Origin of the sequence: Pseudoalteromonas sp. NSLLW24, assembly GCF_015864725.1 — a bacterium.
Classification (GTDB): domain Bacteria; phylum Pseudomonadota; class Gammaproteobacteria; order Enterobacterales; family Alteromonadaceae; genus Pseudoalteromonas; species Pseudoalteromonas arctica.
This window is the reverse complement of the sequence record NZ_JADYWQ010000002.1, coordinates 173,015-288,357: the sequence shown is the minus strand read 5'-3', so window position 1 is coordinate 288,357 and position 115,343 is coordinate 173,015. Positions and strand designations below refer to the sequence as shown.

General features: G+C 39.0%; 113 protein-coding genes and 1 tRNA gene (2 of these 114 running past the window's edge). 26 read left to right on the top strand and 88 right to left on the bottom strand.

What is annotated here, in order from left to right:
* The 4 genes from I6E72_RS02875 to I6E72_RS02860 all read right to left on the bottom strand — a co-directional run.
* Positions 1-2,214, bottom strand: the 5' portion of a protein-coding gene (locus I6E72_RS02875; protein WP_197111003.1) for a FimV/HubP family polar landmark protein. Its footprint begins 2,052 nt before the window's first position; 2,214 of the gene's 4,266 nt are visible here — the first part of the coding sequence; it begins with the start codon at positions 2,212-2,214; its stop codon lies off the left edge, out of view.
* A 354-nt stretch (positions 2,215-2,568) separates the two neighbouring features.
* Positions 2,569-3,585 (bottom strand): aspartate-semialdehyde dehydrogenase, encoded by a 1,017-nt coding sequence (locus tag I6E72_RS02870; protein WP_007586655.1) that lies wholly within the window; start codon positions 3,583-3,585, stop codon positions 2,569-2,571.
* A 48-nt stretch (positions 3,586-3,633) separates the two neighbouring features.
* On the bottom strand, positions 3,634-4,755 hold the full coding sequence (locus I6E72_RS02865) for a 4-phosphoerythronate dehydrogenase (protein ID WP_197111001.1): 1,122 nt from the start codon (positions 4,753-4,755) through the stop codon (positions 3,634-3,636).
* A 265-nt stretch (positions 4,756-5,020) separates the two neighbouring features.
* A complete protein-coding gene (locus I6E72_RS02860; protein WP_197110999.1) occupies positions 5,021-7,243 on the bottom strand; it encodes a TonB-dependent receptor in 2,223 nt (740 codons plus the stop codon).
* A 408-nt stretch (positions 7,244-7,651) separates the two neighbouring features.
* Here I6E72_RS02860 and I6E72_RS02855 point away from each other — a divergent pair, with 408 nt between their 5' ends.
* The 3 genes from I6E72_RS02855 to I6E72_RS02845 all read left to right on the top strand — a co-directional run bounded on the left by I6E72_RS02855 (position 7,652) and on the right by I6E72_RS02845 (position 10,812).
* On the top strand, positions 7,652-8,242 hold the full coding sequence (locus I6E72_RS02855) for a LuxR C-terminal-related transcriptional regulator (protein ID WP_165721603.1): 591 nt from the start codon (positions 7,652-7,654) through the stop codon (positions 8,240-8,242).
* A 1,019-nt stretch (positions 8,243-9,261) separates the two neighbouring features.
* Positions 9,262-10,392 carry a porin gene (locus I6E72_RS02850; RefSeq protein WP_197110997.1) on the top strand — a complete coding sequence of 377 codons (1,131 nt, stop codon included), beginning with the start codon at positions 9,262-9,264 and terminating at the stop codon, positions 10,390-10,392.
* Positions 10,393-10,404: 12 nt separating this feature from the next.
* Positions 10,405-10,812 carry a phosphate ABC transporter substrate-binding protein gene (locus I6E72_RS02845; protein WP_024590963.1) on the top strand — a complete coding sequence of 136 codons (408 nt, stop codon included), beginning with the start codon at positions 10,405-10,407 and terminating at the stop codon, positions 10,810-10,812.
* Between the two features lie 443 nt (positions 10,813-11,255).
* On the opposite strand, the gene I6E72_RS02840 is transcribed toward I6E72_RS02845, so the two are convergent.
* The 8 genes from I6E72_RS02840 to rlmE all read right to left on the bottom strand — a co-directional run bounded on the left by I6E72_RS02840 (position 11,256) and on the right by rlmE (position 19,334).
* Positions 11,256-12,881 carry a methyl-accepting chemotaxis protein gene (locus I6E72_RS02840; RefSeq protein WP_024590962.1) on the bottom strand — a complete coding sequence of 542 codons (1,626 nt, stop codon included), beginning with the start codon at positions 12,879-12,881 and terminating at the stop codon, positions 11,256-11,258.
* A gap of 198 nt (positions 12,882-13,079) precedes the next feature.
* Positions 13,080-13,164: transfer RNA gene (locus tag I6E72_RS02835), tRNA-Leu, on the bottom strand.
* A gap of 81 nt (positions 13,165-13,245) precedes the next feature.
* The gene (gene secG, locus I6E72_RS02830) at positions 13,246-13,599 is read right to left on the bottom strand and encodes a preprotein translocase subunit SecG (RefSeq protein WP_024597872.1); all 354 of its coding nucleotides are present in this window, start codon (positions 13,597-13,599) and stop codon (positions 13,246-13,248) included.
* 1 nt (position 13,600) lies between these two features.
* Entirely contained in the window at positions 13,601-14,350 is a 750-nt protein-coding gene (tpiA, locus tag I6E72_RS02825; RefSeq protein ID WP_007586641.1) for a triose-phosphate isomerase, read from the bottom strand.
* 71 nt (positions 14,351-14,421) lie between these two features.
* The gene (gene glmM / locus I6E72_RS02820) at positions 14,422-15,771 is read right to left on the bottom strand and encodes a phosphoglucosamine mutase (protein ID WP_007586638.1); all 1,350 of its coding nucleotides are present in this window, start codon (positions 15,769-15,771) and stop codon (positions 14,422-14,424) included.
* A complete protein-coding gene (gene folP / locus I6E72_RS02815) occupies positions 15,768-16,616 on the bottom strand; it encodes a dihydropteroate synthase (RefSeq protein ID WP_010553862.1) in 849 nt (282 codons plus the stop codon). Before folP ends, glmM begins: the two co-directional genes overlap by 4 nt.
* A 78-nt stretch (positions 16,617-16,694) precedes the next feature.
* The gene (gene ftsH, locus I6E72_RS02810; protein WP_032827068.1) at positions 16,695-18,638 is read right to left on the bottom strand and encodes an ATP-dependent zinc metalloprotease FtsH; all 1,944 of its coding nucleotides are present in this window, start codon (positions 18,636-18,638) and stop codon (positions 16,695-16,697) included.
* Between the two features lie 66 nt (positions 18,639-18,704).
* Positions 18,705-19,334, bottom strand: a complete 630-nt coding sequence (gene rlmE, locus I6E72_RS02805; RefSeq protein ID WP_007586629.1) for a 23S rRNA (uridine(2552)-2'-O)-methyltransferase RlmE — start codon at positions 19,332-19,334, stop codon at positions 18,705-18,707.
* Between the two features lie 88 nt (positions 19,335-19,422).
* Here rlmE and yhbY point away from each other — a divergent pair, with 88 nt between their 5' ends.
* The gene (gene yhbY, locus I6E72_RS02800) at positions 19,423-19,719 is read left to right on the top strand and encodes a ribosome assembly RNA-binding protein YhbY (RefSeq protein WP_002963153.1); all 297 of its coding nucleotides are present in this window, start codon (positions 19,423-19,425) and stop codon (positions 19,717-19,719) included.
* A gap of 80 nt (positions 19,720-19,799) precedes the next feature.
* Here the strand turns inward: yhbY and I6E72_RS02795 are convergent, their stop codons facing one another.
* Positions 19,800-20,303 (bottom strand): SixA phosphatase family protein, encoded by a 504-nt coding sequence (locus I6E72_RS02795; RefSeq protein WP_024606925.1) that lies wholly within the window; start codon positions 20,301-20,303, stop codon positions 19,800-19,802.
* Positions 20,300-21,454 carry a serine hydrolase domain-containing protein gene (locus I6E72_RS02790; RefSeq protein WP_197110995.1) on the bottom strand — a complete coding sequence of 385 codons (1,155 nt, stop codon included), beginning with the start codon at positions 21,452-21,454 and terminating at the stop codon, positions 20,300-20,302. Before I6E72_RS02790 ends, I6E72_RS02795 begins: the two co-directional genes overlap by 4 nt.
* A gap of 113 nt (positions 21,455-21,567) precedes the next feature.
* On the opposite strand from I6E72_RS02790, the gene I6E72_RS02785 reads away from it, so the two are divergent.
* From I6E72_RS02785 to I6E72_RS02760, 6 genes are all read left to right on the top strand, one after another.
* Positions 21,568-22,371, top strand: coding sequence for a hypothetical protein (locus I6E72_RS02785; RefSeq protein ID WP_024606927.1), 804 nt, complete (start codon positions 21,568-21,570; stop codon positions 22,369-22,371).
* 429 nt (positions 22,372-22,800) lie between these two features.
* The gene (locus I6E72_RS02780) at positions 22,801-23,583 is read left to right on the top strand and encodes a MipA/OmpV family protein (protein ID WP_007586620.1); all 783 of its coding nucleotides are present in this window, start codon (positions 22,801-22,803) and stop codon (positions 23,581-23,583) included.
* Positions 23,573-23,956 carry a DUF3019 domain-containing protein gene (locus I6E72_RS02775; protein ID WP_007586617.1) on the top strand — a complete coding sequence of 128 codons (384 nt, stop codon included), beginning with the start codon at positions 23,573-23,575 and terminating at the stop codon, positions 23,954-23,956. The genes I6E72_RS02780 and I6E72_RS02775 overlap by 11 nt, the downstream gene beginning before the upstream one ends.
* 25 nt (positions 23,957-23,981) lie before the next feature.
* A complete protein-coding gene (locus tag I6E72_RS02770; RefSeq protein WP_101216200.1) occupies positions 23,982-24,686 on the top strand; it encodes a response regulator transcription factor in 705 nt (234 codons plus the stop codon).
* Between the two features lie 19 nt (positions 24,687-24,705).
* Positions 24,706-25,998, top strand: a complete 1,293-nt coding sequence (locus I6E72_RS02765; RefSeq protein ID WP_197110993.1) for an ATP-binding protein — start codon at positions 24,706-24,708, stop codon at positions 25,996-25,998.
* Between the two features lie 204 nt (positions 25,999-26,202).
* Positions 26,203-27,558 (top strand): sodium-dependent transporter, encoded by a 1,356-nt coding sequence (locus I6E72_RS02760; RefSeq protein WP_197110991.1) that lies wholly within the window; start codon positions 26,203-26,205, stop codon positions 27,556-27,558.
* Between the two features lie 79 nt (positions 27,559-27,637).
* On the opposite strand, the gene I6E72_RS02755 is transcribed toward I6E72_RS02760, so the two are convergent.
* Both I6E72_RS02755 and I6E72_RS02750 read right to left on the bottom strand, forming a co-directional pair.
* Positions 27,638-28,087: a GNAT family N-acetyltransferase gene (locus I6E72_RS02755; RefSeq protein WP_197110989.1), complete on the bottom strand. Its 450-nt coding sequence runs from the start codon at positions 28,085-28,087 to the stop codon at positions 27,638-27,640.
* Positions 28,088-28,161: 74 nt separating this feature from the next.
* On the bottom strand, positions 28,162-28,905 hold the full coding sequence (locus I6E72_RS02750; RefSeq protein WP_197110987.1) for a sporulation protein: 744 nt from the start codon (positions 28,903-28,905) through the stop codon (positions 28,162-28,164).
* Positions 28,906-29,170: 265 nt separating this feature from the next.
* Between I6E72_RS02750 and I6E72_RS02745 the strand changes: the two genes are divergently transcribed.
* Positions 29,171-30,745: a cation:proton antiporter family protein gene (locus tag I6E72_RS02745; protein ID WP_007586608.1), complete on the top strand. Its 1,575-nt coding sequence runs from the start codon at positions 29,171-29,173 to the stop codon at positions 30,743-30,745.
* 350 nt (positions 30,746-31,095) lie between these two features.
* Positions 31,096-31,320, top strand: a complete 225-nt coding sequence (locus tag I6E72_RS02740) for a DUF3820 family protein (protein WP_007586607.1) — start codon at positions 31,096-31,098, stop codon at positions 31,318-31,320.
* Between the two features lie 88 nt (positions 31,321-31,408).
* On the opposite strand, the gene I6E72_RS02735 is transcribed toward I6E72_RS02740, so the two are convergent.
* From I6E72_RS02735 to ilvY, 6 genes are all read right to left on the bottom strand, one after another.
* Positions 31,409-32,656: an ATP-binding protein gene (locus tag I6E72_RS02735; RefSeq protein WP_024608150.1), complete on the bottom strand. Its 1,248-nt coding sequence runs from the start codon at positions 32,654-32,656 to the stop codon at positions 31,409-31,411.
* 25 nt (positions 32,657-32,681) lie between these two features.
* Positions 32,682-33,374 carry a response regulator gene (locus tag I6E72_RS02730; protein ID WP_007584133.1) on the bottom strand — a complete coding sequence of 231 codons (693 nt, stop codon included), beginning with the start codon at positions 33,372-33,374 and terminating at the stop codon, positions 32,682-32,684.
* A gap of 14 nt (positions 33,375-33,388) precedes the next feature.
* Positions 33,389-33,769 (bottom strand): DUF3019 domain-containing protein, encoded by a 381-nt coding sequence (locus I6E72_RS02725; RefSeq protein WP_007584132.1) that lies wholly within the window; start codon positions 33,767-33,769, stop codon positions 33,389-33,391.
* A 1-nt stretch (position 33,770) separates the two neighbouring features.
* A complete protein-coding gene (locus I6E72_RS02720) occupies positions 33,771-34,583 on the bottom strand; it encodes a MipA/OmpV family protein (RefSeq protein WP_197110985.1) in 813 nt (270 codons plus the stop codon).
* A gap of 447 nt (positions 34,584-35,030) precedes the next feature.
* Complete coding sequence (locus tag I6E72_RS02715) at positions 35,031-36,077, bottom strand: GGDEF domain-containing protein (RefSeq protein WP_193371818.1); 1,047 nt, start codon at positions 36,075-36,077, stop codon at positions 35,031-35,033.
* Positions 36,078-36,193: 116 nt separating this feature from the next.
* Entirely contained in the window at positions 36,194-37,099 is a 906-nt protein-coding gene (gene ilvY / locus I6E72_RS02710) for an HTH-type transcriptional activator IlvY (RefSeq protein ID WP_165725390.1), read from the bottom strand.
* Between the two features lie 138 nt (positions 37,100-37,237).
* Here ilvY and ilvC point away from each other — a divergent pair, with 138 nt between their 5' ends.
* Complete coding sequence (gene ilvC, locus I6E72_RS02705) at positions 37,238-38,710, top strand: ketol-acid reductoisomerase (RefSeq protein ID WP_121955330.1); 1,473 nt, start codon at positions 37,238-37,240, stop codon at positions 38,708-38,710.
* A gap of 192 nt (positions 38,711-38,902) precedes the next feature.
* Positions 38,903-40,822: a methyl-accepting chemotaxis protein gene (locus I6E72_RS02700; RefSeq protein ID WP_033026896.1), complete on the top strand. Its 1,920-nt coding sequence runs from the start codon at positions 38,903-38,905 to the stop codon at positions 40,820-40,822.
* An 88-nt stretch (positions 40,823-40,910) separates the two neighbouring features.
* On the opposite strand, the gene I6E72_RS02695 is transcribed toward I6E72_RS02700, so the two are convergent.
* Positions 40,911-41,240, bottom strand: coding sequence for a GIY-YIG nuclease family protein (locus tag I6E72_RS02695; protein WP_007584123.1), 330 nt, complete (start codon positions 41,238-41,240; stop codon positions 40,911-40,913).
* Positions 41,241-41,347: 107 nt separating this feature from the next.
* On the opposite strand from I6E72_RS02695, the gene I6E72_RS02690 reads away from it, so the two are divergent.
* Positions 41,348-41,707 (top strand): outer membrane protein assembly factor BamE, encoded by a 360-nt coding sequence (locus I6E72_RS02690; protein ID WP_004335706.1) that lies wholly within the window; start codon positions 41,348-41,350, stop codon positions 41,705-41,707.
* A 133-nt stretch (positions 41,708-41,840) separates the two neighbouring features.
* Here the strand turns inward: I6E72_RS02690 and I6E72_RS02685 are convergent, their stop codons facing one another.
* On the bottom strand, positions 41,841-42,164 hold the full coding sequence (locus tag I6E72_RS02685; RefSeq protein WP_007584122.1) for an RnfH family protein: 324 nt from the start codon (positions 42,162-42,164) through the stop codon (positions 41,841-41,843).
* Entirely contained in the window at positions 42,161-42,601 is a 441-nt protein-coding gene (locus I6E72_RS02680) for a type II toxin-antitoxin system RatA family toxin (RefSeq protein WP_007584120.1), read from the bottom strand. The genes I6E72_RS02685 and I6E72_RS02680 overlap by 4 nt, the downstream gene beginning before the upstream one ends.
* Positions 42,602-42,748: 147 nt before the next feature.
* Between I6E72_RS02680 and smpB the strand changes: the two genes are divergently transcribed.
* Both smpB and I6E72_RS02670 read left to right on the top strand, forming a co-directional pair.
* Complete coding sequence (smpB, locus tag I6E72_RS02675) at positions 42,749-43,228, top strand: SsrA-binding protein SmpB (RefSeq protein ID WP_007584119.1); 480 nt, start codon at positions 42,749-42,751, stop codon at positions 43,226-43,228.
* 746 nt (positions 43,229-43,974) lie between these two features.
* Positions 43,975-46,566 (top strand): TonB-dependent receptor, encoded by a 2,592-nt coding sequence (locus I6E72_RS02670; RefSeq protein WP_197110983.1) that lies wholly within the window; start codon positions 43,975-43,977, stop codon positions 46,564-46,566.
* 58 nt (positions 46,567-46,624) lie between these two features.
* On the opposite strand, the gene I6E72_RS02665 is transcribed toward I6E72_RS02670, so the two are convergent.
* Together I6E72_RS02665 and fadR are read right to left on the bottom strand one after the other, a co-directional pair.
* The gene (locus I6E72_RS02665) at positions 46,625-47,230 is read right to left on the bottom strand and encodes a peroxiredoxin (protein ID WP_007378637.1); all 606 of its coding nucleotides are present in this window, start codon (positions 47,228-47,230) and stop codon (positions 46,625-46,627) included.
* Between the two features lie 362 nt (positions 47,231-47,592).
* The gene (gene fadR, locus I6E72_RS02660) at positions 47,593-48,306 is read right to left on the bottom strand and encodes a fatty acid metabolism transcriptional regulator FadR (RefSeq protein WP_004335692.1); all 714 of its coding nucleotides are present in this window, start codon (positions 48,304-48,306) and stop codon (positions 47,593-47,595) included.
* Between the two features lie 544 nt (positions 48,307-48,850).
* On the opposite strand from fadR, the gene dsbB reads away from it, so the two are divergent.
* Both dsbB and I6E72_RS02650 read left to right on the top strand, forming a co-directional pair.
* The gene (gene dsbB / locus I6E72_RS02655; protein ID WP_007584117.1) at positions 48,851-49,369 is read left to right on the top strand and encodes a disulfide bond formation protein DsbB; all 519 of its coding nucleotides are present in this window, start codon (positions 48,851-48,853) and stop codon (positions 49,367-49,369) included.
* 1 nt (position 49,370) lies between these two features.
* The gene (locus tag I6E72_RS02650; RefSeq protein WP_010553884.1) at positions 49,371-49,673 is read left to right on the top strand and encodes a DUF6170 family protein; all 303 of its coding nucleotides are present in this window, start codon (positions 49,371-49,373) and stop codon (positions 49,671-49,673) included.
* Between the two features lie 24 nt (positions 49,674-49,697).
* Here I6E72_RS02650 and I6E72_RS02645 read toward each other — a convergent pair whose 3' ends face one another.
* Positions 49,698-49,994 (bottom strand): ComEA family DNA-binding protein, encoded by a 297-nt coding sequence (locus I6E72_RS02645; RefSeq protein WP_197110981.1) that lies wholly within the window; start codon positions 49,992-49,994, stop codon positions 49,698-49,700.
* A 313-nt stretch (positions 49,995-50,307) separates the two neighbouring features.
* Here I6E72_RS02645 and I6E72_RS02640 point away from each other — a divergent pair, with 313 nt between their 5' ends.
* Positions 50,308-50,625, top strand: a complete 318-nt coding sequence (locus tag I6E72_RS02640) for a YebG family protein (RefSeq protein ID WP_197110979.1) — start codon at positions 50,308-50,310, stop codon at positions 50,623-50,625.
* A 275-nt stretch (positions 50,626-50,900) separates the two neighbouring features.
* Here I6E72_RS02640 and putP read toward each other — a convergent pair whose 3' ends face one another.
* Positions 50,901-52,379, bottom strand: a complete 1,479-nt coding sequence (gene putP, locus I6E72_RS02635; RefSeq protein WP_101217622.1) for a sodium/proline symporter PutP — start codon at positions 52,377-52,379, stop codon at positions 50,901-50,903.
* A gap of 332 nt (positions 52,380-52,711) precedes the next feature.
* Here putP and I6E72_RS02630 point away from each other — a divergent pair, with 332 nt between their 5' ends.
* Positions 52,712-53,935 (top strand): EAL and HDOD domain-containing protein, encoded by a 1,224-nt coding sequence (locus tag I6E72_RS02630; protein ID WP_197110977.1) that lies wholly within the window; start codon positions 52,712-52,714, stop codon positions 53,933-53,935.
* 70 nt (positions 53,936-54,005) lie between these two features.
* Here I6E72_RS02630 and I6E72_RS02625 read toward each other — a convergent pair whose 3' ends face one another.
* From I6E72_RS02625 to ccmA, 10 genes are read right to left on the bottom strand one after another with little or no spacing between them, the layout of a single operon-like run.
* Positions 54,006-54,737 carry an MlaA family lipoprotein gene (locus I6E72_RS02625; RefSeq protein ID WP_007585858.1) on the bottom strand — a complete coding sequence of 244 codons (732 nt, stop codon included), beginning with the start codon at positions 54,735-54,737 and terminating at the stop codon, positions 54,006-54,008.
* A gap of 9 nt (positions 54,738-54,746) precedes the next feature.
* Positions 54,747-56,000: a c-type cytochrome biogenesis protein CcmI gene (gene ccmI, locus I6E72_RS02620; protein WP_197110975.1), complete on the bottom strand. Its 1,254-nt coding sequence runs from the start codon at positions 55,998-56,000 to the stop codon at positions 54,747-54,749.
* Positions 56,001-56,462, bottom strand: coding sequence for a cytochrome c-type biogenesis protein (locus I6E72_RS02615; RefSeq protein ID WP_007585854.1), 462 nt, complete (start codon positions 56,460-56,462; stop codon positions 56,001-56,003). It lies immediately after the preceding gene.
* On the bottom strand, positions 56,462-57,031 hold the full coding sequence (locus I6E72_RS02610) for a redoxin family protein (protein WP_007585852.1): 570 nt from the start codon (positions 57,029-57,031) through the stop codon (positions 56,462-56,464). Before I6E72_RS02610 ends, I6E72_RS02615 begins: the two co-directional genes overlap by 1 nt.
* Entirely contained in the window at positions 57,028-58,998 is a 1,971-nt protein-coding gene (locus I6E72_RS02605; RefSeq protein ID WP_024589932.1) for a heme lyase CcmF/NrfE family subunit, read from the bottom strand. Before I6E72_RS02605 ends, I6E72_RS02610 begins: the two co-directional genes overlap by 4 nt.
* A gap of 2 nt (positions 58,999-59,000) precedes the next feature.
* Positions 59,001-59,480, bottom strand: a complete 480-nt coding sequence (gene ccmE / locus I6E72_RS02600; RefSeq protein ID WP_007585848.1) for a cytochrome c maturation protein CcmE — start codon at positions 59,478-59,480, stop codon at positions 59,001-59,003.
* Positions 59,477-59,680, bottom strand: a complete 204-nt coding sequence (gene ccmD / locus I6E72_RS02595; RefSeq protein ID WP_007585846.1) for a heme exporter protein CcmD — start codon at positions 59,678-59,680, stop codon at positions 59,477-59,479. The genes ccmE and ccmD overlap by 4 nt, the downstream gene beginning before the upstream one ends.
* A gap of 2 nt (positions 59,681-59,682) precedes the next feature.
* Positions 59,683-60,420 carry a heme ABC transporter permease gene (locus I6E72_RS02590; protein ID WP_007585844.1) on the bottom strand — a complete coding sequence of 246 codons (738 nt, stop codon included), beginning with the start codon at positions 60,418-60,420 and terminating at the stop codon, positions 59,683-59,685.
* Entirely contained in the window at positions 60,420-61,106 is a 687-nt protein-coding gene (gene ccmB, locus I6E72_RS02585; RefSeq protein WP_002959286.1) for a heme exporter protein CcmB, read from the bottom strand. The genes I6E72_RS02590 and ccmB overlap by 1 nt, the downstream gene beginning before the upstream one ends.
* Positions 61,106-61,726, bottom strand: a complete 621-nt coding sequence (gene ccmA, locus I6E72_RS02580) for a cytochrome c biogenesis heme-transporting ATPase CcmA (RefSeq protein WP_076915509.1) — start codon at positions 61,724-61,726, stop codon at positions 61,106-61,108. Before ccmA ends, ccmB begins: the two co-directional genes overlap by 1 nt.
* Positions 61,727-61,839: 113 nt before the next feature.
* Between ccmA and fliK the strand changes: the two genes are divergently transcribed.
* Positions 61,840-64,293, top strand: a complete 2,454-nt coding sequence (gene fliK / locus I6E72_RS02575; RefSeq protein ID WP_197110965.1) for a flagellar hook-length control protein FliK — start codon at positions 61,840-61,842, stop codon at positions 64,291-64,293.
* 2 nt (positions 64,294-64,295) lie between these two features.
* Positions 64,296-64,604, top strand: a complete 309-nt coding sequence (locus I6E72_RS02570; protein WP_024589934.1) for an EscU/YscU/HrcU family type III secretion system export apparatus switch protein — start codon at positions 64,296-64,298, stop codon at positions 64,602-64,604.
* Between the two features lie 31 nt (positions 64,605-64,635).
* Here the strand turns inward: I6E72_RS02570 and I6E72_RS02565 are convergent, their stop codons facing one another.
* From I6E72_RS02565 to I6E72_RS02415, 31 genes are all read right to left on the bottom strand, one after another.
* Entirely contained in the window at positions 64,636-65,037 is a 402-nt protein-coding gene (locus I6E72_RS02565; protein WP_197110963.1) for a DUF2802 domain-containing protein, read from the bottom strand.
* A 17-nt stretch (positions 65,038-65,054) separates the two neighbouring features.
* Positions 65,055-65,552, bottom strand: a complete 498-nt coding sequence (locus I6E72_RS02560) for a chemotaxis protein CheW (RefSeq protein ID WP_002959294.1) — start codon at positions 65,550-65,552, stop codon at positions 65,055-65,057.
* Between the two features lie 24 nt (positions 65,553-65,576).
* Positions 65,577-66,371: a chemotaxis protein CheW gene (locus tag I6E72_RS02555; RefSeq protein ID WP_007585828.1), complete on the bottom strand. Its 795-nt coding sequence runs from the start codon at positions 66,369-66,371 to the stop codon at positions 65,577-65,579.
* Positions 66,372-66,374: 3 nt separating this feature from the next.
* Entirely contained in the window at positions 66,375-67,145 is a 771-nt protein-coding gene (locus tag I6E72_RS02550; RefSeq protein ID WP_007585827.1) for a ParA family protein, read from the bottom strand.
* Positions 67,146-67,157: 12 nt separating this feature from the next.
* A complete protein-coding gene (locus I6E72_RS02545) occupies positions 67,158-68,117 on the bottom strand; it encodes a flagellar motor protein MotB (RefSeq protein WP_197110961.1) in 960 nt (319 codons plus the stop codon).
* A gap of 1 nt (position 68,118) precedes the next feature.
* Entirely contained in the window at positions 68,119-68,883 is a 765-nt protein-coding gene (locus I6E72_RS02540; RefSeq protein ID WP_007585825.1) for a flagellar motor protein, read from the bottom strand.
* The gene (locus I6E72_RS02535; protein WP_024608162.1) at positions 68,876-70,042 is read right to left on the bottom strand and encodes a protein-glutamate methylesterase/protein-glutamine glutaminase; all 1,167 of its coding nucleotides are present in this window, start codon (positions 70,040-70,042) and stop codon (positions 68,876-68,878) included. Before I6E72_RS02535 ends, I6E72_RS02540 begins: the two co-directional genes overlap by 8 nt.
* Positions 70,043-70,100: 58 nt before the next feature.
* Complete coding sequence (locus tag I6E72_RS02530) at positions 70,101-72,308, bottom strand: chemotaxis protein CheA (RefSeq protein ID WP_101163316.1); 2,208 nt, start codon at positions 72,306-72,308, stop codon at positions 70,101-70,103.
* Between the two features lie 15 nt (positions 72,309-72,323).
* Positions 72,324-73,097: a protein phosphatase CheZ gene (locus I6E72_RS02525; RefSeq protein ID WP_007585814.1), complete on the bottom strand. Its 774-nt coding sequence runs from the start codon at positions 73,095-73,097 to the stop codon at positions 72,324-72,326.
* Positions 73,098-73,114: 17 nt separating this feature from the next.
* A complete protein-coding gene (gene cheY, locus I6E72_RS02520) occupies positions 73,115-73,498 on the bottom strand; it encodes a chemotaxis response regulator CheY (RefSeq protein WP_008132609.1) in 384 nt (127 codons plus the stop codon).
* A gap of 40 nt (positions 73,499-73,538) precedes the next feature.
* Positions 73,539-74,249, bottom strand: a complete 711-nt coding sequence (locus tag I6E72_RS02515) for an RNA polymerase sigma factor FliA (RefSeq protein ID WP_007585810.1) — start codon at positions 74,247-74,249, stop codon at positions 73,539-73,541.
* A 26-nt stretch (positions 74,250-74,275) separates the two neighbouring features.
* Positions 74,276-75,136 carry a MinD/ParA family ATP-binding protein gene (locus tag I6E72_RS02510; protein WP_197110959.1) on the bottom strand — a complete coding sequence of 287 codons (861 nt, stop codon included), beginning with the start codon at positions 75,134-75,136 and terminating at the stop codon, positions 74,276-74,278.
* The gene (flhF, locus tag I6E72_RS02505) at positions 75,129-76,610 is read right to left on the bottom strand and encodes a flagellar biosynthesis protein FlhF (protein ID WP_197110957.1); all 1,482 of its coding nucleotides are present in this window, start codon (positions 76,608-76,610) and stop codon (positions 75,129-75,131) included. Before flhF ends, I6E72_RS02510 begins: the two co-directional genes overlap by 8 nt.
* A 21-nt stretch (positions 76,611-76,631) precedes the next feature.
* The gene (gene flhA / locus I6E72_RS02500) at positions 76,632-78,743 is read right to left on the bottom strand and encodes a flagellar biosynthesis protein FlhA (protein ID WP_007585807.1); all 2,112 of its coding nucleotides are present in this window, start codon (positions 78,741-78,743) and stop codon (positions 76,632-76,634) included.
* Positions 78,744-78,815: 72 nt separating this feature from the next.
* Positions 78,816-79,946: a flagellar biosynthesis protein FlhB gene (flhB, locus tag I6E72_RS02495; protein WP_007585806.1), complete on the bottom strand. Its 1,131-nt coding sequence runs from the start codon at positions 79,944-79,946 to the stop codon at positions 78,816-78,818.
* A 9-nt stretch (positions 79,947-79,955) separates the two neighbouring features.
* Positions 79,956-80,735, bottom strand: coding sequence for a flagellar biosynthetic protein FliR (gene fliR, locus I6E72_RS02490; protein WP_024589943.1), 780 nt, complete (start codon positions 80,733-80,735; stop codon positions 79,956-79,958).
* Between the two features lie 2 nt (positions 80,736-80,737).
* Entirely contained in the window at positions 80,738-81,007 is a 270-nt protein-coding gene (fliQ, locus tag I6E72_RS02485; protein WP_002959325.1) for a flagellar biosynthesis protein FliQ, read from the bottom strand.
* A gap of 40 nt (positions 81,008-81,047) precedes the next feature.
* Positions 81,048-81,788: a flagellar type III secretion system pore protein FliP gene (fliP, locus tag I6E72_RS02480; RefSeq protein ID WP_007585804.1), complete on the bottom strand. Its 741-nt coding sequence runs from the start codon at positions 81,786-81,788 to the stop codon at positions 81,048-81,050.
* Positions 81,789-81,792: 4 nt separating this feature from the next.
* Positions 81,793-82,176: a flagellar biosynthetic protein FliO gene (fliO, locus tag I6E72_RS02475; protein WP_024589944.1), complete on the bottom strand. Its 384-nt coding sequence runs from the start codon at positions 82,174-82,176 to the stop codon at positions 81,793-81,795.
* Positions 82,173-82,571 carry a flagellar motor switch protein FliN gene (gene fliN / locus I6E72_RS02470; protein WP_007585803.1) on the bottom strand — a complete coding sequence of 133 codons (399 nt, stop codon included), beginning with the start codon at positions 82,569-82,571 and terminating at the stop codon, positions 82,173-82,175. Before fliN ends, fliO begins: the two co-directional genes overlap by 4 nt.
* Before the next feature lie 20 nt (positions 82,572-82,591).
* Positions 82,592-83,683: a flagellar motor switch protein FliM gene (gene fliM / locus I6E72_RS02465; protein ID WP_024589945.1), complete on the bottom strand. Its 1,092-nt coding sequence runs from the start codon at positions 83,681-83,683 to the stop codon at positions 82,592-82,594.
* Between the two features lie 9 nt (positions 83,684-83,692).
* Positions 83,693-84,223, bottom strand: coding sequence for a flagellar basal body-associated protein FliL (fliL, locus tag I6E72_RS02460; protein ID WP_024589946.1), 531 nt, complete (start codon positions 84,221-84,223; stop codon positions 83,693-83,695).
* A gap of 57 nt (positions 84,224-84,280) precedes the next feature.
* The gene (locus tag I6E72_RS02455; RefSeq protein WP_197110955.1) at positions 84,281-86,335 is read right to left on the bottom strand and encodes a flagellar hook-length control protein FliK; all 2,055 of its coding nucleotides are present in this window, start codon (positions 86,333-86,335) and stop codon (positions 84,281-84,283) included.
* An 89-nt stretch (positions 86,336-86,424) separates the two neighbouring features.
* A complete protein-coding gene (gene fliJ / locus I6E72_RS02450; RefSeq protein WP_024589948.1) occupies positions 86,425-86,871 on the bottom strand; it encodes a flagellar export protein FliJ in 447 nt (148 codons plus the stop codon).
* The gene (gene fliI / locus I6E72_RS02445) at positions 86,871-88,205 is read right to left on the bottom strand and encodes a flagellar protein export ATPase FliI (RefSeq protein WP_169059709.1); all 1,335 of its coding nucleotides are present in this window, start codon (positions 88,203-88,205) and stop codon (positions 86,871-86,873) included. Before fliI ends, fliJ begins: the two co-directional genes overlap by 1 nt.
* Before the next feature lie 18 nt (positions 88,206-88,223).
* A complete protein-coding gene (fliH, locus tag I6E72_RS02440; protein WP_024592741.1) occupies positions 88,224-89,030 on the bottom strand; it encodes a flagellar assembly protein FliH in 807 nt (268 codons plus the stop codon).
* Between the two features lie 3 nt (positions 89,031-89,033).
* Positions 89,034-90,074 (bottom strand): flagellar motor switch protein FliG, encoded by a 1,041-nt coding sequence (fliG, locus tag I6E72_RS02435; RefSeq protein ID WP_007581881.1) that lies wholly within the window; start codon positions 90,072-90,074, stop codon positions 89,034-89,036.
* On the bottom strand, positions 90,067-91,782 hold the full coding sequence (gene fliF / locus I6E72_RS02430) for a flagellar basal-body MS-ring/collar protein FliF (protein ID WP_007581880.1): 1,716 nt from the start codon (positions 91,780-91,782) through the stop codon (positions 90,067-90,069). The genes fliG and fliF overlap by 8 nt, the downstream gene beginning before the upstream one ends.
* A gap of 20 nt (positions 91,783-91,802) precedes the next feature.
* Positions 91,803-92,135 (bottom strand): flagellar hook-basal body complex protein FliE, encoded by a 333-nt coding sequence (gene fliE, locus I6E72_RS02425; protein ID WP_008168784.1) that lies wholly within the window; start codon positions 92,133-92,135, stop codon positions 91,803-91,805.
* A gap of 156 nt (positions 92,136-92,291) precedes the next feature.
* Positions 92,292-93,758, bottom strand: coding sequence for a sigma-54-dependent transcriptional regulator (locus I6E72_RS02420; protein WP_101216690.1), 1,467 nt, complete (start codon positions 93,756-93,758; stop codon positions 92,292-92,294).
* Positions 93,755-94,867: a sensor histidine kinase gene (locus tag I6E72_RS02415; RefSeq protein ID WP_007581877.1), complete on the bottom strand. Its 1,113-nt coding sequence runs from the start codon at positions 94,865-94,867 to the stop codon at positions 93,755-93,757. The genes I6E72_RS02420 and I6E72_RS02415 overlap by 4 nt, the downstream gene beginning before the upstream one ends.
* A 132-nt stretch (positions 94,868-94,999) precedes the next feature.
* Between I6E72_RS02415 and I6E72_RS02410 the strand changes: the two genes are divergently transcribed.
* Complete coding sequence (locus I6E72_RS02410; protein WP_197110953.1) at positions 95,000-95,593, top strand: DNA-3-methyladenine glycosylase I; 594 nt, start codon at positions 95,000-95,002, stop codon at positions 95,591-95,593.
* Between the two features lie 335 nt (positions 95,594-95,928).
* Here the strand turns inward: I6E72_RS02410 and I6E72_RS02405 are convergent, their stop codons facing one another.
* The gene (locus I6E72_RS02405) at positions 95,929-97,365 is read right to left on the bottom strand and encodes a sigma-54 dependent transcriptional regulator (protein ID WP_197110951.1); all 1,437 of its coding nucleotides are present in this window, start codon (positions 97,363-97,365) and stop codon (positions 95,929-95,931) included.
* Between the two features lie 421 nt (positions 97,366-97,786).
* Here I6E72_RS02405 and fliS point away from each other — a divergent pair, with 421 nt between their 5' ends.
* Together fliS and I6E72_RS02395 are read left to right on the top strand one after the other, a co-directional pair.
* Positions 97,787-98,188 carry a flagellar export chaperone FliS gene (gene fliS, locus I6E72_RS02400; RefSeq protein WP_101162758.1) on the top strand — a complete coding sequence of 134 codons (402 nt, stop codon included), beginning with the start codon at positions 97,787-97,789 and terminating at the stop codon, positions 98,186-98,188.
* Between the two features lie 8 nt (positions 98,189-98,196).
* Positions 98,197-98,496 (top strand): hypothetical protein, encoded by a 300-nt coding sequence (locus tag I6E72_RS02395; protein WP_197110949.1) that lies wholly within the window; start codon positions 98,197-98,199, stop codon positions 98,494-98,496.
* 145 nt (positions 98,497-98,641) lie between these two features.
* Here I6E72_RS02395 and fliD read toward each other — a convergent pair whose 3' ends face one another.
* The 17 genes from fliD to I6E72_RS02315 form a co-directional block, all read right to left on the bottom strand.
* Entirely contained in the window at positions 98,642-100,072 is a 1,431-nt protein-coding gene (gene fliD, locus I6E72_RS02390; protein WP_197110947.1) for a flagellar filament capping protein FliD, read from the bottom strand.
* Positions 100,073-100,132: 60 nt separating this feature from the next.
* Entirely contained in the window at positions 100,133-100,552 is a 420-nt protein-coding gene (locus I6E72_RS02385) for a flagellar protein FlaG (protein WP_197110945.1), read from the bottom strand.
* A 150-nt stretch (positions 100,553-100,702) separates the two neighbouring features.
* A complete protein-coding gene (locus I6E72_RS19840) occupies positions 100,703-101,809 on the bottom strand; it encodes a flagellin (RefSeq protein ID WP_331459200.1) in 1,107 nt (368 codons plus the stop codon).
* Positions 101,810-101,891: 82 nt separating this feature from the next.
* Positions 101,892-102,218: a flagellin N-terminal helical domain-containing protein gene (locus I6E72_RS19885; protein WP_331459199.1), complete on the bottom strand. Its 327-nt coding sequence runs from the start codon at positions 102,216-102,218 to the stop codon at positions 101,892-101,894.
* 260 nt (positions 102,219-102,478) lie between these two features.
* Positions 102,479-103,966, bottom strand: a complete 1,488-nt coding sequence (locus I6E72_RS02375; protein ID WP_101162834.1) for a flagellin — start codon at positions 103,964-103,966, stop codon at positions 102,479-102,481.
* 262 nt (positions 103,967-104,228) lie between these two features.
* The gene (gene flgL / locus I6E72_RS02370) at positions 104,229-105,482 is read right to left on the bottom strand and encodes a flagellar hook-associated protein FlgL (protein WP_197110943.1); all 1,254 of its coding nucleotides are present in this window, start codon (positions 105,480-105,482) and stop codon (positions 104,229-104,231) included.
* Between the two features lie 2 nt (positions 105,483-105,484).
* Entirely contained in the window at positions 105,485-107,488 is a 2,004-nt protein-coding gene (gene flgK / locus I6E72_RS02365) for a flagellar hook-associated protein FlgK (RefSeq protein WP_024589961.1), read from the bottom strand.
* A gap of 1 nt (position 107,489) precedes the next feature.
* Positions 107,490-108,506 carry a flagellar assembly peptidoglycan hydrolase FlgJ gene (gene flgJ, locus I6E72_RS02360; RefSeq protein ID WP_024589962.1) on the bottom strand — a complete coding sequence of 339 codons (1,017 nt, stop codon included), beginning with the start codon at positions 108,504-108,506 and terminating at the stop codon, positions 107,490-107,492.
* Positions 108,507-108,676: 170 nt separating this feature from the next.
* The gene (locus I6E72_RS02355) at positions 108,677-109,771 is read right to left on the bottom strand and encodes a flagellar basal body P-ring protein FlgI (RefSeq protein ID WP_024589963.1); all 1,095 of its coding nucleotides are present in this window, start codon (positions 109,769-109,771) and stop codon (positions 108,677-108,679) included.
* A gap of 11 nt (positions 109,772-109,782) precedes the next feature.
* Entirely contained in the window at positions 109,783-110,466 is a 684-nt protein-coding gene (gene flgH, locus I6E72_RS02350; protein WP_002959418.1) for a flagellar basal body L-ring protein FlgH, read from the bottom strand.
* 16 nt (positions 110,467-110,482) lie between these two features.
* Positions 110,483-111,271, bottom strand: a complete 789-nt coding sequence (gene flgG, locus I6E72_RS02345) for a flagellar basal-body rod protein FlgG (RefSeq protein WP_002959420.1) — start codon at positions 111,269-111,271, stop codon at positions 110,483-110,485.
* Between the two features lie 21 nt (positions 111,272-111,292).
* The gene (locus I6E72_RS02340; RefSeq protein WP_024589964.1) at positions 111,293-112,036 is read right to left on the bottom strand and encodes a flagellar basal body rod protein FlgF; all 744 of its coding nucleotides are present in this window, start codon (positions 112,034-112,036) and stop codon (positions 111,293-111,295) included.
* A 157-nt stretch (positions 112,037-112,193) separates the two neighbouring features.
* A complete protein-coding gene (flgE, locus tag I6E72_RS02335) occupies positions 112,194-113,564 on the bottom strand; it encodes a flagellar hook protein FlgE (RefSeq protein ID WP_197101054.1) in 1,371 nt (456 codons plus the stop codon).
* 59 nt (positions 113,565-113,623) lie between these two features.
* Positions 113,624-114,304 carry a flagellar hook assembly protein FlgD gene (locus I6E72_RS02330; RefSeq protein ID WP_007581861.1) on the bottom strand — a complete coding sequence of 227 codons (681 nt, stop codon included), beginning with the start codon at positions 114,302-114,304 and terminating at the stop codon, positions 113,624-113,626.
* Positions 114,305-114,317: 13 nt separating this feature from the next.
* Complete coding sequence (gene flgC, locus I6E72_RS02325; RefSeq protein WP_007581860.1) at positions 114,318-114,749, bottom strand: flagellar basal body rod protein FlgC; 432 nt, start codon at positions 114,747-114,749, stop codon at positions 114,318-114,320.
* A gap of 5 nt (positions 114,750-114,754) precedes the next feature.
* Positions 114,755-115,162, bottom strand: coding sequence for a flagellar basal body rod protein FlgB (flgB, locus tag I6E72_RS02320; RefSeq protein WP_149591732.1), 408 nt, complete (start codon positions 115,160-115,162; stop codon positions 114,755-114,757).
* A gap of 145 nt (positions 115,163-115,307) precedes the next feature.
* Positions 115,308-115,343: the 3' portion of a CheR family methyltransferase gene (locus I6E72_RS02315; protein WP_007581859.1), read on the bottom strand. It continues 795 nt past the right edge of the window; the window shows 36 of its 831 coding nt (coding positions 796-831); its start codon lies beyond the right edge, outside the window; the stop codon is at positions 115,308-115,310.

Genomic DNA, 115,343 nt, shown 5'->3' with positions numbered 1-115,343 from the left:
AACTGAGTCTGCTAATGCATTATCAATTTCTGAATCTCTTACATCTGAATTTTTTAGTTCATCATCAATTAGGTTATCTATGTCGTCTAAATCAAAGTCGTCACTTTCCTCAACTAATGATTTATCTGCAGTATCAACCGCTGCCTCATCAATTAAGCTATCTATGTCGTCTAAATCAAAGTCGTCACTTTCCTCAACTAATGAATCATTTGCAGTATCAACTGCTGCCTCATCAATTAGGTTATCTATGTCGTCTAAATCAAAGTCATCACTTTCCTCAACTAATGAATCATTTGCAGTATCAACCGCTGCCTCATCAATTAAGCTATCTATGTCGTCTAAATCAAAGTCGTCACTTTCCTCAACTAATGAATCATTTGCAGTATCAACTGCTGCCTCATCAATTAGGTTATCTATGTCGTCTAAATCAAAGTCATCACTTTCCTCAACTAATGAATCATCTGCAGTGTCAACCGCTGCTTCATCAATTAAGCTATCTATGTCATCTAAATCAAAATCGTCGCTTTCCTCAACTAATGAATCATCTGCAGTGTCAACCGCTGCTTCATCAATTAAGCTATCTATGTCATCTAAATCAAAATCGTCGCTTTCTTCTAAAAGTTCATCTTCGTCGAGTAACTCTGCATCAATTGAGTCATCTGCCACATCACTTTTTGGGTCATTCGCTTCATCAATTAAGCTATCTATATCGTCTAAATCAAAGTCGTCGCTTGTATCAAGTTCAGCTGAAGTGTTATTTGAGGTATCTAATTCTGTTGATGTTTGATCTAATAATTCATCTATATCAAAATTATCATCATCTGCAAGCTCCTCACTTAAAGCCGCCATTTCATCATGAGACTCTAAGCTATCATCCTCTAAAGCTTCGCTTGTTTGCGGTGCATCAAACTCAGGTAGACTATCGTCTTCATCAAACAAGCTATCTAAATCGTCATTAGTTAGAATTTCATCATTGTTTATTGAGTCATCAGATAAGCCTAAATCAATATCTTCAGCGTTTTCATCTGAAGGTTGATCAAACCCTTGCTGCATAAAAATATCGAGTTCATCATCGTCATCGGTATTTTCATCATCAAAAACAATGTCATCACTTAGTAGACTTTCAAGCTCATCCTGATCGAGTAAATTTTCACCACCTGAAAAATCATCTAGGCCGTCATCTAAATCATCATCAGGCAACATATCATTTTCGAGATTATCATCAAGTTGAACACTCAAGTCATCTAAAGGGTCGGGTACAATTGGATCGTCATTTAAACTTGGGCCTAAATCATCATCGCCAGTGTAAATTGGAGTTTGTGGTAAAAAGTCATCATCGTTTTGTGGCTCTTCTTGATTACTTGCTCGTTTGCGTAAAAACATAACAATTGCAAAAATAATCAGTAGCCCAGGAATAAACATTAATAAACCTAGCACTATCGGATTTGAAAATAATGAGCTTAAATCAAACGATTCTTTTGGTACTATCTCTTGTTTTTTTTGTTGTGCAATAATCTCATTTTGCTTAACAATTAGTTCTTTTAATTGATTTTGAATTTCACTGTCTTGTCCTAACTGTAAGCGTAAGTTTTCGAGTTCGTTTGAAATACCTGATAATTGTTTTTTAAGATTATTATTCTCAACTAAAATTTCTTCTACATTGCTTACAGAATTTTTAAATTGTTGTTGTAACTCAACCAGCTTAGTACTTTGCTCTGTTTTTATTTCATTTAATTCTTTCTGTATCTCTTTTTTGGCATCGTCTACGTCGACTTTACGAGCTTGGGTTACTTTTGTTTGTGCTGAGATAATTTCGCTTTGCGTAAGTGTGCCATTTTTTTTCTTTTCCCATAATGCATCATCTTGCTCTGAGCGTTGTTTTGCAAGCTGTGTATTTACACCTTTTATTTCGGCTAAAGTAGGGATTTTTAAATAGGCACCATTTTGAATATGATTAAGATTTTGTTCTAAAAATGAGTTGGGGTTTTTGTTATACAAGGCCTGCATAACTTGATAAATGCTGACGGAGTTATCTGGGCGCACTTTAGCCGCTATACGCCAAAGTGTGTCTGTTGGTTTAATTGGCCCAATAGATCGCCCTTGCGCACCATAGTCAACGCCTTTAGGCCCCTTTAATTGGGTACTGTCTTGAGAGTAAACTGGCGTTACTATCAATGCAGACGCTAATATAATAAGTGTAACTAAACCGCGCATGCTGATCCTTTAATATTTAAATATTAACAAAACACTTAAAGCTTAAGTGCATAAATATTGTTGATTATTGCTGTTATCAGCCAAATGACTGACTCGCATTTATTATTACAATCTATTTTTATTGCAAGCTCTATTCCAATTACAAACTATAAACCAGTTAAGGCTTAATATCCATCGCAACACCTTGAAAATAAATGCCTTAAAACATCTTTATAAATATTAATTTATTGAGTGTTATCAATCAGTTTTTATACTTTTAAAAATAAACGGCAAAAAATTGACAAGCTCTATAAACAAAAAGCGGCAAACAAATAATGTTTACCGCTTCGAAAGTGTGTTCAGCGCTATTAACTATTACATGTAATTAGCAATAAGCTCTTCTGCAATTTGAATACTGTTAGTTGCAGCACCTTTGCGAGTGTTATCACTTACAACCCACATGTTTAATCCATGAGGATGAGAAATATCAGCACGTAATCGGCCTATATAAACAGTATCGTTACCACTAGCGTCAGACACTGCTGTAGGGTAATCACCTTCATCATCAATTAGCTCGACACCAGGCGCGTCTTTTAAAAGTTGCTTAACGTGTTCAAAGTCATAAGGCATGCGCGTTTCAATATTAATTGATTCTGAGTGACCAAAAAACACGGGAACACGTACACATGTAGGATTTACTGCAATAGTGGTATCACCCAAAATTTTATGAGTTTCATTTACCATTTTCATTTCTTCGCGTGTATAGCCATTATCCTCAAAGCTATCAATTTGAGGAATAACGTTAAATGCAATTTGCTTTGGAAATACTTTATTATCCATAGGGCGTGCATTCATCAAGTTAGCTGTTTGCTTTGCAAGTTCATCAACCGCTTCTTTACCTGCGCCCGATACAGCTTGGTAAGTAGATACGTTAATACGGTCTATTCCGTAAGCATCATAAATTGGTTTAAGTGCTAACATCATCTGAATAGTTGAACAGTTAGGGTTAGCAATAATATTACGATTCCTAAAATCAGCTAGGCTTGAAGCATTAACTTCTGGCACCACTAGTGGGATTTCAAAATCATTTCTAAAGTGCGATGTATTATCGATTACAATACAGCCGGCATCAGCAGCAATAGGAGCATATTTTTCAGATACACTACCACCAGCAGAAAACAAACCTATATGCGCTTGGCTAAAATCAAAGCCTTCAACGTCAAGTACTTCAATGGTCTCACCACGAAACTTTATGTCTTCACCTGCGCTGCGGCTGCTCGCAAGTAAAAAAAGCTGATCTACAGGAAACTTACGATCTGCTAGCGTTTCAATGATTTGACGGCCTACTAAACCAGTAGCGCCAAGTACGGCAACGTTATATTTTTGCGACATATTTCTTCCTCTATAAACGACATTAAAACAACATCGTTAGTTAAATAATTATTTAGCTATGCTAAAGCCAAGTTGACTAAGTGCTGCTAGTTGTGGGCTATCACCTTGTAGGAATAAGGTGCTAAATTCTCGCCTTACCGGATAGTTTTTACGTAAACTATCAAAGCCCTCACCTTCTAAATGACGAAGTAAAATTCCGTCATCGCGGCGTACGTCATAAATTAAATGCACCAAACGGGCAATATCTTGCTCGCTTAGGCTTTGCGTAACAGTTGCATTTGTAATAGCAGGTATTGGTAAAAAATCATCCAACGATTTACTCACCTCTACACCTTTTAGGTCACACAATTTTTGATACAACATTTGTGTACCTCGTGCTTTCCCCTCAAGTGTATGCCCTGCGATATGCACACTGGCATAACGCACATGCTCTAGTAATTCAGTTAGAATATTGGGCTCTTTTTCCCATACATCAAGTACTATATCTAAATCAGCCCCAGCTTCCATTACCTCAAGCAATGCTTGATTATCAATTACGTCGCCTCGGCTTGCATTAATTAGCGTGGTTCCTGGTTTAAGTGCTTGTAATCGCTCTTTATTCATCATGTGCAGCGTTTTGTGCTCGCCACTTTTAATAAGTGGAACATGAAAAGTAACAACATCTGATTGCGCTAATAACTCATCAAGCGCTACATGCTCTTGTAGTAAGCCCTGTTCGTGCTTAATTGGATCGCATAACAGTACGTCGACATTTAATGCTTTTAATTTTTGCGACAAACACGTGCCAATGTTACCCATTCCTACAATACCAATTGTTTGACCACACAATGGGCGCGCATTTTCTTGGCTTAATGCAAATAAACTACTAATTACATATTCAGCTACAGCAACTGCATTACAACCAGGAGCACTGGTAAAAGCAATATTTCTATCATGTAGTAATTGCGTATCAATATGGTCAATGCCAATTGTGGCAGTGCCCACAAAGCTCAGCTTGTTAGCTTGTGCCAATAGTTCATGATTAACATTAGTCACTGAACGAGTAAGGAGTACATCTACATTTATTAATTGTTCAGGCATTAATTTACGACCATCAAAACGCTCAACCTCACCAAAGTCTGCAAAGTACTGCTCAACTAAAGGCATATTTTGATCGGCAAGAATTTTCATCACTGAGTCCGTTTGGCAATTAAGTGGCGCCATTGTAACGAACAACCAAGCCTTTACACAAACTAAAAAGGCGCATTTTAGCTGATACAAATACTTAAAAGTGGTTATGTTGATTGTTTTAAATCAGCAATTTAAATTAGGGATTTAAATTATGTGGATAATAATTTTACTATTGAATATATAAAGGCCGAATCACAGCATGATTCGGCCTTTATTATGAAAAATAAACGTCAATTACATTGAATTTTATTTACTTGATTTTAGTTTATAGCTCAAAATCTTTTTTGAATTTCAAACCAAATTCACTGCGGTCATTACTGCGCATTACCCCAACAAAACCTGATTGTTGTAGGCGACCAACATCGTAAACTTCGTTTAGAACGTTTTCACCATACAGTGTAACTTCCATATCGCCATATGGATTAGTGTACGAAATATTAAAACCAACTAGTTCACGAGAATCAATGGTCTCACTTTGGTTGTAAACTGATTGACCTTGCATTTCACTGCGATACGAATAATTAGCATTAAACGCAAGTGTTGCGCCACTCTCTAAATCCATAAAGTAAGAAGGTGCAACCATGACAGTCCAGCGTGGCGTCAGTGCTGGTGAATCGCCTTTACCTATGCCTTGTACGCCCTCAGCCACTTCTGTTATTTCAGAATCTAAATAACCAACTGCACTACGAATAGTAAAGTCATCGGTAATAGCAACAGTTGTTTCAAGCTCAATACCTTGCGCTTTAGATTGACCCGCATTTTCTACAATTGTTACAAAGCCACCACCCGCTGTTGGATCTGAAAACGGTAATGCTAAATCGGTGTAATCAGTCACAAATACCGCAAGCATCATAGATACATTTTCGTGTACTTGGCCTTTTAAGCCCATTTCGTAGTTAATCGCTTTTGTTTCGTCAAACGATACAAATTGATCTGGTCCACCAAATGGACGCGGTGGAAAACCACCTGTTTGATAGCCTTTTTGAATCTGGCCATAAACATTCATATTATTGCTAAGCTGATAAGATGCATTTACATCCCACGTAACCGCATCAAAATCTGCACTTACATATTTACGAGTTGGAAATGATGGGAATATAGCATTTGCATCTTTCTTATCTTTTGAATAACGAAGACCACCACCAACCGTTAAATCGTCAGTTAAATCGTAGCTGGCATTTATATATGCTGCATACGAATTAGTTTCTTGGTTAATTTCAAATTCGCCGTAACCGCCAAATGATTCTGTTACACCATCATTCAACAAGCCATTAGGTGTATTAAATGGGCTGAATACAAATGGGCCTGAACGTGTAAAGCCATCTTCATTAAAAAAGTAAAGACCAGATACAAAGTCCATATTATCGAATGTTGCATTTAGCTGAACTTCAAAAGAGTATTGATCAGCACCGCCCTCCTCTGGAAACTCAGACAAGTTTAAAGGTGATGCATCATCATCTAGGCCACCTTCATACTCAGATGTACGGTAACTTGAGATAAACTTAGTAGTAAAAGTATCGTTAATTGCCCAATCGGCTGAAAACGATGTGCCCCAACCTGAGTAAGAGGTAGATTCAATACCCGCAACAGTTGTGCCTAAATCATCAGGGTCTGATGGAATTAAATCTTGAGTCAATAATGGGAAGTCGCCATTAAAAACATCATTTGAGTCTAGTGGGTCTGTCAATTCAATTGTATAAGGCGATTGGCCAGATTCGTTATCAACACCATCTAAAGAAAAAGTGAATGCTAAGTCGGTATTTGCTTGCCATTTAAGTGCAACACGACCACTAAATTCTTCTTCTTCACCAATTTCTTTTTCTGGGTTTGCTAAATTAACAGCTTCGCCCACACCATCACGTGTTTTGTACGATGCACTTGCAGACATACTTACATCATCTGTTAGTGAGTTATTAAAATAAACATCACCGGCAATACGCCCACGACTTCCCAGCTTAGCTGTAGTAGTAACAATACCTTCATCACCAGGTTGCTTTGTAATTACATTTACAGCGCCACCTAATGTATTACGACCATATAAAGTACCTTGCGGGCCACGAAGCACTTCAACACGCTCAACATTAGGTAATGATAAGTTAGAACCCATTTGGCGACCTAAGTACACACCATCAAGATACACACCCACACCCGGATCGGTAGTTATTATGTGATCTTGCAAACCTATACCGCGGATAAATACAGACGCATGCGCAGAATTGCCCACGCCATAGCGGGTAATATTTAAATTTGGAACATATTTACCAATATCTTCTAGGTTACTCATATTGGCTTTATCAATTAGGTTAGCGCCAATTGAAGTGATAGCGGTTGGAGATTCAAACAGGCTCTCTGTACGTTTACGAGCTGTGACTTCTATCTTTTCAAATGCGTCTTGTTTAGCTGTTTTTTTAGTTTCTTCGGCGTTTACAGAGGTAGTGAGTGCAACAAAAATTGCTAGACTTAACTGTGAGAGGTTACGTAATTTCAAAATATTCTCCAAAGGATACCGTGTGATTTAGTTATACATTTATACTTAAGAGTATAAATTTCAGGCATAAAAAAAGATGCGTAATGCATCTTTCCTCTGGATGGGTATTATATGACAGAATTGTGAAGAAATGTATAAAATATTTAAATAAGTGTATAAAGAATAAAAGTGATTCAGGCATTGTTAGCTTTAGGTGGATTATCATAAATAAAGAACATTAATATCAACCTAACTAAAAAGCTGTTTTAAAACAAAAAACCGCATAAATACAATTTTAAAAAGCACATAAAACGTACTTTACACATGTACTTTAGTGTATAAAAAAAGAGCTACAACACATTCTCCTACCATTGAAATTAACTAAAAATAAGAATATAGTACTAAAATGTAGTCTATGGATAGAATATTATGAATATCGAAAACACAGCTGATAAAAGCCTCAAATGCTTCACAAATCCAAATTACACTTCACTTTTTTGTGTTGCAGCTGACTTCAACGTTTTACTTGTTAATTATCAAGCTTTAAACGTCATTACCAATTATGAACTTATTAATCAATTCATGCTAAAAAATGGTCACCAAGGACTGGTAATTTTTGATGTCCCAAAAGACTGCGATGTACTAGCATTAAAAGAGTGGCCAAATTTAAAAGGATTGTTTTACGAAGGTACTGACGAAGTACTACTTCAACAAGGATTAGAAGCCATTGAACAAGGAAAGTTATGGTTCCCTCGTGCAGTAACCGATGATTGGATGAGGCAAATGCTAGCGAGTGAACAACAAACTACGCTGCAATCAAACAACTTAACCTGCAAGGAAATGAAAGTATTAAACTTATTATTTTCTGGCTTACATTCAAGTGCAATTGCCGACACTTTATTTATAAGTGAAGCTACTGTTCGCGTCCACCTACACAAGGTTTACCAAAAAATTGCTGTAAAAAATAAGCAACAAGCATTACTTTGGTGTCAAAAAAACTTAAATAAGATCAATAGTTAAGCGAGCTTATTTGAAACCTTATTGTGTCTACTCGACTTTGACTCTGAATTATTATTTCAACTGAAAGCATAAAGTAAAAGTTGGCCCCACTTAAATACCCTATACAACCAGCAACTTTCTTTTCTTAAACAGCACTCTGGAAGTGCCTTTCATGTCGAGTCAATATCAAAAACCCACTTTTTCGAACTTAATACTGCAAATAAAAATTATACTTTTCTCCTTACTACTTATTAATACCTGAATAATTACAAGGTATTGATATTACTTATTGTACAAAGCAGTGGCCCGGCCCACAAACTTTCAGATCTCCAGCAAATACTGGGCCAGGCCCTAGAGTAGTAATTACTGATAACGAAGGCCACCACTTTCAGAATGCATTGACTCTCCATAGGTGAATTTCAATTAATCACTAGTTTTATACTCACGAGGTCATCTGATAGAACTGCAAAGTATTATTTTGTGTAATGGAGACACTAAATAGCGAGATATAACCTATCAAAAGACTTACTTCATCGTAACTGTATGCATTCATTGCAAAGCAACATAATAAAAACCAAGTTAGCTTCTTCATCCGCGCCATTTCCTTTGAACAACCTCGCTAAGACAAATTTAATCCTATACTAAAACTTCCGTTTAGAAAGTTGCCATTTGCTTATAGCTAACTTTACTTATTAATAATTTCGACTATATATTTACATAAAATATAAACATTTAAACCAAGTAACTTGTGTGAAATACATAGAGTTAAGTAATAGCAACTTTATGTAGCAGTAAATACAGCTCTGATGGCTTACAGATAAAATTATAAAAATAAGTTACAGGTGGCATATTTTTATACCCGAAGACAGGGCTAAACATTTTTAAACACAAACATTCTCACCTGATTAATTTAAAAAACAAAATAATATTGACTAAAAATTAAATAAAAACCTTAAACCATTCTGTTTATTAGATAAATACTCGTTATGCACTTATACTAATAAAGAAATCAACATTTAAATAACAAATAGGAACAACATATGAAAAAGCTATCTGTAGCAGTGGCTGTATGTGCAGTTTTAGCATCTAGCTATGCTAGTGCTGAGGTAAGAATTAATGGTTTTGCATCAATTGTCGGTGGTAAAAGTCTGGATAGTGACAGTACTTTGTACGGCTATGATGACGATATCTCTTTTAAAAATGAGAGTAAATTCGCTTTACAATTATCTGCAGACCTACATGAAAAGCTAACAGCTACGGCTCAAATTATTGCGCGTGGAGAGGATGACTTTGACGCTACATTCGAATGGGCATACGTTACTTATGAATACAGCGATGAACTGCAATTTAGCGCTGGTAAAATGCGTGTTCCTTTTTACAAGTATTCTGATTTCTTGGATGTAGGTTATGCTTATCGCTGGGTACGTCCGCCAAAATCAGTATACGGTATCCCATTTTCAACTTATGAAGGAGTTAGTGTAGTTTACAGCTCTCAATTGGGTGATTGGGATTCTACGCTTCAAGGCTTTTATGGTGCATTCGATGGTGATATTGACGTATTTGGAACAGAATTACCTGCTGAATTAAATAATTTAGGCGGTATAAACTGGAGTCTATCATACGACTGGTTCAGTGCGCGAGCTGCATACATTGTAGCCGACACTAGCATTTCATCAGAGGATAGCGGCCTAATTGGTCTCGTAAGTGTATTGTCTGATAGTGGCTTAACTAATACTGCGAATGACCTAATCACTGAAGAAGATAAAACGAGCTTCGTTGGCGTTGGTTTTTCTGTTGATTATGAAAACTTTTTGTTTGATGCCGAATATACGCAATTTGAGGTTGAAGACAGTATACTACCAGAACAGTCACAGTATTACGCATCAGTTGGTTACCGTATTGACAGTGTAATTGTTCATTTTACTTATGAAGATAATGATGACAAACATGACTCATCACGTTTTAATACCATTGAGTCAATACCAACCTTAAATTCAGCTGTAAATGGTGCTCTTGAAGGTCTTCGTGCACAAAGTAACGTATACACAATTGGTGCACGTTATGATTTTCATCCTTCCGCTGCTTTCAAGATCGACTTTAGTCGTTTTGAAGATGACATAACTGATACAGAGACGGATGTTGTAGCTGTTGGTGTAGATCTTGTCTTTTAATTGGAGCTTATGATGAAAAAATTAATTTTAGTAAGTGCACTTTCATTGTGCTCAATTAATGTATTTGCAGAAGTTGCTGTGATTATTAATCCAAGCAATGCTAGCTCTGTAGATGCTGACACAATAAAAAAGATTTATCTGGGAAAAAGTAAGTCATTTAGTAATGGCGATAAAGTTAATCCTATAAATCAAGACGGTACATCTGTAGCTGATGAATTTAACGACAAAGTAGTGGGTAAGTCTAGCAGTCAGTTAAATGCATATTGGTCAAAGCTTGTATTTACAGGTAAAGGTACCCCGCCTGAAAAACTAACATCTGACCAAGCTGTTATTGATTTTGTTGCAGCTAATGGAAATGCAATTGGCTATGTTGATAGCGCTAAAGTGACCGATAAAGTAAAAGTTATTGCGACCTTTTAGCAGTGAAATTGATATAAAAAACCACCCAGAGGTTAATACAGATAGGTTGAGAAATATTTAACTAATCGATAAACCGGCCTTCGGGTTCCTTTATGAAGGCTTCTGAATTTATTCAGAGGCCTTTTTTTTGCAACCCACTACAACACTTTCTCTAGCCAATAGCTACGCACCCAATTCAGAAGACTTCTGTCAACTGAGTGTTACGACGTGTGCAATTAATATTATTAACTTAATTCAGACTATGTTTATTGAGAACTCAGGGAGCATCCCTAAATAAATAGAGCAATAGTAAGCTAAAGTAGAGCATCACATATTACTAATAAAGCGAGAGTGGACATATACTAGGTATGTCAAACCAGATATCCAAACAAAAAAGCCAGTCAGCGGTTAACTAACTGGCATCAACCCTAGGGTAGATTTTTATACTGGCTCAGTACTAAGCTTTACTCGATTCTAAACTTAGCGGTTGCATCTAATAGGTTATCAGATAGGTAATGTAGGTTTTTGGCTACGTCGCGTACAGCAAGTAGTGAGTCCATAGTATCTTCGAACGATACATGCATATTTGACACATTATCTACTACCATAGCTGCAACGGATGTTTGTTCTTCAGTTGCTGCTGCTATTTGCGAATTCATACCATTAATTTCTAACATTTGCTCTGCGATTTTCTCTATTGAAATACCTGTTTTTTCTGCGGCTGTAGCATTATCTGTTGCCATATCACGTGCTGAAGTCATAGCAGCAACAGATTCATTTGCGGCAGTCGTTAATGATCCCAATAGTTCACGTATTTCATTAGTAGAATGTGCAGTGCGAGAAGCCAGTTCACGAACCTCATCTGCCACTACAGCAAAGCCTCTTCCATGTTCACCTGCTCGTGCAGCTTCAATAGCAGCATTAAGAGCAAGTAAGTTTGTCTGATCTGCAATAGACGTAATTACATTCAAAATCTGCGATACATTTTTTGTATCGTCCGCAAGCTTATTAATAGTCCCTGCAGCTCGATTAATTTCATCACTGAGCGTACGAGAAGCGGTAACTGACATCTGTACTTGTGTACGACTTTGTTCAACTTCTTTCTCGGCCGTTTCAGCTGCGTGAGAAGCGTTAGCTGCAGATTCTGATATATCACCAACACTCTGCTTCATTTCTTCCATAGATTGCTTAACAATTTCAGCATCTGTGGTTTGCTTTGTTGTAGCACGCTCAGCTTGTTCCATACCTTGAACTAGTCGTGTTGAGTTTTCCATTAAAGGCTCACATACAGCAATAACTTCAAGAACTGTTTCTCTTAGTAAAGAAATAAATGCGTTAAAATTAATAGAGACTTGGCCAATTTCGTCTTCTGAGTTAACAGATAGCTGTGTGCTTAAAGAACCATTGCCGCTTGCTAATAAACTAAGGTTGTTAGCTGCATCACTCGCAGATGAACCTATATTCTTAGCAATCCAAATAGCCATAAACAATAATAAAATTAATGAAATAATGGATACAGCTAACATTAGAGTTAATGCTTCATCAGAGCGCGCTTTAGTGTTGGCAACCAGTTCAAAAAAACGATTATCCGCTTTTTGTTGAGCGCCTTTAAAACTTTCTAAGACAGATCCATATAAACTTGTTTTAAGCTGCGCTTGTTGCTGAATCTTACTAAAATCAGCAGTACCGTTAACCATACCTGTAGCAATACTTGAGGATATTTTTTCATAATCTGACAACTCATTAATAATATCGTTATTAATGTAGGAGTTATTAAGTTGCGTTATTAAGGTAATATTAGACTCTAAAGTTTGATATACCTCGTCTGCTTTAACTATAAGATCTTGCTCACCAAACGTAACCGCTTGGGTATAAAGTTCATCAAGTTTTTCTAAAAGCCCTACGTTTTGCGACGTTATTTTTACAACCTTATACGATGAGTTACTCATTTCATCGAGAGAAACCTTATTATCATTCATAGCTAAATAGTTTATCAATACGATCACTATGAAAGCCACTACCGCAATGCATGTTATTGCATGTATTTTTTTTGTTATGCTTAGGTTTTGAAAAGAGAAGCCTGAAGCCATACTGTGCTACCTTATTTTATTGTCTATATCTATTATCGGCTTGATATCTATAAGTGTGAGCTAAATTTGTAATATTTCTAGTTTTTTCTAACAAATAGAAGAATTATTTAACAATAAACACACATCGCTCATAAAACGATCACAATAAATTACAGATACAAAAAAACCAGTAACATCACTGCTACTGGTTTCTAAATTTGGTGCGGATGGGGGGACTTGAACCCCCATGCCCTAAAGCACCACCCCCTCAAGGTGGCGTGTCTACCAATTCCACCACATCCGCATTTTTTAAGCTTTCGCTTAATTGTTAAACATGTGATTTATTTGAGGACTATAAATCGTTTAACGATAGCTTTACGCTAAATTAGTTTGGTACTTCAGAGCTTTGCTCTTTAGTAGATGTTACTGGAACATCTTCTTCAACAGGAACTACTGTTTCTACTGCTGGAGCTGCTTCTAGGTTTTCCCATTCGTCAGTCTTTTTAATTTGACCAGCAGTTAGGTTTCCTAACACAATGCTTAATACAAAAAATACCGTTGCTAAGCTTGTGGTTGTTTTTGTCATAAAGTTACCTGCACCTGACGAACCAAAAACTGTGCCTGATGCACCAGCGCCAAATGAAGAACCCATATCTGCGCCTTTACCTTGTTGAATTAAAACCATTCCAACTAGAGCCAAAGCCACAACTAAATAAACTACTAATAAAATTTCGTACATCTTATACAGTCCCTTTTGCACTGTTACAGATTGCAGTAAAAGATTCTGCTTTTAGACTTGCGCCGCCAATTAAGCCGCCATCTATATCTGTTTGTGCAAATAATAATTCGCTATTTTTTTCATTAACGCTACCACCATATAAGATGGTAAGCCCTTGTGCTAAATTGCTATCAAGTGATGCAATTTTGTCACGGATAAATTTATGAACAGTTTGTGCCTGCTCTGGCGATGCAGTCTTACCTGTGCCTATGGCCCAAACGGGCTCGTATGCTATCACAGAATCTTTCAGTGCTGCTACACCTAATTTCTCTATTACTGCATCAATTTGTGCAGCAACTACTTGTTCGGTTTGGCCGTTTTCTTGCTCACTTTCGCTCTCGCCTACACATAATATTGGTGTTAACCCAACTTGCTGTGCTCTAGCAAACTTTTCAGCGACTGTTGCATTACTTTCGTTATAAATACTGCGGCGTTCAGAATGACCAACGAGTACGTAAGTTGCACCTAAATCTTTTATAAGCTGCGCATCAACTTCACCAGTAAATGCGCCAGGTGTATTTTCAGAAACAGTTTGAGCTCCTGTAGAAACACCGCTAGCTACCATTGCTGGTACAAGTGGGAATGGAGGAAATAAAACAATGTCCATCTCTTGTGATTTTACATCGTTAATAGCGTCAGACATTTGTTTAACTAACTCTAAAGAGCCATTCATTTTCCAGTTGCCTGCGACCATCGCCTTGCGTATTGCCATTATCCACTCCACATTAGAAAGCGGGCGAGATATTAACTTTTCTCGCCCAAAGTTACAAGAGATTATTGTTATTAATCAGTTTGTTTGCTCATAGATTCTACAACAGCTGCAATTTTTTGAGCGCTGTCTATTACAATCTTTTCTTGCTCGGCTTCAACCATAACACGAACCACAGGTTCAGTGCCTGACTTACGCAGTAAAACACGGCCTTTATCGCCTAAAGCAAGCTCTACTTCTGCTACAGCTGAAAGCACTTCTGGTGCTTTTGTCGGGTCAGTTCCAGCTGTATAACGCACGTTAATCATCTTCATTGGATACTTGGTAAAACCAGCGCCTAAGTCTTGCAATGTACGATTTTGTGCAACCATAGCAGCAAGTACTTGTAAGCTTGAAATAATACCATCACCCGTGCTAATTAAGTCTAGATTCAGTACATGACCTGAGCTTTCACCGCCAATTTTCCAGCCTTTTTGCTGTAGTAATTCCATAACATAGCGATCACCCACTTTACTGCGAGCAAACTCGATACCTTTTGCTTTTAAAGCGTTTTCAAGGCCCATGTTAGACATAACAGTACCAACTACACCACCACCCAAATTATCATCTTGGGCTGCTTGGCAAGCAATAATATAAACCAGATCATCACCATCAAAAACACGGCCATTATGATCAACCATCATCACGCGGTCACCATCACCATCGTATGCAATACCTACGTCGGCTTTAAGTTCAAGCACTTTACGTTTAAGGGTATCTACGTGAGTAGCGCCACATTCATGGTTGATATTAACGCCGTTAGGCTCACACGCATGTGTTATTACTTCTGCGCCAAGTTCACGCATAACAGAAGGTGCAATATGATAAGTTGCGCCATTTGCGCAATCGACAACAATTTTAAGACCTTCTAAAGACAGGCCTTGCGGGAACTGGCTCTTACAAAACTCTATATAGCGGCCATCCGCACTGACTAAACGCGATGCTTTGCCTAATTTATCTGAAGCAACGCATGTCATTTGCTCATCAAGCATCGCCTCAATTTCAAGCTCTACTGCATCATCAAGCTTTAAGCCTTGACCATTGAAAAACTTAATACCGTTATCGTAATACGGATTATGTGAGGCACTAATTACAATACCTGCCTCAGCACGAAATGTTTGCGCTAAATAAGCAACGGCCGGTGTCGGCATAGGACCCAATAATACAACATCAATACCAGCAGCAATTAAACCAGCCTCAAGTGCGGTTTCAAGCATATAGCCCGAAATACGCGTATCTTTACCAATAATTACTTTTTTAGTACCACTTTGCGATAATACACGCCCAGCAGCCCAGCCTAGCTTCATTGCAAATTCAGGGTTTATTGGAGCAGCGCCTACAAGTCCACGCACGCCATCGGTGCCAAAATATTTTCTTTCTTTCATTGTGAAATTCCTTGTTCGCAGGCTTGATATACACCAAGTACATCTGCGGTTTCTTTTACGTCATGTACACGAATAATTTTTGCGCCATTTTGCGCTGCGATTAACGCACCCGCTAAGCTGCCCGCTAACCGTTCATTTGTATTTCTGTTTAATAAATTACCTATCATCGATTTACGAGATAATCCGGCCAATAATGGCAAACCTAATTTATTAAAATCGTCAAACTTAGCCAATATTTGATAGTTATGACTAAGCGTTTTTCCAAATCCAAAACCTGGGTCTAGAATAAGTCGTTCAAACTTAATCCCAGCTGTTTCACATGCTTTAATACGTTCACTAAAAAACATACTTATATCTGCAAACAAATTATCGTAATGAGGTGACGATTGCATGCTCCGGGGCTGCCCTTGCATATGCATTAAACAAATTGCTACATCTTCATACTGCGCAACCGTTTCTAAGGCGTCTATTTCTTGTAAAGCTCTAACATCATTGACTATATCTGCACCTGCAAGTATTGCTTGTTCCATTACCTGTGCTTTACTGGTATCAATTGAAATAACGCAATCACTGTGCTGACGTATCGCTTTAATAGCGGGGATTACTCGAGCAAGTTCATCTTCTAAGCTAACATCTGGCGCGCCTGGGCGAGTAGATTCTCCCCCTATATCTAAAATTGTCGCACCGTCATCTAATAATTGCATTGCGCGTTTTAGCGCTATTTTGGGATCTAAAAACTGCCCACCATCAGAAAATGAATCCGGCGTTACATTTAGTATTCCCATAATAACGGGCTTTTCAAGATTAAGCGTACGCCCTCTCGGAAGCTTTAATATGTTAGTCATTGCCAACCTTTATTCTTTTTCTAAATAGCTGATACAAAAAAGCCCCGAAGTTCGGGGCTTTCATTACTATTTTAACGATTATTCAGCTTTGTCATCAAGGTTTGTTTCATCTTTTTTTGATGAATCATCAGTCTTTTGACTTTCATCAGCAACTGGTTCTTGAGGTTCTTCCGCTTTTACCGGTTTAGCTTCATGACGGTCATGTGCATCACGCGGTTCACGTACTGGTTGGCGTGCCATTAAATCATCAATTTGCTTAGCATCAATAGTTTCGTATTTCATTAACGCATCTTTCATTGAGTGAAGAATATCAATATTTTCTTTTAATATTTCTTCTGCTCTTTGATAGTTACGATCTGAAAGTAATCGAACCTCTGCATCAATTACTTTTGCCGTGTCATCCGACATGCTAGATGAGCGACTACCGCCACCACCCATATACATTTCGTTCTGATCTTCAGCGTAAAGTAACGGACCTAGTTTTTCACTTAAACCCCAATGTGTAACCATTTTACGCGCTATATCTGTAGCTCGTTCAATGTCATTACTTGCACCCGTTGTTACTTTATCTGCGCCGTAAATAAGCGCTTCAGCAATACGGCCACCATAAAGGCTAGAAATCATTGATTCTAAAAGCTCTTTTGAATGGCTAACACGATCTTGTTCAGGCAAGTACATTGTTACACCCAGCGCACGCCCACGTGGAATAATAGATACTTTATAAACTGGATCATGTTCTGGCACCATACGACCAACAATTGCATGGCCAGCTTCATGGTACGCTGTCATTGCTTTTTCTTGCTCGCTCATCACCATGGTCTTGCGCTCTGCGCCCATCATGATTTTATCTTTAGCAGCGTCAAATTCAGCCATACTTACAACACGTTTATTACCACGCGCTGCATAAAGTGCAGCTTCGTTTACTAAGTTTGCTAAATCCGCGCCAGAGAAACCTGGAGTACCACGTGCTATAAGAGCTGCTTCTACGTTATCGCCTAATGGCACTTTACGCATGTGTACTTTAAGTATTTGCTCACGACCACGAATATCAGGTAAACCTACTTCAACTTGACGGTCAAAACGACCTGGACGAAGTAATGCAGGGTCTAATACATCTGGTCGGTTAGTTGCTGCGATAACGATAATACCTTCGTTACCACCAAAACCATCCATTTCTACTAGCATTTGGTTAAGTGTTTGCTCACGTTCATCGTTACCGCCGCCCATACCAGCACCACGTTTACGACCAACAGCGTCAATCTCATCTATAAAGATAATACAAGGCGCCGCTTTTTTAGCTTGCTCAAACATGTCACGTACACGTGACGCACCAACACCCACAAACATTTCAACAAAATCTGAACCAGAAATTGTAAAAAATGGCACTTTAGCTTCACCAGCAACAGCCTTCGCAAGTAACGTTTTACCGGTACCTGGAGGACCAACCATTAGTACACCTTTAGGAATACTACCGCCAAGTTTTTGAAACTTAGAAGGATCTCGTAAAAAGTCTACCAGCTCAGTAACATCTTCTTTCGCTTCATCACAACCTGCAACGTCAGCAAACGTTGTTTTAATTTGATCTTCACTCATTAAGCGAGCTTTACTCTTACCAAATGACATAGCGCCTTTACCGCCGCCGCCTTGCATTTGACGCATGAAGAATATCCATACACCTATAAGCAGTATCATCGGGAACCAAGAAATAAATATACTTGCTAAGAATGATTGTTCTTCAGGTTGTACACCCTTCACATTTACATCATTTTTAAGTAAATCATTTATTAAGTCTTCATCGTACATTGGCATCGTTGTTTGAAAACGCTCACCACTGCTCTTAGTACCAGTAATATTTCCTGTACCGCGGTCGATAATAACTTCTTGTAAAGAGCCACTGCGGACATCTTTTACAAATTGAGTGTAACTTGTTTGACGATCAACTTGCTCGCCGCCATTAAAGCTCTGAAAGACTGACATCAGCACAACTGCAATCACCAGCCATAGTATTAAATTTTTCGCCATATCGCTCAAGGGGTTAACCTCTTGTATCCAATTAATTTAAATTCAACTAAACGCCAAGCAACTGTACTACAGTTTGTATCCAGTCGCTACTATATATACTTCCCGAGAACGGGCACGTGAGGCATCAGGTTTGCGTATTTTCACTGCTTTAAAACTATTACGTACATCTTGCAAGTATTGATCAAAGCCTTCTCCTTGGAAAACTTTAACAATAAATGCGCCATTTTTCTTTAGTACTTGACTACACATATCCAGCGCAAGTTCTACCAAATACATACTACCCGCTTGATCTACTGAGTTATTACCACTCATATTTGGTGCCATGTCAGAGAGTACCACATCAACATTTTTACCATCAATACGTTTTAACAACGCATTTAATACAGCCTCCTCACGAAAGTCACCTTGTAAGAAGTCAACACCCGCAAGTGAATCCATCGGTAATATATCACACGCGATCACTTGGCCTTTGTCACCTACTTTTTCAGCCAAATATTGAGACCAACTTCCTGGAGCCGCCCCTAAATCAACAACTGTCATACCTGGACGAAGTATTTTATCTCTATTTTGTACTTCATCTAATTTAAAAACCGCTCGGGAACGCCAGCCTTTTTTTTGCGCTTCTTGAACATATTTATCATCAAAATGTTCTTTCAGCCATCGCTGTGAACTGGCTGACTGTTTTTTATTTGTCATAAATTAACACGCAACTAATTAGTAATATTCTCTAGATGGCGTTAGAATACCCTTAATTCAAGCCATATTCAGCAAAATTTGTATAAACATGACATTATCAAACAAACAAAAGCAGTTTTTAAAAGGTCAGGCACATAGCCTTAAGCCTGTAGTTTTACTAGGTTCTAACGGTTTAACCGAAGGCGTAGTAGTAGAAATTCAAAGTGCATTAGAAATTCACGAATTAATCAAAGTTAAAGTTCCAACTGACGATCGTGAAACAAAAGCACTAATTTTTGAAGCAATCGTACGTGAAACTGGTGCGACTAAGCTACAAACGATAGGTCACACTATTGTGCTTTATCGTCAAAGCGTTGAGAAAAAAATACATTTACCGCGTAACTAATTATTCCTGTTAAAGGATTTAGTGCGTTTAAATTGAAAAAACCAGCTTAATGCTGGTTTTTTATTATTTAACGTTTTAAATCAAAAACTCATTTTATGATGGGTTACATCATATTCACTACCATTACTACTGGGCTTCTTATTCAATATAAAGTACTGAGTAAATTGTGTTTCACTCATTGCTGGCACTTTTTCATTCGAAAGTAGCTCGGCTAGTTGCGGTGTTGTATTACTGTGCCCAATAACAACAACTACACCTTTTAGTTTTAGTAACTCATTTTTTAAATCACTTAGCTCATCTGCGTTATACACATTTACGTCGGTATTAAAATATGCCTGCAAAGGGGCCGCTGTTTGTAACGTGCGTTTATAGTTGCTGCTGAAAATATGTATATTTTGATACTCTTTGAAAAAAGTAACTAAATTATTTGCACGTGCCTTTCCCACCTCTGAGAGCGCTGGATTTTTACCCGTTAGCTTTTCGCTATGACGAAACAAATATATCTCATCAGGTGCTGCAAACACTAAACTACAATTAAATAACATGACTAAAAAAGTGATTGCTAATATTATTTTATTATTCATATTTTTTTACCTCGTTTGTATTCTAGTAGCCTGTCGATAAATTCAGTCGTTAGCTCATTGATTACGCCGGTTTCAGCATTAACTATTAAGCTAAAACCAATATTTAAGTGAGGAAATACAACCACATCACTTCTATAACCTTGCACCCAGCCACTATGATAGTAAAGTGTTTCATCAGCATAGTTATAAACGCGCCAACCTAACCCATAATAAGCTTCATTAAGGTGTTTTTTCCACACCCTGCGATGCATTTCTTTTTTTGTATGTGTATAAGGGCGTGTTTGTTTTGCTAGAGTATCCAATGACAAAATATCAGGGTAATGCCCTAGCTGGGCTTTTAACCAAATGGCCATGTCACTTGCACTCGCGTTTACACCCGCTGCAGGTCCCACTTTATAATAATTTTTTTTAAGCTTAGCGCTATACCAACGTTTTTTACCGCGCACGTGTGGTAATGCGTAATTTTCATCCTGAACCATAGATTCAAAACCTAAGCTCGCATCACTCATTTTTAATGGCTCAAAAATAGCTTCTCGTAACCACTGTCCGTAACTTTTTTCGGTGCTTTGTAATATCACATCGCCTATAAGACTAAACATAACGTTTTGATAGCCATAACATTCGCCGGGTTTGCAAATTGGTTTGACGCTAAGCAGCTTTTCAACAATACCTGGGTAATCCATACGAGATTCAATTAAATTGTCGTATGCATTAGGAACTAATCCACTTGAATGGCTTAAAAGATGAAACACCTTTAAATCATCTTGATAAACAGTCCCTTTAAAATCAGTTATGTATTCGCTAACAGGCTTATCTAATTCCAGTAGGCCGTTAGCAGCCAATTTAGCTGATAACGAGCCTGCAAATGTCTTCGAAACAGACGCGAGTCTAAACCGAGTATGCTTATTAACTTTTTGTCCATTTCGTGATTTAGTTACGCCCATGGTGTGGATGTAATCTGAATTGTTTATATTTACAATCGAAAGCGCTGCACCGGGTATACCTTTACTTTTTAATTTTTTTTGTGCGTAACGGCCGTACTTTTTTACAAATGCATCCCAATCAGGATCCACTTTTGCTGCAAAACCCACAGAACTAAACAGCAAACACAAAGCAGATAGGCAATACAATAAAGAGTTGAGATACTTCATTTTTTATAAATTTTATCTTTTTAACTACATCTGCGCAGATAATATCATGAAGTTTTGTTTGGACTAACGTACAATACGACGATTATTTGGTTTTAAGCGAGTGTTTAGTACTTATGCGTTTTTTAGTTGTGTCACTTTTTATTTTATTAACAACTGGTTGTGCTATTACAAAGCAACCGGCCGAACCACTGGCTATGCCATTAAAGCCAACATTAAAAAGTCAGACCTATCAACTTGAGTACACTACAGAGCACTCATCTCCAAAAGTTAAATCGGTTCAACTTCCTGCACATAAAGTAGTTAGAAACCAAACAGTAAAAATCATTACCGATAAGGCAAGCGTAACCGATAAACTTCTATCGCAAATTAGCCAAGCACTGAACGATAAACAACTAAAAGTAACAACTAAAAATAACAGTGACTACACACTGACTATTCAGCAACTCGATTTAACTTTCACAGACGATACTAAGTACGCAATAAAGCAACCAGAGAAGCCATTTACTTTATATTCAAATGTTGCCCAGCAATACCCAACACAGCAGTGCGCTGCAATATTTGCACAAGTTAGTATGCGTCTCACGCACAAGTCATCGGGTGATGTTGTTTGGTTTGCTAAATCTTCAATCGACAGCGCAAGTTTTCATCGTGAACCACTAATTTACAATTTCACCGAAGAGCAAAAAATCACAAATGAGCTTGAGGTTGTCGCTTTTATTCATCAGCAAAACACTGACGAGGCCCGTATTGAAAGACTTGGCAAAGATATTCAAATCCCTCAGTACAAAACGTTGTCAAAACTATCTAGCCTTACTAAACTTAGCGGTCCATGTAATAGAACAGAAGTAAGTGCATTAACACCTATGATGCAGTTTTACTTGAGTAGTATATTAATCGATAAAATTAAAGTTCAGTAAATTAGGGTCTGTTGATCTTTACGGATTAAAATTTGTTCAAACTAGGGGCTATTTAATCGCGGCGCGAGATTTGTAACCTAGTGGGCTAAGTCAAAACCGAGCAACAAAGAGTAAATAGCCCCTAGGAAGACCCCTTTGGGCAGCGCCTGTTTGGCATTAATGCTACGTTATCGCCCATTTATGGGGAATAGCCACACTGCATAGGCTCTGCCTTACCTAAATACCAAACAGACTGCTGCAAATTTAACCTTGAAAGATCAACAGACCTAACACTTACTACATTTTTTTACAGATTAAAGGAACGAATTAACAATATACTACGCTTAATAACAAATAATAATTAGGCCCTAAGGGATGAGAAACGCTTTGCTTAACCATACTTTACTGAGCATAACACTGCTTTTTTGCTGCATTTTTAGCACGTCGAGTATGGCAAGTAACCGCTATTATGCAGATAATACGTTAGAGCCAACCCAAGGCTTTGCGTGGGATTGGAGTGCTGGTGCGGGCTTTTATATTGAAGATTCTTACCTTGTCGGCATTGAGTCTTACGATAAAGGCGTTGAGCTCGACTTAAGTCTTGCTGTTTCCTACGATAAATTTTACCTTGATTTCGATCACAATCAACTCAGTGGCGGCCTTGTAATAGGCTACAGTCTTATAGATAAATTTGATTGGGGACTAGATATATTAGGCACAAATACTCAAGCTGGATTTGACGAAAAAGGCCTCGGATTCTATAACCATGGTGTTATAAAAGAACTCCAAGGTATAAAAAAACGTAATTACGACTTTGACGTCGGCCTTCGACTTTCTCGTCGATTTGAAAATTCTCAATTCTCTTTTGAATACCTTCATGATGTATCTGGCGCGCACAATGGCTGGGTTATAAACAGCTTTTTTAGTCACATTTTACCATGGCGAAACTGGGAGTTTAGATCTGGTGTTGGTTTAAGCGCCTACTCTGCTGACTTTACCAATTATTACTTTGGTATTGATAGCGATGAAGCCACCAGCCTTCGCCCGGTTTATAGCAGCAATGCCAGTACTAGTATTATTTTTGAGTTCCATGCTGAGTACCCAATAAGCCAAGATTGGGTGTTTTTATCCGGCTGGCTTACCACATGGTTTTCAAAAGAGATTGACGACAGTCCAATTATTTCCCAAGGATATCAACACAAAGCCAAGGTAGGCCTACGTTATGTATTTTAGATGGATCTGTGTATTACTGATCTTCCCCAGTACTTTTACTGTTAAAGCTCAGGAACCTCCTGAAGCACTCATAGCAGTTCCCGATACCTGCGTTGCATTGCGCGAAGGGCGAAATTGCTATGCTGACGTAACGCTAACGTGGGAGCAACCTATCATTGGTAATTACTGCCTACGTGACGCCACCTCAAAGTACATAATGCAATGTTGGCTCAAGCAACAGAGCGGTACCTTTAATTATGCATTTGATTCACAGCAAAGTATTTCATTTGAACTATTTGACAGCAATACCTCTAAAATAATTAGTATTGCCGAAGTAAAGCTTCAATGGGTATATCAAAACAGGCAAAAAAAGCGCCGCTGGCGACTATTTTAATACCAATCGCATTAAGGATATTTTCATGGATAACTATGGCACTATTTTACTCGTTGAAGACGATGTATCACTTGCTCAATGGGTTGCTGAATACTTAACAGAGCAAGGCTACACAACGCATGTTTGTCACAGAGGTGACGAAGTAATTAGCCAAGTCAAAACGTTAAATCCAAATATCGTGCTCCTTGATATTATGCTTCCAGGGCAAGATGGTATAAGCGTGTGTAGAGAACTTCGTAGTTTTTATAATTCGCCCATCATAATGCTCACCGCACGCGATGAAGAAATGGATGAGGTCATTGGTCTAGAAGTAGGTGCAAGCGACTACATAATGAAACCTGTACGCCCTCGTGCATTGCTAGCGCGTATAAAAGCAGCCCTTCGCCAAAATAATGAGCCAAATACCCCACACGTTAACGAGAGTGTTATTAATGTTGGTGCGCTTAGTATTGATACCGAATCTAGAAATGTAAAACTCAACAAGCAAGACGTAAACATATCAAGTGCTGAGTATTTACTGCTTCATTACCTTGCGAGCAATGCAGGCCAAGTGGTCTCGCGTGACGCTGTATTTAAAGCAACCAAAGGCAGAGAATACGATGGGCTTGATAGAAGTGTTGATGTACTTATTTCTGCACTTCGTAAAAAGTTTAATGATGATCCACAAAACCCTGAAAAAATTAAAACTATTTGGGGCCGTGGATATTTACTTGTTTCTACTGCGTGGTAATAAAGTGATGAATAAATAAATGAAAAAGTTTTATATATCGCTTTTAGGCAGTGCACTTTTATCTATTGTGGTATTGGGCTGGCTTATTGATGCTTTTAGTCAACAAGCGCATACCCCACAGGATGAATTTAGTCAGCAAAGTAAAATGATCATGGGTTTTAGCAAGCAGTTAGCTAACATACCCACATCTGAGCGCAGCGATTATGTAAAACAACTGGCGCTAGAGTTTGATGTTTTAATTGATTACAAACCTAATGAATCACTTGCTTTACCGCCTTCTTTATTATTACAAATGCACACGCCGGGTGGGCTGATTTTAGAAGATCAGCAAGGCTTTTATATGCTTTATAGCAGCGCTGTTTTAAATCCTTTTCACTTATCAATGCGTTTAGATAAAATTTTTGATAGCGAGCAACATAACGACATTATATTAACCTTACTCTTTTACGCAGGCTTATGTGTATTTATGGGGTTTATTATTGCGCCCTTAGCTAAACGATTAACCGTGTTAAATGAAGCCGCTAAAAAGTTTGCCTCTGGTAATGTTCAAGCCCGAATAAAAGTATCGCATTTTACTTACATAAAAGACGTAGAGCTTACCTTTAACCGCATGGCCAGCCAAATAGAGAAACTTGTCGCCGAAAACAAGCTAATGGCTTCAAGTTTATCTCATGATATACGCACCCCTATCGCGTGCCTGCGATTTGGTTTAGATGCGGCATTAGATAGCCATGATGAGCAAAAAGTAAAACAGTATTTAACCCGTATGGAAAATGATTTAGACCATATGGAATCGATGCTTAGTAGCTATTTAGCTTTTGCTACTTTAGAGCAAAATGCTAATAAGCTGACCTATTCGTCAACAAATATTAAGTCCTACCTTGAAGATATTTTAGTGCAGCTTGCACCAAAACTTGAAATGCAAATGCTCAACGTACAACTCAATAGTACAGATAAAATAATAAATGCAGATCTTCACTGGCTGGCTCGTGCAATTACTAACTTATTAACTAACGCATGTGATTTTGCAAACCAACATATTTACCTCAGTGCAAAGTTACAAGAGCAACAGCTTATAATAACGGTAGAAGATGACGGTCCGGGTATCGCTCGAGAAAATTTTAGTAATGTATTTAGCCCATTTTTTAGGGAAGAAGATCACCGTAACAGAGCTGATAAAAGTTACGGCCTTGGTCTAGCTATTGTTGAAAAAGTAGCCGACTGGCATCATGGCAGTGTTAAAGTAAGTAAAAGTACCCAGCTAGGTGGTGCGTGTTTTACTTTCACTATTGCACAGCATCATAATTCGTAAAGCAATAGTTACAGACTGTAATTAGCAATTATTAAACAAAATCAACTCGTTATTTTAAACGACTCGATAACAACAATTAAAATCGATGGTTATAACACACACTTTACTTATTAAATTGTGCTAGATCAGCAAATAAGCACTTTTTATTTTTTAACATTTCCAGTAGATTGTCACCGCCGTCACACAATAGAGAAGTACAATAATATGAGCGCAGTTAGAGGCGAGTTCAGCTCTCGCTTTGGTTTTATTATGGCCGCCGCGGGTTCTGCCGTTGGTTTGGGCAATATTTGGGGATTCCCTACACAAACAGCAAGTAATGGCGGTGCTGCATTTTTAGTCGCATATTTAGTGCTTGCGTTCTTTTTAGCCTACCCCGCTTTAATGGCTGAACTTATGATTGGTCGTCATGGCCAAGCAAATGCGGTTTCATCACTTCAAAAAATATCTAATAAGCCATGGCAAAAACACTTTGCCTTTATTGTTGGTTTTGGCGGTATTTTATGTGCTGGCTTTATATTAAGTTTTTACGCGATTGTTGCCGGTTGGATGCTCAGCGCTACAGCTGAACCCATAGCTACTCTTGTCGGTACCGACACAGCATCGACATGGTTAAGTGAGCAATCACTTACCCGAAACATTATATTCACTCTCGTCTTTATCGTACTAACTGTCGCTATTATCAGTAGAGGCGTTGAGAACGGTATTGAAAAATGGTCAAAACGTTTAATGCCCGCTCTTTTGGGGATTTTATTTGCACTTATTGCTTATGTAATGACCCAAGATGGCGCAATGGAAGGTTTAAAGGCTTACTTAGTTCCTGATTTTTCGTCTATTTTTGACGCAAAACTATTAGTTAGCGCACTAGGACAAGCTTTTTTCTCTTTATCGCTAGGTACTAGCGTAATGATTATTTACGGCTCGTACATTAGCAAAAAAGAAAATCTTGTTTCTTTAGGTGCCTATGTAACCCTTATTGATGTATTTATAGCCTTTGTAGCGGGTTTACTGATTATTCCGGCTATGTATGTAGCGCAAGCTCAAGGCGTTGAAATATTCTCGGCCTCAACAGGTAAATTACTCTCTGAAGATACGTTAGTATTTCAGGTACTCCCTGCTTTATTTGATGGAATGGGCGAAGTTGGCTTATTTGTGGGCTTTTCATTTTTTGCGTTAATGAGTATTGCCGCTTTAACGTCATCTATTTCAATGTTAGAGGCGCCAGTATCATACACTGTAGAACGCTTTGGGATGAAACGCGTTCAGGCAACCTGGTTGATTGGAGCTTTAATTGCTATCGTTAGCATTATAATTGTGTGTAACCTTAGCAGCTTATTTGGCTTAGTGATTACTTTAACTACAAAAGTAGCTCAACCTTTGCTTGGCCTGATGTGTTGTATATTTGTAGGCTGGATTTGGTACAGAGGCTCATTACTTAAAGCAATTAAAGAAGGTAATCCTGAGGTCCATAACACATTGTTTTGGAAAATATGGCCTTGGTATACCAAGTTTGTGTGTCCACTTGCTATTGGTATGGTGTTTTTACACTCACTCTTGAGCTAAATAATACCTTAACCTTAAAATAGTCTTAAATTAAAATAGCCCACATTAGTGGGCTTTTTTATAGCTGCTTAAATTGGATTTATTTAGCGAGTTTTAAAATCATATCTTGATGAGGTATACCGTCTTCTAAATATTCACTTTTATAATCCTCAAAGCCAAAAGAGCGGTAAAAATCAAGCAAGTAAGTTTGTGCACCTATATAAATATCTCGCTCAGGCCACCGCTCTTTACAGCAGTCTATAGCTTTACTTACAAGTAAAGTGGCGTCGCCTTTGCCACGCGCGCTTTTACTTACCAGCACGCGTCCTATTGCGCTGTATTGCTCATTTTTTTCATAGCATCGCGCATAAGTGTGTAGCCGCCCATTGTCTAATGTATATAAATGCTGTGTATTTAAATCAATATCTACATCATCAAGTTCAGGGTAAGGACATTTTTGCTCTACAACAAACACATCAACCCGCCCACGCATAATAGTAAAAAGAGTCTGTGTATCAAGAGCGTCAAACTGCTCACATTTAAACTGCATATTAAATCCTATAAGCAAAAAACCCAGCTTAGGCTGGGTTTATTAAAATCACTCGCTAGCTTAGTTAGCTTATACTAAGTAAATAAGCGCTCTAGCTGATCACACAACTGCGATAAATTCACATGATCGTGCTCTATGGTCAAATCTACATAACCATCGCTTTTAAAGGCTCTGTCTAGCTCTATAAGCACATGTGTTTTATGTGCCTCTGGTACAAACGATAATTCAATCTCCTGAATGCCAAATAAGCTGCGGCTATTAGGTTTATACTCAAGTTCTTGGTAACACCCAGATAATGACTGAAAAGTTGAAGCCCGTAAGTGGCCTTTTTCTACGTCAGCTTTCATTAAACTAAAACCTAACTTTTCCATCGCTTGCATACACGTTTTAACCGCTTCATTAGGGTAAATGTGTAAATGATCTTTATCTGTTGGGTCAAGTGCTAAGTCTATATCTAGGCCTGTTTCTAGCCACACATGTGATTGATTATAACCTGCATTAATTTCTGTAATAGGTGTTTCAGAATGAAGACGTGCTTCAAAAGGGATGTTTTTAACTTCGCCTGGCTCAATTGTACCAATATCTGTAATTCGCCATTGCTCAATTACATGATTAGTAAAATAATCACCATCATCACCCGCAACTTTAACACGAGTCATTAATAATAAATCTAAGCCTGCGATATCTTGGTTAACATCCCCTGCTGTGATAACTATTTGTGCGTTAAAAAGTTGACCTGGTTGTAGGTGTTCAGTTTCTAAAATAGTGTCTACTTTTGCAGCACCAATACCTACCGACGCTAAAATCTTTTTAAACATATCTCTCTCCTTAAGCTGAGCTGCTCTATTATTTGCTCTGGCTTAAACTTCTTCGTTATCGCATCTTAACCATATTTAAAAGCTAATGTCAGTGAAAAAATGTTATTTACATACTATTTACGATTAAATAAGTGTTTAATGCGCATTTTTCATACGCAGCAAGGCAAGTAATTGATTAGACGCGTTCATTTTTAGGTCTATTATATTTTCAATGGCATAAATTTTTCGTTACACTGCAACACCAAATGAAGTGATATTAAGAATTATGGAACTAATCTATTTTGCTGCCGCGTTTGTTTGTGGTTTTGCCGTTTATCAATTAAAACTACCTCCTCTTATTGGATTTTTATTAGCAGGCTTTGCTTTAAATTTATCGGGATATAAAAGTACAGAGTTGCTCGATACAATTGCAGCACTTGGCGTAACCCTTCTTCTTTTTAGTATTGGCTTGAAACTTAAAGTTAACAGTTTAATTAAACCTCAAGTTTGGGCACCTGCAACATTGCATATCATTTTTAGCAGTGCGTTATTTAGTGGTTTTATGCTGTTACTTGGCGTATTCGCTATTCCACTATTTGTTGATTTAAGTTGGCAAAGTGCTTTATTAGTTGGGTTTGCGCTTAGCTTTTCAAGTACTGTATTTGCAGTAAAAGTGCTTGAAGAACGCGGAGAAATGGCAAGTTTACACGGTAAAATAGCCATTGGTATATTGGTAATGCAAGATATCTTTGCTGTTATCTTTTTAGCTATTAGCACTGGCAAAGTCCCAAATTTATGGGCAATTGCACTAATAATTGCTTTGCCTTTATTACGACCTGTAATGTATGGCGTGTTGAACCGATCTAAACATGGTGAACTATTACCATTGTTTGGTTTTTTCTTTGCTCTAGTTGCTGGTTATCATGCATTTGAATTTGCAGGCCTAAAAGGCGATTTAGGTGCACTAATAATAGGAATGATGTTTGCCCCTCACAAAAAGGCAGGCGAGCTATCAAAATCCCTGCTTAATTTAAAGGACATATTGCTAGTTGGCTTCTTCTTAAGTATTGGTTTGAGCGCAGAGCTAACCACTAACTCCTTGATTGTTGCTATTATACTTATTTTAGTATTACCCGTTAAAATAGCGCTTTATTATGTGTTCACTAATATATTTAAACTACGCGCGCGTACATCATTACTTACTGCTTTTAGCTTATCTAACTACAGTGAGTTTGGTTTAATTGTATGTGCAGTGGCTGCAACTACAGGCATGATCACCTCTGAGTGGCTAGCTGTAATGGCAATTGCTGTTTCTATTACCTTTATAATTGCCTCCCCATTAAATAAACGTTCAAACGAGTTGTACGTAAAAATAGAGCACTGGTTATTAAAGTTCGAAAGTAAAACTCGTTTAGCTGAAGAGCTACCTGTTAACCTTAACGATACTAGAATAGTCATTTTTGGTATGGGACGTATTGGTACTGGTGCTTATGAGACTATCAACGCGACTCACCCAAATGTTGTTGCAGGTATAGATATAAAACCTGAGGTGGTAGATAAGCACGTTAACAGAGGCCGCAATGTCTTAATTGCTGATGCAACCGACCCTGACTTTTGGCAACGAGTAAATCACTCGCAAGTAGAAATGGTTATGCTTGCAATGCCAAAACACATGCAAAATATTTTTGCCTTAGAGCAACTACAAGCCTCCGGTTATAAAGGTCAAGTAACAGCTATTGCAAACTACCCTGATCAACAAAAAGAACTAGAAGAAATGGGTGTTCATTCTACTTATAACTTTTACCTAGAAGCCGGTAGTGGTTTTGCAGAGCACGTTAAACAAGAGCTATTTAACGAATAATTACTTTTTATAACGTCTATAAATAACAAGGCCTTAATCAGTTAAGGCTTTGTTATTAGTTTTTAAATAAAAAGCAATTCTATTTACATTCCTTTACAAGCCAATTCACCACAACAATGAAAAACAGGTAGACTAACTGTGTTGGTTAAATAAGAACCCATGTTCTAATAATAACTTAATTAGATCCCAGCTAATTAAAGTTCAACTAGGTTTATATCAATCAACATAAAATTATTAAATCAGAGGGCCTACTCCCTCGCAAAATAGGCTGTTTCTTGCCCGTCACAGCCTATTTTATATCTCTAAAATCCCTTACACTTACGCATACTTTAAATACATAAGTAGTTTTTATGGATCCAAAACAACTAAAAATAGCTATTAATACCATAATGCCGTTTGGAAAATATGCAGGACGGCCATTGCTTTTACTGCCAGAGCCTTATTTAGTCTGGTTTAATCAGCAAGGGTTTCCTGACTCAAAACTAGGGAGTCAACTTGCGATGATGTATGAGGTAAAACTAAATGGCCTTGAGCAAATGTTAATGCCATTACTTGAAAAAAATAAAAATAGTTGAGAACTTTTTTAAGTACTTGCGGTCTATTATATTGCTACTTGTTGATTTTGGTTTTTAACCGCAAAAAAAGCGCCTCTAGGCGCTTTTTTTATGTCTTTAATTTGAGGGGTAAATATACAATAAATTTAGCACCACCTAAGCTTGAGTTTTCTGCTTTACACTCTCCTTGGTGCCACGATACAATTTTAGCAACTATAGCGAGTCCTAAACCAAAACCACCGGTATCCTTGCCTCTACTTTTATCTAGTCGAGTAAAAGGTTTAAATACATTTTCTCGCTCAGCGGGAGCTATCCCCTCACCATCATCTTCAACAATCAATACGATGTGTTTTGTCTCTTGTAGCAATGAAATTTTAACTTGTTTATGAGTGTATTTGAGCGCATTGCCAATTAAATTTTGAAATACTCGCGCCATAAAGTGACTATCACAGTAATAATTTAAATGCTCAGGGAGGTTTACAGAGAGCGTTGTTCGGGCTTCAAAGTTTAGCTTTTCAACAGTTGTTTTTACCAGCCCAGCTAAGTCACAGTTTATTGGCTGTAAACTAGGTTGTTGAGAGTCTAATCGCGCGTATTCGAGCATTTCAGAAACTAGTGACTCAAGCTCGCTAATGTCTGTTTGCATATTTGTTAGGTATTTCTCACCTTTTTCGTCAAGCATTTGTTCTTGCAGCATTACTATTGCAAACTTTAAACGTGCTAGTGGTGTTCTAAACTCATGCGACACCGATGAGGTAAGTTCTTGCTGCGCACTAAGTAAAAACTCAATACGTTGCTGCATTACCTTTAATGTATCAGTAATAGGTAAAAAGAAAGACTTAGAAGAGTCGTTTAGTTGAAAGTCTTGCAAACCCTCTACCGCTTCACACGCTTTACGTAGCTTTGCAAAGTCGCGCCATAGTAAAAAGCTCCACAGCCCAACAGGTATACCTACAATAATAAGTAGTAATAAATACGGCCAAACAGAAGATGATTCCTGCGTTAATACACCTACCGGTCCTACTTGAAGTAATGAATCATTACCGAGATCTACATACCAAACAATGCGTTGTTGCTTATCGTATAAGTATAAGTAGTGGTTTTGGTTGAGCTGCGATTGTTGTTTTTGAGGGAGTATTAAATCACGTCGTTCAATCACTTTACTTTCAAAGTTGTGCTTTAACTTTTTAAGACCATTTGAAGTTTGTGAGAGCAACCAGAGTGATTGCCCAAACTCATCATCTAAGAAGACCTGCTGTTGCGACTCTTCGTAAGGCCACAATTGCTCTATAACACCGCTCACTACAAACAAAGAAACGATGATATATAAATATAAGCTGGTAAACAGTTTTCCCATTAAAGCCGACTAACCTTAAATAGTTCTAAAGATCCCATGCATCAGAAACAAATAAGTAGCCTTGTCCCCATACAGTTTTTATACGATATGGCTTATCGCTGTTGTCGCCTAATTTTTTACGAATTCGTGATACGCGTACATCCACCGTTCTATCAAGTCCATCGTATTGGCGACCAATCATATGTTGGTGCACATGTTCTCGACTTAGTACTTCACCCGCATTTGACGCTAATAGCCATAATAACTCAAACTCGTGCGAAGTTAATACAATCTCCGAATCACTTAGTTTTACAATACGACTTGTTTTATCAATGACTAAATCACCAAACTGGAGCTCTTCGCTTGATTTTACCATGGGTTGTCCACGACGCAGTAATGCATTAATTCGCGCTAGTAATACACGTGGCTCTGCTGGTTTTATTACATAATCATCAGCGCCAAGCTCTAAGCCAAGTACTTGGTCGAAATCTTCACCTTTAGCAGTCAACATTAAAATTGGTAGAGTAAATTTATCTCTTACTTGGCGGCAAACGCTAAAGCCATCTTTACCTGGCAGCATAACGTCTAAAATCATTAAATCGGGTGTATTGTTTTCTAGGTAATTAAACACTTCGTCACCACGGTCTAATACTTCGACTTCAAGGCCATTATGTTCAAGGTAATCTTTTGTTAGTTGTTGTAAACCGAGATCATCTTCAACAAGTAAAATTTTTGGCATTAGTTGCTCCTAAATTAAAAAAAGCTCCACGGAGAGCGAAGCCTACGCCTATTTTTTTTAGCATGGGCGCTTTGTACTTCAACCTGTGTTTTTGCTATTAACACACCCGTATGAGGATTGATTAAGGAGTATATGGTCTCCACCTGAACACGCGCTTTATAATTAAATTGCCCAGAAAGTTGTTGCTCCCAGCATTGAAGCCGTTGCTCTTGCTGATACAAACAGACATCACTGTAGGTGTTTAATTGCCATTTAAATTGTAAATCAAGATCGCAAAAACCCTGCTGTTCAGAGACAACGCAGACTTTTGGAGAAACGCTAAAAAAAGGGGTTTGTGCCACACTAAAACCACTAAAAAAAGTGGTAATAAAGACAACTAATATTAAATACTTCATATTAAAAAGTACGATCGAATCCTATAAATGCAGTCATTGAATAAGTACGTTCGAAGAGCGGACTGCCATCCATAGCCGAATAGTCGTAATATGCTACATGAAAACGAAGAGAGTCAGCCTTACTCAGAGGCCAACGGGCATCGATTTTAGCATAAGGTTGCCAACTACTACCAACGTCTATTTTGCCAAATTGAGTTTCACCCTCATTAAGTCCATAAAAATAGCTATTTAGTTCCGCAGATTTATAGTTTATTCCAAGTGTTGGCTTTATTTTGAGCTTTCCTATCACAGTATGATACTGCCACTGTAATGCTGCGCGTACACCTCGATAAACATCGGTTATATCATGCAGAGCCTGAACCGAAAAAACATGGTCTTCATTTACATAGTGATATGCAATACCCGCATCCAGTGCAATTTGCCGTTTATGTAAATTATCAATATCAACATAGCGAGAGGACGAGGCTTCATCTTGCATTACGAACTGATTGTTGAGAGCACTGCTTTGTAGTGTAAATACATTTTTAGGGTGCCAGTCTATAAAAAAACGAGACTCAGAGTTGAGTTCACCAACTAGATTAAAGTGATGCTTAGGGGTTTGCACAAATGAATAACCAAGACGGCCATTATCAAAAAACCATTGCTCTGCATAAAACGCAACTTGAGGAATAAGCACGAGCGGAATATTATCTCCACCATGCAAAGGGTTGGTTATAACTCCAGCCCCCACGCTTAAACTCAAATGCAGACGATCGGTTGTTATATCTTGCTCTGTATAATCGTCAGCATGCTTGCTTGCCTGTGTTGCTTGCACCGAAAGGCAAATAAACAAAGTGCTAAAACATAGAGCTGTTAATAATGAGAAGGCATACCGCATCAGCGTAAATCAAAGTATCAAAATAAGTGAGTTCCCCATACTAGCAAGGTCTTTTTAAACTAGCTCTAGCTGGTTACAATTATTCACAATTTGTATACAAAAATGTTAACTTTATGCTTTTCGGACTATTTATCTTTCAAGGTAGTTGTGTCTAAGGATTGTACTTTGAGTTGCTTGTGTAGTTTTTGACTAATAGTACTTTAAGATACTTTGAAAATGAGGCACAACGTAGCAAATGCAATTATTCAAATAAAAAATTACTAAGAGCTAACTCGCTACAGCTCTATTGGGTTTTACCTGCTTGTTTACCAAAACTGAAGTTGGATTAAATCGCCCTAAATTGAGCGGCTTTAACCCAAATAAATCAAAAACCTCTGGCACTTATTAAATATCAGGGGCTATTTCTATACGATTTCGTCCATGTGTTTTGGCAATGTATAAGGCTCTATCTGCACGCTCAACTAAAACAGTACTATTTGTAAATGGCCGTAAAATTGCTAAGCCAAAACTTGCTGAAATAGCACGTTTTGCAGTTACATCATGCTTTTTACGAATCGCCAATTTTGCTATTGCTAAACGAATACAATCTGCAAATGCTATTATATCGTTAATAGTGTCAAAGTAGGCTGTTATGCAAAACTCCTCGCCACCGTATCTATACACATTTGCAGCTTCAGTTGTATTTTCTCTCACTTTTTTAGCAACTAGCCTAAGCACTTCATCACCCTTTTGATGGCCAAAATCATCGTTAAAGCGCTTAAAATGATCAATATCAAACATAATGAGTACGGCAAGAGAGTCTTCTTGCGCTTGCTCTGAGTATTCGAGGCAAAAGTTTACAATATCAGAATCAAACTTACCTCGATTATAAAAACCCGTAAGCGTGTCGGTATCGGCTGCTTCCTTTGAAATATTGAGTGCTTCTTTTAAATCTTTTATTTCATTGTAGGCAACGGCTAATTTAGTCTGAAACTCCCGAGCATAATCTTGCATTGCAATAGAATCGTCGGTTAAACGCTCAACACAACCTAGTATCTCATTGTAAGAGTTTACATCAACAAGCATATTTAATTCATTTTGTGAGTCGACTAAACTCGTCGTAAAGCTTTTAGAGTGATCAAGCGTTGTGCTTATATCTTGCTGAACTTGCTCCATAGTTGTATGAAATTTTTCAGTCATTTCTTGAAAAAAAACGAGATCGTCTTGCGTTAAATGTTTATCAAAAATTTCTTTTGCTTTGTCTTGTGAACATGTTTGTTGCAGAGCAATAACATGGTCTAACTCAGCATTTAATGAAGGTTTGTTTCCTTGAATATAACAGTACCAAATTGCATAGTTGATGGGTGTAACCGGCATTCGGTATTTTACCATCAAAGGAATCGCCTTTTTTAGGCATTGAGCAGAATGAGCAAGTGATACGGCGTGGTTCATATATAAACTCTCAAGCGTCATTGTTTTTATTATTAGCGCTCAATGTTAAGTAATAGTAAACTTATACGCAACCTATATTCATACTATTTAACTAACTTGCTTATTCTCTGCGCGCATTAAATCGCTTTTGCATCTAAAGTTTGCGCAATATTCCACAAAGCACTGATTGCAGGGTCATTTAACTCTTTCCTTAATACTGCCAAACCAATATCAAACCCATCAGGCGCTTGCATTTTTGGTGTTAGTATTTGTACTTTATCTTGCAGCGGGCTGTTATCTAGCACTATTTTAGGGACCATTGCGACACCTAATCCTAAGCTCACCATGGATACCATTGCTTCGTGCCCAGCAACCTGTGCGTAAATTTTCCCGTGAATATTATTTTTGCGCCACCAGTGTTCTAACCTTTGGCGAGAAAAACCTTGTTCTGGCACAATAAATTCTAAATCAGACCAATTAATGTCATCACTATTGTGTGTTAGTTTTTGTGTGATCGGGCATTGAATTTTTGGTCCAATTAATAAAAGTGGAGAATGCCCTATATCTACAAAAGCAATTTGCGCCGGTAACTTATTTGGCTTAGCTGCAATAGCCATTAATTCATGCCCATCTAACACACGGTTTATAGCAAGTGCAGGGTCGCCTGTATTTAATGTTATTTCTATATACTGATGCTGCGCACGAAGCTGCTCTAATATTTGATGTAAAAAACTATAAGATGCAGTAACCGAGCAATAGATACTTACTTTGCCGTAAATATGTTGTTGCGGGTCTTTTACATTCGTTTTAAAACGCTGCCAATTAGCAAGCGTTGCTGTGGCGTAATCAATAAACGACTCACCCTCACGCGTTAATTTAACACTGCGGTTATCGCGTACAAATAGTGCAACACCTACCTCTTCTTCCAAGTGTTTTATATTGCGGCTTAAAGTGGGTGCGCTTATATGACAAAGCTCGCTTGCGCGTCCAAAATGAAGTGTTTTAGCCAGTGCTAAAAAGTAGTTTAAATGTTTATGATCCATGCCAAACCCAGTATTTCATATTATGAAACACTTTAATTCAAATATATCATTTTACGCAAGCAACGATTTTACATATGGTGTTTGTAAGCGCAATAAATCTTGCGCATCTAACAAACATGACTTTATAGGACACTAACAATGGCGAATTATTTCAATACCTTACCTTTACGCGAACAATTAGCGCAATTAGCGCAATGTGAATTTATGGACGCAGGCGAATTTGCCGATGGCGTTGACGCACTTAAAGGTAAAAAACTAGTTATTGTAGGCTGTGGCGCACAAGGTTTAAACCAAGGCTTAAACTTACGTGACTCTGGTTTAGATGTTTCTTACACATTACGTGCTTCAGCTATTTCTGAGCGTCGCCAATCATTTTTAAATGCGTCTGAAAACGGCTTTACTGTTGGTACTTATGAAGAATTAATACCTACCGCTGACGTAGTACTTAACTTAACGCCAGATAAACAACATACCGCTGTAGTAAGTGCAATTATGCCACTTATGAAAAAAGACTCTACACTTGCTTACTCTCATGGTTTTAATATTGTTGAAGAAGGCATGCAAGTACGTGAAGACATTACTGTAATCATGGTTGCGCCTAAGTGTCCTGGTTCTGAAGTACGTGAAGAATACAAACGCGGTTTTGGTGTACCAACTCTGATCGCAGTTCACCCAGAAAATGACCCTCAAGGTCTTGGTTTAGCACAAGCTAAAGCGTATGCAGCGGGTACTGGCGGACATCGCGCAGGTGTACTTAAATCATCATTTATTGCTGAGGTTAAGTCTGACCTAATGGGCGAGCAAACCATTTTATGTGGCATGTTACAAACTGGCTCTATTTTATGTTTTGATAAAATGATAGAAAAAGGCGTTGATGCGGGTTATGCATCAAAACTAATTCAATACGGCTGGGAAGTAATTACCGAAGCACTTAAGTACGGCGGCGTTACTAACATGCTTGACCGCCTTTCAAACCCAGCAAAAGTAAAAGCGTTTGAACTAAGTGAAGAGCTAAAACTAATTATGCGCCCGCTTTATAATAAGCATCAAGATGACATCATCGACGGCACTTTCTCACGCACTATGATGGAAGACTGGAATAACGATGACGTAAACTTACTTAAATGGCGCGCAGAAACAGCAGAAACTAACTTTGAAAAGACCCCTGCTGGCGATGTAGAAATCTCTGAACAAGAATTTTTTGATAACGGTATTTTAATGGTAGCAATGGTTAAAGCAGGTGTTGAACTTGCATTTGAAACCATGACAGCAGCAGGCATTATCGAAGAGTCAGCTTACTACGAGTCATTACACGAAACGCCATTAATCGCCAATACTATTGCGCGTAAAAAGCTTTTTGAAATGAACCGTACTATCTCTGATACTGCAGAATACGGCTGTTATTTATATAACCATGCATGTTTACCATTACTTGCTGATTTTATGAAAAACGTTGATACAGACATTATCGGTAAAGGTCTTGGCGAGCACAGTAACCAAGTTGATAACCAAACATTAATTCAAATTAACGCTGCATTGCGCGAACACCCAGTTGAGAAAGTAGGTGCTAAATTACGTGGCTACATGTCAGCAATGAAAAAGATTGTTTAACCCTAAACAATAAATGTTTCGCTTGTTAGAAACCAAGCCCGTATGCTTTTTGCATGTGGGCTTTTTTATGCCTGTTAATAAAACTTTAACCAATCTGGTATATCTTTGCCTATTCTGCTTAGCCAATATTTAGTTCCAAATAAATAATGTGCTAATATGTTTTTCTATTTAGTTGTAAAATTAATTAATATCATGACGATACAAAATCTTTCGATCACTCAAAAAATCACAGCTTTAGGTAGTGTTATTGCTATATGCGTAGCCGCACTGATTGGTTTGACTTCCCTACACAGCTCAGAGGATATTATTGAGCGACGTATGATTGAGTCAGAGCTCCCTAGTAAACTGCAAACAATCAGCAATCACATAGGCGGTGAAATCAACGAGTTACTCGGTGCTGCTCAGCAACTATCATCAAACGAATTTATTTTACAATGGGCTCAATCAAACAACCAAGACGATACATTACTATTAAAAGAATTAAATCGCGTTGCCCAGCAATACGATTTAGCCACAGCATCTTGGGCAAATAGAGACACTGCACAGTACTGGAACCAGAATGGGTTTTTGCGTGTGTTAAAAAACGATGCAGCCGATGGCTGGTTCTTTGCTTTTAAGCAATCAAAACAACCTTACTCTATCAGTATTTATCAAGAGTCAGCCAATGATGTGAAAATGTTTGTAAATCATCAGCAGGCTAATGGTACTGGTTTAGCAGGTCTTGCAAAAAGCATCACTGATATGCAAAAGCTATTACAGCAATTTAAAATTGAGCAAACAGGCTTTGTATTCATTGCAGATAAAAATGGTTTGATTCAGCTTCATAAAGATGCAAGTAAAGTAGCTAAAGCAAATATTGATGATTTGTATACTGCAAATATCCACAGCCAACTATTTAATAGTAATGGCTTTGCACTAGAAGAAATTAATTTAAATGGCGAACCGACACTTGTAGCTGCTATGCCTATTAAAAACACCGATTTATATGTTGTAGCTCAAGTGCCAAAAAGTGAAGTCTTCGCAAGCGTAAACACCCTGCAATGGCAAATATTTACTTTTACGGTAATTACAGCATTAGTTGCGAGTTTAATCAGTTATTTGCTTGCTCGCTCACTTTCATCTCCACTTTCTAAAATGGCTGAGTTATTTTCACGCCTAGGCTCAGGCGATGCAAATTTAGCGTACCGCTTACCAGAATCGAGCCAACCAGAGCTTAACAATCTAAGTAACGGCTTTAACCAGTTTATAAGTAAAATAGAAACAGCGATTACTCAAGTTGCCAGCGAAAGTCACGATATTAGAAAAAGCTCTGATCATGTATTTGAACAAGCAAAACGAAACTCTCAAGCAATAGACAACCAAAAAGAACAAACAATATCTGTCGCAGCAGCAATCAACGAAATGGGCGCTACAGTACAAGAAATAGCGCAAAGCGCAGCAAATACAGCTAAGTTAACCGATAACAGCCGCGAAAACACCATTCAAAGTCACAAACAAGTACTCCAAAGCCAAGCAACTATATCAGCCCTTGCCAGCGATATTGATGGCATAACAGAGCAAGTTACTTTGCTTTCTAAAAAAACGGTTGATATTGCAAGTATTGTTGACTCAATTAGAGGCATATCGGATCAAACTAATCTACTTGCTTTAAATGCTGCAATTGAATCTGCTCGCGCAGGTGAACACGGACGCGGCTTTGCTGTTGTTGCTGATGAAGTACGTGCACTGGCAAACCGTACATCGCAATCAACCACCGAAATTCAATCTATGATTGAAGAGCTTACAAAAATATCTGATGATGTAGTTAATGATATTAGCCAATCGAAAGATAAAGCTCAGCAAAGCGTTGGTGCAATGCAAAGCTCTGTTGAATTACTTGATACGATAACCGAAACAGCAAATCAAATAAACGATATGGCTACGCTTATAGCGACTGCAACTGAGCAGCAAAGTAATGTGGTTGCCGATGTAAGTCGTAATATTGAGCAAATTAGCGAAATTAGCGATAAAGCAATGAGCGAACAAATCAATACAGAGCAAGCGATTCGCGACTTAGCCAACAGTGCACAAACACTTGATGCGCTTGTAGCTACCTTTGAAAAGCATCGCTAAGCGACTCTAATATTACACGCCAGCTATGAGCATAAGCTATATTCGAAGATAGTTTTTGCTCATAACGAATATGCTTAATTTACACAAACTAAGTACTTTTGCTATCGCCAGTATTAAATGCTGAAACGTACGCTTCCTTTTTAGCTCTAGGGAGCTTTTTTAATTGATACTCAAGCTTACTTGCTTCACTTTTATTACCTACTTGTTGTTGATGGATAAGTAAAAGAGGCCCTTTTCCTCTAAGGTTTTTAGCCCCTTTACCAGCTTGATGAGTTGCAAAGCGTTTTTCAACATTAGTCGTGATCCCTGTGTACCAATGACCAAATCGTGTTTCAACTATATATAAAAACCAAGTAGACTCAGTTTTTAAAATATTCGTTTCAATATGCTGTAAACTTTTTTCATTATCAGTGGTCAAAACATTACCTTAACGCCCTTAACATAAAACAATTGCTTAAAAGGGTTTTACCTTCAGTGACTAATCGGTATCATGCAGATTATAAAAAATAAGGATCACAACTAACAATGCAGTCGTTAAAAACTTTTTCTCTTTGGCTTATCGTCGCTTTAACACTTAGCTCAGCAGCAGGTTGCTCTAGCTGGGTATACCGAATTAACATTCCACAAGGCAACTTTTTAGAGCAATCGGATGTTGAAAAACTTCGTGTAAATATGACCCGAGAGCAAGTTGTTTATGTATTAGGTAGACCTATTGCCGAGGACGCCTTTGATAACAATACTTGGCGCTATATTTACAGCTTTAATAAAGGCCGTAAAAACGAACAAAATAAAGAGTTAGTAATTAACTTTGAAAATGAAAAGTTAGTTTCAATCTCAGGTGATTATGACCAACCTGAAAACTTTACTACACCGCTAGAGCAATAAACGTCTCAGGTAGTAAAAAAGGTGAGCATGGCTCACCTTTTTTATTGGTTTACTTAAAAAGCTTTTACCATTTTAAAAGACGTTAGCGTGTGATTTAATCTGTTAAATTGTTCGAAGTTTATGCCGATTGGTATTACTTCTCGAGTGGGCGACCACCCGTTATTTTATTTGCACGCCCCTCTTCTTTTGCTTTTTCTGCACGTTTTCTGCGGGCATCTTTAGGATCTGCAATTAGTGGACGGTATATTTCTATACGGTCACCGTCTTTTAATTCATAGTTAGCTTTTACAGTTCGATTCCACACACCTAACGTTAGCGATGTGGCATCTATTTCTGGGCACTTTTCTATAATACCTGACTGAATAACAGCTTGCTCGACTGTAGTCCCTTGTGGCACTTCAATTGATAAACACGTGGCCGTGGTCGGTAATGCAAAGACCACTTCAACATTAATCATACTCGCGCTCCATAAACCTGTTTTGCACGTTGAGTAAATGCACTCACCATATTTTTTGCTACATCGTTAAAAATCTTTCCAAAGGCAAGCTCTATTAACTTACTTGAAAATTCAAACTCTAGGTGCAAATGAACCTTACATGCTTTGGCGTCAAGCTCTTGAAAATGCCAGCGCCCTTTTAACGTCTTAAACGGACCATCAACAAGGCGCAGTAACACGGTTTGTTCATCAACAAAGGTGTTTTCGGTGGTAAACCACTTTTTTATACCCGCCTTAGATATTTCTAAACTCGCGGTCATGTTATTATCGTGCTGTGAAACAATTTTTGAGTCTGAGCAATTTGGTAAAAACTGTGAATAAGCTTCTACATCATTAACTAGATCAAACATCTCTTTAGTGCTGTACATAACCAGCGCACTTTTTTCTATTTGTGGCATACTCACTCCCAACTGTGTGGGCGAATTTTAGCAAGCTTTGCGCGTTTCCCCAAATTTTCATGCGGCTTAAATTAAAGCTAAATTTTTAAAAGCATTATTAAAAAAATCGATGTAAAACATCTCACATTACGTATATTATAGGGCACTATGGCTAAGAAAAATTCATCAAAATCGACAAGTAATACCATCGCGCTAAACAAAAAAGCGCGACATGAGTATTTTTTACACGATAAGTTTGAAGCGGGTGTTGAACTACAAGGCTGGGAAGTTAAAAGTATCCGAGCTGGTAAAGTAAATATCACAGAAACTTATATTCATCTTAAAAATGGCGAAGCATTTTTACTTGGCAGTCAAATTCAGCCACTTATAAGTGCATCGACCCACGTAATTTGCGACCCGCTACGTTATCGTAAATTGCTATTAAGCAGACGCGAACTTGACCGTTTATTCGGTGCTACAGAGCGCGATGGCTATTCTTTAATAGCTACAGCGATGTACTGGAAAAACTGCTGGGTAAAACTTGAGTTTCATTTGGCAAAAGGTAAGAAATTACACGACAAACGCGAAGACGGTAAAGATAAAGACTGGTCGCGTGAAAAAGAACGCTTAATGAAGCATAAAGCATAAATAAAAACGCCTAATTTATTAGGCGTTTTTAATTTCACCTATATAAAAGCTCAAATAATACCAATTCTCTTAATTAAGTAATCTACTTTGAAATAAGAAAATCGTGTCGATAACAAGACAAAACTTGTTATACCAATCTGCTTATATATGGGGTCTATTTAACGTTAAGAAAATTACGCTAGAACTAGGCAAAAATTTTTATATCTAGTTGTTCTAAATAAAAAATTTTTAACGACGTTATAGTGCAATTTAATTCGTTAAATTGATCAAAGATTTATGCAGGTTGGTATTACTTAGCCATTATCAGCAATTACTCCTGCATTACCCCACCTCCTGTATCTAGCAGTCGTAAATCAGAAAATTTCAATACCTTTAGCATCAGCTTTAACCCCTCAAATTGATTAAGTATTACTGCGAATTGGTATTACATAATTGAATAAATTAAAAGTATAAAAACAAACATAAGTTTTAATTTATAGAAATAAATTATTACAAATTATTTTAATCATTAGCTATTCCACACATGGCTTCATCTAGCTATATAACAATTATTAACCCTATGTCCTATTCACGCTTAGTTTCACCTAGAAAACAAAGTATAAATAAGGTCATAAAACCCACAAAAAAGCATTAAAACTAATACTTAAATCACAAATTAAGCTAATTGCTAACACTTAAGTTACATGATATTAATACCCGCGCTTGTTAAGCAAATAATTTTATAATATATCAACAAGGACTTAAGGATGAAGCAATCAACTGCATTTACACCAAGCATTATTGTGGGCGCAACACTCGCATTATCAGCAGGTTTTACAACAACAGCCTACGCAGCAGAAGAAGCTAAAAAAGTAGAGCGAATTCAGGTTACTGGTTCTCGTATTAAGCGAACTGATATTGAAGGGCCTTCTCCGGTACAATCAATCGGTAGAGCTGAAATCGAAAACATGGGTTACGATAATTTACAGCAACTTCTAGAAAGAATGCCTGTAGCAGGTAGCGGTACTTTCTCTACTCGTGGTAACAACCAAGATTCAACCGCTAACGGTTCAGCTGCAGTAAGCTTACGTGGCTTAGGAGCCGATGCAACACTGGTATTAATTAATGGTCGCCGTGTATCAATTAGTGCCTTTGCTGAAGGTATCACCAACTCATTTGTAGATATTAACAGTATTCCTGTTTCTGCTATTGAGCGTATCGACATACTAAAAGATGGCGCTTCAGCTATCTATGGCTCAGATGCAGTAGCGGGTGTAGTTAACGTTATCTTAAAGAAAGATATTGATGGTGTTGAGATTAATCTAGGCTATGGTGGTACAGATGGTCCAAATTATGAAGAAACAACAGCAAGCCTAGTTTGGGGTACAACAAACGAAAAAAGTAGTGCATCTGTTATTATCGATTACTTTAAAAACACATCTCTTTCTTCTGATGAAATGGGCAGCCTTGGCACTGCAAACCAAGCACCTTATGGTGGTGAAGATTTCCGTTCATCTCGTGGTTTCCCAGGCTACTTTTATGTGGATGGCGTTAAAACAATCGACCCTGCCTGTCCTGCTGAAAATGCAACTTCAAGTGGTAGCTGTTTATTTGATTACGGCCCATATGGATATGTTGCCCCAGCATCTGAGCGTGTAGGCGCTATTTCACAATTTGAATACCGCTTTGATAACGGCATTACTGGCTTTTTAGAAATGGCTGTTCAACATAACAGCTCTGTCGCTGCAGGTGCACCAACACCACTTGATGAAGATGCAGGCCTTACGGTACCCGCTAATCACCCAAACAATCCATTTGGTGAAGACATTCAAATTGGTCGTTACCGTACAGTAGATGCAGGCGCTCGCCAATGGGACATTGAGTCAGACACCTTACGCTTTGTTGCAGGGTTAAAAGGCGAAATAAACGATTGGAGCTGGGAGACAGCGGTACAAAAAGGTCGCAGCAAATCACTACAAACAGGCGATCGTACACAAGGCTGGGTACGCACCGATTTCTTACAACAAGAAATTGATGCCGGTAACTATAATCCATTCGGTGGCACATATAACGACCCAGCTGTAATTGACAGAATCACAACCAGCTTAGTGCGTCGCGGTGAGTCTCATATGACCTCTTTTGACGCTAACATTACAGGTGAAGCGTTTAGTTTTGGTGGCGAAGCTGTAATGATGGCCGCCGGTATTGAGTACCGTGAAGAAGATGTAAATGATATCCCTGATGATCAATTTCAACGTGGCTTAATATTTGGTACTGAATCAGTATCAGCTTCTGCTGATCGTGAACAATACGCTGCATATGTTGAGTTCTCAATCCCACTTGCTGAAAACCTCGAACTACAATTAGCCGGTCGTTACGATGATTATAGCGACTTTGGTACAACTACAAATCCAAAAATAGCTCTGCGCTGGGCACCGACTGATGAAGTAACGGTTCGTGGTTCTTGGGCGCAAGGCTTTAGAGCGCCTTCATTAGCGCAAATAGGCTTAGGTCCATCACAAAAAAGCCAATTTTTTGTTGATACACAGCGCTGTGAACAAACAGGATTAGATTGCCAAGCACTTGATTACAATATTGAGTTCTCTGGTAACCCTGATTTACAAGCAGAAGAGTCAGAATCATGGAACGTGGGCGTTATCTGGGCACCTACAGCTGAGTTTGGTTTAAGTGTCGATGTATGGAGTATTACTCAAGATAACAAAATCGATGAAGAAGAATTTGGTCCTATTTATGCTGCAGAATGTGGTAACCAAAATAGTACCGTATGTGTTCGTTTAGCCCCTACAGGCGGAGCAAGCTTAGGCACAATACAAAAAATACACAGCACATTTAAAAATTTATCATCGCAGGAAGTATCTGGTGTTGATGTTTCTGCAAACTATAACCACTCTCTTGATGACTTAGGTTTACTTAAATTTAATTTAGAGTGGGCATATCAAGATAAGTTTGAAAAAGATGGTCGTGATTACACGGGTGAATATGGCTACCCAGAGCATCGCTTTATTTTCTCAACCAACTGGGAAATTGGTGAGTTTAACACCAATGTAAATATCAGTTATGTAGGTGAATTTGAAGATACGCCTGATATCGACTTTGATGGCAATTTAGACTTTGATAGCAATACTTCACGTATGATTGACTCGCAAACGCTTGTTGATTTACAAACGTCGTACCGTATTACTGAGTCAGCTAAAATATCTTTAGGTGTTAATAACTTATTTGATGAAGAGCCACCATTTGCAATTGGTGATGGCGATGGCGATTTATACGGTTATGCATCAGCTGTGCATAACCCTCGTGGCCGCTACTTGTACACTAAAGTAAGTTTTTCTTTCTAATTAAAGACACAAAAAAACCGCCAATTGGCGGTTTTTTTATTTAAAACTAAGGGCTAAATTATAGCTCGCCTTCGTTTTCAGATAAGAACTTAGCAACGCCTTCAGGGCTTGCGTCCATACCTTTTTTACCTTCAGTCCAACCAGCAGGACATACTTCACCGTGCTCAGTGTGGAACGCTAGCGCGTCAACCATGCGAAGCATTTCGTCGATGTTACGACCTAGTGGTAAATCGTTCACTACTTGGTGACGTACATTGCCTTCTTCGTCGATTAAGAATGAACCACGAAATGCAACACCCGCTTCTGGATGCTCAACGTCATACGCTTTACAAATTTCGTGTTTAACATCTGCAACTAGTGCGTATTGAACTTTACCAATACCGCCGTCTGCAACAGCGGTGTTACGCCATGCGTTATGTGAGAATTGTGAATCGATAGAAACACCAATTACTTCTACGCCACGCTTTTGAAACTCTTCAAAACGCTTATCAAATGCAATAAGTTCAGAAGGACATACAAACGTGAAATCTAGTGGGTAAAAGAAGATAACTGCTTTTTTACCTTTAATTGTTTCATGAAGGTTATAGCTATCTACAATTTCACCGTTACCAAGAACAGCTGCAGCGGTAAAGTCTGGTGCCTGGCGGCCTACTAATACACCCATTTTATTCTCCAAATATTTTGAGTTTGTTTTCAATTGCTTTCGCAATGCTGGTACTTATATGGGCGCTAAAAATTAAAAACCAATAGCGAACACATATAATTAATTGGCATTCTAAAGTTATTCACTACAAAAGAACAATCGCATTTAACGATGTGAGCAATCGAAAATAACGAACACTTACAACTTGCACTAATCTGCTTGAATAATAGGTCTATTTTGAAGTGTAAATCACGTTGTAATTAGGTAGAGCTTTTGACGTTACTGAAGAAGGGTTAATACATTAAATTGTTTAAAAATTCATATATATGGTATTTATTTTACAGGTACAAAAAAACCTGCAAATGCAGGCTTCTCGTTTAGATTTAATCCATTATATCTGAGGGCATATCGCCACGGATTTTTTGCCAAATCTCACCTGTTTGATGACCGTATTTACGCATCATCGAAATAGCACCATCGTGCTCTTTATTTTCTGCCAAGATTGTTAAATCTTTATAAAACTGACGAGCAAGTTCACGAGTTCCGGCATCAGAGAAGTAATGACAACCAATCTTTGAATAAAAGCCTCTAAAACCGTTGAGTATTAATACATAAATACGGTTATTACCCGCAACGGCTAATTCGTGATGAACTTTATAATCGTAGTCAGCAAATGCCTGCGCAGTGTCTTCTAGCTCATGACTTTGTGATAAAATTTCAATTACACGTTCAGGATTCAACTTAATTGCAGCACGTGTATAAATAGCACTAATATTAGTACGTGCAGATAAAAGCTGATCTGTCAGCTCAGGCATCTTGTCTTCATCTAAGCGCGCTAGTGTTTCAAGAATATTTAAGCCAGACGTTTCCCAAAAGTTATTTACTTTTGTTGGTTTACCATGCTGAATTGTTAACCAACCATCACGTGCTAAACGCTGTAATACTTCTCTCAAGGTCGTTCTTGTTACACCAATTAACTCTGAAAGTTCTCGCTCGGCAGGTAGAATTGAACCTGGAGGGAAATCGCCGTTCCAAATAGATTCAACTATATATTCTTCAGCAAATCCTGCTGGGCTTTTCGCTTTAAAAATTCTCATCCAGTTCCCACTCGAATTAATCAACACTCATCGTTTTACACGAATAACTGACTGATTGTACCAGACGAAGCATAACTAACAAGTAAAGTCAGGTATATTAATAAGCAAATGAGTAGAAATTAAAGATTAATAAATAATAAAATTTAGGTTTTTCTAATATAGCTACAATGTATAAATATACAGAGCAATATTCATTGTAGGTACATTGTAATTATTGGTATTTTTTATTTACACCATACCTAGCTTAATCAACTTAAAACACATAAGTACATTAAAAAGGAACACCTATGCAACAGAGCGTTCTAACCGCAACTTTAAAGAATTGATTAGGCAATGTACCAATGTAGTATAAGTAAGCGATATAACTAAGCTTATGTATCAATGGGAACTAAGTAGAGCGTCATGTAGCCTCTGCTGAGGCTGCATTGAGTGGTCAATAATTTCATCTTATAAAAAGCGACTTCGGTAGCTTTTTTTTCCTTTTTGTTGCCGCATACATTATCCTAGGTCATAATCTAACGTCTTATTTAAACGCGGAATTTTTATGAACTGGCTTGCCCAATTACCCACCCAACGTACCCCGTGGCTTTTATTTACAGCTATCGTTTTTTTACTTGAAGTGACCGCCCTTTTCTTTCAATACCAAATGGGATTGGCGCCTTGCATAATGTGCATATATCAACGTACAGCCGTACTGGGTCTATTAGGCGCAGGAATCGTAGGTTCGACTAAACCACAGAGCAAAGCAGTTCGTATATTAGCGTATGTAATTTGGGGTGTATCGAGTGTTTGGGGATATTTAATTGCTCGCGAGCATATTGATATGCAAACCACCACAGACCCTTTTGCATTTAGCTGTGAGTTTGAACCAAACTTCCCATCGTTTATGCCGTTACATGAATGGATACCTAGCTTTTTTCAGGCGACCGGGGATTGTGGAAATATAGATTGGCAGTTTGTTGGTTTGAGCATGCCTGCTTGGATGGAAATTATATTTGGGATTTTCTCACTAACACTATTTATTATAGTTATTGGCCGTTTATTAATTAAAAAGTCGATTTGATATGTTTACATTTTTTTCAAGCCAATTAGATGAGCTTAAACATCTAAAAGTACGCAAGCGCCAAGACGTAATAGCACTTTCTTTAAGTATGTTATCGCCAACTGATAAAGTGTTACTGCGTATTATTAAATTAATATTACTAAGTCCACTATTTTTAATATTCACGGTATTTAAAGGTTGGATATTAATCCCGTTTTTGATACTCGGCGGACTTTGCTACCCACTTTTAACAACACCTATTGAAATCAACTTTGCTAAAAAACACTTAAGCGATGCATTAAAACAATTTAATCAGGGCGCATAGCGCCCTGATTGTTATCTACTGCTATTAAAGTGAAATTTTCCCCTCTAATTTGGCTAATAGTTTTTTACCAATTCCTTTAACTTGCGATAAATCACTAACGCTTTTAAATTCGCCGTTTTCTTCACGGTAATCCACAATTGCCTGCGATTTTTTCTTACCTATACCCGGTAGCTTAGCAAGCATATCTGCATCAGCATTATTTATACTAATTGTCTCAACTTGAGGCATTTGCTTAGTTACTTCCGATAGTTGTGCATATACGGTAGTTGCAGGTAGTAAGCATAATAAGCTTATTATGAATAAATTTTTTAACGTTTTCATCAAACTTGTCCCTATTCTTCTTTTCTTAATTTTGAATGTTGCTTAGGAAAACCAAAAAGTAAGGAACTGAAAAGCTCATCATTTAAAGTGTACCTAAACGCATTATCACTATGATCCGAAATCCTGAAAATGCAGCTGGTACAACAAGTGATTGCTTAACTAAAGTAAAGTTACCGTTTTTTGTCAAATTTAAGACACCTAAAAATTAATACTTCGCGCTTGCAAATTTACGCCCAAACCATTACTGTACATAAAAACAGTAATCTAATGGTTTTTACAAACCACGGTGCCAAGCAATTTTGCAGGAGAAATCATGGCTGTTGTTGTTAAATATGTTGTAGAACGAAACGGAGTCGAGCGTATGACGTTTACTACCAAAAAAGAAGCTGATGCTTATGACAAGATGCTCGATATAGCAGAATCACTTGAGCTAATGCTAGAAAAGGTAGACGTACCGCTTAGTGAGCAACAAATTGAATCACTTGCTTTAGAAATAGCGAAAAGCAAAGATGACTTTATGACCATATTAAAGGGCGGCAAAGATCCAGTTGTTACCAAAGCGCCAGCAAAAAGTAAAAAGTCAGATAACGTTGCGCCAATTGAAGATAACAACGATAAAAAAGCAAGTTAACTCGTAGATTGCCCTCTCCTCGGACGGGACAAACTAAATAAAAAAGGGAGCAACTTAGTTGCTCCCTTTTTTATTATACCAATTCGCTTAATTAAGTGATCTATTTTGAGGGTGGAAAAACGTGTTGATAGCTAGGCAAAAAATTTGATATTTAGTTGTTCTAAATGATAATTTTTTAACGCCGGTAGCAACACGTTTAGCACCGCAAAATGATTAAGTATTATCGCGGATTGGTATTACTTACTACTCATTTTAAAATGAATAGTAATTGCTATTTAAAGCTCTTTTTCTACTTCATCAAATAAAGCAGTGATGTTTTGCTCTGGCTCTTTTGTTACTAAGCTAACAACAACAATTGCGATACTCGCTAAAATAAAGCCAGGTACTATTTCATACATAAAGCTACTTAAACTTTCACCATTAATAGTAAACGGACCATAAATCCAAACAAGCACTGTAAACGCACCTACTAACATACCAGATAAGGCGCCAGCAAAATTCATACGTTTCCAATAAAGGCTAAACAATACAAGAGGTCCAAAAGCAGCACCAAAGCCTGCCCATGCATTACTTACTAGGTCTAAAATAGAGCTATCTCTATCGTACGCTAAATAAATTGCAAACAGGGCAACAAATGCAACGCTAATTCGACCAACAGTAACTAATTCAAAGTCGCTAGCATCTTTACGTAAAAATGTTTTATATAAATCTTCAGTCAATGAACTTGAGCTTACTAGCAATTGCGATGAGATAGTACTCATGATAGCAGCCAAAATTGCAGCTAGTAAAAAGCCAGCAATAAGTGGATGGAACAATAACTCAGAAAGAATTAGGAAAATCGTTTCAGGATCTTCAACTACAATATTATTCTCATAAGTATAAGCAGCACCAAATATACCAGTACCAACAGCACCAAGGGCAGCAACAATCATCCATGTCATACCAATACGGCGAGCTTTAGGCATATCCTTAACACTACGTACCGACATAAAACGAACGATGATATGTGGTTGACCAAAATAACCTAAACCCCATGCCATTGCAGAAATAATACCTAATGCAGAGCCTGCTCCAATCCAGTTAAGCATATCTGGATTTACACTATGTAAAGTAGATTCCAGAGGTTGTTCAAGTAAAGAGTATGCAACAGTAGGCACTAGAATCAGTGCGATGAACATAATACAACCTTGCACGAAATCAGTTAAGCTAACCGCTAAAAAACCACCAAACAAAGTGTATAAAACAACGACACCCGTTGTAATGTATAAACCCACTTCATAACTTAGACCAAATGAGCTTTCAAACAATTTTCCGCCGGCTACAACACCAGATGACGTGTAAAGAGTAAAGAAGACTATAATCACAACAGCTGATACAACACGTAATAAGTTTGACTTATCATTGAAGCGATTTGAGAAGTAATCTGGGATTGTTATAGAGTCATTTGCTTTTTCAGTGTACACACGTAATCTAGGTGCAACTAACAGGTAATTTAACCAAGCACCAATCACCAAACCAATTGCTATCCATGTACTACTAAAACCAGTAACAAACATCGCACCAGGTAGGCCCATTAAAATCCAGCCACTCATGTCAGATGCACCTGCAGATAGTGCAGCAACACTTGGTGATAGATTTCGTCCACCTAACATGTAACCTGATACATCGCCAGTAGATTGCTTATATGCATATAGTCCGATACCTAACATTACAACAAAATATAATGCTAGTGAAATAATCATTCCTGTTTCCAAATTAGCCTCCGCATAATTATTAATAACAGGCTCTTGATCCGAATATTGACTCTTAAAATATTATAATAAAGACACTATTAGGATAAAAACCATTCTCGCTGACTATATCATGCCTAACAATAAAATCTCCAACTTGTTGCTTCCAGCTGATACAAAAATACTCATGTTGAATAATTTTAAAGCGAATTAGTAAAATATAATAAATTAAATAGAAGAAACACCTTAATTTATAATGATAATTTATTAATCATGCAAATATACGTAATGCTATTTTGAATCTTTTGCCATATATTATTACAATACCCAATTACATCACTCTTACGGAACTGTTTATGTATTTTTACGCTGCACGTCAACCGATTTTAGATAGAGATAAAAAACTTATCGGTTATGAGCTTTTATTTCGTGATGGCGTTGATAACGTATTTCCCGATATAGATGGTGACGAAGCAACAACACGACTTATAGAGGGTAGCCAGTTTAATTTTGGTTTAGAAGATTTAACTGACAATAAACCTGCCTATATAAACTTCACCCTAGAAACACTATCAAAGGGTTACCCTACACTACTAGGTAAAGACACTATAGTTGTAGAAATACTTGAGACTATCCAGCCTGGTAAGCGTTTATTAGCTATCGTTAAAGATTTAAAAGATAAAGGTTACACTATTGCTCTTGATGACTATATTCATCAACCTGTATGGCGTCATTTTTACCCATTTATTGATATTATTAAAATAGACTTTTTAGCATCCGATATAGATACAATAAAAACGGTACTTAACGATTTAAAACCGCACTCACATATTAAGTTACTTGCCGAAAAAGTAGAAACCTATGAAATTTACCAACAAGCTTTAGAGCTTGGGTTTGATTATTTCCAAGGATTTTTCTTCTCAAAACCTGAAATGGTACAAAGTAAGGCTCTACCACCTTCAGAAATGGCATTAGCTGAATTGCTTTACGAAACATCAAGTGTTGATATGGATCTTAAGAAAATCACTGATGTGTTTGAACGTGATGTAAATCTATCTTATAAATTACTTAGGTATTCAAATTCTGCCGCATTTGCAAGACGCGCAGAAATAAGTACCATTAAGCAAGCTCTTATAGTGCTTGGCGCCAATGAAATTAAAAAGCTATTGTCACTACTGTTTGCAGCACAAGTATCAGCAGACAAACCTGTAGAGCTAATTAGGCTATCGCTTACGCGCGCTCGATTTGCTGAATTGCTCGCTATATCCCATGGGCAGTTTAAAGATACCGGCATGGCATTTTTAACCGGTATGATGTCGCTTATGGATGCTATTTTAGATGAGAGTATGGAAAGCGTCATGAAAAAGCTTCCACTTTCTAATGATATAAAAGCAGCGCTATTAAACGATGAAGGCTTGCTAGCAAAATATTTAAACTTAGTTAAATACTACGAACAAGCAAATTGGTCTGCCGCAAACGAGCTAACGAAAGAGCTAAACCTAGGTAACAAAGTTCCCGATGCTTATCATGAAGCACTAGCTTGGGTTAATGAGCAAATGCAGTTAGTAGTTAGTAGTTAGTAGTTAACGAAAAATAAAAGCAAATAAAAACACCAGCATTTAGCTGGCGTTTTTATGAGTGGCTTTTCAATTATAAACTTTCTAAAAAGTCTTCATCAAAATCAGCTGGCTCTTCTTTTATAGGTGGGTTGCCATCGTACAGCTCATAAATTTGACGCTGAAAGTAGATATCTTTTACAAATAAGTACGGATCAAGTGAATCATTTAATAACCCTTCTTGTGGGATTAATGATGCACGTGCCTCAACTGCTTTTAAAACAAACACTAGAATAGTTTGTGGAGTCGTTAGCGCAACTTCAGGCAATACAAAGTTGTCAACTACATCACCGGTTAAGTTACGTGCTGTTGTAGGACCCATGCCTGGTAGCATTAAATAAGCGCCATCACCCACGCCCCATACACCTAACGTTTGTCCAAAGTCTTCATCTACAATTTCAAGACCAAGTGAACTGGCAACATCAAAAATACCAAAAATACCAACCGTAGAGTTAACTAAAAAACGCGCTAAGCTCACACTTGCATTACCCGGCTTACCTTGCAAACCCGCATTAATCATATCGACAGGTGCTGTAATATTACCTGTAAAATTAACAATACCGTTTCTTACCGGTACAGGCGTTACTTCAACATAACCTACTGCAACTGGGCGCAATAAATAAGCATCCAGTACATCCATATTAAAGTCATATAATGGACGATTAATACTTTGCAGCGGATCTCTGTCATCTACTTTGCTTTGTGGTACTTGAGCACACCCGGCTAGTATCAATAAACATAAAAAAGTAAAACTGTGTTTTAACATCTAACGTCCTTAAGGTATTAATGTATCAATTTGAAGTTGGTAGTCACTTACACTTTCACGCTTTAACGACTCTGAATGACCTTCTAGCTCACCAGAACTTGGCATAACCGAGTCATCTATAGAAATACGCGCCGAAATAATAATATTTTCTGCACTAGATAAGTTAAGCCCTGCAACCATTGCACTACTATCACTTAACTCAACTGTAATTGGAAATGAATATTTAGCGAGTTTAACAGCAGCTAATGGCATTGGCGAACCACTTGCTGCTTTTGCAAATATAAACAAGATACCGTCTTTTGGCTGTTTATCTATAAGCTCTTTTGCAATGTCGACTGTAACTGCAATAGCACCCGTTGTAGTAGTAACTGGCATAACAGAGCCTTCCGTTTGCATTTGCTTCTCTATATCAGCGATACGCTCAGAGATCATGCTATAACGAGAATCATTTTTTTCCATACTCGCAAGTAAAACTTCAAATGCAGCTTTGGCTTGAGGCCAATCTTTACGTTCATAAGCAATGAGTGCTAATAACGAAATTGCATCTAAATTGGTAGGCTCAACTTTTAGTACTTTTGAGAGCATACCTGCCGCACGAGTCATATTAGCTTCGCTGCCTTCTAGTAATAAAACTTGGCTATAACTAATAAGTACCTGCATATTATCAGGATTCATACGTAGTGCTTTATCAAATGACTGCTGCGCCATGTCAAATTCATTAAGCGACATAGCAACTCGTCCAAGTAGCAACCAAGCGACTTCGTCATCACCTGAGCGGCTAAGCTTTGTACGAAGTGCCAATGCAAAAGCCTGCAGCTCATTTTGGCTAAGCGGCTCACCTTTTTGCATTACAGCACGCTCGCCGTAATTAGCTAAATTATCCATTGCATCATGCCAAGCCGAAATTTGCTGCTGACTACCCGTTAAACCATAAAAAACACCTGTTAGAGCAAGAACAAATGCGCCACCAGTTAAAGCAAAAATACGATTATTACCTTTGCTGTTTAGTGATTTTTCTGGTGATAACTCATTCAATAAACGGCGTTTTAATTCAATAATTGATTCTGCATGATTTACGGTATCAATACGCTGATTGTCTAAATCGGTTTGTAAATCAACTAAACGCTGCTCATAAATGCTAATTAGCTCAGCATTGGCGTTATGAGTAATTGTTTGAACGCGCTCTTTTTTTAAAAAAGGCAACATCACAAACCCAAGAGCAACCAGTGTGAGTAAAGCAAAACACGCCCACATTAAAATCATTTAACTTTGCTCCTGACGTTTATTTTGTTCAATTAGCTTAGCTAAAAGCATTTCGTCGTCACTGCTCCACGTTTGTTTTACTGATGCTTTTCGCTGGCGAATAACAATAAAACCAAAGCCGACTATGACAATTAATACAGGTAATACCCAAAGTACTAAAGTCGCTGGTGTAACTGGTGGGTCGTAATGAACAAAATAGCCAAAGCGGTCAATCATGTAATCAATCACTTCGTCTTTGCTCTTACCTTCTTTAACCAATACGAGCACTTTATCGCGCAAGTCTTTAGCAACAACAGCGTCAGAGTCCGCAATGTTTTGATTTTGACACTTAGGACAGCGCAGCTCTTTAGTTAGCTCTTCAAACAATATCGCTTGTTTGTTGTTATCAAATTGATAGCGATCTTGCTCTGCAAACGCACTGATGCTTACAAAAAGGCTAAGCGTAAGTAGTAACCATTTCATTATTTAAGCTCCTGCATAATTGGCGCAAATTTAGCTCGCCATACTCGCGGGTTTATATCGCCCGTGTGATGCAACAAAATAGTGCCGTTTTTATCGACTAAAAATGTTTCAGGCGCACCCGAAACACCTAAATCCAACGACAAAGTACGATGTAAATCCAAGATATTAAATTGATATGGGTCACCCGCACGTTGCAGCATATCGCTCACTTCTGTGCGAAGTGATTGCATATCAAACGGGCCATCAAAGTCGGCGTCGTAACCTTGTACGTAATAAAGCCCAATAATTTTAACGCCTTGCTCACGTAACTTAGTTAAATAACCAAGTTCAACTAAACATGTTGGGCACCAAGTACCCCATACATTTAGTAAGTAAACTTCGCCTTTTAAAGACTCGTTGGTCCACGGCTTATTGTCTTGCATTAAATCAGGTAGATTAAATGCTGGCATTTCTTGACCTAACCGACCGGTTTGAATTTCACGAGGATTAGCAAAAAGGCCTTGGTATAAAAATACACATACAAAAGCAAATACTAAAAGCGGCGCAATAGCTAAAATTTTACGGTTCATAAAACATTCTCCGATGCAGCTCTACGCGCTGTTTTAGCTGATGTGCGGTAGCGTTTATCAAATAAAATCATAAATCCAGCTAGGGAAATAAGCACACCACCAATCCACATCCAACGAACAAACGGTTTATGATAAATGCGAAGTGACCATGCACCTTGGCTCAACTGCTCACCTAACGCTAAGTATAAATCACGTGTAAAGCCTGCATCTATTGCCGCCTCGGTCATAAACTGCATACCAATATCATACTTACGTTTTTCGGCGTGTAAGCGTGTTACTAGCTCATTGTTTTTAAGCACCGATACAACACCAGCATGACCACTGTAGTTCGGTCCGCGAATAGTTTTAACACCATCAAAGCGGTATTCATACTCATTAAGCTGAACTGTGTCGCCTTGCTTCATCGATACGTCACGCTCAACTGAATACGCCGATGTAAGCGTTACACCTGCAATAACAAACGAAATACCAATATGCCCAAGCACCATAGCCCAGTAACTTACACCTAAGCGTTTTAAACCTTCTTTTAAGGTGCCGTGTACAGCAGATTTAGTATAAATGTCGATCCCAGTTGATATTGCAATCCAAACCGCAAGCGTAGTGGCTAGTAGCGTAAGTGGTTTTACTAAATCGTAACTTGAAAACAACCAAGCACAGGTAATCACTACACTGGCTAATACGCCCATTAATATTTTGTTTTGTAAGAAAGCCCATTTATTTTGCTTCCAGCGTAAAAATGGCCCTATCCCCATCAAAATAGCAAACGGCACTAAAATTATTGCAAACATCTTATTAAAAAACGGTTCGCCAATAGAAATACTGCCCAAGCCCATTTCTTTATGAACCATAGGTAATAAAGTACCCAGCAATACGATTAATGTAGCAACTACTAAAAATATATTATTGAGCCATAACGCCACTTCGCGTGATACAAACTTGTATCGACCTTCACTATGTACTTGCGATACACGCAGTGCATATAACGCTAAGCCACCACCTACAACGATGCCTAAAAAGGCGAGTATAAATAAGCCTCTATCAGGGTCTGTTGCAAAAGCATGTACCGATACAATAATACCCGAGCGCACAATAAATGTGCCTAATAAGCTCAATGAAAATGCTGCTATAGCAAGTAGTACGGTCCACGATTTAAATACACCACGTTTTTCAGTTACGCTTAACGAGTGCAGTAATGCGGTCGCAACAAGCCATGGCATTAATGATGCGTTTTCTACTGGATCCCAAAACCACCAGCCACCCCAGCCAAGTTCTGAGTATGCCCACCAGCTACCAATTGTAATACCTAGTGTTAAAAAGCCCCACGCAGTCATTGTCCAAGGACGTGACCATTTAGCCCACGTGTTATCAAGCTTGCCAGTTAATAGCGCAGCAATAGCAAAAGAGAAAGCAACTGATAGCCCTACATAACCCATGTACAGTAATGGCGGGTGAATAATCATGCCCGGATCTTGAAGCAACGGATTTAAATCACGCCCTTCTACCGGGAAATAAGGAAGTAGGCGCTCAAACGGGCTTGAAAGTAGTAAGGTGTACATCATAAAACCTACACCTAAAAAACCAAGTACGCCCAATACTCGGGCACGTAGCACCCAAGGGAGTGATTTAGAACGCGCAGCAACAACGGCAGTCCAACCAGCTTGCATTACTAACCACAGTAAAATAGCGCCTTCATGGCCGCCCCATGTAGAGGTGATTTTGTAATACCAAGGTAGCGTACTACTTGAATGATATGCCACATACGATACGGTAAAATCATCCGTTACACTGGCGTAAATAAGTGCTGCAAAAGAGATTAAAACAAAAGCGAATTGCCCAATTGCTAAAGAGGGAGCTGCACGCATTAATCGAAGATTACCGGTATGCGCGCCCCAAAGAGGAAAAATACACAGTAAAACGCTTAGCACCATGGCAAGCGTTAAAGAAAAATAACCAATTTCTGGGATCATAGCTAATTACCACTATCTAAGTTGTATTTTGGTTTTTCGTGCTTAATACCTTTAACTGCCTCTGCAACTTCTGCTGGCATATATTCTTCGTCATGCTTTGCAAGCACTTCAAATGCTTCAATAACATTAGGTTCGATTAATACGCCCTGCGCTACAATGCCTTGCCCCTCACGAAACAAGTCTGGCAATATGCCTTGATAACGCACGGTCACTAATGGACCTGTATCAATTAGCTTAAAGCTTACTTGTAAGCTCTGTTCATTACGCTCAACCGTGCCTGGTACAACCATGCCACCAATACGTAGCTTTTGGCCAATGAATGGTTTTTCTTTATTAGGCCCTTTGCCATCAATAAGTTCGCTTGGCGTATAAAAAAGATTAATATTTTCTTGAAGTGCATAAAGCACTAAACCAATTGATCCACCAATACCAAACAGTACGGCAATAATTACCAATAGGCGCTTTTTACGTCTTGGATTCATGAGGCTTGTTCCTGTTTAGCTTTTTTAATTCGCGCTTCACGTATTATTTGTTGCTCAACTGAAGCCATAATACGTTTGGTATCTCTTAAAGAGTTCACTAAAATACCGAGTAAAATAAGAGCGCATGTACCAAAAGAAAGCCAGATATAAAACCCATAGCCTCCCATTGCAATAAAATCAGAAAAAGAGTCAAACTGCATAATTACCCCTTATTTAACAACAAACGCACCCACGGTCGGTGCTTTTCGCGTTGTAAAATTTCATTTTTAAGACGAATTAAAGTCACTGTTCCTACAAAAGCAGCAAAGGCTAAAATATTAACCATAAGTGGCCAAAACATACTTGGGTCTATTGCTTTGGTGTCTAGTTTTGTAATGCTTGCGCCTTGGTGTAGCGTATTCCACCACTCAACTGAGTAATGAATAATAGGTAAATTAATTACGCCAACAATTGCTAAAATAGAAGCTGCACGCCCTGCTGACTTCTTATCTTCAAATGCATGATAAAGCGAAAGCACGCCAAGATATAAAAATAATAAAATAAGTTCAGACGTTAAACGCGCATCCCATACCCACCAAGCACCCCACATAGGTTTACCCCATGCAGCGCCAGTAATAAGCGCTATAGCTGTAATACAAGCACCAACAGGCGCTATAGCAATAACGGCAAGTTCGGCATTTCGTAGTTGCCATACAAGTGCAACAACAGCTGCAATAGCCATTGATGAGTAAGCCCCCATAGACAAAATGGCAGAAGGAACATGAATAAAGATGATACGGTAGCTGTCTTTTTGTTGGTAATCGGCAGGTGCAAAACCAAGCCCCCATACCCATCCAACAATCATACTAACTACAGTAACTACGGCAAAATAAGGCAGTAACGTATTGCATAACTGGTATGCACGCTCTGCTTTAGCATAGGGATGTAACCACTTCCACATTAACTTACACTCACTTTTAAAGCTGACGATATGGCAATTGGTGCGCTAATAATAGCAATAAGTAACATTGCACCAAGGATGGCAAGCTGCCCACTATAATCCAGCGACATGGTGCTGGTATCGATAGCCGACGTTGCAAAAATCAAAACAGGAATATACAAAGGCAGTACGAGTAAACTCATCAAAATACCCCCTTTTTGTAATCCTACAGTAAGCCCTGCGCCTATTGCGCCAATAAAGCTCAATAGTGGAGTGCCTAATAATAATGTCAAAACAGTCGCTGTTAACGCCGTACTTTCTAGGTTTAACAACAATGCAAATAGCGGCGTCATTAATACAAGCGGTAAACCTGTTACCACCCAGTGAGCAGCTACTTTAGCAAGTACGGTTAACGATAATGGATAAGAGGACGCAATTAGCTGCTCCAACGAGCCATCGTTAAAATCATCTCTAAACAGTTTATCCAAGCCCAGCATGGTAGAAAGTAATGCGGCAACCCAAATAATTCCCGGTGCCATTCTCGCTAGTAAACCAGGCTCAGGCCCGATTGCTAACGGAAATAATGAAATTACAATTAAGAAGAACAAAATAGGATTTACAATTTCAGCGCGCTGGCGAAACGCAAGTTTTACATCTTTGGTAAATACCGCACTAAATAGCAACCAATAAGAATGTTGACGAGTCATTAGTGACGATACTCCAGTGTAACCGTTTGCAAGTTACTAAAATGGGTCGTTAAGTCTTGGTGAGTCGTTAATAAAATAGCACCACCGCTTTGTAAGTGTTCAGTAAATCGCTGCTGCAAAAAAGCAACACCGCTTTTATCAAGCGCGGTAAATGGCTCATCAAGTACCCATAATTTAGAATCACTTAACCAAAGCCTAACCAAAGCTACACGTCTTTGTTGTCCAGCAGATAACATTCTAACCGGTACATCTTCAAGTCCAACAAGGCCAAGTTGCGCTAAAATGGGATACAAGTCAGGCTGGTTTATGTAGCCATTAATTTGTAACCAATGACGAACATTTTCAACTGCACTAAGCTGAGTATTTACACCTGTTTTGTGGCCTATAAAGAGTAGTTCTCTGGCATACTCTTCGTAATACTTAGATATAGGCTGTTCTTGAAATAAAACAGCTCCTTCATCAGGCACAGAAAAGCCTGCGATAATACGCAATAGCGATGTTTTACCAGCCCCATTAGGACCCGCTAATTGCATGATTTGACCGCTATTAAGGCTAAAATTAAGATCCGCAAACAAACAACGATCTTGCTTGATGCAGGTGACGGACTTAATGTGTAACAAGATGACGATTCTCTCTGCCAAAAATTAGGCGTTAGTCTACCATAATGATAGGGTAATACGAATATTGCTTTAAAATCGATTCACTTAAAATAGAGAAAACTTGATTTAAAATAATGAATACGCCAACGCAAATAACATTATCTAATTCATTGGTTATCAATCAATCGACAAACCCTCAAACCAATGAGTTATCGCAATTACCTAATGAGGTACTTGCGGCTAAAAACATTCAATTTTCGAAAGACTCGATTACGCTTGATGTATTTATTGATAAACATTGGCAGACATTAAGACTTGGCACTACAAGTGCACCTCAAAATTTACAAAAAATAGCCAGTGCTAACATACAACTTAGTCCCGATGGCAAACAGCTCAACATCACGCCAAACACTACAACCCTTACTTTAAATCAACCAGTACAATTACAGCGTTTATTAAATTATGTAAGCACGGGCAGTGAGGTACAAAGCAAACCAATGGATTTACAAGTGGTTATGTCCCCTACCCCAAAATTAGTAATTGATAAACTTAACGCCAGCATTGCCATAAATAAAGACGTAGCGCAGTTACTTTTAACCGAGCAGCCTTTAAAAGTAGTTGTTAGCACTACTAACAAAGGCGCACAGCTTAATGTTATTAATCGCTTTGCAGATACAATTCATACGCAACCACTTAGCCAAACTAAACTTACTAATTTACTCGTGGCCTTATTACCTAGTGCGCAACTTCAAGCAACACCTAAACTAGCTATTTTGACTCATCCTCAAAAGTCAGGTTCGTTTACAACGCCTATTACTAATCAACAAGTTAGTGAGCTACCTAGTACGCCTATTAAGGTGAATTTAATAAATCAGGCTGATAAATTACTTATTAAAACCGATACTAATAATATAAAAGTGACGCTTAATAACTCATTTTCTAAACCGTTTAACGAGTTACTTTTAGCTCAAAAAAACAGTGTCCCTGAAATACCTTTTTCTGCGTCCACTATTAAAGCAAGCCCACTGCTTACACCTGATAGCCCAATAAAGTCGTGGCTACAAAATAGCTTTAGTGATTTAAAAACGCGAATTAATGATGCAGTTAAATATTTTGAAAGTAAGCCCTTTGCAGCAGCAAATAAATCTGAGTTAATGCCGCCGTCTGGATCATCTGCGATACAAAGGCCGGGCTTAGTTATGCAATTAACAGTATCACCGTTAAATAGAGTTAACATTACCCAAAATGTAAGTACGGCGTTAAATAGTAATACGAGCAATACTTTACCAGAGCACTTTTCAAGACTTCCGCCACTTGTACAATTAACTCAGCAAATAAAAGGAAGTGTTAGTGTTTGGCAATCATCTACAAATATAACAACAGCTAACACGCCAACGCCAAATAATATTACTCAAAATGGAATGGCGAGCGCTAAGCCAAGTAATTTAAACGCGAGTCAATTGAGTGCTCTAAATATTAGTACTAACAGTAAAGTTGATACGTTAATTAAGCCTACAAGTGAAATTGTTACTAAAGGGCAAACAACGTCTTCAGTGCAACCAGTAATAAACGGCAACAATCAAAACAGTGTAAACCCAGCCTCGATTAAAAATATGCTCCCATTAGTAGAGCCGTTATCTAATATTGCCTCTCGTAGTCAAATGCTACAACCAATAGAAGCAAAGCTATTAAGCACACTATTAAAGCTTCCTGATGCCACAATCCCTACGGATAGAGTAGCTGGTAACAAACAGCTTTTAAGTAGTCAAATTACTGATATTACAAATAGAGCAACAAAAGAAACGCCCGATTTAACTCGCTTAATTAACCAAGCATTTAATCGCATGGTCTCTAGTAATAATATTAACCCTGCGACCATACAGCGTGAAGTATTAGCCACCTTACAGCCATCTCAATTAACGGGTGATATACTACAAAGTAGCTTCACTAAAGGACTTGAACAAGTTGCAGTGAGTATTTTAGCAGCCCCTATAATTAGCCAATCAGTAACACCGATAAGCTTTAATAACCAAACTGGCTTAGATGCACTTTTACAAGTACTCATACCTACTTTTAAAACAGGAAACGCGGGAGCAAAAATACTTGAACAACTGCAGCAAGCTCAAGTGCAAGCATTGGCTAGCGAAATCGTACACGTTAAAAATACACTTACCCAAGTAAGTGTTTCAACACCAAATCAGCAACCTGACACAAACCCGCTTGCACAATTTTTATTACCAATGAAATTGCCGCCTGAGGCCGCCCAAACAGAAATAACACTGGGGCAATATAAAAAGCCAAGCGCAGATAAATTAGAAGATAAAAATGTATGGTTTGTCAGGTTAAACTTTGATTATGCACAGATTGGGCAGTTACAAATTACCGCTGAGTTAATGGATAAAGCACTCGATTGCCAGCTATTAGCCTCGAGCCAAGAAGTAAGCGCAATTGCTCACCCTCACTTAGATAATTTAAGATCCAAACTAGCTAAGCATGGTTTACAAGTTGGAGAGCTCAACTTAAAGCGAGGCGATGCAAATAATCAGGCATTTTATAAATCTCATGCAATTATTAATATTAAGGTTTAGTAATGAGTGATACACCTATTAATAAGTCAGCCATTGGGCTTTTATACGAAGCTGGCAACACCCCCACAGTAAGCGTAAAAGGGTTTGGTGAGTTAGCTGACGAAATAATTGCAGCAGCAAAATTAAAAGGAATTATGATCCACGAAGATGCAGCGCTTGCTAAAACGTTGTCGCATTTAAGCTTAGGGGAAGAAATCCCTAAAGAGCTTTATTATGTAATTGCAGAGCTTATTGCGTTTTCGTATGTATTAAGAGGTCAATTTCCGCCAGGCTGGCAAGACTTTCAAGGTAAGTTAAATATTAAAGCGTGAGATTATTTACACGCTTATAACTAAAAAGGCGCTAAGCGCCTTTTTGTTTATGTAGTGAAAATAGTAATTCGGCTTCTGCTCGCGGTAATTCGCATTCGCGTATCACCTCATCGAGGTCCGCACCTAACTCAACCATTTTTACTGCACGAGAGTAAATTTTAGCATCAGGGTCATCGTATTTTTGCGCAGCTTGTTGTTGTATTAAATCTTGATTTTGTTGCTCAACCTCAAGCACTCGCTTACCAATACTTAAAAGCCCTGTTCTAAGCTCTGAAATTTCACTTCGCAAAATATGAGTTTGCTCTGAGCTATCTTTAAGCTGCTGTAATACAGCATTAACTTCACTCACTTGTTTGTTTTTTAATGCAATTATTAGCGCAAGCGATATAAGTCCTACCGCTAACGCTGATATAGCTATACTAAGTAACAGCATAATTTATTTGGTAAAGCTTATATATCGCTTAACTCATCCCATTCATCATCGCTGAGTAACTTGTTTAAATCGACTAAAATCAGTAGCTCATTATCACGATTACAAACGCCTTGAATAAACTTAGCACTTTCTTCAGTACCAACATTTGGTGCACTATCGATCTCAGAGCTGCGTAAATAAACGACTTCAGATACGCTGTCGGCTAAAATGCCGATAACTTGCTCTTCAGCTTCAATAATTAATATACGAGAATTATCGGTTGCATCAGCAGCTAACAAACCAAAACGTGCACGAGTATCAATAACAGTTACAACGTTACCGCGTAAGTTAATAATACCAATAACGTAAGAAGGTGCACCTGGTACAGGGGCTATCTCTGTATAACGAAGTATTTCTTGTACTTGCATTACATTTACGCCGTAGGTTTCTTCCTCTAGCTTAAACGTAACCCACTGTAAAATTTCATCATTATTATCTGCGTTTTTATTTGCTGACAGTAATTTATCTTGATTCATGCTATTACCCCGTAATGGTCATTACTACTGACGGCTATCTAAGCCTTTCTCTAATAATATATTTAAATTATCTACATCTATTAAAGCACACATTTTTTCTTTTATAACACCAGCAAGCCATGGGCGCTTACTTTTATTTGTACGCCATTTTACATCTTCTTTACTCAATGTAATGTTATTTATCAACTTTTCAGCTAATAAGCCCCACTGGCTATCACCTAAGGTAATTAAATACTGATAATCTAAAGACGCCTCTAATTTATCATCATACTTTTCTGGCATTACCCAACGAGCAGTATCAACAACATTAAGCTTTTCTTCTCTGTTGAGCATAACGCCTTTAAACCACTTTGGCTTACCAAATAAATGATTTACTTCACCTAGTTGATGTATACCGCCTAATGCTTTTAATGGCACAGCCAATGTTAAACCAGCAACTTCAAAAAATAATGCCTGAAATTCACCATCAAAATAGTCAGATTGGCTAGTGGTTATAATCTGTGGTTCTGGTTCTTCTGTAATCGTACTTATCGGCTCTATTACTTCATCGTCAATGGCTTTATTAACTTTTTCGGCTTCAAAAATAGGTTCAACTATTGGCTTAATTTCAGAATTAAGTAAGTCTTGATCAAATATTTTTTCTGCCGCTTTTATCTGTTCTTTTGGTTTTAAATGAATATGTTCTTGCTGCGAGTCATGTGGCATTTGCTCAAGTAATTTTGCGACTGGCTCAAGGTTATCTACAGGCTCGTCTTCACATAACAAAGCCCCTAGGTATTGTTTCATTACTTTTTCATTAGCAAATAATTGCTTACTCATTCATTAACCTTGTTCAATTAAATATTCTAGCAGTGCTTTATATGCGTATACACCACGCGAACGAGGACAATACTCTACAGGCACTTTTTGCGCAAAGCTTGCATCTCTAAATTTAGTATCTACCGGTATCACACCTGGCCAGACTTTATCACCATACGTACTTTGCAGTGTTTTATATGCTTCTAACGATGCTTTAGTACGTTTATCATACATAGTAGGGATTATAGTATATTGATAATCTTTCGCTTGAGAGGTTTGCATTAATTCCATAGTGCGCATCATTCTATCAAGCCCTTTCAGTGCTAAAAATTCCGTTTGCACTGGCACTAAAATTCGCTCACTTGCTGCAAGCGCATTAACCATTAACACCCCTAAAACTGGGGGGCAATCTAAAATGGCATAATCGTAATGTTCACTGATTTTTGCAAGCGCTTTTTTTAGTATTAATCCCATACCTGTTTTATTACCCATGCTTCTATCAAGCGTGGCTATCGCCATTGTTGCGGGTAAAATATCTAGGTTTTCAAGTGTTGATGGGCATAAAGCTTGAAGTATCTCTTCACTTTGCATGCTCGTGCCACGCGCAAAAATATCATATACGCTGACTTCCAAATCTTCTGAGTCAATGCCAAAGTAATAAGTGAGTGATGCATGAGGGTCTGTATCAATAAGCAACACACGCTTACCCTGCAAAGCTAAAATACCAGCAAGGCTCACTGCTGTTGTTGTTTTACCAACACCACCTTTTTGATTTGCGACAGTCCAAATCTTCACATTACATCCTAATTACTGTTCATTGCGCGTTGTTATGCGAATACCACCATGAGGCAAACGAATTATTTTTATTGTATCGTCATCTGAAGGGAGCTCAATTTCAGGCTCTTCCGCTACTGGCTTGACGGCTTGTTCATCACCTTTAACGTCTTGTATTGGTGGTAAACCATACTTAGAAAGTGCAATAACAACTTTACGATTTTCTGCTCGCCCTTGTTCTGTATCGTTACTTACAAAAGGTGAATATTGACCATAACCTTCTATCGCCATTCTGGCAGAATTAATACCTAATGCTTCCAGCTCTACTAAAATAGATGTTGCTCTAGCAACCGAGAGTTCCCAATTTGAGCGAAATATTTCATTGCGAATACTTTCATCATCAGTATAGCCACGCACCCTAATATAGTTATCTACTGGAGCAATAATATCTTTAACAATTTTGACGACTTGTTTTGCCCTAGAGTGTGCAACTGAGCTACCACTTGAAAATAACATACCTGAGCTTAGCTCTATAATCAGCCAATCTTGATTAAGCTCTAAGCTGGCTTCTCCATCACGAATTTCATCAATAAGCGCTGACTGCAGCTTAGCAAGTAAGCTATCGAGTGGTTTACCTAAATATTTCTGTTGTATGTTACTTGTATCACTTTGACCGTCGAGTAACTCTGGACCTTGTTCTTCTTTTAAAATACTTTCACCATAAAGAACTTCTTGTTCAGGTGTCACTCTATCAGTCAATATTCCATTACCATTGACGCCCTCACCTTGCTGGGAGTGCTGGCGGGCAGATTTATCAAAAACGTGTTCAAGGGAGTCTGACAATATTTGAAATTGTTCTTCTTTGTTGATCGCTATCGCATACAGCACCACAAAAAAAGCAAACATAATGGTCATGTAATCGGCATACGATACAAGCCAACGCTCTGTATGTTGACTTTTAGGAGCAGAGTGACGCAGTCGTCGGCGTAGCATGTTATTCGTCCACTAAATTAGGACGCTCTACACGGTAGGCTTCAAGCTTTAATTCTATATTTACTGGGCTTTCGCCAACGCTTATCGCAATAACGCCTTCGGCAAGCATTTCATGGTAAAGCATTTTTTGCTCTACACGCTGTTTTAACTTATTTGCCATAGGTAAAAACAATAAATTAGCTAAACCAACACCATAAATGGTCGCAATAAATGCCGTTGCAACGCCTGCACCAAGCATTTGTGGATCGGTAATAAACGACATTGCCTGTATTAAACCAAGCACAGCACCTAAAATACCAATGGTAGGACTGTAGCCCCCCATCGCTTCATAAACACGTGCGGCTTCAAGCAAGCGATCGCGTTCTAGCAGTAAATCAATTTCAAGCGTGTCACGTAGTTTTTGCTCTGAGCAGCCATCTACAAGCAAGCTTAAACCTTTTGCTGCATATGCATCTGGGTGAGCTAGCGCTTCGTTTTCAAGCGCTAAGTAACCTTCTTGACGTGCCTTATGAGACCATCGCTTAACTTGCTCTATTGCATCTTCAATATCATATTGTGGCGCAACAAAAACCCAAGAGCTCATATTTAGCATTTTTTTAAAGGTACTTGCTGATGTTTGCAACATAACAGCACCAAGCGTGCCGCCTAATACAATAATAAGGGCAGGACCATTAAATAAAGCAGAAACAACGCCGCCTTCTAAAGAGTAACCTAAACCTATTGCGCCCAGTGCTACAAATAGTCCAAATATTGAGAGTTTATCCACAACCTACCTCTCTCTTGATACGTGCTGCAACATCGCTTAATGCTAAGCTTTCACTCGAAAGCCCCGCATTAGCAATGGCTTGAGGCATTCCATAAACAACACAGCTTTTCTCATCCTGTGCCCAAATAGTTGCACCCGTTTGCTTTAACATTCTTGCACCGTCACGTCCATCAGCGCCCATGCCTGTTAAAACGATAGCAAGCACATCGCCTTGATACGTTTTTGCTGCACTGGCAAAAGTTACATCTACACTCGGTTTATAACTTATTCTCTCGCTATGATCTTCAAATACGCGCAGTGTTCTATTTGCACCACGCCCTTCTACCATCATCTGCTGTCCGCCAGGCGCTAGATAAGCCGTTCCTGGTTGTAAGCGGTCACCTTGTTGTGCTTCTTTCACTTTTATTTGGCACAGACCATTTAAGCGCGCTGCGAATGCAGGTGTAAAAGCAGCTGGCATATGCTGAATAAGTAAAATAGGATGAGGGAAATTAGCTGGCAATTGAGTCAGTATAGTTTGTAGTGCAACAGGGCCACCTGTAGAAGTGCCAATAGCCACAAGCTGATATTGCTTTCCACTTGCTCGCATTGAGGCAACATTTGAACCTGACGATGTTGTAGGTGCTGCTCTTTTAAAGCTTCTATCGGGTTGTTTTATCGAAGGCGTTAGTGTGTTTGTTCTTTGCGAAAGTGAGCTTGTTATCGGTTTAGTTGATATTACTGGCTTAGGTGGTGTTGCAGATTTAAACGTTCGCGGTAAACGTCTTCGCCCTATATCTTTCACTTTATTTTGCAAAAGCTTTATAGCGTCTTCATTATTGCGAGCGATGTCTTCAAATTTTTTCGGTAAAAAATCCATTGCTCCAGCATCTAGCGCATCAAACGTTGCTGTTGCGCCATCACGTGTTAGTGATGAAAACATTAAGATAGGCGTTGGATTACTCGCCATTATCTCTTTAACTGCGCTAATACCATCAAGCACAGGCATTTCTACATCCATAGTGATCATATCTGGACGTAGCTGAGCTGCTTTTTCAACAGCTTCTCTGCCATTCACAGCAAAGCCTATAACTTGTATGTCGCTATCTTGTTCAAGAATTTCGCTTACTCTGCGGCGAAAAAAGCTTGAATCATCAACAACTAAAACTTTAACGGCCATTTAGCTCTCTTATTAAATTTATGCGTAGGTATATATTAAATATATACCTACTTTATTATTAGCCTGCGTAATGTTTTAACATGTTTGGAACGTCTAAAATCAGTGCAATGCCACCATCTGAAGTAATTGTAGCGCCTGCCATACCTGGGGTACCTTGTAGTAACGCATCAAGTGGTTTAATTACAACTTCTTCTTGGCCAATTAATGAGTCAACAACAAAACCAATTTGCTGCGTACCAATTTGCACAATAACTACATGGCCTTTTGCTTTTCGCTGTGAACGATCTGAGCCTTTAACTAACCAGTGCTCGAGGTAGAATAACGGTATTGCCTTTTTACGCACAATAATTGTTAATTGCCCATCAACCACATTTGTTTTCGTTAAATCTAAGTTGAATATTTCACTAACACCAGCAAGTGGTAACGCAAATGTTTGTGCGCCAACAATTACCATTAAGGTCGGTAATATGGCTAAGGTAAGTGGTACTTTTATCTCTAAAATGGTACCTACGCCTAACTCAGATTGAATACTTACAGAGCCGTTCAATTGGGTGATTTTAGTTTTCACCACATCCATTCCAACACCACGACCTGAAATATCAGATATCTCTTCTTTTGTTGAAAAGCCAGGTGCAAAAATGAGGTTGTATGCTTCAGTGTCAGAAAGTCGACTCGCTTGATCGTGGTCGAGTACGCCTTTACTAATTGCTATTTTTTTCAGTTTCTCAGCATCCATACCAGCGCCATCATCTTTAATGGTCAACAAAATATGGTCGCCTTCCTGAGACGCTGATAAAGTAACATTACCTGTTCTAGGCTTACCGGCAGCCTCACGAACAGCTGGCATTTCAATACCGTGGTCAACTGAGTTTCGAACTAAATGCACAAGCGGATCGGCTAGTGCTTCCACTAAGTTTTTATCTAAATCGGTTTCTTCACCTACAAGTTGTAAGTCAATGTCTTTGTTTAAGCTGCGTGCTAAATCGCGTACTACGCGAGGGAAACGACCAAATACCTTTTTAATTGGTTGCATTCGCGTTTGCATAACCGCGCCTTGAATATCAGCAGTCACTACATCTAAGTTAGAGATTGCTTTACCCATTGCTTCACTGTCTGAGTTAGTCGCTAAACTAACCAAACGATTTCGCACAAGTACTAACTCACCAACCATATTCATAATTTGGTCAAGTCGTTTTGTATCTACGCGAACTGTCGTCTCTGCTGCTGGTGGCGCTGATTTTTTAGGCGTTGCTGGCGCTGCTTTAGCAACCGGTTTTTCTACCGGTTTAGAAGCGGGTGCTTTTACAGGTTCTGGTTTTTTTACAGGCACACTCGCTTTTGCAGCTGGTTTAGCTGGGATATTGGGCTGTTTCACAGCTGGAGTGCTTTCTATTGATTTAGGTGCAGTGCCTTTACCATGAAGTTCATCAAGAAGCGCTTCAAATTCATCATCACTAATTTCATCATCTGATGAATTAGCAGTATTTGACGCTGGTTTAGCTGGTTCTACAGGTGCTTTAACTGCACTACTTTGCTCAGGTGCTTTACTCGCAACCTCACCAAAACTGCCAACTCCATGTAACTCGTCTAATAAGCTGTCAAATTCATCATCAGTAATATCACCATTAAAATCACTACTACTTGCTACTGGCTTTTCAACTGCAGGACCTTGTCCTTTACCGTGTAGTTCATCAAGTAAGTTTTCAAATTCATCTTCAGTGATTTCGTTTATTTCAGCATCACTAACCGAAGGAGTTCCGCTAAACATTTCATCAAATGCAAATGGATCTTCCTCATCAGCTATTGGCGTATCAACTACTTCATCAAGAGGTTGTTCAACGTCAGTTTCTGAAGCGACTCCGTTAAGCTCGGCTTCTGTTGGAGGTAGGCCCAAAATGTGGAGGGTTTGAAGTAACTCAGGATCTGCTGGTTCTGGCTTATCCCTATTTTGGATAGTCGCGAACATTTCATTAATGGTGTCGAGCGCTTGTAAAATAACATCCATTAACTCTGAATTGACCGTTCGCACGCCTTGACGTAGTAAATCAAATACGTTTTCAGCGCCGTGGCAAGCATCAACAAGTTCTGTCATAGCTAAAAAGCCTGCACCACCTTTTACAGTGTGAAAGCCTCTAAATATGGCATTTAGTAACTCGGTATCTTCTGGATTATTTTCCAGTTCAACTAACTGTTCAGATAAAAGCTCTAGGATTTCTCCTGCCTCTACAAGAAAGTCTTGTAAAATATCTTCATCGACTTCAAACATGCAGTTACTCTCCTCTTAGAAGCCCAAACTTGATAAAAGATCATCGACTTCATCTTGATCAGACACAACATCATTACGCGATTCTTTATCAATAATAGGGCCTTCAGGACCTGCTAAAGTTTGTGTGGCAACTGGTTCTTTTATTTTTTGTTGTTCTACTTTATTCGCTGTGTTGTCACTGTCATCTTGTTCAGCAAACGCTGTTAAAAGATGAAGTAAGCTTTCTTCTACTTCTCTAACAAGTTCTATAACACGGCGAATAACTTGACCTGTTAAGTCTTGATAGTCTTGAGCCATTAGTACATTTGTCATTAAGCTTTGAAGCTCATCCGTTTTATGATGAGAGTTATTCATAAACTTATCGATACTATGGCAAAGTTGTTTAAACTCACCAAGCTCAATCTCCCGGCTCATTAAACGATCCCATGTCGGTTTGATATGAGATATTTCATCTGCAAGTTGCTGAGCTATAGGTAAACTAGCCTCAACAGCATCCATTGTTTTATTAGCCGCATTTTCTGTCATTTCTATAACATAATTAAGCCGCTTTTTAGCATCTGGAATCGCATCTGTCGTTATGTTAGTTAAGCGAGTATCAAGCTCAAAGCTTTTAAGTGCTTCGTGCAGTTGACGAGTCAACTTCCCAACTTCAGCAAATAATTTAGACTGCTCTTGCGAAGCTGTCTCTAAAATCAACTGATTAGCTTTATCTTGCTCATCGTTTTCTAAATAAATGACGAGTTGACGAGCTTGTTCTAACGTTATTTGAGGCGCAGCTGGTGCTGACATAAGCCTCTCCCCCATCATTAGCCTAAGCGTTCAAATACTTTTTCTAATTTAGTTTTTAATGTTCCAGCCGTAAATGGCTTAACAATATAACCATTAACGCCAGCTTGCGCTGCAGCTATTATTTGTTCTTTTTTAGCCTCTGCCGTTACCATCAGTACAGGGATATGTTTTAACTTATCATCTGCACGAATTGCTCTTAAAAGGTCAATACCTTGCATTCCCGGCATATTCCAATCTGTAACCACAAAATCAAACACTTGATTTTGTAACATAGGCAAAGCTGTAGACCCGTCATCAGCTTCTTGAACGTTAGTGAAACCTAAGTCACGTAATAGGTTTTTTATAATTCGTCTCATCGTTGAAAAATCATCAACTACAAGAATTTTCATGTTTTTATCCAAAACATCCCCCAGTGAGGTATTAACCTTAGTTTACTTACTACTAGTTTATCCAGTCATTGATTTTAGCTTTAAGCTTAATCATCGCCTGACCATGTATCTGACTTACACGCGATTCGCTTACATCGAGTATATGTCCTATTTCTTTTAAATTCATTTCATCGTTATAGTATAAAGAAAGTACCATCGCATCACGCTCTGGTAATGACTTTATTGCATTTAGCAAAGACTCATTAAACCGATCATTTTTAACATTATTAAAAGGTTTGTCTAGCGCTAAATCTTGGCCTACGGGAGTAATAACATCCTCATCTACACCAAGGTCTTCTATGCCTAATACTTTACTGGTATTAACATCATTTAAAATATGATGGTACTCATTGAGTGAAATTTCAAGTTTTTCAGCAACTTCTGTATCTGTTGGTTCGCGATTCAGACTGCTTTCGAGCCCAGTAATTGCCTCTGCAACTTGTCGGCTTTTACGGTGTACTGAACGAGGAGCCCAATCACCACGGCGCATTTCATCAAGCATAGCCCCGCGAATACGAATACCGGCAAAGGTTTCAAAGCTTGCGCCTTTTGTTGCATCAAAGTTTTTTGAAGCTTCTATTAAACCTATCATTCCTGATTGAATTAAATCATCAAGCTGAACGCTAGGTGGTAATCGAGCAATTAGATGACATGCCACTTTTTTGACAAGTGATGCATGTTTCTCAACAATCACATTTAAGTTTTGTGTTGATTGATATCCCATAGCTCTATTCACCAATGTTGTCATAATTAGCCGTTTACTAGTTTCTCAATGAAAAACTCTAAATGCCCAGATGGTTGATTTGGTATTGGCCATTTAACTGCTTTTGTCGCCAGCGCTTTAAACGCGAGAGCGGCTGGCGAACTTGGAAAGAGCTCAACAATCACCTTTTGGCGACGTGTTGCTTTACGCATATTTTCGTCATAAGGAACCGTTGCTACTAGCTCCATTGAAACATCTAAAAAGCGATCGGTAACTTTAGATAGTTTTGCAAATAATTCAGTGCCTTCACGCATACTGCGGACCATATTGGCAACAATTTTGAACTTATAAACACCGTGCTCGCGGCTTAATACTTTAATAAGTGCGTAAGCATCGGTTATTGATGTTGGTTCATCGCACACTACAACCACTACATCTTGTGCTGCTCGTGAGAAGCTTAGCACCATGTCTGAAATACCAGCGGCTGTATCTACAATTAAAATATCAAATTCGGTATTCAATTCGCTAAATGCACGAATTAGCCCGGCATGCTCAGATGGCGATAGTTCAACCATACTTTGCGAGCCCGATGTAGCGGGTACAATTTTAATACCAGCAGGGCCTTCAACTAAAATCTCGTCAAGCTCACATTCACCTGACAAAACGTGTGATAAATTGCGCTCTACACGTAAACCAAGCATCACATCACAGTTTGCTAAACCTAAGTCAGCATCCAGCACTAATACTCTATTACCTTGTTGCCCTAGTGCAATAGCGGTATTTAGAGAAACATTTGTTTTCCCTACCCCACCTTTACCACCGGTTACAGCGATAACTTTTACGCCGTTGTTATTGTTTTGACTCATTTTGCGCAGGCCGCTTGCTTGATCTAATACTGTGTTAATCATACATCCCTACTGTACTTGGCGCCACTGCTTGGTGCCTTGAATGTTGTGCTTTTGTTCTTTTTAAATATAATTGCTCAGCCTTTTTCACTAGTTTCTCAGCATTTGCAACACGAATATCTTCTGGCACTCGTTGACCGTTAGTAAGATACCCTATTGGGAGGCGATTTTGAATCGCAATACTAATAATCTCACCCAAACTTAATGATTCATCTAACTTAGTGAAAATACAACCACTTAACTGTACTTTTTTAAAGTGACGTACTGTTTCTTGTAATACATTAATTTGTGCCGTCGCGCTTAGTACTAAGTAGCTGCGAATATCCACACGTTGGTTACGCATTAACGTGTTTAACTGCTCAGTCAAACGTAAATCTCGCTGACTCATACCTGCTGTATCAATTAATACTAGACGTTTATTTCGTAAATGATATAAAACTTCAGCTAATTCATTAGCATCTTTAACTTGCTTTACACCACAACCAATAATACGGCCGTAAGTAGCAAGCTGTTCATAAGCACCAATTCTGTATGTATCAGTGGTTATTAAGGCCACTTTATCAGCGCCATATTTTTGTGCACCTAACGCTGCAAGCTTAGCAACTGTTGTTGTTTTACCAACACCTGTTGGACCCACTAACGCATATACACCACCTTGGCGAAGTATTTCATTATTGGTTGTTTGCATTTGATCTTCGACCATCGTTAACAACGCTTTCCAGCCTTGCTTACGAGATACATCATCAGGTACAAAACATGCCATTTGTTGCGCTACTTCTTTATCAATACCCATACCGACTAAGCGGTCAACCATGCAAGCGCGTGTTGGATCGCGACGCGCCATATCTTGCTGCATTAAGCCTGATACTTGATGCTCAAGTAATTGACGAATTGCGTTCATTTCTTCACGCATTGTTGTCATTTCTTCGCTTTCATTATTGGGTGTTTGTTGGCGAGCAGTTACTGGACTATCTAAATCATCAAAGTCGCTGTCTAAATCATCAAAACCCAAGCTATCCGCTTGAGTTTGTGGACGAACTGGCGCTGCATTTTCAGGAGCAAACATATTTTTAGTACGCTGTTCCATAACTGGTTCTTGATAGTTATCGGTAGTATCAATACCAGATTGTGAAAACATTGATGCAAGTTCAGGGGAGCGAGGACGCGGTGATTGGCGCTCTAGTAAAGCCTGTAGGCTGTCAGCCACTTTTGCTTGCGGCTCTGGTTTGGCACGCTGAGGCTCTGGTTTTACAAAATTATGCATACTTTGCTGTGGTACTTGAGCACGCGGCTCTGCAGTACGTTGTGGTTGCGCTGCTACTTTAGGGGCTGCTTTGTCATAATCAACTGCCGCTACAATTTCTACACCGTTAGCCAGCTTCTTATTTGACATAATAACCGCATCAACACCTAGCTCATCTTTAACTTCTTTAAGTGCTGTGCGCATATCTTTAGCAAAAAAACGTTTAATTTTCATGATTCAACCCCTGTTAAAATCTTATTGTTGGCCTACAGAGCTAACAATCTTGATCTGTCTTTCGTCTGGTACCTCTTGATAAGACATCACTCTCAATCCTGGAATGGTGTACTTAACAAAACGAGATAACACAGTGCGTAACATTCCTGACGTTAGCAATATAGAAGGTTCACCGGCCATTTCTTGATTTTGATGCGCTTGTGTCAATGACACTTGAAGTCGCTCTGCAAGTCCAGGCTCAATACCGGCACCTTCATCGCCTGCATTTTGTAATGACTGATGCAACATCTGTTCCAACTCAGGTGCCAAGGTTATGACAGGGATTTCTGATGACATGCCAACCGCATCTTGAACAATTAACCTACGCAGAGAAATACGCACTGCAGCCGTTAATACATCAGGGTCTTGGCTACGCGGGCCATACTCAACAAGGGTTTGAACAATTGAGCGCATATCGCGAATAGCTACACCTTCATTCAATAAATTTTGCAGTACTTTTACAATTGCAGTTAATGGCAACACATCAGGTACTAGCCCTTCTACTAAGCGAGGGTGGCTTTTAGCGAGCATATCAAGCAGGTTTTGGACTTCTTCATGCCCTAGTAACAACGCCGCACTGTTAGTTAATAACTGGCTAATATGAGTGGCAACTACAGTTGCTGAATCTACAACGGTATAACCTAGTGATTGCGCTTCATCTTTTTGATCAGGCTTGATCCATACTGCATCAAGGCCAAACGCAGGATCTTTAGTTTCAACCCCTTTAATTGGGCCAAATACTTGCCCTGGGTTAATCGCTAGCTCGTCACCATGTTTAAGTTCGCTTTCACCTGTTGAAACACCCATTAGCGTTATTCTGTAAGCATTAGGGTCAAGCTCTAAATTATCGCGAATATGAACAGGTGGTACTAAAAAGCCAAGTTCTTGAGAAAGCTTTTTACGTACACCTTTAATACGATTAAGTAACTCACCACCTTGAGATTGATCTACCAATGGAATTAATCTGTAACCTACTTCTAAGCCAATTACGTCAACCTGCTGAACATCATCCCAACCAAGTTCTTTTTGCTCTTGTTTATTGGTAATACCTGTTGCAGCGCTTCCGCCACTGGCGGCTTCTTCGGCTTCTGCTGCAGCGGCTTTTAACTTAGTTTGCTGTGTGTAGTAAGCTAAATAACCCAGTAACGCACCTAAACTTAAAAAAGCAAAATGCGGCATACCAGGCACTAAACCCATGATGATCAAAATACCTGAAGCAATAAAGAGTGATTTTTCGTTACCTAGTTGTTTCTTAAATTGGTCACCCATATTGAGCGACTCATTTTGACGTGTTACAACAATCGCGGTACCAATTGAAAGCAGTAAAGAAGGGAGTTGAGCAACTAAACCATCACCAATGGTAAGTAATGTATATACTTCCATTGCGTTGCCAAAACTCAAATTATGTTGAATCATACCGACAAATAAACCACCAACAATATTGATGATTAATATAACAATACCTGCAATGGCATCGCCTTTTACAAATTTACTCGCACCATCCATTGAGCCGTAAAAATCAGCTTCGCGAGTTACTTCCTCGCGGCGATCACGCGCTTGCTCAGCACTGATAAAACCAGCGTTTAAATCGGCGTCAATTGCCATTTGTTTACCCGGCATTGCATCAAGGGTGAAACGTGCAGATACCTCAGAAATACGCCCAGCACCTTTAGTAATTACCACAAAGTTAATAATGATCAGAATTAAGAATACGACTAAACCAACAGCGTAGTTACCACCAATAACAACTGAGCCAAACGCTTCAATTACTTTACCGGCAGAATCACCACCATTATGACCTTCAAGTAATACAACTCGAGTGCTGGCAACATTAAGCGCTAAGCGCATAATCGTAGCGATTAGTAATACAGAGGGGAATATACCAAACTCAACCGGCTTCATCGTGTAAACAGTCACGAGTAAAACCACTAGTGCGAGGGCAATATTAAACGAGAAAAGAATATCGAGTAAAAATGGCGGTAACGGTAAAATCACCATTCCCAAGGCAGCAAGCACAAGCAAAGGAGTACCTACCCCTTTGGCATAGTCTTTTTTGTCTCTGTTAAGTTGTTGTAATACCGCTTTAAAACTCATAATTCTACAATTTCAAAAAATTGACACTACGTAGAATTTGCAATAACTATTCCAAGTTACTAAGTTAACGGTTTAATACTTGTAGGCATCGGGGATTGGGAGCTTGTTATTGAGCTTAGTTGGACGTTTACCACGCCCTTTATTAAAGCGCTTAAGCTGAAATACATACGCTAAAACTTGCGCTACAGCAGTAAATAGCTGATCGGGTATTTGCTCTCCTACTTCAGCCGTATGGTAAAGCGCTCGGGTCAACATAGGGGATTCTAAAATAGGTACTTCGTTCCCTATTGCTACTTTTCTAATTTGCATCGCCATTTCATCAATACCCTTAGCAAGCACTATTGGCGCACCTGCGCGCTCTGTATCGTATTTTAATGCTACAGAGTAGTGAGTTGGGTTGGTAACAATAACATCAGCGTCAGGGACATCTTGCATCATACGGTTTTGCGACATTTGCCTTTGTGTTTGCCTAATACGCGCTTTTATTTGTGGGTCACCTTCAGAGTTTTTATACTCATCTTTAATCTCTTGCATGGTCATTTTAAGTTGTTTGTTATGGTTATAACTTTGAAATGGCGCATCAATAGCGGCAATAATAATTAAAGTGCACGAAAGGCCTAAAAACATCCACCCTAAAATCTCTAAGGCATGGATAATATTACCTGGTGCACTTTCTAAACTTAAATGTAGTATTTCATCAAAATAAGTATTAATTAAAAATATAGCAAAACTTGCAACCAAACCAAATTTTAAAAGTGACTTTACAAGCTCAATAGCCGCTTGCGGGCCAAACATACGTTTAAAGCCTTTCATTGGCGACATTTTACTTGCTTTAGGTGCAGCGGCTTCCCAGCTAAAATTAAAACCACCTAGTAACGTATTACCAATAAATGCAGCCAAAACTATAATTAATACAAACATAGCCATAGGAAACATTAAAGCGTCTGCAACCTCTCCCCATACGGCAAACATTTTAGTGGTATCAAAGGCTTCGTTGCGGTTTAAGCTAAGGGTTCGGCCCATTACATTGTATAAACCTTTGCCAATTTCTGGCCCATACATCAAAAGCGATATAGCCGAAAAAATAAGTACAAACATAGTACCTAGCTCTTTTGAGCGCGCTATTTGGCCTTTCTTTTTAGATTCTTCAAGCTTTTTGGATGTGGGTTCTTCTGTTTTTTCTTGTCCTGAGTCTTCAGACATGACTTTCTCCTAAGGTGAGCAACCAACTAAAGTACACATTAGCTCAACCATTTTTAACCATTGAAACTCAAACTGAGAAACAAAGTTACCTAGTGTCGCCCAAATAATAATAAGTCCCGCTACCAAGGTAAACGGAAAACCAATAGAGAAAATATTTAATTGCGGTGCTGCACGCGTCATAATACCAAACGACATATTAATAACGAGCATAGCGGTAAGCGGTGCAAGTGAGAGTACAAGTGCTGTAGTAAACATCCAGCCGCCCCAGGTCACTATGTCCCAGTAATGATCTACAGACCACCATGTGCCATCAATGGGTAGCACTTGAAAACTATGCACTACCATTTGAATCATCATTAAATGCCCGTTAAAAGCAAAAAATAACAAGGTGGCCAAAATAAGGAAAAACTGGCCAACCGCTGGGACGCTTGCGCCATTAGAAGGATCAATAACCGAAGCAAAACCTAAACCGGTTTGCATCGCGAGTATTTGCCCTGCTAACACAAAAGTATTTAATAAAAGTATAGATGCAAAACCAATAGCAACACCAATCAGCATTTGTTGAATAACGACTAAAATCATCTCAAACGAAAATAAATTAGTGAATGTAGCTGGGGGCAAAACAGGAACTACAACAAAAGTTACAACAACCGATAAACCCATTTTTATACGTGTAGGAACATTTTTAGCCCCCAAACCAGCCATAATCATAATCATTGAGCTAATGCGTACCAGCGGCAACAAAAAATCGCTCAACCATTGAATAACGACAGCAAAGGGGTATTCCACGCTTAACCTGCAATTTCAGGAATAAGTAATACTAGGCGAGTAAAAAAGTCCATTAGCTCTTGAGTAAGCCAATGCCCACCCACAATAAGCGCACTAATGGTAATTAATAAACGAGGTAAAAAGCTCAATGTTTGTTCATTGATAGACGTTGCAGCCTGAAACACGGCAACAACTAAACCAATAATTAAGCCTGGGACTACAATTGCAGACACCAGCTTAATAACTAAAAAAAGAGCGTCACTTAGGATATCAACAAAAATTTCCGGTTCCATGTTGTACTCCTATTGTTGGGTCATGTTAATGCTTTGCATACTAAGTCCCTAAACCAAAGCTTTTGGCTAAGGTACCCATCACTAAGCTCCAGCCGTCTACAAGTACAAATAACATAATTTTAAACGGTAAGGACACAATCATGGGTGAAAGCATCATCATACCCATCGCCATTAATACCGAGGCGACCACTAAATCAACAATTAAAAATGGGATAAAAAACATAAACCCTATAATAAATGCGGTTTGCAATTCGCTGGTTACAAAGGCGGGTATAAGCACTATTAACGGTGTATCTTGTGGCGAATCTAGCTGATCGTAACCGGCAATTTTAGCAAACGTTTCTAAATCTTTTAAACGCACTTGTGAAAGCATAAATGCTTTCATTGGCTCTTTAGCCAGCTCTAAAGCTTGTACTGAAGTAACCTGCTCATTTAAGTAAGGTTCTATAGCTCGCTCGTTTACCTGCTGATAAATAGGCGACATTATAAAAATACTTAGAAAAAGCGACATCCCTAATAACACTTGGTTTGACGGTGTTTGCTGCAAACCAATTGCTTGGCGCAAAATGGCGAGTACAACAATTATTCGTGTAAAGGAGGTCATCATAATTATGGCAGCCGGTATAAAACTCAGCGCCGTCATAATTGCTAAAACTTGTAACGTTACTGAGTAATCCTGTGTGCCATCAGCGTTTGTTGTAATAGTAAGCGCATCAATTCCTTCTGCGCTTACACTTGGTACAAACACCATGGCAAAAATAATAAGCAGCCACTTTGTCATAGGTTTAATTCTTTTTATTTTGGTTTGATTGCGGGTTTAAAAGTTTACCAAATCGTTTAGCGAGTTCAGGTAGTTCTTTTTCACTTAATGGGGTTTCTAACTTGTGTAAGTAATTAATACTGTGGGGAGTTACACCAAGTAAATGCTGAGCATTATCTATCTCAACAACCATTAAACGCTCGCGAGAACCCAAAGGTAGACTTCTGACTACTTTAAATTCATCGCTGTTTGCTAAATTTGGATTAAGCTTTTTAACAAAAAATGCCAGCACAATAATTAGTACTAGCACCATAGCAAGCGACAGCACCATAGAGAGTATATCTCCAGTGGGTGTTGCCACATCTGCTTTTGAAAAAACGGAACTCGTTAAAGCAACTAATAAGCTCATCGTAGTTTTTTGATCCGCTCTACTTGGCTTATCACGTCAGTTAAGCGAATACCAAACTTGTCGTTTACTACAACTACTTCACCATGGGCTATCAAAGTACCATTAACTAGCACGTCTAGCGGCTCGCCCGCAACACGGTCAAGCTCAACAACAGAGCCTTGGTTAAGTTGCAATAAGTTACGAATATTAATTTTAGAGCGTCCTACTTCCATTGAAATAGTAACGGGGATATCTAAAATAGTGTCGAGTTTTCGTTTTTCATCGCCACTCATTTCGTGTTTTGAATCACTTAACTCATCAAGCTCTGCAACATGTGCTTCGCTACTATCATCTGGAGCTTCGGCTTCTGCTAATGCTGCTGCCCATTCATCCATTGTGTCTTGATCATCGCTCATACTTTTAACCTTTTAATCAATTACCAGTCTAAGTCTACACCGTCAGAGAGGTGTAAATCATCTTCTAGTTCTGCTAATTCTGCATCTGAGTCAATTTTCTTGCCGCCTTTGGTAAATACATGCAGCTCAGATTTAACTGAATCAGGTCGTTTAATTTTTTCACTAATTTGAAGTGCAACATTATCGCGAGAGCGACCCATTTTAGCTCTAAATGTAGGGAGTTCTTCAACAAACACGGTTATATGCTCAGGCATTTCAACCGGAATAATATCACCGGCTTTGAGTTCCATAATCTGCCTTAAGGTTAAATCAACTTCAAGTAACTGAGTCGACATATCAACCTCTACATCCATTATTTCGTCTCGAAGTGCTTTGCTCCAACGTAAATCGGTATCTTCAGTATCAGACTGAACACCCGCATCTAACAGCTCTCGAATTGGCTCAAGCATAGAGTAAGGTAAAGCAATATGAAAATCGCCACCGCCACCATCAAGCTCAATATGGAAAGAACTAATAACCACAACCTCAGTTGGGCTTACAATATTAGCCATAGCTGGGTTTACTTCAGAATCGAGGTATTCAAACGATACATCCATAACCGGTGCCCATGCTTCTTTATAATCTTCAAAGATGATCTTAAGGAGCATTTGCACAATACGACGCTCTGTAGGCGTAAATTCTCGGCCTTCGATTTTTGCATGATAACGCCCGTCACCACCAAAAAAGTTATCTACCAAAATAAACACAAGTCGTGCTTCCATGGTAATCAGGCCAGTGCCTTTTAAAGGTCTAAAACGCACCATATTTAAACTGGTTGGAACAAATAAAGTATGAATATACTCGCCAAACTTAATCATTTGCACGCCGTTAATAGACACCTCTGCGGTGCGGCGCATCATGTTAAATAGGCTAATTCGCATATGACGAGCAAAGCGTTCATTAACAATTTCCAGCGTCGGCATACGACCACGTACGATCCGATCTTGCGAAGAAAAATCGTACTGAAGCGTACCTCCTCCGCCATCTTCACCGTCGTGTATATCTTCCTCTTCAACGTCATCAACGCCATGTAATAGCGCATCAATTTCGTCTTGGGATAATAAATCGCTCACGCTAACCCCTTATTGCATCACAAAGCCGGTAAACAATACCCGCTCAATTACTTTGCTGCCTTCAACATCCATTAAAGCTTCCTGTACCTTTTCAAGTGCAGAAAAACGAAGTGTTTCTTTACCAGAGCTCGTACTTAACTCATCGGCTGTTGTAGTAGAAAACACACTTAATAACGTACCTTCTATTAATGGAATGTGTTTTTTAGCTGTTTCTTCATTTACTTCGCCACGTACCAGTAACTGTACTTTAATTTGCACAATTCTGTCGCGACTTGAACCGGGCACGTTAAATACAAATGGGCGTGGCATTGACACATATAAAGCACTGCCTATTTCAGCTGAATCACCAACTGCAGCAGAAGGTGCATCTGCTGACATCGCAGTCTCTTCATCTAAGGTTTCAACTGGCGCATCCGAACCCGACATAAAAAAGTAACCTGCAGCACCGCCTACAATAAGTAGTACAGCTACTATGATTATTATTAGTTTCTTTTTACTTTTACCGGTTTCTTCAATTTCTAAACTTGTTTCTTCAGCCATCATGATTCCTTTAATCGCAAAGGTACTTGCTTGTTTTAGTTATTATAATAGCAGCACTTAGGCATAGTAATCTATTGATGATGAAGTTTGTTGTCGAGAACTTTGTGCAGTGTTATTTGCTTGCTCGTCGTTTTCATCATTAACTGACTTATTATTAGCCAAATTACCTTGAGGTCCACTCTCACTCTGCTCGGCAGTTTCACCACCTGATTGCCCATAAGAAATAGTACTTTCACCAAGCTCTAATCCTTGTTGCGCTAACATTTCACGTAAGCGCGGCATTGATTGTTCAAGTGCTTCTTTGGCTTGCTGGTTTTGTACTACAAAGTTTATATGTGCTTGTTCTGCATCGCTGCGAATACGTATTTGCATACTGCCCATTTCGGGAGGATCTAGGCGAATTTCTGCTTCTTTATTATTAATGCTCAGCATTGAGCTAACGCGCTCTTGCAGTAATTTAGCTGCATCACTTTTAACAATATTAATTGCCTGCATTACACCAGGATCAATACTTACTTGCTTAACTTGCGATGTACTTTGTAATTGTTGAGTTTGTATTATTTGGGTATCAAGTAAGCTCTGCTCGTAACTTAATGAGTCGTATTGGCTTAATGTGCTCACTTGCTGAGTATTTAGAGCTGCTGTAATTTGCGTAAATACTTGTGCTACGCGTGCAGGAGTTTGTTCAGCAGTTATTTTTTTAAGGCCATCTTTTTGTAATTCTTCAAGTGATTTTAATAAATCATCACCCTTAGTTGAGGTTGTTACGGCTTTATTTAAATCAGCCCCTTCGTTTGTCGATGTCTTTAAGCTTAACTTTTGTGGATTATATACTGTATTAGGAGTCTCTGACGCTACAAACGTTTTTGAGTCTGTCTTAGCGGTATCGGCAAGTCCTATTTCAATTGAAGCTTTTAATTCATTAACTGTTTGCTTAAGCACTGCTAATTGCTCGCCTTTAGGCTGCTCTGTTTTAATATAAGCGTTTAATTGCGTTAATAAGCTTTGTTTTTCAGTTGTATTAAGTGAATTGATTTCTGCGCTAAAAGAGTGTTTTGTTACCGTGCTCTGCGTTTTTTCGTTATCAGTAATAAATTGCGCAAGCATTTGCTTAAGATTTGAAGTGCTACTAGTTGCGTTACTTGTTGAATCAGTATTTTCTAATACCTTAACTTGCGCGTTAAGTTGTGAGCGCTGCTCAGGCGTTAAACTAGCAATAACATCATTAGCTTTAATTAAGCTCTCATCTTTAGTCATTAACGTATCTATTGCTGCATTATTATCAGCTTCAGTTGCGGCTAAAGAAGACTGAGTAACGCCCGCTTTGTCGGTGGGTGTTGGCAAAACTATATTATTTTCATCAGCAGACTTATTTTGTCCCAGTTGCTCTTTAGAAATCATTGTTGATGCAAATTCAGGTTTTTCTAATATAGGGCCAATGCTGTCATCGGGCTTCTTATTTATAGAATTTAATGGCCCTTCAATAGCTTCAGCAACACCACTTTTACGATGTTTACCTTCATTTAATGGTAACGAATTCAAAGGTGGTGAGCTAAAGTTATCGCTTTTTGAATCAGTTAATTTAGCCGTTTTAGAGTCTACATTAGTGGCAATTGGATTTTGCACTACACTCGCTGTATTCGCTTCTTTAGCCGATACTTCATCACTTGTATTGGTGGATGCAATTATTGGTGTGCTTTGTAATTCTGTATTCTCTACTAGTGTAGCTTCTAGCTCTGCATTTTCTGATTCTAAACTGTTAGTTGCATCGAACGGCTTATTGACCGAAGTGCTCATTGCTTGTGCTGAATTAATTTGATCAAGCATCTCAACAGACACAAAAGTAACTTCGTCAGTTATTACTTCATCTAGCTTTACGCTCAGATTTTCATTTTCTTCTGGCTGTTTATGCTTAGGTATGGCAATCGAGTTTTCGGCATCGGGATTTTTATTGCCTTTAAGCAATGGCTCCATAGAGTTATGCGCTTCGTTTAGCTGACTTAAAAATTCATCGCCTAAATTTTCTTCGCCATTAGCTAAGCTATTGTCTTTAAAAGCTAACAGTGAATCTTTTTCAGAAGAAACTAAAAACGAAATGTTATTCATCGCCATAAATCACCTAATACCATTACGGCAATATGCCACCGCATACCGCCAAAAGTTGAATTCCACTAAGTAACAAAGCAATTAACGTGCCTGAATTACAAAGCTTTACGACGTTGAAAAAACTGATTAGCTGAAAATTCATCTAACATTTTTTGCTCATTTTTAGCCATTAACGCATTTGCTTTGAGTTTTTGATTTTCGATTAGTTTGGCAACTGCTTTAGCTTTAATTTGCTGCTTAAGCCATAGAGTTTTACGTTGAGTAACAACTTGCTTAGCGGTATTTACGGTACTTGCTTGTTGGCGAATTGCTTCTTCAATTTTAGCTATAAAAGCATGGTACTGACCAAACCCTGCACTAGATAAACCCGACTTACCCTTTAGGTGTAACTGCTGAGAGTATTCAAGTCTAAAATTGTTTAAACCTTGTAGCTTTTGTTGATTCGATTGCAAGTTTTGATTAGCTTGTAAGTAACTCATGCGCAAATTTTCTTCTTTATCATTTTCAATTTTGAGCAATAAATCGAGTTTGTTTTTAGCCATTATGCTTGTCCTAGTAACTGAGCAAGACCTTGCAGACCATCATCGTAACTAATGACATCTCGCATACCTTGTTGTAAAAATGCATTTACTCTTGGCATCATATTTATAGCTTGGTCGAGCATTTGATCGGTCCCTTTTTGATAAGCGCCTAAAGTAATCATGTCTTTGTTTTGTTGATACATTGAATACACTTGTTTAAGCACTCGGGCTTGTTGCATATGCGGCTCAGAAACAACTTGAGGCATAACACGCGAAATCGACTTTTCAATATCTATAGCGGGATAGTGCCCACTGTCAGCTAAATCACGCGATAGTACAATGTGGCCATCTAATATAGCTCGCGCTGCATCAGCAATAGGGTCTTGCATATCATCGCCTTCACTCAACACCGTAAAAAAGGCGGTAATTGAACCTTGCCCTTCACCGCCATTACCAGCACGCTCCACCAGCGCAGGTAATTTAGCAAACACCGAAGGCGGATAACCCTTTGTAGCGGGCGGCTCGCCAACAGCAAGTGCAATTTCACGTTGCGCCATTGCATAACGCGTTACCGAATCGAGTAACAGTAATACGTTTAAACCCTGATCTCTAAAATACTCTGCAATAGTTACGGCGCTCTCACAGCCTTTTAAACGCATAAGTGGTGATGAATCAGCAGGCGCTGCGACAACAACTGAACGTTTGCGCCCTTCTACACCAAGTATTTCTTCAATAAATTCTTTTACTTCGCGGCCACGCTCCCCCACTAAGCCAACAACAATGACATCAGCTTCGCTACCTCGGGTCATCATACCCAGTAGTACTGATTTACCTACACCAGAGCCTGCAAACAAGCCCATACGCTGGCCTTGCCCTACTGTGATAACCGAGTTAATAGCACGCACACCTACATCCATAGGCTTAGTGATTGGTCTTCTTGAAAGCGGGTTTATAGTATTTTGCGCAAACTTTAAATGATGCTCAGCATTAATTTTACCAAGGCCATCTAGCGGTCGCCCTAAACCATCCACCACGCGGCCTAATAAACTCATCCCTACAGGTAAACCTAAATTATTTACTTGAGGAATAACACGCGCACCAGGTAATACACCAGAGATGTGGTCGTTAGGCATTAAGTACAAAGTTTGATCGTTAAAACCGACTATTTCGGCGTCTACAAAGCCGTTCATAGTTTCTATTTTACATTGGCTACCAACGGGTGCACGTAAGCCTCTAGCCTCAAGGGTAAGGCCAACAACACGCGTTAAAATACCTGCCACAGCAGGCGCCGGGGTTTTAATATGTTGTTTATATTGAGATAAGCGTTCGCTTAAAGGTGCACGTTGAGTTGACATAACACGCCAATAAAATAGTTAGATACCACTATTATGCAAAAAACTATCCAACGTTTCTTTGACACGTGTTTTAAGGGTCATGTCGAGTGACGATTGCGCTGTTTTAACTTCACAGCCACCGCGCTCAAGAGTGGGCTCTGCCATTAATTGCCAGTTATTATCAATAATGGTTTGTTCGCCGTAGCTCTCTTTTATGAGTTCTAAATCTTCGGGGTTTAAATGGATTCGTACTTTTTCTTGCTCCGCATTAAGTGAATCAATACTTTGCTTTAACGTATGTAATATCACTTCAGGCGATGTTTTTACTTCTTGATAAATAACAGCTTCCGCCAACATGCTAGCAAGTTGTACTAATTGCTTTTCAGCTTGTTCGTCCACTTTATCTAGCGGTGCAGTTAGCCCCTCTAAAATGGCTTTTAAACTTGTTAACTGCTCTTCAATTAATGGTTTTACATCTTCAAGGCCTTGTGTTTTACCTTGCTCTAAGCCTTCTTTGTAACCTGCTTCTTTACCTTCACCAACACCTTTTTCAAAGCCGTCTATGTAGCCTTGCTCATGACCTTGTTTAAGGCCTTCTTCGTACGCGTCTTGTCTAATGCGTTCAAGCTCAACCATGGTAAGCGCAGGGAGTTCTGGCTCTTGTGGCTCATCAATAGGCATTTCTTCGGCTAATTCTTTTTTGTACAACTCACTAAGCGGTGTGCCGTAAGCCGTAGAGCGATTGCCAAAGCTGCTCTCATCTGGTGCTACATCCGGAATAGCCCAGTTTTTTAATAATTCATCTGCTTCATCAGCCCGAAGTGTGCGTCCTTTGAGTTTGCTCATGGTTTACAGGAACTCCTCGCCACCGCCGCCGCCCAGCTGAATTTCACCTGAGTCAGATAAACGACGCGCTGTTGATAAAATCTCTTTTTGCGCCGCTTCTACTTCGCTTATACGTACCGGGGCCATAGCTTCTAAATCATCAGCAAGCATTTCGGCTGCACGCTTAGACATATTGCCCAGTATCTTATCTTTAAGGGCATCGTCGGTGCCTTTAATTGCTTTCATTAATACGTCTTGTTGTACTTCTCGTAGGATTGCTTGAATACCACGGTCTTCAACATCCATTAAGTTTTCAAACACAAACATTAAGTCTTGAATTTGCTGCGACATCTCTTCGTCATGCTCACGAATAGAGTCCATTAACTGCCCTTCTACATTAGTATCTAGGTAGTTCATAATATCTGCAGCTGCTTTTAAGCCACCCATTTTAGCGGCTTGTGCACCTGCTTGGCCGGCAAATTGTTTTTCCATAATTTCGTTTAGCTCTTGCAGTGCTGCCGGCTGAACTTCTTCAAGGTTTGCAATACGCATGGTTAAATCTAAGCGTACTTTTTCAGGGAACTGAGCAATAATCTCAGCAGACTGCTCTGGCTCTAAGTACGATAATACAATGGTTTGAATTTGTGGATGCTCATTACGAATAATGTTTGCTACCTGCTTAGAGTCCATCCATTTTAATGAATCCAAGCCTTTAGCGCCTGAGCCCATAACAATTTGGTCAATAAGGCTAGCGGCTTTGTCTTCACCAAGGGCTGCTGTAAGCGCTTTTTTAATAAAGTCTTCTGACTGAAAACCAATGGTACTAAAGCTTTGAATTTGTTCTATAAACAAGTTGTGTACAGCGCTAATTTTAGCTTGAGATAAATCCTGTAACCCAGCCATCGCCATACCCACTTTTTGCACCTGTTTAGGTTCTAAGTGTTTAAGGATTTGCGCGGCATCTTCTTCTGATAAACTCAAAAGTAATATAGCGGCTTTATCTACCCCATCTAGCTTATCAACATCAAAGGCTGGCGGGAGTTGTTTTTGTTCTTGATCAGTCATCTTCTGTTAACCACGCTTTGACTACTTGTGATGATAGTTCTGGTTCGTTAGCTACAAGGGCACGAATTGCTTTAAGTAAATCTTCGTCGCCATGTAAATCCGGTAACTGCAGTGTACCATCACTTGAGAAACCAACCGAAGCAGAATCAAAGTCTTTATTTAGCATATCAAGCGTGTTGTCGCCAATATCTACGCCTGAACTTAATGCATCTTCGTCGTATTCTTCTAGTGTATCGTCTGGGTAAATTAAGCGTTTAAGCATTGGTTTTACTACTGCCATTATCAATACAATGATAACTAAGGCGCCTAATACAAGGCGGGCTATTTTCATAAACCAGTCTTGTTCCCACAGTGGCACTTCTATTGCTAAATTTGTTTCTTCACGTACAAACGGCACTGTTACGACTTCAAGTGCATCACCACGTTGCATATCAAAACCTACACCACCTTGTAGTAAGCGACGAATATTTGACAATGCCTCTACCGAGCGTGGAGTCATGGTTGTTTCACCGTTTTCTCCCACTTTAGCAATGTAGTCAACAGCAACTGATACGCTTATTCTACGTATTACACCACTTTGCTGACGCTTATGAGAAATTGTAGTGTCGAGTTCATAATTACGCGTGGCTTCTTTGTGGCTGCGTGTTGGTGACGTAGCTGTGCCTGCACCACCTTGCCCCGCAACCTCAGGAATGTTCGAGTTTAACGGTGGCTGATTTGTAAGCGCACCTGGAATACCAACAGCTAGGCCGCCAATGTTATTTTCTTCAAATGTGGTTTCGCTTCTAACCGCTGGTAGGTCTGGGTTATAACGCTTTTGAGTTTCCTCAATCGAGCTAAAGTCCATGCTCAAATCAACTTGAGCTGTATAGTTTGCAAGCCCAACAACCGGTATTAAAATACTGTCTATTTTTTCAAGGTACTCTTGTTCGCGCTTACGTTCTAAGTCGTATTCTTTACGAGAGCGTGCTGCTAATGAGCTTTGCGAACCTGAATTTAATAATCGACCATTTTGATCGGTAACAGTAACTCGCATAGGCTCTAAACCCTGTACTGCCGAGGCAATCATATCAACAACAGAGTCTACTTCTTCACGGTCGAGTGAGCGACCACGCTTAAGCGTTAATACAACTGTAGCTGATGGTTTCTTCTCTCTGCGGGCAAATACGTTTTCTTTAGGAATGGCTAACAATACTTTAGCGCGAGTAATATTATTAAGCTCTTCAATGGTGCGGGCAAGTTGTTGCTCGCGGCCATGTTTTAGGCGTTCGCGCTCTAAGCGTTGGCTTACACCAAAGCCCATATCTTGCATAATTATATCAGAGCCCGACGCTGGCCCTTGCTCTAACCCTTCGCGGGTCATTAACAATTTAATATTTTGGTATTCGCTTTCATCAACCGACACAACGTTGCCATCTAGTTGATATTCAATTTGTTGCGCATCTAAAAAGTCGAGCGTTTGAATAAGCTCTTCAGTTTGCATTTTGCCTAACGGGCGCATATCTGGCTGACGAGCCCAAATAATAATAAAAATCGCGATAGCTAAACAAATAGCCAATGCTATAACCAATGTTACTTGGCGCAATACATCAACACCATTTAAAGCACTTAAGTAGCCTGACTTTTGTTCTTGTTGATCATCACCACCACTTTGGTCAATACCGCCACCAGCAAGTGCTAGGTCTGTAGATTGGTTAGATTGCGCCACAATAATTCTCCACTACCTAATTAAACAGGCATGTTCATGATTTCTTTATAAGCTTCAACAAGTTTATTACGAACCTGTACTGTAGCCTCAAAAGCAACTGACGATTTTTGAGAAGCAATCATCGCCTCAGCAAGCGATACACTTCGATCCCCCATCTCAACCGCTTTTACTTTTTGACCTGCATCTTGCTGTAGACCGTGCACTGTATTTAATGCATCACTTAGCATGTCGCCAAACTGGGAAGTAGAAGTAGGCTGAACTTGAGTCGGCAATTTATTTATTTGATTATTACGGCCGGCTTCTAAAGCCATTGATTGCATTTCTTGAAATACAGCACTGTTTTGAATTTTCATAATTTATCTCTGACACGCAGTGAACTCTTACAAGTAATAAAGCACAAAGCATGCCAAATAATTAATCATTAAAATACAATAGGTTAACTTTAATTTGTGTTAGTCAGAGTTTTGACAACCCTAAGTTCGCAGCGCAAACTTAGGGTTTATAGGAGGTTATGCTGGAAGTGAAATACCTAAATCGCGCATTTGCGCTAGTTTATAACGTAAAGTTCGTGGGCTTATGCCCAATGTTTCGGCAACGTCTTTACGCTTGCCTTGGCAGCGTGCAAGGGTTTCTAAAATAATACGATGCTCTTTGTCTTTAAGCTCATCTTTATAGCTACCGGTGTCTGCCGCTAGCAAGCCCTGCTTAGGTTCAACCTCGGCATGTGATTTTTCATCATAATATGCAGAGCTTAGCGTGCTTTTATCAACGCCTTTATCTGCGTGAGCTAATTCTGTTGACGATACTGTTTGCGCCGGCGCCAATGATGGCTCCATAACAAAGTTATTAGCTGCTAAGTTTTCAATAAAAATAGCATGCTCATTTATTGTGTTACCCGTGCGCAGTATAAGTGCACGCTGTATAACGTTATCAAGCTCGCGCACATTACCAGGCCACGCGTGAGCCAATAACTTTTGCTCGGCACCTTTATCTAAATATGCCATAGGCTCTTTGCTTTTACTTATATGGCGCTCAATTAAATGCTTAGCCAATACAATAATATCGCCAGGGCGTTGGCACAATGGTCGCCACATTAGTGGAAAAACATTAAGCCTGTAATATAAATCTTCTCTAAACTGATTTTCAGACACGGCTTCTTTTAAATCACGATTACTGGTTGCCAAAATACGTACATCGAGCTGAATTGTTTTACGCCCCCCTAAACGCTCTACTTCACGTTCTTGCAGTACGCGTAACAGCTTTGCTTGTAGCCCTAAGTCCATCTCAGTAATTTCATCAAGTAAAATAGTGCCGCCTTGTGCTTGCTCAAACTTACCCGGACATGCTTGAATCGCGCCCGTAAAAGCTCCTTTTTCATAACCAAATAACGTGGCTTCAAGCATATTTTCAGGAATAGCCGCGCAGTTAATCGCCACAAATGGCTCATTACAACGGCTTGACTTATCATGAATATAACGAGCAAGTACTTCCTTACCTGAACCACTTGGGCCAAGTACCATTACACTTGCATCAGAGCGTGCTACTTTACTCGCAAGCTCCAATAATTGAATACTAGTTGGGTCAGCAACAATAGGTCCGTCGGTTTCTTTTGCTTTTTCAGGCAAATAACGACTCACCATATTTAACAGCACTTCAGGTGCAAATGGTTTAGCCATGTAGTCAATTGCACCTAGGCGCATCGCCTCTACCGCATCGTCAATTGTGGCGTACGCCGTCATCATCAATACAGGTAAATCAGGGTGGTTTAATTTAATACTGCGTAGTAAATCCAGGCCACTCATTGCGCCCATTTGCACGTCGCTTACAACAAGCGAAAATTGATCTTTTTTAAGCAGTAACATTGCTTGCTCAGCACTGCTCGCTGCAACACATTCAATACCCGACATTTCAAGGGTATCTATTAAGGCTTCACGAAGCCCTGCGTCATCTTCGACAACTAAAATAGTGTTACTCATAATGAACCCTCTAGTTTAGATGTTGCCTTAATAGGCAGTAACAAACTAAAGCAGGCACCACCCTGCGTATTATTAGTCACATCAACACGACCTTGGTGCGCACTAGCTACCGAACTTACTACCGCAAGCCCTAAACCTGTGCCCTGACTTTTTGTAGTAAAAAATGGTTCAAAAATTTTATCGCTTTGGCTTAAATCAACACCTGGGCCATTGTCGCTCACACTAATACGAACCATATCTAAATCTTTTAAATCTCTTTGTGCGCTAATTTTTACTTTTGCACCGCCGCCAATAACTTGAATACTATTGTGCACAAGATTTTGAATAGCACTGGCCAATGCCGTTTTATTACCGACTATTTGTATATCTGGCTCTGGTAAGCTTACATCCAGCTCACTTTCATTAAGTGCAACCATCGCATCAGCACCTGCTTTAACTTCTGTTAAAAGCTGCTGCATTGAAACTTGCTCAACAACTTGCTGATCGCCACTTTTAGCAAATAACAGCATGTCGTTTACTTGAGTTTCTAAATCTTTTAAACGCGACATTAACTTTGTTTGAAAGTTATCGCGAGATGCTTCGGGTAAGCGTTTTGATCCTAAATTAGCGGCGTAAAGCATAGCGGCTGAGAGCGGCGTACGGACTTGATGCGCCAGTGACGCAACCATTTTACCCAGCGCGCTTAATCGCTGCATATGTGCAACACGTTTTTGTAAGCGGCGAGTTTCGGTCAAATCCGTCATTAAAATAAGTTGCCCAGGCTCTGGTGCTAAAGCAGTAATATCAAGCTTTATTAGGCGCCCGTCTTTTAAAGACACTTCGTGGCCATCATCTTGATGTGGCCTAAAAGAGCGCTGAATAACATTAAACCAGCGTTCGCCTTCAAGTGGCTCGCCAAGCATATCAATCGCTATTTGATTCGCTTTTGCAATCAACCCTTTGCCATCAAGTACAACCACGCCTGCTGGCATGGTATCAACCAAATGCGAAAGCCAACTTGCTTGCTTGCGCAGATCGCTTAATTCACCAATGTACTCCTCTTGAAGTAAACATGGGTTATACTGATTTGCAGAAAAAAACTGTGGTTTTAGCACGCTAGCAAGGGCCATAATCAAATCTCGAATTGATGTAGATACATGTCTAAATGCACGATTCATACCAAAATTTATTTACATATTTATCATTAAGTTACATCAATAATTTGAGCGACATAAAAATGACGCACACAAAAAGGAATAATAATGAGTGAGCAAATAAAGTGCCGTTGCCCGTGGCTCGACACCACTAAACCCGACTACGTTATTTACCATGATGAAGAATGGGGTGTGCCTCTTTATGATGATACAAAACTGTTTGAATTTATCACTCTTGAATCCGCGCAAGCCGGCTTAAGCTGGTACACAATTTTAAAAAAGCGCAGCGGTTATAAAAAAGCATTTGCTAATTTTGATGTAAAAAAAGTAGCACAATTCACACAAGATGATATTGAAAGATTAATGCTTAATGAGGGTATTGTGCGCAATCGCTTAAAAATTGCGGCAACCGTCAATAACGCTAAACGCTTTATAGAAATACAAAAAGAATTTGGGAGTTTTAGTAACTACCAATGGCAGTTTGTGGGTAATAAGCCGATTATAAGTAATTTAAATAACGTTGAGGACTACCCAGCAATTACAGAGGCATCAACCGCATTTGCGAAAGATTTTAAAAAACGGGGTTTTAAGTTTTTAGGCCCTACAACGGTTTACGCTCATATGCAGGCCTGCGGTATGGTTAACGATCACAGTAATGATTGTTTTAGAAAAGAAGAAATTATTGAGGCTTTTAGTGGGTAAGTGATTTATAGCTATAAAAGTGATTTGTTCACAAAGAGGTTAGAGAAGCTGCGCTTTAGAGAAGTAACGCGTAGGTTGGCTATGGTTTCTCATTTACCTTCGTTTTTCTCTTTGTGAAATAACGTTTTATTTAAATGATTAAAAGTCTTGTTTTTCACGCGTGCAAGTCTAGCGTAACAACAAAAGTAAAAACCGTGTAGGTGCGAATTTACTTCGCGCTCTTGCTAATATTTTTAAGTAAAGTGCGGTATAAAACCGCATCTACAAAACGAGGGGTTATTTATCTACTGTGTTTGGCCAATTTATAACTAAACACTGACAGCTGCTTTTAAACCTTAATCTCGTGATAGATTATACTTTTTCATTTTCTCAACGAGTGTGGTTCTGCGTACACCTAGTATTTCGGCTGCGCGAGCTACAACGTAATCATAGCGCTCTAGAGCTTGGGTTATTAAGCTAATTTCAAGCTCTGCTAAATAATCTTTAAGTTCAATACCATCATCAGGTAATAGCCCACTACCCGTTTGGCTAAACTCAGCATCTGGCTCAGTTTCGTAATCACTAAAACCGGTGCTAAATATATCGTTAAAGGCATCTTTTTCCATTAACTCTTCAGGGTATTCTGGCTCGTACGCTTCAACTTCAATGTAACGATATTTGTTAGGTAAATCAGGAATATCAACCACTTTTTCAGGAAACATAATAACCATACGTTCCACTAAGTTAGCAAGCTCACGAATATTACCAGGCCAAGCATGTTCTTTTAAGCTCTCAACTGCGCGCTCGGTAAACTTAGCGGTAGAACCTGTTTGGTCGTTAACACGCCGCATTAACTCTTTTAAAAGCAGCGGTATATCATCAGCACGTTCACTCAGCGATGGGTTTTCGATAGGAAATACATTTAAGCGGTAATATAAATCTTCCCTAAAACTACCCTCTTCAATCATTGTTTCTAAGTTACGATGCGTGGCTGCAATAACGCGTACATCAGCCTGAATAGCCTTTGTACCACCAACACGTTCGTAGCTGCGCTCTTGCAATACTCGCAGCAACTTAACTTGCATTTGCAGTGGCATATCGCCTATTTCATCTAAAAATAGCGTCCCACCTTGAGCTAGTTCAAACCGCCCTTTACGCGCCGATATAGCACCAGTAAACGCGCCTTTTTCGTGGCCAAATAGTTCACTTTCGAGCAGCTCAGCCGGAATAGCACCACAGTTAACTGGTACAAACGGTCCATTAATACGCTTTGAAAGCAAGTGTACATTACGGGCAACCACTTCTTTACCTGTGCCTGATTCGCCTAAAATTAAAACATTAGCATCGGTTTTTGCCACTTGTTCAATTAAAAAGCGAACATCTTTTACGGCCTCTGTTTCACCAACAAGTCCATCAAAGATTTTATGCGGTTTAGTATGCTTATGCTCATTAGGCAACATACGCTGATACTGCTGGCAGTCGTGAAGTAACTGAGTTGTCACTTCGTGATTAAATGGCTCGCAAATAAGCCCCACTACATTAGCTATACTTAATAGTGGTTTTAGCGTTTCACCAATTAATAAAAACGGTAATGTTGGATAGCGTTTAATTAAGCTTTCGTGGTCAAGTGATTGCAACGCTCCTAAAATAATCATGCATTCTTGCTGCTGATATTTTTTGCATTCTTGTTCAAAGCAGTCTTCGCTTAATAGTTGAGCAGCTTCACCAATAAAGCCAAGTGAAGCATTTAATCCTATTGCGCGGTTGTTATTATTATCTAAAATCAAGATCATATTTAGCGAGCCGTACTTTCACTAATTTGTATAATTAGTTAAATTGTAAGCCAGTTCAGCATGGATGCAAGTGATAGCGGCAGTTTTTTGACATAAACGCCAAAAAACAGACGGGCTAGTTAAGTCAATCATACTTAATAGTTAATCATTAAGTATGGGTTATAGTTTTAACTTAGCCATTACTTAACTATTACCTAACTATAACTTAGCCCTAAAAATTAATTTACTCGGCAATAAAAATGCTATTGTTAGTAAATAAACTCAATTATAAATTTAAGTTGAAGTTACAAATGCCGATATATAGATAAGTGGAAATGCTTGGCATTAATATTGCTTTGTTCTTATAAAAGTATAAAAGCTTAATTAATTTTTTGTATTAGCTTTCACATAATTTTATCGTTTTAAATTTTAGGATTTTCCCATGGCTCATGTCTCAGTAAAAAAATACAGTCAAGTTCGTGCTAGCAGCATTGCCGAAATGGCACCTTACGAACAAATAAACCTTATATTCAGTAATATTATTGGTCGTTTAGCTGCAACAAAGGGCTTTATTGAGCGCAAAGAAATAGCAAAAAAAGGTGAAAATATTTCAGCATGTATTTTGTTATTTGGTGCACTGCAAGATGCACTTAATTTAGAAGTAGAACAAGACCCTAGTATTTCTAACAATTTATTGGCACTTTACGACTACTGCCAACGTCGCTTAACGCAAGCTAACCTACATAACGATATTGAAGCAATTACTGAAGTATCAAGTATTGTTAAAGAAATTAAAGAAGGTTGGGATAATATCCCACTAGATCAACGCAACCCTGCGGTTTAATTTTAATTATGGATTCGCAAACACCAGTAAGCCATGCTGAGCAGATACAAGCATTACTTAGTAACATTGAAGTGTTGGTAAATGATAATAATGCAGACGAAGCTCAGCCTTTTTTAGACACTTTAAATACTAAACTAAAGCAATGGTGCGAAAGTAGCGAAGGTCCAAGTGCAGAGCAATTAGAATTAATTCAGCTTCGTATAAATACCATTTTAGTTAAAGCGAATAATGCAAAAAATGAATCTTCTAAAGCTATTATTAAACATAAAAAGTCTGGTAAGGCCATTAAAGCTTATAAAAACACCTAGTAAACAGACCTAATAAACGACCTTTATTTTAACTAAATGTATGGCTATATCTTACTATTTGAATCAAAGAGCAATGCACAATAAAAAACCGCTAAGTTTAAACTTAGCGGTTTTTTATTAAATATATAATATTCTTACTCAGTTATTAATTTGATTGCCTAACTACGCCTGGCATGTTCTCTAATTGAGCTTGGACATAGCTGCTGGTGTTATTAAGGCTCGCCACCAATAAATCCATCGCATTATATTGAGAATATAAACGAGCTGATAACGACTCCATTTTACTTGTTAAACTTTCTCTTTGATCATCTAAATCATCTAACTGATTTGTTTTACTATCAATTCTGTTTTGGATAATACCGTCAGAATCTGTATAAAAACTAACTAAATCATCAAACGACTGTGCAAAGCCATCATCATTACTACCAACAAAAAATTGCTGTACTAAACTAACATCGGATTTAATTTGATCATTCAATGTGTCACTATCCAAGCTAAGCACACCATACCGGTCAGTTGTTACTCCTAATTGTGAAAGTGATAACGAACTCCCTCCCACATTTACTGAATCTGTTATTGTATCTCGCAGTTTAGACATTACACCACGTAATAATGAGTCCCCAGCCATTACGCCAACGCCATCTTCACCTGACGCACCTAAAGTGTTACTAAGCTCTAACAACTCGTTGTAACTACTGATAAAACTATTTAAACCTGTTTTAATATTATTATTGTTCTCAGTAACTGATATGTCGCTTATGTCGTCATCGATGTCATGCAGTTTCTTAACATTAATGTCAACACCATCAATAACATTGCTAAACTCATTAGTATTACTTGATACAGTCAACGCACCATCAATTGTTATCTGTGCATTTTGTGCAGCATTTACTTCAGTTAGATTAGTAGTATGGTTAGCTGGGTCTGTATCTGATACGTCATAAGCTAATCGAGATAATCCGCCAGTATCAGTATTATTACCGTCATCGTCTTGTACGGAAATTGTAATTGCGTTGTCTTCACCGGTTTCTTTACTAGTCAGCACTAAATGCTGACCTGTATCACTCGTGACTATAGTGGCCACAACTGAATCATTACTATCATTGCCAGTATAAGGGCCGTTATTAATTTGGTCTCGTAAATCTTCTAAGGTATTTGTGGCCGATAAAACCGTAGAAAAACTATTTGTGCCAGAGCCTATCGTGATTACACCCGCACCTACTGCTTCGTCTGCTGCAAATGCAGGGGACGATAACTTATGAGCTTTTGCTAATGCGTCTACTTTTACGTTATAGCTTCCAGGCTGCGCGTTTTCATCTGCGCTAATAGAGATAAAGTCATCAGTACCTGATGTACTACGCTGCTGGTATTTATCACTATCCCCCAAAGCTTCCATTGAGGTTTGCACTTTTTCCAGTGCAGATTTCAATGCCCCTACAGCTGAAATATCTGTTGTTAAATTAGCTTCTTTGGTATTTAAACGAGCTTCAGCAGGTGCTTGTTCAGCATTAACTAATGCATCAACAATATCTGATACGGCCAAACCTGAGCCTAAGCCATTAAACGAAATAGACATACTTCACCTCTTAAATACTCAAAAATAAACTAACTTATTATTAGTAATTCAAACTACCGACTAAACCGTTTGATCAATCAAAATACCTGCCGATTCAGATAATTTAGACACTAAACTTAACACTTCCTCAGAAGGATATTGTTTAATGACTTCACCACTTTTTTTATCAAGAACTTTAATTACATCGCGGCCTGAATCTTCATCAACTTTAAATTGTAAACTTCGGTTCATTTCGCCCATAAAGTCCTGCAATTGTTGCGCCATCTCTTCTAACTGTTCACGCTCTAAAGGCTGCTTTTCCGTAGGGTTTATATCGTATTGGTTTTTCTGTAATTGCTGTTGATTTTGTTTATCCATTTGATTTACATCATCAACAGCTCGTTCGGTTAAAGAGTGAACAACCGGTCCTACCTGCTTGTCATTTCCAGCGGTTAGATTAGATAATGTTGTAACCTCTGCATTTGAAGTAATTGTATTCATAACAGATCCTATTTCTCACTTAATTAAACCAACAATAGCTTAATTTTAGCCCTTGAACCATAAAAGGAGGTAGCTAAAGCCACCTCCTTTTATTGTAAAGCTAATACTGACTTTATGTACTAGCTAACCATTAAGCTAACGCTTGACCTATTAACCTAATAAGCTAAGTGCTGTTTGTGGCAACTGATTCGCTTGCGACAAGATTGATGTACCTGCTTGTTGCAATATTTGGTTCTTCGTCATCTCTGCAGTTTCTGTTGCAAAGTCAGTGTCTTGAATTCGGCTACGTGATGCAGATACGTTCTCAGAAATATTTGCTAAGTTACTTATTGTGTGGTCAAAACGATTTTGAACCGCACCTAAGCTCGCTCGTTGTGAGTCGATGTTTGCAATCGCGTTATCAATAATTGCTAGCGCATCTTGCGAGCCCTTTTGGCTTGTAATATCAACGTCAGAAACATCATTTAGCTTACTGACTACAGCATTAGTAGTTGCTGCAATTGAATCATCATCGGCTACTACACTGAACGTTTCAGAAGAATTTAATTGGACTGCGCCTGATATCAAAGTCGAATCAGTACTTCCAGCAGTTAAAGTAATTTCGGTTCCATCAGTACCATTGTAACCTTGAGGCTTTACAAGTAAGGTTGCAGCTGGTGTAGCAAGATTATCACTAAAATTAACAATTGAAATATCTGCTCCAGTATTATTTGATACAGACAACACACCATTATCAATCGTTGCAATCACACCATGATCATCAGTTGCACCATTAATGGCTTCAGCCATTGCTTGTTTATCACCATCAACAGTTCCTGTTGAAGTGTATGACAAATCTTCACCGTTTAGTTCAAAGCTTATAGTACTATCTAATACAGGCCCTGCTGCTGCTGCCCCAAATGTAATTTCAGCTTCAGTTCTTGCCTGAGCTGTAACACCTGTAGAGCTAGTTACGCTATTAATTGCAGCTGCAGTTGCTTCAGCGCTAGCGCCATCAGCTATTACAACATCGGCATCATTACGGCCTGATATACTGTACGTTCCCCCTGTTACTGAAGGTGCAGCTGTAGTGAGGTCAACAGCTCCTGCAGTTGCTTGACCCAAACCATTTTCTGTTGCATCCGCACCAACCGCACCTTGCAGATTAACCTGGTTAGAACCAATTTTTTCTGCCGCTACACTCGATAGTGATACGTTAATTGTTTCGTTTGCATTTGAACCAATTTGTAATGATTTTGAACCGAAGCTGCCGTTCAATAATTGCTGACCACCAAATGAAGTCGTATCTGAAATACGTGTTAGCTCTGTTGATAAAGCTGATACTTCTTTTTGTAGCGCTTCACGGTCTTCTGATGAGTTTGAACCATTCGCTGATTGTNAGTGCTAATTCACGCATACGTTGTAAAATACTTGTAGACTCACTCATTGCGCCTTCAGCTGTTTGCGCCATTGAAATACCATCGTTTGCATTTCTTTGAGCTACGCCTAAACCATTTACTTGTGATGTTAAACGATTTGAAATTTGTAGGCCTGCCGCATCATCTTTTGCGCTGTTAATACGCATACCTGATGATAAACGCTCCATTGATGTCGCTAAATCAGAACCTGATTGAGATAAGTTACGTTGCGCGTTTAATGAAGATACATTTGTGTTTACTGAAATCATAAGAAAACTCCTGATTACTTTCGTAAAAGTACTGTTTTGATTTAACCAAGAGCCGTAACAAATTTATGTACAAGCCCCTTACTGATTAAGTTAACGGCAGGAAGTGAAATACCTTTAGCTTTTATTTAATAAATTGTATAAAAGTAAGTTAAACGCATAATTCAAAAATGGTTTAATAAAAAATCAAATAGTAAAAAAACAAAAAAAACGCAATAAATTGCGCTTTTCTAATACAACAAAATAAATTGCTGTTAGTTTAATTAACCGCCTAGCAAACTAATCGCGGCTTGTGGCACTTGGTTTGCTTGCGATAAGATTGACGTGCCCGCCTGTTGCAAGATCTGATTTTTAGTCATATGCGCTGTCTCTACCGCGAAGTCAGTATCTTGAATACGACTACGTGATGCAGATACATTTTCAGCAATATTAGCAAGGTTACTAATAGTATGACTAAAGCGGTTTTGTACCGCACCTAAACCTGCACGTTGCGAGTCAATATTAGCTATTGCGTTATCAATTACTGATAATGCATCCTGCGACCCTTTTTGGCTTGTAATGTCAATATCCGCTGCATTTTCTAAAGCACTTGTTACTTTAGTCGCAACCTCATCCACAGAAGTACTACCTGTTGTGCTAAAGGTATCTGATGAATTTAATTGGATAGCTCCAGCTATTCTGCCTGAGTCAGTTCCGCCTGTTGCAATAGTAACTGTATCACCAGCAAAACCATCATAGCCTTGGGGAATAATACCTAAAGTAGAACCCGTGCCGCCAGCAAAACCAACAATTTCAATATCTGCGCCACTGTTATCTGAAACAGACAGCACACCATTATCAATAGTAGCTGTAACACCATGCTCATCTGTTCTACTGTTAATAGCTTCAGCCATTGCTTGTTCATCACCTGTTGCAGTTCCTGTTGCTACAAATGATACTTTTTCGCCGTTCAACTCAAAACTAACAGACTCACCTGCTGTCGTTTGTGTGCCCGTAATATCTAAACGCGCTTCTGTTCTGGCTTGTGCTGAAACACCTGTAGCACCTGTCACTTGGTTTATTAAATCAGCAGCTTCTTCAGCACTAGCACCAGCTGGAATCGCAACAGTAGAGTCTTCTCTTCCAGAGATTGCTAAATTACCATATGCTATTGTACTTGCGGCAAGCGTACCGGTGCCTGTCTCATTTACTTGACCAAAACCATCTACAGTAGTTGCAGATTGCAGGTTAGTTTGATTTGCACCGATTTTTTCTGCTGCAACACTTGAAAGCGATACATTTATTGTTTCATTTGCGTTAGCGCCAACCTGAAATGTTTTACTACCGTAACTGCCATCTAATAATTGTTGTCCACCAAATGAGGTGGTATCGGCTATACGTGTCAATTCAACCTGTAAAGCTGATACTTCTTTTTGCAGCGCTTCACGATCTTCTGGTGAATTAGATCCGTTTGCTGATTGAAGTGCTAGTTCACGCATACGTTGTAAAATACTTGTTGATTCACTCATTGCACCTTCAGCTGTTTGCGCCATTGAAATACCATCATTAGCATTTCGCTGAGCAACGGCTAGGCCATTAATTTGCGATGTTAATCTGTTTGAAATTTGTAGACCTGCGGCATCATCTTTTGCGCTATTGATACGCATACCTGATGATAAACGCTCCATCGAAGTTGCTAAGCCTTCACCTGATTTATTAAGGTTACGTTGTGCGTTTAGTGACGACACATTAGTATTTACTGTTAATGCCATTTTACCATCTCCTAGGTTTAAACAGAGTGTGGTTCAACACGATTTAACAGGAACCACTGTTCGATAATTTCTTATAATAAGAAAAGCATTTACTGTGCCAACTTTAATTTATTTTTAAGTTGTTGTTATTAAATGAAAATATATAATTTGTTGAATTGTAAATAAAGAGTGAAGTTGTTTAGAAAGGAGTGACAATTTTTTGCCGCTTTAAAAGTAGGTAAAGCGGCAAGGTATTTCTGCTTATAATCTGCTTATAATCTGCTTATAAGTAATCGAATAATGAAAGGTTAGTTAAACGGCCAAAAGTAGCTTGCGATGCTTGCAGTGCCGTTTCTTGTTTAGTGAGTTCGCTAATAGCTTCTGCCATATCAACTTCAACTAAGTTAGAGCGATTACTTTTATTTTGAATATCGAGCGCTAAGTTTGAATCGCTTACTCTTTCAAGCGCGTTCATACGCCCACCTAAACTTGCTTGGGTAAATACCACTTGCTCACTCGAGTTCTGTAATTGCACTAGGCCATCAGCAAGCACTTGCTGAAAGTCATCACCTTCAAGTGTGCCATCGTTAAGGCCGGTAATAAGTGCTTGTAATGTATTGAGTACGTTTTCTTTGCCTGGTTTTTCAAGGCTGAAGTCAAGCTGACCAGGTGCTGTGCCTTCAAATTCAATTTTCATACCTGCAAAATCGATAGGCTCATCAGTAACTTCACCTGTTACTGCGGGGGTTAGTGCTGCGCCGTCTCGGTATATTTCGTAGGTTTGTGGATCTGTTGCCGTAGCACCTGGGCTTACTAATACACTATATGTATTTGCTGTTGCTAGAGCTGTTGGGTCTGCGTTGTAATTTGCTTGATGAAACTTATCAAACTCAGCTTGGCCGTCAACATACACACTTGCCGCTGTAATAGAGCCTGAAACACTTGCCGTGTTGGATTCTACATTTAATCGCGCGTTAGTTTTTTCAAACGTATCAAAGCCGTTATCACTCGCTTTAATTGATACACCTTCAGCTATAGTTATTTGGTGCTGGCCCTGGTCGCCATTATAGGTGTACTCACCCGCTGCAGAATCAAACTGATACGGCTGCGTGCTGTCTTGGTATCCTGAAAATATGAACTTTCCGTCTTCTGATCGGGTGTTCATTAAGTTAGCTAGCGTTTGTTGAATGCCACTAAGTTCTGATGCAATCGATTTTAAATCGTCTTTAGTGTACGCACCATTACCAGCTTGAATAGTGAGTTCTTGCGCTTGTTGGATATTACTATTTATACTTTGTAATACGCTTTCTTCAGTTTCTAGCCTGCCGGTAAGCTGATCGATATTTTTAGTGTATTGCTCATTAGTTTGTATTTTATTTGAATACAGCATAGCTTGCGAAATAGCAGCTGGCGCTTCTGAGGTGGTTAAATACTTTTCACCTGTTGTTACTCGCTCTTGAGCATTTGCAACACCTTGTTGGTTGTCGAGTATTTTATTTATGTTGTTTTGGTACATTAAATTATTTGATAAACGCATAATTACCTCGCCGCATTTAATAAGGTGTCAAAAATTTCTTGAGCTGCTGCTAAAACTTGTGCTGATGCTGAGTATGATTGTTGAAAACGCAGTAAATTTGCGGCCTCTTCATCAAGGTTTACACCCGATAACGACTCGTACCATGCCTCAGACTGCTCTGCTAATGCATTAAACGCACTACCGCTTGTGATTGCTTGGCCAGTTATAACACCTATATCACTCACTAATCCCGAATAAGCTTGGTTGAACGTTTTATGGTTGTCGGCCGTTGCTGTTGTTTCTACATTTAAACGGACTAACTCACCATTTTGTAAATCAGCTAATTTTAAACCATTACGGTTATCATCAAAGCCGCCTTCGTTAAACTCAAGTGTAAAGGTGTCGCCTGTTGCTGGTGTACCTTCTATATCAAAATCGAATCCGTAGGTATCAAATGGAGCACCCGCTTGCGATAACATTCCTTTTGCAGGAGGCGTAATAGTAAAAGTACTCGTTCCGCTATTATCTGTAATTTGATATTCGTTAGCATTACCTGTTTTAACAAGCGTTATTTCACCGTTTGTTAAGCTTGGTGTTGAAGTAAATCCACCGGAGGTAACACTTGTTACTTCTCCCGCTGAAATAGTAGCGGTACCTATATTATTTAAATCGTTAGCAGTACGAATAGGCGATGCTAGTGCTAAATCTTCTGCGCGCCCTGTTGCAAGTGTAATACTTGAAGCGGCATCTGAATTAAGCTTTATTTGAAACTGATCACCCTCAACACCTGCCCCAGATACATTTACTTGAAGACCAAATGATTCGCCTGAGGTTATAGTCGATGAATCAATAACACCTGTCGATATATCAGCAAGTGAAGGCTGTCCCAGCGGATCCCCTTTGTTATCTATAGGCTGAATACTTACTTCATTAGCATTAGCTGTATAAGTAATAATAAAGTCACTGGCAGGAAGTTCACTGCCCTTACCTGGCTCTACTGTTGCAGTCATACCGGCAGTACCTGTGTTAGCTTGATACGCATAAGCGCCAACGGTAGGAATATTAAAAATATTACCACCCAGCTGACCTGTTGCATCCATACCCAATTTGTTTTGTTCGTTAAATGCGTCGGCTATCGCTAAGCCCATTTGACCAATTTGGTTTTGAGCAGGGACTAATATGTCATCTCTAAAAGCGAGTAAGCCGCCAATTTTGCCTTTAAGTTTACTTACATCAACTTCAAGCGGCACTGCTTTGCCACCATTAACGTCAAGCGTGAATTCTTTAAAATTAGGATCGGGGTCGCCCGTCATCGAAAATAAGTTAAATGCGCCATTTTGCATAACAACCGCTTCACCTGTGCCCATAAAAACGAGTTTTTCGCCATTTGGACCATCAAGCGTTTCTATGTCTATTAGCTCTGATAAGTCGCGTATTGCTTTATCGCGTTCGTTATAGGTAGAGCTTGCATCTGCGGCATTATTAGTGCCATTAACTGCCGCAATATTTTGATTTAGCGTACTAATACTTTGAATTAGTGAGTTTGCTTCATCTGAAAATATTTCGAGCTGCTCGTTCACTACACTTTTTTGATCAAGCACGATGCCAGAAAGCCTATCCATTTGATCAATTAAGCTTTGCGCATCTGTCATTACTAATGAGCGGGCAACGGTAGATGACGGTTGATTTAGAGCTTCTTGCACGTTATTAAATAAAGAGTTAATTCCGGTCGAAAGGTTGTTCGACTCTTCAGAAAAAATAGTATCAACTCTATTTGCCTCAGTAATAAACTGATCGAAAAACGATTTATTAGAGGTGTCACGATTTAGCTGTGACTGAGCAAACTCGTTTAGTAATCGGTATGTTTCGCCTCGCCCTACTTGGTTATCAACCATAGTGGTAAATTCAGTACGCTCACGTACGTAGCCTACGGTATTTACATTGGCAATATTTTTACTTGTCGTTTGCAATAGCTCCGAGCTTGCTCTAACCCCAGAACTGGCAATGTTTAATAAATTAAACGACATGTTACTCTACTCCTTGGCGGATCACGTTTGCCGCAATGTCTTTTAGCTGACTGCTATTGAGCACTTTTTTTATTTTGCTGGCATAATTTGGATCGGTTGCATAACCTGCTTTTTGTAATGAATCTAAAAAGTCATTTGGTTTTGCTGTATTTTGTAATGCTTCTTTGTAGCGTGGGTTTTGCGTTAAAAAATCAACAAAGTCGTTCACGCTATCTTTAATTGAATCGTAGGCTCTAAAGCTGGCTTGTTTTTTAACGGGTGTGCCTTGCTCAAACTCAAGCGTTACTTTGCTTGCTTTATCGCCTTCCCAGCTTTTATCCGACTTAATATTAAATAAGTTATTTGAGCTGCCACCGTCACTTTTATTAATAATGTGTTTACCCCAACCGGTTTCAAGTGCCGCTTGTGCAACCATTACCGCTGGGTTTAAACCAATTTTTTGCGCTGCAGTTTTAGCGTGTTCCCACACTGAACTTACAAACTCTTCTGCATTTTTAAATGTTGGGCTATCGGTTTTAGACTCTGCAGTATCGACTTTAGGCTCAGCAATATCGGCTTTAGTACTCTTAACGATAAGATCGGGTTGCTTATTTTTTTGCTCATGAGGAAGAGCGGAACCGACTTGCGTATCGCTAAAAATATCGTTGGTTGTTCTAAGCACAGAGCCTGGCATAAAGTTTTTAGACTCAGGCGATAACTGCTGAACAATTAAATCGGCAAGGCCTAACGAGCCATTTGATGAAAGCTCTGTAGAAAGTTGCTGATCGTGCATTTCTTCAAAAAACTTTACGCCACTTGAATTAAATGGACTGTCTTTATCTTCAAATGCTTCGTTAGCTTTGCGCATTCCTTTGAGCAACATTTGCGTAAAAATAGCTTCAAATTGTGCGGCCGCTTTTTTGAGCGCAGCTTTGGAAGCATCAGTTGATGCATCGCCACTCGTTAAGGCTTCTTTACGAAGTGAATCTAAGTTGCCTAAATCAAAAAAGTTTTGTTTATCGAGGTGATTAGTTTCCATCGGCTTTTTGACACAAAATGAATAATGTAGTTAAAAATGCAAAAATTGAGCCACTACCGATAAAACAAGGAAGATAAAAATAATAATTTTAAGTTACTGTAAATAAAAGAGCTCTAGATCTTTGTTTAATAGATATAGAGCTTTGAGTGACACGTTACTTGCTTTAGTTTTTAAATAACGATCAACTGACCATTAATTGCGCCCGCTTCTTTTAGCGCTTCTAAAATAGCCATTAAGTCACCAGGCGCTGCGCCTACTTCGTTAATTGCGCGAACTAAATCGTCAAGACTTACCCCTGGGTTAAATACAAAAGCGCGCGAGTCGTCTTGGTTTACATCAATAATACTTTGCTGCGTGACAACTGTATCACCGTTTGCTAGCGGATTTGGCTGCACTACATTTTGCTGCTCAGCAATGGTGACTGTTAAACCGCCATGGGTCACTGCAGCAGGCTGTAGGGTTACATTTTTACCAATAACAATAGTACCTGTACGCGAGTTAACTATAATTTTAGCGGCCATGTCAGCTGGCTTAAATTCTAAGTTTTCGAGTGTTGATAAGTACGATACACGCTGGGATGCATCGCGTGGTGCTATGACACGAATAGAAACAGAATCAATTGCTTGTGCGCTATTTGGGCCGACTAAGTCATTAATTGTTTTTTCTAGGCGTTTTGCCGTTGTAAAGTCTGGGCGGTTTAAGTTGAAGGTAATGTAATCGCCTTGCATAAACGGGCTTTCTACGGTGCGTTCAACTGTTGCGCCATTGGGAATTCGTCCAACTGTAGGAGTATTAATTACGACTCTACTTCCATCAAGGCCCTCTACGCCTAGGCCTCCCACAATTAAACTACCTTGTGCAATTGCATACACGTTACCGTCTACACCCTTTAAAAAAGTTTGTAATAAAGTGCCACCACGTAAACTGCCTGCACTACCAATGGAAGAAACCGTAATATCTATTGTTTGCCCGGGCTTTCTAAATGCGGGTAATTCTGCATGCACAGCAACAGCGGCAACATTTTTAATTTTAGGACTTTGAGTTGAAGGTAGCGTAATACCAAAGCTGTTCAACATGCCTCTAAAACTTTGTTGTGTATATGAGTTTTGCTCGCCAGTGCCCGGCAAGCCAACCACTAAGCCATAACCAACTAATTGGTTAGAGCGTACGCCTTCAACCATAGACACATCTTTTATGCGCTCAGCACTGGCAGTAAACTGCCAACCTAATAACACAACTAAACATAAAGCTTTAAGGCTATTCATGTTGTTACCCTCTAAAATGGAAACAGCGAACTGCTAAAGAAACGTGTAAGCCAACCAGGACTTTGCGCTTCTTGCGTTTGCCCTTTACCTGAGTATTGAATACGTGCATTAGCAATACGATTTGATTCAACCGTATTATCGGCGCTTACGTCTTGAGGGCGTACTAGCCCTTCTAAACGAATAAACTCTTCACCGGTATTAAGCGTTAGCCATTTTTCACCGCGAATAACTAAATTACCGTTAGGTAAAACGCGCATTACATTAACCGAAATATCGCCCACTAAGCTGTTTGACTGGTTTGATTTTGAATCACCCGTAAACGACGAATCACTACCAATACCAAACTGAATACTATCGCCACCTATATTTACAGGTAGACCACCTAATCCAATAACGGGGTCTAAGCTTGCGTCGGTTTCTTTGTCTGTTTCTGTTTTAGCGGCTTTTGTTGCTTGAGTAGACTCTTGCAATTTAACCGTAATTATATCGCCAGTACGTAGCGCTTTTTTATCAGAATATAAGTCGTTTGATGTATGAGTATTAAACAATGAACCTGTGGCTACCAGCGGCTCTAAAATAGGCTCGGGGTACATAGGTGCGTAGTAAGGGTCGTCCTGCACTACTTCACTATTTTGCGTAGACATACAGCCACTTAAAAATAATGTGCCCGCTGCAAATAAAATAATATTACGCATAATTCCCCCTACTCTATTAAAGCTGTTGATTGATATAACTCATCATTTCGTCAACGGCCGAAATTACTTTTGAGTTCATTTCGTAAATACGCTGAGTTTCGATTAGGTTTACGAGCTCTTCAGTTACATTTACGTTTGAAGTTTCTAGTGAGCCTTGAATAATGCTACCTAACCCTTCAACACCCGGGTTACCTTGTACCGGCGCACCACTTACAGCGGTTTCGGTATAAAGATTTTGACCGATTGGCTCAAGACCCGACGGATTAATAAAATCACTAATAGTCAGCTGACCAATGACCACGTTATCGGCTTGGCCTGCAACACGCACAGATACTTCACCGTCTTGCGAAACCGTAATTGATTGCGCATCATCAGGTACATTCATTTCTGGCTGAATAACGTAACCAGCGCCCGATGTTACAATTCGGCCATCGCCATCAGTAGTAAACTGGCCGTTGCGCGAATAAGCAATATTGCCATCTGGTTGCAGTACTTCAAAAAAGCCTTCACCAGAAATCATCCAATCTAGTGAGTTTTCGGTGGTCAACATGTTGCCTTGCGTAAACTCTTTTTGGTTAGCTACAACTTTAGCACCCGCACCTAACATTAAGCCCGACGGCATTTCGGTATCTTGCGATGAACGACCACCTGGTTGATTAATATTTTGATAAAGTAAATCTTCAAATATAGCGCGGCTTTTTTTGTAACCTACGGTACTCGCATTCGCTAAATTATTTGAGATAACCGATATATCGGTTTGTTGAGCGTCTAGCCCAGTTTTACTGATCCACAATGCTGGATTCATAATCGTGTCCTCATTTTAAAGTTAAACTATGCGTAATAACTGATCTTGACGCTCGTCAATTTCTTCAGCTGTTTTCATTAATTTCACTTGTAATTCAAATTGGCGCTGGTGGCTTATCATGTCGACCATTTCGTGAACAGGGTTCACATTCGACATTTCAAGCGAACCACTTAAAACTTTTACATTGGCAGAGGTATCTACTGTTACATTTGCTTTTGGTCTAAATAAACCATCGTTACCTTTTTCGAGCTGTGAGCTATTTGCTTCTACCACTCTAAGCGTGTCTATTTCTTCTAAAAAGTTAGCGGGAGCGCCTTGCGGTCGAACTTGAATAGCGCCATCTTGGCTAAACCCTATTTTTTCGACTGGGACAGGTAAAATAACAGGTCCCCCTTCGCCAATAACTTGACGACCGTGGCTGGTTACGAGCATGCCTTGAGCAGTAATGTTTAACGTACCCACTTTTGTATAAGCTTCATTACCGGAGGCATCTTGCACTGCAAGCCATGCGTTATCGCTCATTGCGATATCTAAGTCTCGCCCGGTTTGAACAATGCCACCCGATACCATGTTAGAACCCGGACGCTCTTGCATTGAAAATACACGTGTAGGCAAACCTTCGCCAAACGCTTGCATAGAACGTGCTTGCGCAAAGTCGGCTTTAAAACCCGTTGTATTTGCATTTGCCAAATTATTGGCTTTTAAAGCAAGCCCTTGTAGGCTTTGCTTAGCGCCAGAGGCCGCAATGTAGACCATTTTGTCCATAGTATCGACTCACATAAAAAATCTCTGAACTTATAAATGCAAAATAGGTGCCAGATTAAATTTGACGCAACATTGAGAGGTATTTAGAAGGGCTTACAAAGAGGGCTTATAAAAAAGGCTGCAAAAATGCAGCCTAATATATTTAATGGGGTTTAGCTTATCGAATCTGCAAAATACTTTGCTGAATAGTTGAGTTAACTTCAAGCGCACGTGAGTTTGCTTGGTAATTACGCTGTGCAGTGATTAAGTCTACAAGTTCATTAGTAAGATTTGTATTTGATTGCTCAAGCGCTGATGAGTTAATTCCACCAAACGTGCCCGAACCTGCTTCACCCGCTACAGGTTCACCTGAATCAATACTTTGCTTCCAGCTTGTATCACCCACTTGTGATAACCCTTGTGAGTTTGGAAAACGTACCATAGCCACTTGGCCTAGGAATGTTGAGTCACCATTACTGTAAGAAGCGACAATTTTACCGTCTGTGCCTATATCAATTCCGGCTAAACGGCCTACCGTTGAACCATCTTGATCGAGTGCTTTTACTTCAAAACCACTTGAATACTGAGTTGGGATACGTCCTGCCGTGTTATTTTCATCGCGCCAGTTAAGCTCAATACCAGTACCTGGGAAAGTTGCACCATTGTCTAGTAATGTTGATAAACCAGCACCAGAACCCGCTGGTAGCAGTATTTCATCAAAAGTAGTTGTATTTGTATTTGCCACACCACCTGTTGTTGATGGTAAACCACTTGAGTTAAAACCTAGGGTAGTTAGTGGTGTATAAGGTGTCGTTGTTTGTTCTCCACCAGTTGTGCCATCAACTACTTTGCCATCGAGTGTTGCGTATACTTCCCAACTGTTATCTGTACCACCTGCTGCGGCATCATCTTCTTTAGCAAAAAAGTATTGTAAAATATGTGGTTCACCTAGTGAATCATATACCGTTGTTGACGTAGATGAGTTATAAGTACCACTAGACGTAGGGTCAAAATCTAGACCTGTTGGATCCGCCGTTGCATCTAAGTTAAACGACAAAAATACATTTTCTGTTGCGCGAGGTGAACCAGACGAATCAGGGATTTGAATTGGATCAGTTGTGCTCAAACTTACCGACGTTGTATCACCTGTAGATGAATCAACTGGGAATGCTTGTAAAAAGTTACCTTTTGCGTCAACCATAAAGTTATCTTGGTTAAGCTTAAATGCACCTGCACGTGTATATGTTAAATCTTGCGAAGATAAATCGTCGGTCATCGCAAAATAACCTTCACCAGTGATTGCTAAATCAAGTGAGTTATTTGTAAATTGTAGTGAGCCTTGATGAAACTGCTGCGCAACCATGGTTGTTTGCACACCGTCACCATTTTTAGTCTTACCAGAGCTAAATACTGATGAAGCGTAAACATCGGCAAACTCAGCGCGTGACTCTTTAAAACCTGTGGTATTAACGTTTGCAATATTATTTGCCGTTACGTCTAAATCTTTTTGCGCGGCAGCAAGGCCGGTTAATGCAATATTGAAGCTCATAATTCACCTCTAACCTGTTAGTCTGTGGCCTGCTAGCAGGCGAAAAATACTAAAATTTATTACGCGATTTCTGCTACATCTGTCAGCCTAACCGCACCTTCTTTAGTGTTAATAATAATGCCACTTGAGCCATTAATATTAACGCTTTCAATGTTCTTGAATGTAGCAATGGGCAAGCTTGAAAATTCGCCGTCAGTACTTCCTTCGGCGGTTACTGAGTATTCACCTTCAGGTAAACGCTCACCGGCTTCATTTTTGCCATCCCACGCAAAACGTACTGCACCTGCTGATTGAGAACCCATATCAATAGTTCTTACTAGCTGACCTGATGCATCTGTCACTTTAATTTTTAAGTTATCAACGGCTTCTTCTGCCACTGCAGAGCCTCTGGCATCACCCGTTTCATTTAAATCCAGGGTGTTTGACTCAAGTAAAGCTTGCTTGCCAACAAGTGTTGATGCTTGCAATGCTGAATTTGATGTCATAGAAGACGCTAAGCTATCAAAATTTGAATTTAAATCGCTGATGCCTTGCGCCATTGTGAAACTAGTCATTTGCGCAATCATTTGATCGTTATCCGCAGGGTTACTGGGATCTTGAAACGATAATTGCTGAGTTAACAAAGAGAAAAAGTCTTCTTGTGTTAACGCATCACTCTCATTATCACTGGTCGCTACTTGCGATTCTTGCCAGCGTATAGAGTCTAAATAGGATGAAGATGTACTAATATCGTTACTCATAACCTACCCTCGGTTACCGCTGCCCTAGCAACAGTGTTTTACTTAGCATTTGCTTTGCTGCATCAGCAACTTGCACGTTTGTTTGGTAAGAACGAGAGGCAGAAATCATATTTGCCATCTCCTCTACAACATTGACGTTGGGTTTATAGATATAGCCATTTTCATCCGCACTTGGATGGTTTGGGTTATATTCAATTTGTAATGGTGCATTACTTTCAACAATGCCCAAAACTTTCACACCAACTGCGGAGCCCTGTTGGTTACTTACTGATGCTGAAGCCTTTGTTAGTTCAGCCGCAAATACAGGTTGGCGCGCTCGGTACGTTTTGTCTTGAGATGAACTAATGGTATTAGCATTAGAAATATTACTAGCTGTAGTATTTAAGCGAACGTTTTGTGCGCTCATACCCGAACCTGCAATATCGAAAACATTATATAAACTCATAATTTTTATCCTTGACTACCGAGAGCTTTATTCAGGCCTTTAAATTTGCCGCTTAAAAATTGCAAGCTGGCCTGATACTCCATAGCATTCTGTGTATACAAGTTTCGTTCCACTTGTATATCAACCGAGTTACCATCACCTGTATCTGATTGATTTGGCATACGAAATGATTCTGAACTTCCCATACTATGAGTACCTCCACCAATGTGTTTATCATTAGTTCTTACCATAGTATTGCCGCTTTGCTGGGTTGACCTTGCCGCTTTTAATGCAGAGGCAAAATCAATATCTTTTGCTTTATAGCCAGGCGTATCAGCGTTAGCTATATTAGTTGCAATTAATTCAGCTCGCTGTGAACGGATCAACATGGCTTGCGGATGCACACCTAATGCTTTATCAAAACTGATAGCCATAACCTTCTCCAAAAAATTGACTTACCCATGAATAAAGCAAAAAATAAGCCATTAATATTAGGAAGTGTTATATTTTTATAAGGCTATGTATCTAAATAGAAAAACGACGCTTGGTGCGTCGTTTTAGGGAAATGAATTAACTTAATTATTTCTTTTGGTAAATGATACCGGGGTTGCATCT

Excerpts from the sequence above, each read along its gene's own strand:
- I6E72_RS02870 (WP_007586655.1), bottom strand. The coding sequence starts at position 3,585 with ATGTCGCAAAAATATAACGTTGCCGTACTTGGCGCTACTGGTTTAGTA.
- I6E72_RS02865 (WP_197111001.1), bottom strand. The coding sequence starts at position 4,755 with ATGAAAATTCTTGCCGATCAAAATATGCCTTTAGTTGAGCAGTACTTT.
- I6E72_RS02855 (WP_165721603.1), top strand. The coding sequence starts at position 7,652 with ATGAATATCGAAAACACAGCTGATAAAAGCCTCAAATGCTTCACAAAT.
- I6E72_RS02850 (WP_197110997.1), top strand. The coding sequence starts at position 9,262 with ATGAAAAAGCTATCTGTAGCAGTGGCTGTATGTGCAGTTTTAGCATCT.
- I6E72_RS02845 (WP_024590963.1), top strand. The coding sequence starts at position 10,405 with ATGAAAAAATTAATTTTAGTAAGTGCACTTTCATTGTGCTCAATTAAT.
- I6E72_RS02840 (WP_024590962.1), bottom strand. The coding sequence starts at position 12,881 with ATGGCTTCAGGCTTCTCTTTTCAAAACCTAAGCATAACAAAAAAAATA.
- secG (WP_024597872.1), bottom strand. The coding sequence starts at position 13,599 with ATGTACGAAATTTTATTAGTAGTTTATTTAGTTGTGGCTTTGGCTCTA.
- tpiA (WP_007586641.1), bottom strand. The coding sequence starts at position 14,350 with ATGGCAATACGCAAGGCGATGGTCGCAGGCAACTGGAAAATGAATGGC.
- glmM (WP_007586638.1), bottom strand. The coding sequence starts at position 15,771 with ATGAAAGAAAGAAAATATTTTGGCACCGATGGCGTGCGTGGACTTGTA.
- folP (WP_010553862.1), bottom strand. The coding sequence starts at position 16,616 with ATGACTAACATATTAAAGCTTCCGAGAGGGCGTACGCTTAATCTTGAA.
- ftsH (WP_032827068.1), bottom strand. The coding sequence starts at position 18,638 with ATGGCGAAAAATTTAATACTATGGCTGGTGATTGCAGTTGTGCTGATG.
- rlmE (WP_007586629.1), bottom strand. The coding sequence starts at position 19,334 with ATGACAAATAAAAAACAGTCAGCCAGTTCACAGCGATGGCTGAAAGAA.
- yhbY (WP_002963153.1), top strand. The coding sequence starts at position 19,423 with ATGACATTATCAAACAAACAAAAGCAGTTTTTAAAAGGTCAGGCACAT.
- I6E72_RS02795 (WP_024606925.1), bottom strand. The coding sequence starts at position 20,303 with ATGAATAATAAAATAATATTAGCAATCACTTTTTTAGTCATGTTATTT.
- I6E72_RS02790 (WP_197110995.1), bottom strand. The coding sequence starts at position 21,454 with ATGAAGTATCTCAACTCTTTATTGTATTGCCTATCTGCTTTGTGTTTG.
- I6E72_RS02785 (WP_024606927.1), top strand. The coding sequence starts at position 21,568 with ATGCGTTTTTTAGTTGTGTCACTTTTTATTTTATTAACAACTGGTTGT.
- I6E72_RS02780 (WP_007586620.1), top strand. The coding sequence starts at position 22,801 with ATGGCAAGTAACCGCTATTATGCAGATAATACGTTAGAGCCAACCCAA.
- I6E72_RS02775 (WP_007586617.1), top strand. The coding sequence starts at position 23,573 with ATGTATTTTAGATGGATCTGTGTATTACTGATCTTCCCCAGTACTTTT.
- I6E72_RS02770 (WP_101216200.1), top strand. The coding sequence starts at position 23,982 with ATGGATAACTATGGCACTATTTTACTCGTTGAAGACGATGTATCACTT.
- I6E72_RS02765 (WP_197110993.1), top strand. The coding sequence starts at position 24,706 with ATGAAAAAGTTTTATATATCGCTTTTAGGCAGTGCACTTTTATCTATT.
- I6E72_RS02760 (WP_197110991.1), top strand. The coding sequence starts at position 26,203 with ATGAGCGCAGTTAGAGGCGAGTTCAGCTCTCGCTTTGGTTTTATTATG.
- I6E72_RS02755 (WP_197110989.1), bottom strand. The coding sequence starts at position 28,087 with ATGCAGTTTAAATGTGAGCAGTTTGACGCTCTTGATACACAGACTCTT.
- I6E72_RS02750 (WP_197110987.1), bottom strand. The coding sequence starts at position 28,905 with ATGTTTAAAAAGATTTTAGCGTCGGTAGGTATTGGTGCTGCAAAAGTA.
- I6E72_RS02745 (WP_007586608.1), top strand. The coding sequence starts at position 29,171 with ATGGAACTAATCTATTTTGCTGCCGCGTTTGTTTGTGGTTTTGCCGTT.
- I6E72_RS02740 (WP_007586607.1), top strand. The coding sequence starts at position 31,096 with ATGGATCCAAAACAACTAAAAATAGCTATTAATACCATAATGCCGTTT.
- I6E72_RS02735 (WP_024608150.1), bottom strand. The coding sequence starts at position 32,656 with ATGGGAAAACTGTTTACCAGCTTATATTTATATATCATCGTTTCTTTG.
- I6E72_RS02730 (WP_007584133.1), bottom strand. The coding sequence starts at position 33,374 with ATGCCAAAAATTTTACTTGTTGAAGATGATCTCGGTTTACAACAACTA.
- I6E72_RS02725 (WP_007584132.1), bottom strand. The coding sequence starts at position 33,769 with ATGAAGTATTTAATATTAGTTGTCTTTATTACCACTTTTTTTAGTGGT.
- I6E72_RS02715 (WP_193371818.1), bottom strand. The coding sequence starts at position 36,077 with ATGAACCACGCCGTATCACTTGCTCATTCTGCTCAATGCCTAAAAAAG.
- ilvY (WP_165725390.1), bottom strand. The coding sequence starts at position 37,099 with ATGGATCATAAACATTTAAACTACTTTTTAGCACTGGCTAAAACACTT.
- ilvC (WP_121955330.1), top strand. The coding sequence starts at position 37,238 with ATGGCGAATTATTTCAATACCTTACCTTTACGCGAACAATTAGCGCAA.
- I6E72_RS02700 (WP_033026896.1), top strand. The coding sequence starts at position 38,903 with ATGACGATACAAAATCTTTCGATCACTCAAAAAATCACAGCTTTAGGT.
- I6E72_RS02690 (WP_004335706.1), top strand. The coding sequence starts at position 41,348 with ATGCAGTCGTTAAAAACTTTTTCTCTTTGGCTTATCGTCGCTTTAACA.
- I6E72_RS02685 (WP_007584122.1), bottom strand. The coding sequence starts at position 42,164 with ATGATTAATGTTGAAGTGGTCTTTGCATTACCGACCACGGCCACGTGT.
- I6E72_RS02680 (WP_007584120.1), bottom strand. The coding sequence starts at position 42,601 with ATGCCACAAATAGAAAAAAGTGCGCTGGTTATGTACAGCACTAAAGAG.
- smpB (WP_007584119.1), top strand. The coding sequence starts at position 42,749 with ATGGCTAAGAAAAATTCATCAAAATCGACAAGTAATACCATCGCGCTA.
- I6E72_RS02670 (WP_197110983.1), top strand. The coding sequence starts at position 43,975 with ATGAAGCAATCAACTGCATTTACACCAAGCATTATTGTGGGCGCAACA.
- I6E72_RS02665 (WP_007378637.1), bottom strand. The coding sequence starts at position 47,230 with ATGGGTGTATTAGTAGGCCGCCAGGCACCAGACTTTACCGCTGCAGCT.
- fadR (WP_004335692.1), bottom strand. The coding sequence starts at position 48,306 with ATGAGAATTTTTAAAGCGAAAAGCCCAGCAGGATTTGCTGAAGAATAT.
- dsbB (WP_007584117.1), top strand. The coding sequence starts at position 48,851 with ATGAACTGGCTTGCCCAATTACCCACCCAACGTACCCCGTGGCTTTTA.
- I6E72_RS02650 (WP_010553884.1), top strand. The coding sequence starts at position 49,371 with ATGTTTACATTTTTTTCAAGCCAATTAGATGAGCTTAAACATCTAAAA.
- I6E72_RS02645 (WP_197110981.1), bottom strand. The coding sequence starts at position 49,994 with ATGAAAACGTTAAAAAATTTATTCATAATAAGCTTATTATGCTTACTA.
- I6E72_RS02640 (WP_197110979.1), top strand. The coding sequence starts at position 50,308 with ATGGCTGTTGTTGTTAAATATGTTGTAGAACGAAACGGAGTCGAGCGT.
- I6E72_RS02630 (WP_197110977.1), top strand. The coding sequence starts at position 52,712 with ATGTATTTTTACGCTGCACGTCAACCGATTTTAGATAGAGATAAAAAA.
- I6E72_RS02625 (WP_007585858.1), bottom strand. The coding sequence starts at position 54,737 with ATGTTAAAACACAGTTTTACTTTTTTATGTTTATTGATACTAGCCGGG.
- ccmI (WP_197110975.1), bottom strand. The coding sequence starts at position 56,000 with ATGATTTTAATGTGGGCGTGTTTTGCTTTACTCACACTGGTTGCTCTT.
- I6E72_RS02615 (WP_007585854.1), bottom strand. The coding sequence starts at position 56,462 with ATGAAATGGTTACTACTTACGCTTAGCCTTTTTGTAAGCATCAGTGCG.
- I6E72_RS02610 (WP_007585852.1), bottom strand. The coding sequence starts at position 57,031 with ATGAACCGTAAAATTTTAGCTATTGCGCCGCTTTTAGTATTTGCTTTT.
- I6E72_RS02605 (WP_024589932.1), bottom strand. The coding sequence starts at position 58,998 with ATGATCCCAGAAATTGGTTATTTTTCTTTAACGCTTGCCATGGTGCTA.
- ccmE (WP_007585848.1), bottom strand. The coding sequence starts at position 59,480 with ATGAATCCAAGACGTAAAAAGCGCCTATTGGTAATTATTGCCGTACTG.
- ccmD (WP_007585846.1), bottom strand. The coding sequence starts at position 59,680 with ATGCAGTTTGACTCTTTTTCTGATTTTATTGCAATGGGAGGCTATGGG.
- I6E72_RS02590 (WP_007585844.1), bottom strand. The coding sequence starts at position 60,420 with ATGTGGAAGTGGTTACATCCCTATGCTAAAGCAGAGCGTGCATACCAG.
- ccmB (WP_002959286.1), bottom strand. The coding sequence starts at position 61,106 with ATGACTCGTCAACATTCTTATTGGTTGCTATTTAGTGCGGTATTTACC.
- fliK (WP_197110965.1), top strand. The coding sequence starts at position 61,840 with ATGAATACGCCAACGCAAATAACATTATCTAATTCATTGGTTATCAAT.
- I6E72_RS02570 (WP_024589934.1), top strand. The coding sequence starts at position 64,296 with ATGAGTGATACACCTATTAATAAGTCAGCCATTGGGCTTTTATACGAA.
- I6E72_RS02565 (WP_197110963.1), bottom strand. The coding sequence starts at position 65,037 with ATGCTGTTACTTAGTATAGCTATATCAGCGTTAGCGGTAGGACTTATA.
- I6E72_RS02560 (WP_002959294.1), bottom strand. The coding sequence starts at position 65,552 with ATGAATCAAGATAAATTACTGTCAGCAAATAAAAACGCAGATAATAAT.
- I6E72_RS02555 (WP_007585828.1), bottom strand. The coding sequence starts at position 66,371 with ATGAGTAAGCAATTATTTGCTAATGAAAAAGTAATGAAACAATACCTA.
- I6E72_RS02545 (WP_197110961.1), bottom strand. The coding sequence starts at position 68,117 with ATGCTACGCCGACGACTGCGTCACTCTGCTCCTAAAAGTCAACATACA.
- I6E72_RS02535 (WP_024608162.1), bottom strand. The coding sequence starts at position 70,042 with ATGGCCGTTAAAGTTTTAGTTGTTGATGATTCAAGCTTTTTTCGCCGC.
- I6E72_RS02530 (WP_101163316.1), bottom strand. The coding sequence starts at position 72,308 with ATGTTTGAAGTCGATGAAGATATTTTACAAGACTTTCTTGTAGAGGCA.
- I6E72_RS02525 (WP_007585814.1), bottom strand. The coding sequence starts at position 73,097 with ATGTCAGCACCAGCTGCGCCTCAAATAACGTTAGAACAAGCTCGTCAA.
- I6E72_RS02515 (WP_007585810.1), bottom strand. The coding sequence starts at position 74,249 with ATGGGATATCAATCAACACAAAACTTAAATGTGATTGTTGAGAAACAT.
- I6E72_RS02510 (WP_197110959.1), bottom strand. The coding sequence starts at position 75,136 with ATGATTAACACAGTATTAGATCAAGCAAGCGGCCTGCGCAAAATGAGT.
- flhF (WP_197110957.1), bottom strand. The coding sequence starts at position 76,610 with ATGAAAATTAAACGTTTTTTTGCTAAAGATATGCGCACAGCACTTAAA.
- flhA (WP_007585807.1), bottom strand. The coding sequence starts at position 78,743 with ATGAGTTTTAAAGCGGTATTACAACAACTTAACAGAGACAAAAAAGAC.
- flhB (WP_007585806.1), bottom strand. The coding sequence starts at position 79,946 with ATGTCTGAAGACTCAGGACAAGAAAAAACAGAAGAACCCACATCCAAA.
- fliQ (WP_002959325.1), bottom strand. The coding sequence starts at position 81,007 with ATGGAACCGGAAATTTTTGTTGATATCCTAAGTGACGCTCTTTTTTTA.
- fliP (WP_007585804.1), bottom strand. The coding sequence starts at position 81,788 with ATGACAAAGTGGCTGCTTATTATTTTTGCCATGGTGTTTGTACCAAGT.
- fliO (WP_024589944.1), bottom strand. The coding sequence starts at position 82,176 with ATGAGCTTATTAGTTGCTTTAACGAGTTCCGTTTTTTCAAAAGCAGAT.
- fliN (WP_007585803.1), bottom strand. The coding sequence starts at position 82,571 with ATGAGCGATGATCAAGACACAATGGATGAATGGGCAGCAGCATTAGCA.
- fliL (WP_024589946.1), bottom strand. The coding sequence starts at position 84,223 with ATGGCTGAAGAAACAAGTTTAGAAATTGAAGAAACCGGTAAAAGTAAA.
- I6E72_RS02455 (WP_197110955.1), bottom strand. The coding sequence starts at position 86,335 with ATGGCGATGAATAACATTTCGTTTTTAGTTTCTTCTGAAAAAGATTCA.
- fliJ (WP_024589948.1), bottom strand. The coding sequence starts at position 86,871 with ATGGCTAAAAACAAACTCGATTTATTGCTCAAAATTGAAAATGATAAA.
- fliI (WP_169059709.1), bottom strand. The coding sequence starts at position 88,205 with ATGTCAACTCAACGTGCACCTTTAAGCGAACGCTTATCTCAATATAAA.
- fliH (WP_024592741.1), bottom strand. The coding sequence starts at position 89,030 with ATGAGCAAACTCAAAGGACGCACACTTCGGGCTGATGAAGCAGATGAA.
- fliG (WP_007581881.1), bottom strand. The coding sequence starts at position 90,074 with ATGACTGATCAAGAACAAAAACAACTCCCGCCAGCCTTTGATGTTGAT.
- fliE (WP_008168784.1), bottom strand. The coding sequence starts at position 92,135 with ATGAAAATTCAAAACAGTGCTGTATTTCAAGAAATGCAATCAATGGCT.
- I6E72_RS02420 (WP_101216690.1), bottom strand. The coding sequence starts at position 93,758 with ATGAGTAACACTATTTTAGTTGTCGAAGATGACGCAGGGCTTCGTGAA.
- I6E72_RS02415 (WP_007581877.1), bottom strand. The coding sequence starts at position 94,867 with ATGGCCCTTGCTAGCGTGCTAAAACCACAGTTTTTTTCTGCAAATCAG.
- I6E72_RS02410 (WP_197110953.1), top strand. The coding sequence starts at position 95,000 with ATGAGTGAGCAAATAAAGTGCCGTTGCCCGTGGCTCGACACCACTAAA.
- I6E72_RS02405 (WP_197110951.1), bottom strand. The coding sequence starts at position 97,365 with ATGATCTTGATTTTAGATAATAATAACAACCGCGCAATAGGATTAAAT.
- fliS (WP_101162758.1), top strand. The coding sequence starts at position 97,787 with ATGGCTCATGTCTCAGTAAAAAAATACAGTCAAGTTCGTGCTAGCAGC.
- I6E72_RS02395 (WP_197110949.1), top strand. The coding sequence starts at position 98,197 with ATGGATTCGCAAACACCAGTAAGCCATGCTGAGCAGATACAAGCATTA.
- fliD (WP_197110947.1), bottom strand. The coding sequence starts at position 100,072 with ATGTCTATTTCGTTTAATGGCTTAGGCTCAGGTTTGGCCGTATCAGAT.
- I6E72_RS02385 (WP_197110945.1), bottom strand. The coding sequence starts at position 100,552 with ATGAATACAATTACTTCAAATGCAGAGGTTACAACATTATCTAATCTA.
- I6E72_RS02375 (WP_101162834.1), bottom strand. The coding sequence starts at position 103,966 with ATGGCATTAACAGTAAATACTAATGTGTCGTCACTAAACGCACAACGT.
- flgL (WP_197110943.1), bottom strand. The coding sequence starts at position 105,482 with ATGCGTTTATCAAATAATTTAATGTACCAAAACAACATAAATAAAATA.
- flgK (WP_024589961.1), bottom strand. The coding sequence starts at position 107,488 with ATGTCGTTTAATTTATTAAACATTGCCAGTTCTGGGGTTAGAGCAAGC.
- flgJ (WP_024589962.1), bottom strand. The coding sequence starts at position 108,506 with ATGGAAACTAATCACCTCGATAAACAAAACTTTTTTGATTTAGGCAAC.
- I6E72_RS02355 (WP_024589963.1), bottom strand. The coding sequence starts at position 109,771 with ATGAATAGCCTTAAAGCTTTATGTTTAGTTGTGTTATTAGGTTGGCAG.
- flgH (WP_002959418.1), bottom strand. The coding sequence starts at position 110,466 with ATGCGTAATATTATTTTATTTGCAGCGGGCACATTATTTTTAAGTGGC.
- flgG (WP_002959420.1), bottom strand. The coding sequence starts at position 111,271 with ATGAATCCAGCATTGTGGATCAGTAAAACTGGGCTAGACGCTCAACAA.
- I6E72_RS02340 (WP_024589964.1), bottom strand. The coding sequence starts at position 112,036 with ATGGACAAAATGGTCTACATTGCGGCCTCTGGCGCTAAGCAAAGCCTA.
- flgE (WP_197101054.1), bottom strand. The coding sequence starts at position 113,564 with ATGAGCTTCAATATTGCATTAACCGGCCTTGCTGCCGCGCAAAAAGAT.
- I6E72_RS02330 (WP_007581861.1), bottom strand. The coding sequence starts at position 114,304 with ATGAGTAACGATATTAGTACATCTTCATCCTATTTAGACTCTATACGC.
- flgC (WP_007581860.1), bottom strand. The coding sequence starts at position 114,749 with ATGAGTTTATATAATGTTTTCGATATTGCAGGTTCGGGTATGAGCGCA.
- flgB (WP_149591732.1), bottom strand. The coding sequence starts at position 115,162 with ATGGCTATCAGTTTTGATAAAGCATTAGGTGTGCATCCGCAAGCCATG.